The organism is Bradyrhizobium sp. AZCC 1588 (assembly GCF_036924735.1).
Lineage (GTDB): Bacteria > Pseudomonadota > Alphaproteobacteria > Rhizobiales > Xanthobacteraceae > Bradyrhizobium.
Genome location: NZ_JAZHSC010000001.1, coordinates 6,652,258 through 6,767,600, shown reverse-complemented (window position 1 = coordinate 6,767,600; position 115,343 = coordinate 6,652,258). Strand labels below are relative to the sequence as shown.

Sequence of the window (115,343 nt, the reverse complement as noted above, 5' to 3'; positions counted from 1 at the left end):
AGCCCATGCTCATTCAACAGCTTGGTCAATTCGGAATGCACCGCCCGCCAAACCCGATTTGGGTCAGCGTCGGCTGCGGGATGTAGGCGAACGCGCAATTGTGTTGGCGCAGTCTGCACTATCTGAAACAACTCCGCACCGGGTACATGATCGATCTCAAGCGCGAGCGGTGGCACTGCGACTTTCTCTCCGCGTTCGGTTGGGAAGGTGAGGATGTCGGCAGTGCGGCCCCGCACGCGGATCGCCGAAAGCGGATTGCCGCAAGGACAAGGATCAGGTCGTTGCAGGATGCGGTCGCCTAGATCGTAGCGGAGGATCGGCTGCACGCGATTGGCGAGGTTGCTCAGGAGGACCGTATGCGACTCCTCGCCGGGCGGAACCGGCCGATAGCTCGCATCGACGGGTTCGAGAATCACCCAATCGCTGTTGACATGATACCAACCGTGTTCACAGCCGATGGCCATGAACAGGCATTCCGTCGCGACGTAAACGGTCCGGACCTTGGCGTGGAATGCCCTTGCGATCCGGTCGTATCCGTCCTGCGAAAGCCCTTCCGAAGTCGGAAGAACCAGCACCGGCTGAATATGCAGGCGACCGGCATCCTGCTCGGCGGCCAATAGTGCCATGACGCTGGCGTATCCGATGAGCAGAGCCGGGCGGTACCGATTGAGTGCGGCGACCAGATTGCGCAACGGCGCCTGCGCCGGAAGCGCCCGTAATCGTCGGGCCGACCGTTTTGTGCGGATTGCAGCAAAGCTGGTTGCGCCGATGTAATGGCCGCGCCATCGCCAGCACCGACGCCGCGCGGCCGCCGCGGACGAGGAGACGAAACATGTCGCTGGCGTTAAGCCAGCCCATTATCATGCGCAGCGAAAAAGCGAGTGTGACCGTCCAATTGTGTGTGTCCAACAGAAATATTCCAGGTGTCCCGGTGCTGCCCGAAGTGGTTGCCACAGAATACTCGCCAAGGAGGCGTTGCCCGATCAGCTCAGGGTTATCGACGAACGCTCGCACTGCCGCGAAACTAACCTCGCGGTCGGTGACCCAGTCGTCAAAATGACGCATTAGCTCTTGCTTGTTAGCCACCGGCAGCATGGACGAACTCTCAATCCGCTCCGGTACGCCCTGATAGAGTTCGCGATAATAGGGCGAGTTGGCGCGAGCGAAGGCGACGACCCCGCCAAGCCGAGCGCGTTGTCGCTGGGCGATGGCATTGAGACCTTGCCTTCTTGCGCAATGCGCATCGAGCAATACCGATGAGATGCTTTCGCTCATGACAAGTGAACCCACAGCAGGCGAGCGCGTGGCGATGACATTCACGTCGCACCACCGCGCAAGAGGCTCGCGAAGGCTTATAGGATCATCAGACGAAAACGGCCTATAACTAACCAACCGCGCCCAACTCGCAGCGCAAGCGTTTGCGCCGCGTGGGCGCGGAGGTTGATGCTCGCTTTCTCGGGCCGCTAGGACGCTGGCACTGTCGGCGCTGGCCCCGTCGGGCACTGGCACTGTCGACTCAGGTCCTTCTGGCGCTCGTGGCGCGAGAGACCGTCTCGATCAACCCGCCCTTGATGTAGACCCGCGCAGGCAGCGGACCCAACTCACGACTAGGTGAAAGCCGAGATCCGGTTGGGCCTGATCCGCCCGACCGGACCACGGGCGTCGCGCCCTATCGCATCCGGATGGACGAGACGCCACGCGGCTGCTCGAATGACGCCAACGTGCATTCTTTGATGCGCGTGCGGAGCGGGTCCGGCCGAATGTCCGGTTTGCGCCAAGAGCGGCCGATCCTGCAAGTCCGGATTTGGCTGGACGAGCTGGCCCCGTTCACCCAAGGCGCACTGCCTGCACTTATCCAGTACCGGTAAGATGATGTAGTAATGCCTTGGGACCACTTGCAGTCAGATCCAACGTCGCCAGCGTGATAGGCAGGTTGAAACGGCGTGGTCCAGCACTTCCGGGATTAAGATAAAGCACCCCGCCCGTGGTCTCAATCAGCGGCCGATGCGAATGGCCGGAAATAACCACGTTGATCCCGCACGCCGCCGGTTCGAGTTGCAGATCCTGGATATCATGAAGGATATGGATCGACTGGTCGCCAAGCCTGACCGTCTCTGTATCAGGATAATTCTCCGCCCACGGCCCTTTATCGACGTTCCCCCTGATTGCAATAACAGGCGCAATCCGGCGGAGTCTGTGGATGACTTCGGGGCGGCCGATGTCACCGGCATGGATGATGTGGGCCACGCCGGCCAGCCGTTGCTCGGCTTCAGGACGCAGGATCCCGTGTGTATCCGAGATAACTCCGATTCTAAGCACGACGGGTGGTCCTGATCGTCCGAACGCCCCTTGAAGATTTAGGAACGACCTGTGCGTGGTGAATAGTGAGTAGCCAATCTATAGAAATGATGTAGCCATTCTCTGTTCTGCGCTGATAACCTCCGGCCGTGCTCTCAGGGTCGCGCCAAACCGGCCGCGCTGACGGGGACCCGGAATTCGACAGCATCCGACGCCAGGGACTCGCATTGACTCCCAATCCGTTTGATTGACCAGCTTGAAAGTTCTTGTCCCATCAGACTCGTAGTTCCTTTAGAGCACACCCAGCCCGCTAGTTGGAATCGTGCAGTTCGCGGGCAGAGATGGCGAGATGGTGCGACGAGTACGTCGACCGAACGTCATGCTATTCGTAGACGCCGTGCTCAAGCCGGACGAGAAAATCCTCGACCAGTCCGGTGCCGGCCGGCGTCGCCAACAGATCGACCGGCTTGCGCTGGTTCAGGCCGATAGCGGGCCGTTCCAGCCATTGCTCGGCTTCCGCCTTGGTCCCGAAAATGGCCGTCGCTTTCGCCAAGATTTCCGCGAGCTTCCACGTTCGTCCGCTCTGCTCCGGGCTGAGTTGCCTGGCGCTCGCCGCGACGTGGCGTTGGTAGGTGCGATGACTCATTCCGATCGCCGTTGCGAACGAGTCATCCCAGCGGAGAAGCACCAGCTTCCGGACCAGATGCAAGAGCGCACCGGACGGCAGTCCGTTGAGCAGCATCTCGTGCGCTTCCAACGGGCTCCGCGGCACCTTTCGCAGGGTGGATGGCGCCCCTAGCAAGCCGGCGACCTTCGCCCACCGGGCTTCTTCGGCCGGCTGAGCCTTGTCGCGATACGGATTCGTCATCGAAGCCTCCGTCAACTGTCGTTAACCTACCCGGATCAACCCGGCTCCACAGCAGCGTGCGCCGCTTCGTAGAAGTGTCGTACGCGCTCCAGATCTTTTGTGTGAGTGCCGTCTCTATCCGTCTTCGTCTTCGAGTCCACGCCGGCGGGACCGACAATGCTGATCGCCTGCGCGACGTTATCGGGACCAAGCCCGCCGGCGAGGATAACCGGGGTGCCGACCAGTTCGACGATCCGCCGGCTGATGCTCCAGTCGTGCGTCACGCCAAGCGCGCCGATTTGCTGGTCCGACGGCCGATGGCTATCCAGCAGAAGATAGTCGGCAACACCTTCGTAGCTCCGAGCGATGTGGACGCTTTCCTCTCCGTAGACCGGTATGCTGCGCATGATCGCGCTGCCCGGCAGTGCCACGCTGATGGCCGCGACGTCAGCCGGATCGAGCAGTTCAGGCGCCGCGCCAAGGTGGACGGTCGCGGGCTTCAACGCCTTTGCCCATTGGATGATGAAGTCCGCTCGTGCCGTGAGAAAGAGGGCCGAAAGCTTCGCCGGTGCCGCTATGGCACCGGCAATCTCGGCCGCCCGAGCGAGCGGCTGTTCGCGCGGAAATTCGCCGTCGCCGACCAAGACGCCGACGTGGTCAATTCCGATTTCCGAGACGGCCCGCGCTTCATAAGGACTGGAGATCTCATAGATTTGCGTCAGCATGGTCGTTCGCCGGTTCACGCGGCCGCGATCGAGCCGCGTTCTGCACGCAATCTGAAGCACTCGACGGCCTCACCGGCGGCGATGCTGTCGTCCGAAGGGATGAACGGCAGCGCGACATAGTAGGTCACGCTCATGTCAGTCCTCCCCTTTTCGACACCGCGGCCCGCAGCATGCTCACAGCTTCGGCTCGAGCTGGAAATCGACCTCGTCGGTTTCGGCAGCTGCGCGAAGCAGCCTGTCCTGACGCTCGATGTCGGCTTTGAGCTTCCCCACGTCTTCGCGTCTGGCGAGGCGTCGAGCACCTTCCTGCCGGAACGGGAGCCGCCGGTCGTCCATCCGGCGGATGCCCGATGCCGGGACGATCGATCCAACTCCCGCAAACCGGCTTCGCCATCGAAATAGATAGGCTTCTGAAGGCGGAATTCAGCACCGGCGAAGGCGCCATGCGCGGCGCTCTCGAGCTGAGGCGCCGCTTCAGTAGCTTTTGAAGCCGTTGTGAGCAGCAAGGGCATCCGGACGATAGGGAGCCACGCCAGCGGAGCACTGCACGACCTTCGGAAGATCGAAGCGTGCCGAGACGCGTGATGTCCCGCGACATTTGCAGGGCTAATGATGGGGCAGGGCTGAAAGTCAGCCTACAATTTTTAGCAAGAACAGATGCTTACGTGAGTTTTCTGGCGGAAGGGGTGTGATGTGGCCTCGGCGCACCGGGCAGCGGAAACCCATAGACGCTGCGCAGCACCCACTCGGTCTCCAGCAGCACTGTGGTGCAGACGAAGACATCATTGTGTCGATGCCCGGGCAGCCTAGCCGAGATCGTCGCCCACCAGATAGCGGACGATGAGATTAGTATCGATTGCGAGCATGCCGTCGTTTCGCCTCGGCGGCGATTCCCGCCTCCATATCTGCGACCGACTTTGCCGACCCCTTATAGGGTAGGGAGCCAAACACCTCTTTCGGCCGGGTGGGCGCGAAGGCGGGCTTCGCCTTCAACAACACACCCTCCGGGGGTATCCTCCACCACCAGTTCGGTCCCGGCGGGCCAGTGCCGCTGTTCCCGGATCACCTTGGGCAATATCACTTGGCCCTTGGTCGAGACGGTGGTTGTCAGTTTCGGCTTGGCGGACATGGCAGCTTCATCCCGTAAGACGAAAGTAAACTGGACTCGACCGGGATAGCAAGGCCGCGGGAATATACCGGGCGACCTTCATTCGGACTTGTCGGGCAGCGGGACGGCATTCACCTCACCGAGCAGTCAAGGCGGACGACAGCGGGGTCGCCGATACAAAGTAGACTCAAATAGAGCTCGAATGACTCAGATCGAACCGTAAACGACACCGCCGTGCGCGATCGCGACGCGCCTATTCGCACAACGAAACATATGCGAAGTCGAATCCACGCTTTATCCGCCGGCCTCGTCGCACCGCCAGTTCTAGGAGGGGTAAGGCTAAGGCGACGGCGAAACTTCCGGCTTCCGACTTGCTCCGCCTGCGAGACTCGAACCGAACGTTACATTTGGATATTTGCTTACGTCTAAGTCGACTTGGAAGTTGCCGACGGCTGGCTACGCGATTGTCGTCAACGGACGAGTCAAACCAAATTCAGGACGGAGGAGGGCGCAGAGACCGGCGCGAGGGATTTAAAGCGGCAATTTCCGATGCTGCAGATTAAGGTCTATGACGCCGAGGTGAGATCGGATGAGGAAGTTCCGCCCGCCTGAGGTTGAACCGGGGCTCTAATCGCGAGCCCGATTGGTGCGGCTTTGCCATCAATGACAAGGCCCTGCTACATTGCAGTCGATGCGGGCGCAGGCGAGTTGGTCAGGCGGTGCCCCTTACACAGCTGGCCCTTGCGAACGGTCGATCGATGACTATTCGGGAGCTAGGCGGCCCAACGCAATGAGAGCACGGGCGGTAACCTGGATGCCGCGTGGCGGAGGTCGAATTTGCAACATCCGCAGTCCACTATTGCTCTGATCCTCGACCAACTCAGGAGCACTCCGCATTGAGGGCAACGATGAACCAACGCTTCACCGGTCGCTACGTCGCAATCAAGTGCAGTCAGCTGCCAACTCAGGCGATGGTAAGGAGTGTCCCCATCCTCGCGCAGAACGCCGGGGGCGAGCCGGCGAACTGCGAAGCTCACCCAATCCTCTGGGACCTCTCATTCAAAAACCAAGTACCCGAGATGGCCCGGTAAGATAGCCCGGCTCATCATCTCGGTTGGGTCGAACCCGCCGAGTTCTCCAAGCCGGAGCACCGCATTTTTGTCCGTCGGCAACGAGGTGAGGCCAGCTGCATGGTTCAACCCGTATCGCAGAAGTTCGGCTGCTGTGACCAAAGCGCAGGGTGCCAAACGCATTGCGATGGACTGAATTGACTCATCCACACGTGGCACGATCGACCCAGCCAAACCTGAGCCCAATCTTCTTCCCTCATATTAAGTCGGCGCATGCCGCCCGTATCCGATCAAAGGAGCCGTGCGGGCGCGACTCTTAGGGGCAGTGCAGGAACCCCGTAAACGAAGTGCAGGATTGTGATGAACGCGACAGAAACGACAGCGGGCCGCGCACCTCATACCCGGAATTCGCATAAGGTATATTATGGAATATTTATATCTACAATTAGATCAGATATTTAGACGGATATGTTGGCAAATCTAGTCAGCTCCGGCGCCGAAACGGCTCGCCTTTGTCGGCCATGACCCTCCTGATCTGCTGCGTCCCGGCCATTCCTATTGCCGACATCTGCTGACGCTGCAATAAGCGCGCGAGCGCGGCGATCGCTGATGATCCCGTGGACCGCAGGTTCGTGTTTCGGACCTCAAGAACAATAACTCTCAAGGGAGAATGAGATGAGCTTTTCACGACGCACGCTTCTCAAAGCATCCGCTGCGTCAGCGGTTTTGGGCGGCATTGGCGCGCCGTTGGTGGCGCGAGCCCAGACCGCCGAATTTACCTACAAGTACGCCAATAATCTTCCGGATGGACATCCGATGAACGCCCGCGCCAAGGAAATGGCTGCGGCGATCAAAGCCGAGACCAAGGGCCGGTTCGACCTGCAGATTTTCCCGAACAACCAGCTCGGTTCCGATACGGACATGCTGAGCCAGATCAGGTCCGGCGGCGTGGAATTTTTCACGCTCTCGGGACTGATTCTGGCGACGCTGGTGCCGGCGGCGTCCATCAGCGGCATCGGCTTCGCATTCCCGGATTACGATACGGTCTGGAAGGCCATGGACGGTGGCCTGGGTGCTTATATCCGCGGCGAAATCACCAAGGCGAACCTCGTGGTGATGGACAAGATCTGGGATAACGGCTTCCGTCAGACGACGTCGTCGACCAAGCCCATTAGCGGCCCGGAGGACCTCAAGGGCTTCAAGATCCGGGTACCGGTGTCGCCGCTCTGGACCTCGATGTTCAAGGCGTTCGATGCAGCGCCCGCCTCAATCAATTTCAGCGAGGTTTATTCGGCGCTACAGACCAAGATCGTCGAGGGCCAGGAAAATCCGTTGGCGATCATCTCGACCGCAAAACTGTACGAAGTGCAAAAGTTCTGTTCGCTGACCAACCACATGTGGGACGGCTTCTGGTTCCTGGCGAACCGCCGCGCCTGGGAAAAGCTGCCTGAGGATGTCAGGACGATCGTTGCCAAGAATATCAATGCGGCGGCCATCAAGGAGCGCGAGGACGTCGCCAAGCTGAACGCCGGGCTGCAGCAGGAACTGGCGGGCAAGGGCCTGACCTTCAACCAGCCCAACGTGACGCCGTTCCGCGACAAGCTGCGCTCGGCCGGCTTCTACGCGGAATGGAAAGGTAAATACGGCGACCAGGCTTGGGAGCTGCTCGAGAAATCCGTGGGCAAGCTGTCCTAAGCGCATGTGAGGGGCCGTCGTGGCTCATGCCGAACTGAGTGAAGTGGTTGGCGGTGAGGTGGCTCAGCCCCCTCGCCGCCGTTCGTTGCTGGCTTCCATCGAACACGCCCTGGGAATGCTGGTCGAGCTTCCCGCTGCGCTGCTGGTTGTCGCCGAAATCGTCATCCTGTTTGCCGGCGTGGTGGCGCGCTACGCGCTGCATCGGCCGCTGATCTGGTCTGACGAACTGGCCTCAATCCTGTTCCTGTGGCTCGCCATGCTCGGCGCCGCCGTAGCATTCCGCCGCGCCGAGCACATGCGGATGACGGCGGTCGTTGCCAACGCGAAGCCTGCCATGCGCGCCTATCTCGATCTGGTAGCGACAGCAGCCGCCCTGGCGTTTCTCATCCTGATTGCCTGGCCAGCCTACGAATACGCCTATGAGGAAAGCTACATCACCACGCCGGCATTGCAGATCCTCAATAGCTGGCGCGCCGCGGCGCTACCGGTCGGCATTGCCCTGATGGCGCTGTTTGCTTTCCTGCGTCTGGCCCGCGTCGGCAACGTTCGTACGGTGCTGGGCGCGATCCTGTCGGTCGCACTTGTCATCGCGATATTCTGGCTGCTCAGGGGCTCGCTCAAACCGCTCGGCAACCTCAATCTGATCATCTTCTTTGTCGGCGTGGCCGGCTTCTGCGTGTTTGCCGGCGTACCGATTGCATTCGGCTTTGGCTTGGCGACCTATGGCTATCTGGCGCTGACCACGGGCACGCCGCTGATGGTGCTGGTCGGGCGCATGGACGAGGGCATGAGCCACCTCATCCTCTTGTCGGTGCCGCTGTTCGTGTTCCTGGGGCTGCTGATCGAAATGACCGGCATGGCGCGCGCCATGGTGGCGTTCCTGGCGAGCTTGCTCGGCCATGTCCGCGGCGGGCTGCATTACGTGCTGGTCGGCGCGATGTATCTGGTATCGGGTATCTCGGGCTCCAAGGCCGCCGATATGGCTGCCGTGGCGCCGGTGCTGTTTCCCGAGATGAAGGCCCGCGGCGCCAAGCCGGGCGATCTGGTCGCCCTCCTCTCCGCCACGGGCGCGCAAACCGAGACCATTCCGCCCAGCCTCGTGCTGATCACCATCGGCTCGGTCACGGGAGTATCGATCGCGGCGCTGTTCACCGGCGGCCTGCTGCCCGGGCTGGTGCTGGCGATCACGCTGTCGGCGCTGGTGTGGTGGCGTTACCGGAAAGAAGATCTGCGGCACGTCACGCGGGCGAGCGCCAATGAGGTCGTCCGCGCGTTTCTCATCGCCCTGCCCGCCATCGCGCTGCCATTCGTGATCCGCTACGCCGTGGTCGAAGGCATTGCGACCGCAACCGAAGTTTCCACCATCGGCATCGTCTATGCCTTTATCGTCGGTTACCTGATTTACGGTCTCTTGATCTACCGCAATTTCGACTGGCGCCGGATCGTGCCAATGTTGGTCGAGACCGCGTGCCTGTCGGGCGCGATCTTGCTGATCATCGGCTGCGCCACGGGCATGGCCTGGGGCCTCACGCAGTCCGGCTTTTCGCGGACGCTGGCGGCCGCCATGACCGGCCTGCCCGGTGGCTCGGCGACGTTCATCGCGGTCTCGATCGTGGCCTTCGTGATCCTGGGCAGCGTGCTTGAGGGGATTCCGGCGATCGTGCTGTTTGGGCCGTTATTGTTTCCGATCGCCCGTGCGGTTGGCGTCCACGAGGTCCACTACGCGATGATCGTTATTCTTGCGATGGGTATCGGGCTATTCGCGCCGCCCTTCGGAGTGGGCTATTATGCGGCCTGCGCCATCGGGCGCGTCGACCCGGCCGAGGGTATCCGGCCGATCTGGGGTTACCTGTTGGCGCTGATGGTCGGCCTGATTATCGTGGCGATCTTCCCGTGGATTTCCATCGGGTTCTTGTAAGGTTAAACCTTTGTAGATGGGACACAGCCGATGAGCGCAGCCCAGAACCAGTATTCGATCGGATTGGACAAGACGCCGGCGAATTACGTGCCGCTGACGCCGCTCAGTTTCCTTGCCCGCAGCGCCGCCGTTTATCCCGATCACATCAGCACGGTCTATGAAGGCCGCAGCTTTACCTGGGCCGAGACCTATGCGCGCTGCCGGCGCTTTGCGTCCTGGCTCGCCGCGCGGGGTATTGGCGTCGGCGACACGGTTGCCGCGATGTTGCCCAACGTACCCGCGATGAACGAGGTGCATTTCGCCGTACCGATGGCGGGCGCCGTGCTGAACGCGCTGAACATCCGGCTCGACGCGCCCTCGATTGCCTTCCAGCTCGACCATGGCGGCGCGAAAATCATCCTGGTCGATCCTGAATTTGCCGGTGTGATTGCGGAAGCGCTGACGCTGATGAAGGGATCAAAGCCGTACGTCGTCGACGTCGATGATGTGGCGTTTGCGGGCGGCAAGCGGATTGGCGAGATCGAGTACGAGGCGGCGGTCGCGGCGGGCGATCCGGCCTTCGTCGCAAGGCTTCCCGGCGATGAATGGGACGCAATTGCGCTGAGCTATACCTCGGGCACCACGGGCAACCCCAAGGGCGTCGTGACCCATCATCGCGGCGCCTACCTCAACGCTGTCAGCAATATTCTGGCCGGCAATCTCGGCCAGCATCCGGTGTATCTCTGGACCTTGCCGATGTTCCACTGCAACGGCTGGTGTTTCCCGTGGACCGTCGCTGCCGCCGCCGGCGTCAATGTCTGCCTGCGCAAGGTCGATCCCGCAAAAATCTTCGAGCTGATCCAGAAACACGGCGTCACCCACATGTGCGGTGCGCCGATCGTCTACAATACGCTGATCAACGCACCCGGCGCGCCCAAGGGCGACAAGGCGCGCCGCGTGGTCGGATTGATCGCGGGCGCAGCACCTCCGGTCGCCGTGCTCGAGGGCGCCGAAAGCATCGGCATCAACCTGACGCATGTCTATGGATTGACCGAGGTCTACGGCCCCGCCTCCGTCTGCGCTGAGCAGCCGGGCTGGGATGAACTGCCCGCCGACCAACGCGCCCAGATGAAGCGCCGGCAGGGCGTGCCCTACCCGCTGGAGGAAGCCGTCACCGTGATCGACCCGCAGACCATGCAGGAGGTGCCGCGCGATGGCGAAACCATCGGCGAGGTCATGTTCCGCGGCAATATCGTGATGAAGGGCTATCTGAAGAACGAGAAGGCGACGCAGGAAGCCTTCGCCGGCGGCTGGTTTCACACCGGCGACCTCGGCGTGCTCGACGAGCATGGCTACGTCATCATCAAGGACCGCTCCAAGGACATCATCATCTCCGGCGGCGAGAACATCTCCTCCGTCGAGGTCGAGGACATCCTGTACAAGCACCCGGCCGTGCTGTTTGCCGCCGTGGTTGCCAAGCCCGACCCGAAATGGGGCGAAGTGCCCTGCGCTTTCGTCGAGTTGAAGGAGGGCGCCAAGGCGACGGAAGCCGAGATCATCGCCTTCTGCCGCAGCCATCTGTCCGGCTTCAAGACTCCGAAGGCCGTGGTGTTTGGCGTCATCCCGAAGACGTCCACGGGCAAGATCCAGAAATTCATGCTGCGCAATCAGGTGGAGTCGGCAAAGGCGATATCGGCGTAATTTCGTAGGGTGGGCAAAGCGAAGCGTGCCCACCACGCTTGGGAAGTTCGACGAGCGATGGTGGGCACGGCGCTTACGCGCCTTTGCCCACCCTACGATCGTTCCGCCGGCCGGTAGTACTGCGGCGCCTCCGTGCGTTCGAACATGCCGTAGTCGCGCATGACCTCGAAAACGCGGAAGTACTGTGTTGTCGGATCGGCAAACAAGCTCACGCCGAATTCGATGCCAGCTTGATCGTTTGGCAGATCGATCAAATGCGCGAAGTGCCCCTCACGATAGACGCTTTCGAACGCGTCACGGCGCCATTCGGTCTCTGCCGGAAGCGTGGCGTTCTTCGATTCCGCCGCCAGCACATAAGTCGGCTTGCGCCTTGCGGGATCGTTGTAAGGCGTACGCCGCTCGGGTTGCCAGATCGGCTGGCCGGCCTTTGCTTCGTGGATCACCTGGGCGACCCGGATGCGATAGTCCGAAAAGACCTTCTCGCGGCCGATTGTCTGGACGTCGTGATGGTGAGCATGGGCTCGCCACGCCGTCAGGGCCCCCTCGTCCTGCCAGATCTGATAGGACAGCAGCAGGTTCTCCCGTGTCAAACTCCTGAAGCGATCGATGAAGAGACAGCCGCCCATCGCTTCAAGCTCGGGCTTCAGCGAGGCCGCAAGATCGAGATATTGATCTCGGTGTCCGGGCCTTGTCTGGACTTCAAAGAACAGACCAATCATCGACGTCCCTCCGCGTCCGGCGCGCAGACTTGCCGCGGCAGACTCAGCCTGCGCTGTTCAGCGTCAGCCGCAAGCCATCATAGGCCGGGATCACGCCCGGCGGCAGGCTCTGGCGCAATACCTCGTAGTCGAGGTCGGAATGCATGTTGGTGATGACAGCCTGCTTCGGCTTGAAGCGCTCGATCCAGGAAAGCGCGTCGTTGACGCTGAAATGGCTGGGATGCCCGGCGTAGCGCAGCCCGTCGACGATCCAGAGGTCGAGGTTTCGCAACGCAGGCCAGCTCTCCTCGGGAATGTCGTGGAGATCGGGCGTGTAGGCGGCAGTCCCGATGCGGAATCCTAGCGCGGGGATCTTGCCGTGCTGAACCAGGAACGCAGAGAGTTTCAGCGGGCCGCCCCTGCCCTCGGTGGTGTGGCTCTCGCCGGCTTCGATCGCGTGGCGCGTCAGGATCGGCGGATAGTCGCTCCCCTCCGGCGAGATGAAGCAATAGGAGAACCGCGCCATGATGTCTTTGGCGGTCGACTGGTTGAAGTAGACGGGAATGCGGCGGCGCTGGTGCAGCACGACCGATCGGAGATCGTCGATGCCATGGGTCTGGTCGGCGTGCTCATGCGTCAGAAACACCGCGTCGATGTGATCGACGTCCGCATCGATCAACTGCTCGCGCAGATCGGGCGAAGTGTCGATCACGATCCGCGTGGTGCCGTGGGCACCCGTGCGCTCGACCAGCAGCGAGCAGCGGCGGCGACGGTTCTTCGGATTGCTGGGATCGCAGGCACCCCAGCCGAGTGCTGGACGTGGTACGCCGGCCGAAGAGCCGCAGCCGAGGATCGTCAGCGTCAACTTCATGCCGCGACCTTTGGCGCCGGCACTTTCGAGAACAGCCGGAAGAAGTTTTCAGTCGTCTGCCGCGAAATCTCTTCCAGCGAGACGCCACGCGTTTCCGCCAGCACTTTGGCGACTTCGACCACGTAAGACGGCTCGTTGCGTTTGCCACGAAACTTGCCGGGCGCCAGATAAGGCGAGTCGGTCTCGACCATGATGCGGTCGGCCGGGAGTTCGGCGGCGAGCTCGCGCAAAGCTTCCGACTTCTTGAACGTCAAAATGCCCGTGAACGAGATCGACAGGCCCAACGCAATTGCCTTCATCGCCAGCTCGCGCCCACCGGTGTAGCAATGCAGCACCGCCCGGAACGGCCCCTTTGCCACTTCGTCTTCGAGGATACGGCCGCAATCCTCGTCGGCTTCGCGCGTATGGATCACCAGCGGCAATCCAGTGGCTCGCGCCGCCGCGATATGCGCGCGAAACCCGCGCTCCTGCGCCTCCCGGGAGCCGTGCTCATAGAAATAGTCGAGCCCCGCCTCCCCTAAGGCCACGACCTTCGGATGCTTCGTCAGCTCGATCAGCTCACTGGCGGGAATGCCGTCTTCCTCATCGGCCTGATGCGGATGAGTGCCGACCGAGCAATAGACGTTGGGGAACCGCTCGGCGATCGCGAGCAGCCCGCCGAGCCGCCTGACCCGGGTCGAAATCGTGACGATGCGGCCGATCCCGGCGGCCTCGGCGCGCGCGACGATAGCGTCGAGGTCCTCGGCAAAATCCGGGAAGTCGAGATGGCAGTGGCTGTCGACGAGCATGGCTTGCAAACGGCTCAATCCACCTTTGGTTCGACGTAGCGCGGAAATACGCCGACCGGCGGCGGCAGCGTCGTTCCCGGCTCAATCCGCGTGGCAAGTGCCGCGAAATCGCGCGCTTGTTTCTCGTTGGGAATGCCGAGGCTATCCAGCAGCTTGGCCGACGCATCCGGCATCACCGGCTGCGTCAGAATGGCGACCTGACGCACCACCTCCGCCGTCACGTACAGCACGGTTTTCTGTCTGTCAGGATCGGTCTTGGCCAGCGCCCAGGGCGCCTCGCCCGCGAAGTAGCGGTTGGCCTCTGCCACCACGGCCCACACCGCGTTCAGCCATTGATGGATCTGTTGCGTCGCCATCGCGGTGCGCGAGGTTTCGAGCATGGCGTCGGCCTGCGCCAGGATCGCCTTGTCGTTATCGGTGAACTCACCGGGCTCCGGCAGCACACCACCAAGCTGCTTTGCGATCATCGACAGCGAGCGTTGCGCCAGATTGCCGAGATCGTTGGCGAGGTCGGCGTTGATGCGCGCGACGATGGCTTCATGGCTGTAGTTGCCGTCCTGTCCGAACGGCACCTCGCGCAGGAAGAAATAGCGCATCTGATCGACGCCATACTGATCGGCCAGATTAAAGGGATCGACGACGTTGCCGACCGACTTTGACATCTTCTCGCCCCTGCTGAACAGGAAGCCGTGCGCGTAAACCCGCTTCTGCACGGGAATGCCGGCCGACATCAGGAACGCCGGCCAGTACACCGCGTGGAAGCGAATAATGTCCTTGCCGATGACGTGCACGTCCGCCGGCCAGTAGCGCCAGTTCGGATCGCTCTCGTCGGGAAAGCCAACGCCAGTGATGTAGTTGGTCAGTGCATCGACCCAGACATACATCACGTGCTCGGGATCGTTCGGCACCTTGACGCCCCAGTCGAACGTCGTGCGCGAGATGGAGAGATCCTTCAGACCGCTCTTTACGAAACTGATGACCTCGTTGCGGCGTGAATCCGGGCCGATGAAATCCGGCTGGCTTTCGTAGAGCTGCAGCAAGCGATCCTGATATGCGGATAGCTTGAAGAAGTAGCTCTTCTCCTCGACCCACTCGACCGGCGAGCCCTGCGGGCCACGGCGCACATTATCCTCGCCGAGGACGGTTTCCTCCTCGGCGTAATAGGCTTCGTCGCGCACCGAATACCAGCCGGAATAGGTATCGATATAGATATCGCCATTCTGCTGCATCCGATCCCAGACCACCTGAACCGAGCGATGATGGTCAGGCTCCGTGGTGCGGATGAAGCGGTCGAACGAGACGTTGAGGCGCTCGTCCATCTCCTTGAACCGGCCGGCATTGCGCGCGGCCAATTCAGCGACGTCCATTCCTTCGGCTTCAGCGGTTTGCACCATCTTGAGGCCGTGCTCGTCGGTGCCCGTGAGGAAAAAGACATCCTTGCCGTTGAGCCGCTGAAACCGCGCGAGCGCATCGGTCGCAATCGCCTCATAGGCGTGGCCGATATGCGGAATGCCGTTCGGATAGGCGATCGCGGTCGTAATGAAGTAGGTATCGCGTTCGGCGGGCGCTGCCGGCCTGGCGACGGGAGCCGGCTTTGTGCGTGGCGCGACGGGCTTCGGAATTTCTGCGACCGGCGCCGCTTGAACGGCAGGCCTCACTTCCTGCGGCGTTACCGTGCGCTTCTTCGACGGAGTTTTCGTAACGGATTTCTTCGCCGATCTTTTGACAGTTTTCTTGACAGCTTTCTTGGCAGCTTTTTTTGTCGACTTATTCGCCGCTTTCTTCGAAGCCTTCTTTGCGGCCTTTTTCGAAGCCTTGCCGCCCTTCTTCACGACGCGCTTGCTCTTCGTCGCGCCTTTCCTGGCCGCACGCTTCTTCGCCGCCGCCTTCTTGCCGGCGCTAGCGGGCGGCGATTTGCGAACCTTCTTCGCCTTGCGCTTTTTCGAAGCTTTCTTTGCAGCCGTCGCCACCACGAATTCCTTTACTGCTCATAGATTGTCGGAATTGATATCCGGCGGAGGGTTACCGCGTCGCGTCCGCGAGCATCCCGAACACCGAGAAAACCAGCGGTTTTCGCTCCAAATTGTACGCTTCGGTGTCGCGCGCGGCGCGGATGATCTTTTCCCATACCTCCGCCAGCCGTGCAAGGCGGGGCAGATTTGCATTGGCATCGTCGACGCGCAGCTTTTCGCCGATCCAGCGATCGATGCCGTCGATGAAAGCAGCCAGCGCCACCCGGTCGCTGGTGCCCAGCGCATCGCCAAGCGCATGCAGCTCGCGCGGATCGACCTGCGGCAGCGTCGCCAGCAGCGCCGCGACGCGCTGCTGCAGCTTCAGCGCGTCGCCGCCGAGCAGCGTCAGTGCGCGGGACACGCTCCCCTCCGACGCGTCGGCAGCTTCCGACAGCGCGGCATCATCGGGTGCGATGTCGGCGGCTCGCGCCGCCGCGCGCACGACGTCGCCGGTCGCAAGCGGCCGCAGCGGCAGCTTGCGGCAACGGGACAGGATCGTGGGCAGGGCCCGCGCCGGCGAATGGCTGACGAGCAGAAACAGCGATCGGTGCGGCGGCTCCTCGAGGATCTTGAGCAGCGCGTTCGCGGCATTTGGATTGAGCTCGTCGACGGTGTCGACAATACATACGCGCCAGCCGTCGACCGCCGCGGTCGAGCCGAAAAACGAAATCGTCTCCCGCGTCTCATCCACGGTGATGACGGTCCGCATCACGCCGCGATCGTTGAGGCCTCGTTCCAGCACCAGCAGGCCACCATGGGCGCCGGCCGTGATCTGGCGCGCGACCGGATCACCCGGATCGAGCGCCAGCGTCTCGGCGCGCTGCACCGAAGGCAGCAATGGATTGGGATTGGCAAGCACGAAGCGGGCCATACGATAGGCCAGCGTCGCCTTGCCGATGCCCTGTGGGCCGCCGATCAGCCAGGCATGCGGAATGCGGCCGCTGCGATAGGCATTCAGCAAGGCCGTCTCCGCCTCGCGGTGACCGAACAGATCGGCCGTTTCGCGAGGATGTTTGACCGCCGTCTCCTGCTCGACCTTGCGCGCGCTCATGCCGTCCCCGCCGGGCTCGGGACCGCGAACACATGCTCGCGCAGCGCCGTCCAGACGCGGGCAGCGACTGTGTCGGCATCGGCATTGGCGTCGATCAGCACGCAGCGCTGCGGGTCTTCGGCGGCGATTTGCTTGTAGGCGTTGCGCAGGTCCTGATGGAATTGCAGGTCTTCCGACTCGAACCGGTCAGGCACGCCGCTGCCGCGGCGAGCCGCCGCGCGCTGCAAACCAACTTCAACCGGGATGTCCAGAATGATGGTGAGGTCCGGCTTCAGATCACCGATGGTGACGCGCTGCATGGCGTTGAGCACGAGCGGAGAGACCTGGCCCAGGCTTCCCTGGTAGGCGCGGGTCGAATCCGAGAAGCGGTCGCACAGCACCCATGTTCCCTGGCTGAGTGCGGGCTGGATGACGGTGCGAACGTGATCGTCGCGCGCGGCGGCGAACAGCAACGTCTCGGCGTCCGGTCCCAGCAGCTTGCCCATTCCCGACAACACGAGATGCCGCATGATTTCCGCCCCCGGCGAGCCGCCCGGCTCGCGGGTGACGATGGTACGCAGCTTTGCCGCGGCAAGGCGCTCGGCGAGTTTCTTGATCTGCGTGGACTTGCCCGAGCCCTCGCCGCCTTCAAACGTAATGAACTTCCCGCGTCCGGAAGGCCGCTGCAGCGTTGCCTGGGTCATGCTCAGAGCTTCTCTGCGCTCGCGCGGAACACGCCGATGACGAGCTCGCTGACCCCGTCGATTGCACGACGCACGGTCGAACCGGTGCCGATCGCTTCAGCGGCATAGACCGGTGCCTCCACGGCGATATTGGCGCCGCGCCACACCTTGACGACGCCGACCTGCTGGCCGGATTGGATCGGCGCCTGGACCGGGCCCTTGTAAACGATCCGTGCGATCAGTTTCTCGCTTCCGTTCTTCGGCACCATCACCTTGATCGGCTCGGGGCTGGCAAGCTTCACCGAGCGGCTTTCGCCGCCAAACACCTTGGCATAGCCGACCTGCTGGTTGGCCGCGAACAGCGTGCGCGTCTCGAAATTGCGAAAACCCCATTCCAGCATCTTCTTGGCCTCTGAGGCACGATCGTCGGAATCCTCTAGTCCGTTGATCGCGACAATCAGCCTCGTGTCGTTCTGCACGGCGGAGCCGACCATGCCGTAGCCGCCCTCCTTGGTGTAGCCGGTCTTCAGCCCGTCGGCGCCATTTAGCGTGTTCAGCAGCGGATTGCGGTTCTGCTGCCGAATCTTGTTCCAGGTGAATTCTCTCTCGCCGAACAATTTGTACATGTCGGGATAGGCCAGGATCAGGTGGCGGGCGAGTTTGGCCAGCTCGCGAACCGTCATCTTGTTGGCAGGGTCCGGCAGCCCGCTGGAGTTTCCGAAGGTCGATTTCGTCAGGCCGAGTTCGCGCGCCCGTTTGGTCATGAAGTCGGCGGCAAAAATCCGCTCGTTGCCAGCCATGCCTTCGGCAAGCGCCATGCAGGAATCGTTGCCGCTCTGGATGATCGCGCCCTTCAGCAGGTCGTCCACCGACACCTTACTGTTGAGAATGGCAAACATGGTCGAGCCGCCGGCCGGCGCGCCGCCCTTGCGCCAGGCGTTCTCGCTGATCCGATATTCGTCTGTCGGTTTGACCTTGCCCTGCTTGATGGCGTCGAACACCACCTCCACCGTCATCAGCTTCATCATGCTGGACGGTGCGCGCAATTCGTCGGCGTTCTTCTCGAACAGCACGCTGCCGCTGGAAGCCTCGATCAGGATCGCGGTCGGCGCATCGCCATCGAAGCCGCCATCGTCCTTCTTCGGAGCGCCTTGCACGCTGTTGTTGGCGGCATACACGATGCCGCCCCAGCCGACCGAGAGCGCGAAGACAGCGGCCATCAGGCCGCGCCACGGGATGATGGCCGCCGTGTCGGATTTACGGGAAACGGAAGTCTCTGCTGCCATCGGCGATGTCCTGAATCCGTGCGTTCTAACAGTTGGAAGTATCGCAAACAACACAGGTTTTTGGACTTGTGGCCGTGTCGATCTGATTGCGGTGCCGAACGAAGAAACGTATCGTTGCGATGCTGCAATTTCCGGACAAGATACGAAAAACAGGGCGGAAACGCGATGCCAACCTCACGCACTATTTCCGTCAACGGGCTCGACTTCTTCGTTTTCGAACAGGGCCAGGGGCCGCTGGTGCTGCTCTGCCATGGCTGGCCCGAGTTATCCTACTCTTGGCGGCACCAGGTCGGAGCCATCGCGGAAGCCGGTTTCCATGTCGTAGCCCCCGATATGCGCGGGTTTGGCCGGACCAGCGCGCCGGCGGACGTCGGCGCCTACACCATCTTCCACAATGTCGGCGACATGGTTGCGCTGGTGGCGGCACTTGGCGAAAAGCAGGCCGTTATTGTCGGCCATGATTGGGGCGCGCCGGTCGCCTGGCACGCGGCGATGTTCCGGCCCGATATCTTTACCAAGGTGGCGGGCCTCAGTGTTCCGCCCCCCTCTCGCGGACGCGGCCTGCCGCTGGAGACCTTGCGAAACAACGGCATCACCAATTTCTACTGGCAGTATTTTCAGGCGCCGGGCGTGGCAGAGGCCGAGTTCGAGCGCGATGTCGCAGCGACCATGCGAATCGTGCTGGCCGGGCGCGGGTTCTCTGATCCGGCGGCCCACCAATTTGTTCAGGAGGGCAAGGGATTTCTCGCTGGCGCCGATCCTAATCGGCCGTTGCCGGGCTGGCTGACCGAGGCCGACCTCGCCTATTTCGCGGCCGTCTATCAGGAGTCCGGCTTTCGCGGCGGACTGAATTGGTACCGCAATATCGACCGCAATTGGGAACTGACCGCAGCCTGGCAGGGCGCGCAAATCCACCAGCCGTCGCTGTTCATCGCGGGATCGAAGGATGGCGTCATCACCGGGCTGATCGGCGCCAAGCTGGTCAACGAGATGGGGCGCGTGCTGCCGAACTTGCGGCAAAAGCTCATACTCGACGGGGCTGGTCACTGGATTCAGCAGGAGCGGCCCGATGAGGTCAACGCGGCCCTGATCGCCTTCCTGAAGGAGTAGCTATATCTGACGCGTTTTCTTGACGTGAACCGGGCGCCACCCCGGATCAAGTCCGGGGCAGGCTTTCGCTTGAAGACGCTAATCTAGTACAGCCCCCGCCCGCTGAGGACTTCGCTCGGACCGCGTGGATCGACCGGCAGGTAAGCCTGGCGTGGTGCCACATAGCTGGCCTCGTTCTCGTAGGACACGGCGCGCGGATTTTCTGCGGCACGGCCGCGCGAGCGGCCGGAGGCCGACATTTCCGAGGTCGCGTTGATCGAGGCATAGTCCGCCGAGGTATTGCCGAGGCTATAGGGCCGTCCCTCCGGCATCGGCACCTCGCCCCGGATTCGGCCCGCGGACGACGGCATCTCTGGAACAAACGGGCGGGCCGAGGCGACCCGGACCGTAGCCGGGGACGGCGCGGGCTCGCCGGTCCGCAGCGTCGCCAGGAGCTGGCGGTCGTCGGAACCCTCAAGCGGGGCCCGGCCGACATATTCAACCCGCACCCGAGCGACACCATTTGCTTTGAAATCTAGCAGTTCCGCCGCCTTGTTCGAGACGTCGATGAGGCGGTTGCCGTGGTACGGACCGCGGTCATTGACGCGGACGATCAGCGACTTGCCGTTCCGGACATTGGTAACGCGGGCATAGCTCGGGATCGGCAGGGTCGGATGGGCCGCCGTCAGCGAGGTCATATCGAAAACCTCGCCATTGGCGGTCAACCGGCCGTGGAAATCGTCGCCATACCAGGAAGCCATTCCCTCGGCGCGATAGTTCGGGTCCTCTTCCGGCACGTAGACCCGGCCCGCGACGGTGTAGGGCTTGCCGATACGGTAAGTTCCCCCGCCCTTCGGCACGGCCTCTCCGAACGCCACCACGCGGGGGCTGGAGGAGACGCCATATTTGGGATCGATCCGCCTGGCGAATTTGTCCGACGAGGCACAATTGGCAAGGACAAGGCATGTTGCCATGGCAACAGTAACCACGAACTGCCAGAACGATTGTTGTTGGCCGTCGAATCCCCATCACCCCAACTACCATTTCTAGCGGCCGACTGCCTATGTCGAAGCGTTGCGGCCTTACCCCACGATGCGGCCCACCTCCGCATCACATGATGAAGATATCGCAACCCGAACACGGCGGAAATGGGGTCTGGTCCCGCGTGGTGAATGAATGGTTGCTTCGCGCCCCGTCGAACTGGGCGCAACGCTTCGATTCACAGTGTATGCGCCCTTCGTCATAGCCTTCCTGTGCCGCTTTCAGACAATCTGTTGCACCAAATCATCACTCACGACCGATATGCGATTCTGGCCCGTGAATCTTTTTGACTGTGCAACGATGCAGTCGTCTTGTGCGTTGCAGGGGCGCAAAGGATTTGTGCGATGATCGAGACAGTAACAGCGTTGATGGGCCTGGTGAGCGCAGGCATTTTCCTTGCGCATGCGTTTGAAGGCTATCGTTCCAGAGCGTGAGTTTTGAAGGCCGGCGGCGGTAGCCGCCCGGCTTCAGAGAGAAATGGCTCGGTAGTTCCGATCGGGGAATCGGAAAGGTCTAGTAAATTCGGACGAGCATCTGGTGTGGTAGGTATCTGATGAGCAACCACGACATTGTCTCTAACGGATTTCTTGCGCTGGCGACTGCCAGCTTCGTGCTGCTGTGCTCCGGCCTGCTGGCCGTTGCGTTCGGTTAAGCAAACGACCGGCAACACTACCGAGACGATGTCATCCCGGCAGAACTAGCATCCGCCCGACGAACCGCCGGCGAACGCATTACGGCCCATGCTGCACCCATGATTTCCCGGCGCGTATGAAGTGCATCACGCAATGTGCACGCGGCTAGCCAAAGGCAACGCCCTCGCCGCTGGGTTTCTTCCAAAATAGAGGGATGGGATGCACATCGGGGCCATGTTCGCATTGCGTTCGAGCCAGCCCTACGCTAAGCGACTGAAATTCCAGAGCTGGAAGGGTGGCCGAGTGGTTTAAGGCACCGGTCTTGAAAACCGGCGTGCCTGCAAGGGTACCGTGGGTTCGAATCCCACCCCTTCCGCCAGAACTATTTGGATAATGTTGATATTTTTGGGGTCGTGTATGAGTACGTACAATCCAACGTACAATTCGTTGTTGTGTTGGCAATACTAGTCTGCGGATACGTTCTTGTGCGCTGCCTACTCGCTCGACTCTTTCCACGGGACACAGGCTAGGTCAGCCGACACCGTAGGGCTTGTTGAGAAAGTAATCGCGGTTGCCTAGCGCCTTCTCCGCGTACTGATCGATCGCGACGGTGATCGCCTGGACGTGCTGGTAGCAATAGCCTCACGCGCGGCCCGCTGGCGCAGTTCGGCGAGCGCTCTGATCCATTCCGAGCTATCGGCTTTCTCGTCGTACCAGTGGAGCGGCTCCGGCATTTCAATGCTCTCTGGATTGTTCGGACGAGCCCTTCGGCCAGGCGCCCGAGCTGGTCGTACAGGCGAAGGCGTCTGCGAGCCAAGATGTTGCCGAAGCCTGGTTTAAGGAGAACGACCCGGAAGGCGTGGCGTTCGAGTATGAGGTTCTGGAGTGAATCGAGCAATTTCGGTTTGCTGCGATCGTGATCTTAGGTCCAACCGTGAATTGACGATCTCCGTAGTTTTGCGGAAAGAACAGAACAGTACCTCACCCAAATGGGTGAGGTAAGGTCTGCTGCGCTCGCCCGAATAAGAGGCCAGAAGAATCTGGGCTGAAGGCGAAGGGCGCCTTTTCCATAGGAAACTCCCACCAGCATTGACATTGCTTCGACTATCAAAACAAATGCGCCTTTGTATAAAGGGGGATACTATGAAAATTGCGCTCACCGCCCTTCTAGGGTCTTTTCTGACACTTGCGCCTGCAAATGCGGCTATCGTCAGCTATGGTTTCACTGGCGTGGTCAGTTTTGAAGGGTATAGCAATTACAATAGTCCGATTGGATCGGCTTTTTCTGGAGAATTTTCCTACGACGCAGCGGTTGCGCCAACGGCGGTTTTTCCGAATGTCGATGGATCCGGCGCACTGTATCCGGCGCTGGTAAGTTTCTCCGTACAGTTTCAAGGGGTCTCTGCATCTTACACAGGCGCTAGCGGCGCTAGTGTTTACGTGCAGAACGAATCTCCCTTTTCTTCATTCGCGAATGACGTTTTTCAGATAAATGTGGGAAGCAGTTCCGAAATAACCGCAAGCCCAGTAACAGGCCTCACCTATATGACATCGATGAGAATCTACCTCTCAGATGTGACCAGCCAAGGGCTGAGCTCAAGTAGCTTGCCAACCTCGTTTAACCTTGCGGATTTCGGCGACACGCGAGTTATCCTCGATTCCTTCGGAATACAATTGCAGGGGCGCCTCACTACTTTGACGCAGGTGGCCGCCGTTCCCGAACCCTCCACCTGGGCTATGATGATCCTCGGCTTTGCCGGCGTTGGCTACATGACCTATCGGCGTCGCAAGGTCGCGGCACTCGCCGCCTGATTAAGCCTCGATCGCGAATACAGAGACCGCCTTCGGGCGGTCTTTTTGTTGCCGGTCCCTGATTGACTCAACCGGCGCGGGAAGGTGGAATGGGGCTTTGTTGAGTGGAGTTGATTTTATGAGATGGTTTTTGGTGGCGTTCTGCCTGTTAGCATCTGAATTGCCAAGCTATGCCGATACTTTCTTCTACCAGAACGGCAGCTACACGGTTGGTGGCCCGGCATATTATATCAGTCCGTTAAAAAGCACGAACTTCCCAGCACCTCCGGATTTTGCAGGACTTACAAATATTCGCAACGTCCACTTCACGGGCTCGAATACTTTAGGGCAATTCGTTGGGACTTTCGACCAAGGCACCTGCAATTGCGTCGGTACCTCTAAGGCTTTCTTTTACGATGGCACTAGTTACTCGCTTTTTGGCTTTGGCTCTCTGTGGACGATCCCCTACGCGATCAACGATCTAGGCCAAGTCGTCGGAATTGTCGACCAAGGAGCCGGTGCTGGGTTTAGTGGGTTCTTTTTTCAGAGCGGTCAGTTCATCTCTTTAGGTACTCAATACTATCCCGAACTGATCAACAATCAGGGGGCATTTGTTGGATTTGGCGGCCTATACGGAGGCTTCTTCAGTAGCAACGGAGTCTATGTCAATTTGGACCCTCCCGGTTTCGACCACCGAGGATATGTCAGAGTAACGGGCCTGGATGACAGTGGCGGCGTCTATGGCTATTTCGTCAACGCGGCGCCAGCTCCCGAACCTTCCACATGGGCGATGCTGATGATCGGGTTTGCGGGCCTCGGATTTGCCGCCTATCGCCGATCGCGTAATTGATCTTAAATTCATCCAGCGTGACCACTTCCGGCCGCTCCATCGTGCCGGCGACGCGTCAGCCTTTATCATGCTCACCCGCTGCTCTCGGCTCAACGCTGGGCATCTGTCAGCTCGCCATAGGTCCATCAGGTGATCTTCCACGCGATGAGCGCCAAGGATGGTGCTGGAGCCGGATACACCAGCCCCAGCTGCCACGCACATCCCCTCGCTCGCCATTAAGCTACCTGACGCGCCATGAGGTTCGTGGCGATGTAATGCGCCGCGTCGGGTTTGCTCTTGAAGCCGTCCCGCATCAGCTTGTTGTCGGCCGTGCGGATCACAGCCAGGCGCCGCAGCACGTCGCCCGTCGGAGCGGATGGCAAGCGGCAGGCCGCGATCGCGGAACAGCCGCTCGAAGGCCACAATGGCAGGCTCTTCACGCGTAGAATCGAGCGCTTCGCAGAGAAGCAGGAAGCGCGAGGCATGGTCGGTGACGGTCAGCGGATAACAGTATCGGCCATTGCCAAGCTTGAACTCGCCCTTGAAGTCGGCGCACCACAGGTCATTGGGAAGCGTGCCCTGCGACAGCGGCGTGCCGCGCGCACGGTGGCGCGGCCCGCCGCCGCGCTTGACCAGGCCGTGGCGGTCGAGCACCGCGTGAATGGTGCTTTTGGCGGGAACCTTGATGTCGCCGTCGAGGCGACGCACCAGCAGTTCGCGAATCTTGCGAGCGCCCCAGTGTGGCTTCTCGCTCTTCAGCCGGACAATCAGGATCTCGACCTGTTGCGGGAGCTGGTTGGCAAAACGGACCGGCCGCCTGGAGCGGTCGCTCAACGCCTCGAGCCCGTGCTCCTTGTAGCGATCGAAAATCTTGTAGCCGGTCTTGCGGGATATGCCGAACTCCCGGCAGACCTCGGTCATGGCTTCCCCGTCCAGAAGCCGGGCGACAAAGCGAAGGCGCTCTTCCATTACCGAACTCGCTTTCCACGGCATCCACACCTCCCGCAGAACAAAAGCGGAAAGTGTAACCCATGTGTCCGGTACGTTTCGTCACCTATGTCTCGGGCCGCTCACACGTCCCTCCAGATCTTAAGTTGATTTTCGAAGAAGCATCGCAGTGTATCCCAATAGGAGCTTGGAACGCATCCGGTGCGATGTTCCGCAAAATAATCGACCAGATCTCAAAGGACAAAATGAATTCAGCCCTGGGGGACCTCCAGCGGACAAGCGCAAGCCCTTCAACCTGAAGCCGCGCTTGGCTTGGCTCGTCGCAAATGACCTGCTGCCTAAGGAAGTTGAAGCACTAGCTGATGCTGTCCGGGAGGATGCCAACGATGGGGTTATATAACGCGCCATTAGGTCAAGCCGACGCTCTCGACATTCAGGACTTCACCGTGGAATTGCTGGAGGCTCTATTCACTTTGCCTGGCAGATTGAAGGAAGCGGAGGCGCGACGTCGTGCGCAGCGGCGCAGCGGGCAAGGAACGTCCGGGTCGGTCACGCAGGTCCCGGCCCGACCTGCATTTTAGGGCTGTGCCAACAGAATGGAGAGAGACCGCCTTCGGGCGGTCTTTTTGTTTTCCGTGCGGGATTGCGCCGGCAGATGCAGAGCCTGAGTCGCGGCTATCTGGTGTCCGTTTTGAGTGCAAGCTGATATGCCGGCACGCCAGCGCCCCAGCGACAAGGGACGTTCACAGCCGCACTGCATTGACCAATGATTAATAAACTGTAATAATCTATTTAATTTACGAATCCTCGGGCCGACCAGTAATTTTAGTCTAATGAATTAAATGGGGGTGCTTATGATCAAGTCGAGATTCAAGCGAGCTTTGTTGGCGTGCGCGATGTTTGCGGGGCTTGCCGGTGCTTCCACCTCTGCCCAAGCCGTTGTGGTGGAGGCGTTTGCAAACAGCAGCTCGGGCGGCGTCGGCAGCTCAACGGGCTTCTTCCTGACTATCGGTCAGGCATTTACCGTGAATGTTGATATCAATGACCTTTGGAACGCCGGTCCCCTGCCACGCTGGTCGAACGCGGACGGATTAACTGGGAATCGCTTCGCAACTGGAACCGATGAAAGTGGTGAAGTGGCGGGGACGCAAATCGGAGCTGACTTTGGGATTTGGACTCAGGGTGGTCTCAGCGCGGCCTATGGCACATTGGTAGGCAAAATAGGATCCGGTGACTTCTTCGAAATTGGAACATCGTTCGCAGGTATGGCTAATGCGAACGGCGAACTCAAACTCTATTATTGGGATTCAAACAATTTCGATAATACGCAGTTCGTGACGGCCAACATCTCTGCGGTACCAGAGCCGTCCACGTGGGCCATGATGATCCTTGGCTTCGCTGGTGTTGGCTACCTCGCCTACCGCAGGCGTATTCAGGTCGCTCCTACCGCAGCGTGATCAACCAGCCAGCACCGATCAGAATTCCGAGAGACCGCCTTCGGGCGGTCTTTTTGTTTTGGGTGCCTGATCGCGGCCGCCAGATGCAGAGCCTGAAAAAGCTTGCGTTTGTGCCGCGTCGCCGCGGCTTCGGAGGTACGATGATGTCCTCGGAAGGTCGTTCAGGTTGAAGTTCTCGCTATAAACCAACATCGCGAGGCTGGGTTGAAACCTGCTCCCCCGAAAGCGCCTAGCCCGGCAAATCAAGCTGAGCTAGCCTTTAGGTTTTTCAAGGGGGGATAATGAAAAGCCTTCTTAAGACCTTTATTGAAAAGGCCGGCTACGAGATCCGGCGAAAACAGCCGTCGCTGCCGCTGCAGGTGCTGGAAATGCTAGCCGAACAGCGCAACGATCCGACGCGGGACAAGTCGGAGACGCGTTTCTTTCGCTACGCGCTGGAAAATCTGTCGATCTCAAAGTCACAGATCTTCCAAGACCTGTTCGTCCTGCAGACCCTCGAAGAGAAACGAAACGGCTACTTCGTCGAATTCGGCGCGGCTGACGGCGACTTCTTGTCCAATACGGTCCTGCTCGAGCGAAATTACGGTTGGCGCGGCATTGTCGCTGAGCCGGGCCGAAACTCGCATGAGCGGCTCAAAAATAATCGGCGATGCATTATCGACCTGCGCTGCGTATGGACTGAAACCGGTAAAACTCTCACCTTTTCGGAAAATCCCGAGCCGGAGCTCTCAACGATCGCCTCGTTCCGGCCGCACGCCGACCAGGCGCAATCGAGGGAATACGCGGTCGAAACGGTATCGCTGGATAACCTCTTAGAGCAACACAAAGCGCCTGAGCTGATCGACTATCTCTCGATCGACACCGAAGGATCCGAGCTGCAGATATTGCGCGCCTTCAACTTCTCCCGACGCAAATTCAAGATCATCACCGTCGAGCACAACTACCGAGCCTTCCGCGATGATATCTTTCGGCTTCTGACCTCCAAAGGCTATCAGCGCGTCCTGGAGCGCCTGACAATGTTCGACGATTGGTACGTGCTCAACGATCATAGCTGAGCACTTCTTGACGCGCCAAGTCCACGTTGTTCGCGCGGCGGAGTTCAACTCCCGAGGGGCTCGTGATCGATGCGACCGCCCGGAAGATCACGGACGGCTCGAAACCGAAATACGGGAGGGAATTTATTGTCTATTTAATTTTCCAGCTTGCCTAGTTTCGACAAATGCGCAATAAATGATAGATTAATAAAGGGGTACTTTCATGAAGATTTGGACGCCTTTAATTGCAGCCGCCGCGCTTGTGGCAACAATTCAGACTTCCTCGGCAAACATCGTCCTTCAGGACAATTTTGACAGCTCCGTTGCCCAAGGGAATTGGGCCGGTGATGGCATCTTCCAGTCTATTCCCCAGCCCGGTAACGTGCCGGGGCTCCCCTCCGTCGACTTGGTCGGACCGGGATTCTTCGGCCATTTGGCGTATTCAGGCAACTCGGTGGACCTGGATGGATCCACCGGCAGCGGCAACAACCCCGCCGGACAACTGCAGTCTGTCGCCAGTTTTGGTTTGGGCAACTACGTATTGACCTTCTTCCTATCGGGCAATCAGCGCGGTCAACCGCAGCAGACGACGACTGTCAGCCTGGGCGGCCAGTCGTATTCGATTACGCCAACTGAGAACGTGTATAACCAATACACTCTCACCTTCACCGGTGTTTCGGGCCAGCTCCTGTTCTCGGAGTCGGGGCCTTCCAATCAGCAAGGCAATCTTCTTGATGAGGTCGTGCTAACCGCCGTCCCGGAGCCTTCCACCTGGGCACTGATGATCCTTGGTTTTGCGGGTGTTGGCTACATGACCTATCGGCGGAAGCGCCAGGCGACCGCTCTGGGCTAAGGCCGCGGATCAGTTTCTTGGTGAAGCGCCGCCGCCTCAGGGCGGCGTTTCCTTATAAGACATTCAGTTAGTCCAAATCAGCTTTCACGCTCCTTGCTGGGGGAGACATGAGAGACAGCAAACTAAAGCAGATGTCGCTCGACGACCTCTGGGAGCTGCACGAAAGGATCGGCGAAATCCTGAGTGACAAGATCGAGTATGAGAAGACGAAACTCGAACAGAGGCTCGATCAGCTCGCTCGCAGGGTTAGGGAATTTTCGCCGGCAAATCCGCAGCGCCGTACATACCCGAAGGTAGAGGCAAAGTTTCGAAACCCCGATAATCCGTCAGAGACGTGGTCCGGACGGGGCAAAGCGCCGCGCTGGCTCACCAAACTAATTGCCGCTGGAAGAACGCTCGATGAATTTAGGATTCAATAGCTTGCTGCCACAGATCCTCTTGGGACGCGGTCTTTTTCATTTCCGTGGCTCGTGATCGACCGGCAGGATGACCCGCTAGCGACCTAATCTCGAGTCGCGGCGATCTTTTCGCAAGCCTGGGATTTGCCGCCTATCGACGATCAGAACTGGTTTGACGGGCCTCGCCACGCGGGCACCGCGAACTCGTCATCGGACCGTCATAGCGCCCTAGCGAGGCCCGCTCCCCGTCGAAGCCACCCTCTCCTCCGCACCCGGCTCATCATCAGCAATTCGCGCGCCAGCCGGCCCCTTCGAGATCGTCGTATTGGCCGTTCTTGAGCGACCAGAGGAAACCCATCAGGCCGATGGCGCCGAGCGTCAGTGCCAGCGGCACGAGGAATACCAAAACTTCCATCAGCAAAACTCCCTGGCGGCGCGATGCGCGCGCAGCGCATTCAAGATCACCAGCAATGACGAACCCGACATGGCGGCGGCAGCGCCAGCGGCGTGGCGAGGCCTGCGATTGCGAGCGGCACGGCAAATAGGTTGTAGCCTGCTGCCAGCCAAAGATTCTGCCGCATCAACCGCAGCGCTTTCCGCGCGAAGCCGATGGCCGCGACGACGGGTGCAAGGCGATCGCCGAGGAATACCAGATCGGCGGTCGCCTGGCTCAAATGGGTCGCGCTGACCGGTGACATCGAGACGTGCGCGGCTGCGAGCGCCGGCGCGTCGTTCATGCCATCGCCGACCATCAGGACCTTGACGCCCTGCCGCTTCAATTCCTCGATGCGGGCAATCTTGTCCGCCGGCGTGACGGCCGCGCGCCATTCATGAATACCGAGCTGTTCGGCCGCATAGCGTACGGCTGGCTCGCGATCGCCGGACAGAATCTCGACTTCAATCCCGGTCTTGAGAAGCGTGGCAATGGCGGCCGCCGCATCGGGGCGCAGGCGCTGGCGCACGGCGAAGACGTGCCGCGTCTCGCCGTGGGCAAAAAACCTGGCGCGACACGGCATCGACGTCGTGCTCGACAAGGTCGACGCCGACGGCCGGCCGATCGGCGAGGTGCTCGAAGCCTATACGGCATCACATCGGGTCGACGTTCTCGTGATGGGCGCCTATGGACATTCGCGATGGCGCGAGTTCATCCTCGGCGGTGCCACCAAGACCCTGCTGTCGAAGCCGCCGCTCCCGATCCTGTTTTCGCACTGATGGCCAACCGCAGTGGTCGATCCCGCACACGGCGGCGTAAAGGCGCATGCCAGTGCGCTGACGACAACTAAAGCTTCAGCCTGACGTTGCAGATATCGTGCTCCTGCGGGTCCGACTTCACCTCGAAGCCGAGGCTGCGGCACATCGCCAGCATCACCGTGTTTTCGGTCAGCACGTCGCCGGAAATCGCCTTCAATCCTTCGGACTTTGCATACTCGATGATCATCTGCATCAGGGCCCAGCCGAGCCCCCTGCCCTTGAGATCGGATCGGAGCAGGATCGCGTATTCGCCGCTCTCATAGATCGAATCCGAATGGATTCTGACCACCCCGACCAGTTCGTTGGTCGCCTCGTCGAAGGCGACGAAGGCCATCGCCCGGGCGTAGTCGAGCTGGGTCAGGCGGGCGATGAATTCATGGGAAAATTCCTTCATCGGTGCAAAGAACCGGAGCCGCAGATCCTGCATCGTAACGTGTTTCAGCATCTCGTGGATCGCCGGCTCGTCCTCGGGCCGGATCGGACGGACGAACACGCGCCAGCTGTCCTTGACCTCGATGTGACGCTGCCATTGCGAGGGATAAGGCCGCACGGCAAAATTCGCAGGGCCCGAGCCACGAAACTTTCGTTCCACGCGCCCGATTACAACCCGCGCATCGACCGCCAGCACGCCCGCCTCATCCGCCAGCAGCGGATTGATGTCGAGCCCACGGATATCGGGTATGTCGGCGGCCATTTGCGCCAGCTTGACCAGAACCATTGCGACTGCGTCCTGCTTCACCGCCGGCACGTCGCGATAGGCGCGCAATAACCGCGAGACACGGGTACGTTCGATCAGGCTGCGCGCCAGTTGCAGGTCGAGCGGCGGCAGCGCCAGCGCCTTGTCATTGATGATCTCGACTGCCGTTCCGCCACGGCCGAACACGACGACAGTACCAAACGTCGGATCGTCGGCGAGGCCGAGAATGAGCTCGCGCGCCTTCGCCCGCACCACCATCGCCTGCACCATCACGCCCGATATGCGCGCCTCCGGCCGCAGCGATCTTGCCCGCGCAAGAATCTCGCTGGTCGCCTTGCGCACCGCATCGGCGCTGGTGAGATTGAGCACCACGCCGCCAACATCGGATTTGTGGACGATGTCCCGCGACATGATCTTGAGCACGACGGTCGCCCCCTGCGCAAAGATCGCATTCGCATGCGCGACCGCCTCTTCGGCATCGGTGGCGGCAAATGTAGGGACGGCCGCGATATCGTAAGCGTCAAGGAGCCGCTTGACCTCGATCGGATCGAGCCATGAACGGCCGTCGGCCAGCGCCGCGGCAACGATCTGCCGCGCTGCATTGATATCGGGAGCGAATTCGCTCGGCATAGCGGGCGGAACCTGCGCCAGCGCTTCCACCACCTCGCGATGGCGGACCAGATGCATGAAGCCGCGCACGGCGTCGTCTTCGGTCGGATGGTTCGGAATGCCGGCCCCGCTCAAGAGATCGCCGATCGACGGCTCCGCGCCGACCCAGACCGCGAGAACGGGCTTCGGCGCCGTGCGCTGCCCGGCGCGATCTTTCTGCACCACGCCGGTCACGGCCACGGCGATTTCGTCGGCGCGCGCAATCGCCGTCTGCACGTTCATCACCAGCACGGCGTCGTTTTCGGGATCGGCCAGCAACGCCTCGAGTGCTGCGGCATAGCGCGCGGGATCGGCATCGCCGACGATATCGACCGGGTTCGATTTCGACCATGTCGGCGGCAAAACCGCGTCCAGCTTCTCGCGGATCGCCGACGAGAGAGCCGCAGGAATACCGCCGAGCTCGACCAGCCGGTCAACCGCCAGCACGCCGATGCCGCCGCCATTGGTCAGAATCGCAAGCCGCTTTCCAGGCGGCGATTTGACCCGCCCGAGCGTCTCGGCGCAGTCGAACAATTCGCGCAGATCCGATACGCGCAGGATGCCGGCGCGCGCAAATGCAGCGTCGTAGACGGCATCAGCCCCGGCCAGCGCTCCGGTATGGGTTGCAGCGGCCCGCGCGCCTTGCGCCATGCGGCCTGACTTGACGACCACGACCGGCTTTATTCTGGCGGCGGCGCGTGCGGCCGACATGAACTTGCGGGCATCTTTGATCGCCTCGATGTAGAGCAGGATGGCGTGGGTCTTTTCATCCAGCGCGAAGTAATCGAGCAGATCGGCGATATCGACATCGAGCTGGTCACCGATCGAAACGATGCCGGAAAATCCGACGGCCCGCTGTGCCGCCCAATCCACCATGCCGGCGGCAATGGCGCCGGACTGCGAGATGAGCGCTAGATGGCCCGCGGCCGGCATATGTGCGGAAAAGCTCGCATTGAGACTGACGCCGGGCATCATGATGCCAAGGCAATTCGGGCCGATCAGCCGCATGCCATATTTTTGCGCGGCTCGCTCCGCTGCTTCCGCGAGCGAGCCCGGACCGTGGCCGAGCCCAGCACTGACAATGACGGCGCCGGCCGCGCCGCGCCGACCCGCCTCATCTATCAGGCCGGCGATGGTATGGGCAGGCGCAGTGAGGACAACGAGTTCCGGCGCAAAAGACAGTTTTGCGATGCTGTCTGCAGTCGCGACGCCATCGATCTCGTGATAGCGCAGATTGACGAGGCCGAATTCGCCCTTGAACTGGGCCTTGCGAATATTGTTGAGGATGGCGCGGCCTACCGAGCCGTGGCGCGGGCTGGCCCCTACCAATGCGACGGAATGCGGCGAAAGCAAATTTCTCAGACGATAGGTGGACATCGTTCTCCAGTACCGGCAGGTCGCGCCTACTGTGAGCCCAGACAGATGTTCAGCGCAATGTGACGTTTGCGCGACAAGCTGGCCAGGAACTAGCTAGCTGCGATGACAAATCGCATTCAGCTAGGTGGTTGATCCGGGATCAGTGGCGAACGTAATCTCCAGGCGCCTCTGGCAGATCCTTTGCTTGCGCAGTTCCAGTGCCCATGTGCGGCGGCTCCGACAGCTCGCCGGATCGCGCGCAGAGCCACCTCGTCCATTCAGGCCACCACGATCCTGCGGTTGACGGCACCGTGTTCAGCCATTCATCGGGGCCGACATAAGTTGCGTCCGCCGCCTGGGTCTTGACCCGATACGTATGCCCCGGCTCGCCGGGTGGCGCGACGATCCCCGCATTGTGGCCGCCGCTGGTGAGAAGAAAGGTTACGTCGGCATCGACTTGATAGTGGATCTTGTACACGGACTTCCACGGCGCGACGTGATCGCGAAGGGTGCCCACCACGAACATCGGCGTATGAATATCCGACAGCGAGATCGGCTTGCCCTCGACAAGATGTCGCCCACTGGCAAGGTCATTGTTGAGGAACAGCTTGCGCAGATACTCCGAATGCATCCGGTATGGCAGCCGGGTGGCATCGGCGTTCCAGGCCATCAGATCGCTCGGCGTCGCCCGCTCCCCCATCAAATAGTCGCGGGTAAGCCGCGACCAGATCAGATCGTTGGAGCGCAGTAGCTGAAATGCGCCTGCCATCTGCGTGGTGTCGAGGACCCCGCGCTCCCACATCATGTCTTCGAGGAATGCAACCTGGCTTTCGTTGATGAACAGCGTCAGCTCGCCGGCCTCGGTGAAATCGGTTTGCGCGGCCAGCAGGCTGACCGACTTCAGCCGGTCGTCGCCGTCGCGCGCCATGGTAGCGGCGGCGATCGACAGTAGTGTTCCGCCAAGGCAATAGCCCAACGCATGCACCTGACGGCCTGGCGCAATATCGCCGATCGTATCGAGCGCCGCTTGAACGCCGAGCTTTCGATAGTCGTCAAAAGCGATCTCGCGGTCGGCGGCGTCAGGGTTGCGCCACGAGATCATGAACACGGTGAAGCCTTCGCCCGTGAGATATTTCACCAGCGAGTTCTGCGGTGACAGATCGAGAATGTAGTATTTCATGATCCAGGCCGGCACGATCAGAATCGGCTCCGGATGCACTTTTTCGGTAATCGGATAGTACTGGATCAACTCGATCAGCTCGTTGCGGAACACCACCTTGCCGAGCGCCGTGGCCACGGTTTCGCCCACGGCGAAATCTTCGGTCGTGACAGGGCCAAGTCCCGCCGACACCAGGCGGATCCAGTCGCTGCAGAAATTTCGCCAGCCGCGCACGAAATTGTTGCCGCCACTCTCGAACGATCTGCGTAGCACATCCGGATTGGTCGCAGCAAAATTGGCGGGCGACATCACATCCAGCATCTGCCGGATCGAAAACTCGACGATCGCCTCGTTCTGCTTCGCCACACCGCGCACGCCCATAGTCGAATTGCGCCACCATTGTTCGGCTAGCAGAAAGGCCTGCGCCATCAGATTGAACGGCGGGTGGTCCCAGTCCGGCCGGCTGAAGCGCTTGTCCTGCGGCTGCGGCTTGATCAGCGACCACGGTGCTTGCCCGGGTGCGAAAAAGCGCTGCGCGGTTTCGAGAACGCGATTGGTATCGACCAGGGCTTCCTGCGCAATCTCGATCCGTCGTTGTGGCGACCAGGCGAGATGCAACAGCCAATCCATATAGGCCAGCAACAACGCGGCCGGTGAAAGGCCGCCGCTCAGGCGCGCCAGTATGGCATGCAGGGCGCGGTCGGCCTGGTATGTTTCGATACCACGCGCGCCTTCCGTCGGCGGCAAGACCTGCAGTTCGACCGGTAGGGCCGGTTGCCGGTCATCGCCCTGTTCCGCTTCATTGGGACGAAGCGGCAAGACGGCAACTTCCGCCGGCGGCAGGGGCGATTTCAGGTGCATGCTACTGGCCGATCAGTTCAACGATCGGCCGCTGATCAAATTCGACGTGGCCGCGATCATCCGCTCGCCATGCCTGAACAGCCGTTCGGAATCGCGGCGGAAGAAGTCGAGCTGATGCTGGCCGCATTCCTGGCACATCGTCCTGAGGTCCCGCACCGAATGCGCGCTCGCCATCTTCGCGACGAACTCCGTGTACAAGTGCATCTCGGTCCGTGTTCGCTCCAGCATCTCGTCGCCGAGAAACATCCATTCCTCGAACATCATCTTCTGGACACCGAGCATGAACTCCAGCGCGCCCTGGTTCAGTTTGGTGGCTTCTGCTTCTGCATTTGCTGCCGCTGGAAAGGAACCGGAAGCGGCCCGCTCAGACAACGCTGACATGACAAATCTCCGATTTCTGAATTTCCGCCGAAGACGATACTGCCCGGCTTCGGATCGAACATTGAGGTCCATCAAACTGGCGTTATTGCGACCGCAGCACCGCCGCAAGGACATGAGACAAGGAACTCACGGAGACGAAAGGTCACATCCCCTGCCCGGCTGAAATCAGTGCGACATCAGCACCGGAACGGTCATGCACTCGAACATGCTGCGCGTAACACCGCCCAGAATTCGCTCCTGCAGCCGCGAATGGCCGTAGCCGCCCATTACCAGGACGCCGATATTGCTTTCGGCGGCGACCGACAGAATGGCGCCCTGAACGTCGCTGTGATCCGTGATCAAACGCTGCACCCGGGCCGCAATGCCGCGCCGCCCCAGATGCGCAACGAGCTGGTTCGAGGAGGCTTCACCCGCCTCCTCATTGACCGCTATCACGGTCACGGCCGTCGCGCCCATCAGAAATGGCATAGAGTCGCGCAATGCGCGGGCTGCAGGACGGCTGCCGTCCCAAGCGATCCCGACATGGTGGGCATCGAGCGGCCCCTTGTGGATGTAGGGAACCATTAGCATCGGCCCGCCGGAATTGAACAGGATCTGCTGCGGAATCTCGTTGTCGTAGCTGGCCTTCACGGGGTCCGGCTGCAGCACGATCGTCATGTCGTAAAGGCGGGCAAGCGCCCCGATCGTCTGGCCGGCTTCGGCGGGAATCGCCGTGAAGGTCCTGGTGCCGTAGGCGATGTTGGCGAGCTTCGCCTCGATCTCGAATACGCCGATTGCGGCATTCGCCCGCTCCTGGGCACGCTCCTGTTCGGCCCCCATCACGGCGGCAACGGCGGCGCCGCCGCCTTCGGCGATCATCCCGGCGGCGCTCATCGATTCATAGCCGATGGCTACGGCATCGAGATGCGACCGCCGCGCAATGGTCAGGGAGACAGCGACGTCAATCACCGGCCTGACCGGGCGCTCGGAGGGAATATGAACCAGAATATTCCTGAACATCGCCGTTCTCCCATGCATTGGCGAGGGCTTACGGCCCATGTCCCGGGTTGCGGCCAGGAAAGTAGCTGGCTGACGGACGACGAAAGTTGACGCACGTCAAACTCGGGCAATGTCCGGCGGGATCGCTGCGAACGATGACGTCAACAGGCTCGGGCGTGCTTCAGCTCGCGATAAGATGCGATGGCGACGCCGAGCAGCTTTTCCCTTCGATGGCGATAGCCCGGCGGGGGCACCTTACTCCGTTTACCGTTTTCGGCCAGCGGCGATCGGCTGGCAAGGCCGGCGAAACGCTTGAGATCGCGAAGGTCGCCCAATGCGCGTTGCATTCGCTTTGCTGGCCGGTGCAGGTGATGCAATTCGCCGCGGCTCCGCAGCGCGACGGTTTCCGTGAGCGCTTCCAGCATGTAGCGGAAGCGTTTGACCCTGATCCGCAGCCGGTGACGGCGCGATCCACCCAGCGCCTTCAGGTTGCGTCCCTTGCGGATCAACCATTTGTGCCAACGGTTGAGTTCGCGGGCGCAATAGACTTGCAGAGCCTCCGTCTCCTTATTCTGCTTGCACCGCGCCAGCCACGCTCCCTGTCTGATCCAGTCAGCGATTGCCGAGATCAGGCGGCGCGTCCGAACGGTGCGCAGGCAACGGACCAGGCGGCGGCGATCCCGCGTCTGGCGCTGATCGACTTGCTTGATGATGTGCTCCGCCCAACCGCGGTAATGCTTGCGGCGTGCATACTCGACAACGACGTCGCTGTCGCGTGCGGCGCCGAGCGAACCATTCAGCCAGGCGATTTCCTTTTTCAGGCGCAACCATTCCGCGTCGACCACGATCGGCGCGAAGAACGCCACAGCGGCGCGCAACCGTGTAATCGCGACGCGGATCTGATGCACCGCCTCGGCATCGCCCGCGCATGCGCCGCTGTGCTGGGCCTTGATAGAAGCGATGCAGTCGAGCGCGATCGTCTGGAATGCGGTTGCACAGTCGAGGCTCACCGCAGAGGTGTTGTGCAGGCCGGATGTACTGGTTGGGCGGCCGCGCATCGTCAAGGCTCGTCCGGCACCAAAGGCAGGATCGCCCGGGTGTTGCGCAGCGACTGTTCCGGTGTCCCAGAGGCATCGATCATATGCCATTGTACCGCGCCGAGCGCGAAAGTCTCCTGCTTCAGGGCGACGCTTCGTGTCGCATCGGATGCATCGCCCTTGCGCTCCTCGATCCGCGCCAGCCGCGTCGCGAGATCGGTCGTCAGAAAAAGGCCGACGAACCGCGCATTGTGCGTGGCGGCGAGATTCTCGATTTCGTTCCGTTCCGCTTCCTGCAGATAGGCGGCATCGAGCACCACCGAACAGCCCTGGGTGAGCACACGCAGCGCAGTGCTCGAAAGCGCGTCATATACTCGCTCCGTCGTTGCGGACTGATAGGCAGATTCCGGCAGGCCGGTGGTTTCGCTGGTACCGAACAGGCGCTTGCGGACGACATCCGAGCGCACGATGACCGCGCCGGGCGGCGGCTCAATCAGACCCGCAAGTCCGCGTGCAAGCACCGACTTCCCCGTGCCCGACAGCCCGCCGATCGCCACCAGCATCGGCGGCTTGGGCGCAATGAGGCGTCTCGCCAGATCGAAGTAGCGTTTGGCCTCCTGCCACACTGCATCGCTCTCGCCGGCATGCTCGCTCTTCACGAACAGCACGTGCGCACGGATCGCTGCCCGCATCGACAAGAACAGCGGCAGCAGGCGTAGCCCATCGAAGTCTTCATCCGCGGCTGCGGTAACGTAGCGATTGAACACTGCGTTTGCCGCTGCCCACTGATTGAAGTGGATCATATCCATCAGCGTAAACGCGAGATCGTAGAGAATGTCCGTCGTGGCGATGACGGGATCGAACTCGATAGCATCGAACAGCAGCGGCCGGCTATCGACCAATGTAATATTCGCAAGATGCAGGTCGCCGTGGCAACGGCGCACGAACCCTTGCGCGGCGCGCTGTCTGAGCAGCGGCTGCAATGTCGTTGCAGAGGCGCGGCTGGCGGCGTCGAGTTGATCGATCGCAACGGAATCTAGTCCGTGCACGGTTTCAAACTTTGCGGTATTGCGGTCGATGATGGGTAGAACGGAGGCAAGCCAGCTTTCGCCGTCGTGGCGCGCGGCCCTGTCGTGGGATCGCAGAACCGCATCGGCCACGGCCGTAGCAAGCGGCGGATCGATGGTCTTCGCTGCAGCGATGCGGTCGAGCGACTGCTTCTCGTCGAACCGTGTCATTTCGACCGCCCATTCGACCGGAGTGCCCGAGCCGCCGATTTCGAGGGCGCCATCGGAATTGCGCGTAATGGGAACAACGCCTCGGTAGAGTTCGGGAGCGTTGCCGGCGTTGACCCTCAGTTCCTCCTCGCAGGCGTTCTTGCGCTTCTCCAATGTCGAATAATCGAGGAATGGTAACCGCACGGCACGCTTGATCTTCAATGCCCGATCAGCTCCGAGAAAAACCATGGAGGCATGGGTATCGATCCGCTTGCCGCCCTCGGCCGCACCGAAACTGGAGCCATCGAGGAAATCGAGCACGGGCTGCTGATTGTCAGCCTCGGCTGCGGCAGCATTTGGGGGCGGTCGCATAGTCATGGCTGCAGCACGGCGGCGCCCGTGATCTGCCCGGCGCGCAGCTTCGAGAGGACTTCATTCGCTTCCTGCAACGGAAACACGCTGGTGTGCGTCCTGATGCCAGCTTGCGTCGCGACCTTGAAAAACCCGATCCCGTCGCCCCGCGTCAGGTTGGCAACCGAAAGCAGCCGCCGCTCCTCCCAGAGCATGCGGTAAGGGAACGAGGGAATGTCCGACATGTGAATGCCGGCGCAGACCACGCGCCCGCCTTTGCGCACAGCTTGCAATGCCAACGGCACCAGGGAGCCGACCGGCGCGTAGATGATAGCTGCGTCAAGCGGCACCGGAGGCTCCTCCTCCGACCCGCCGGCCCATTCGGCGCCCAGCGTTTTTGCAAGACGCTGGGCCTTGACATCCCCTGCGCGCGTGAACGCGTAGACCGAACGCCCCTGCCAGCGGGCCACCTGCGCGATGATATGGCCGGCTGCACCAAAGCCGAAAATGCCGAGATGTTTTCCATCGCCCGCCATCACCAGCGAGCGCCAGCCGATCAGGCCCGCACACAGCAAAGGAGCGACAGCGGCGTCGTCGTCGACCTCGCCGAGTGGAAAGCAATAGCGTGCGTCCGCGACCAGATGAGTGGCAAAGCCGCCATCGCGCGTGTAGCCGGTGAAGCGCGGGCGGTCGCAAAGGTTTTCGCGGCCGCTTCGGCAGTAGGGACAGTCGCCGCAGGTATGACCGAGCCAGGGAACGCCGACCCGTTCGCCGATCCTTAGAGACGCCACACCGGGCCCAAGGGCTTCCACCCGACCGACCACCTCGTGGCCGGGAACGATCGGGTAGGCAATATCGGGCAGTTCTCCATCGACGACGTGCAGGTCGGTCCGGCATACGCCGCAGGCGCCAACTTTGACACGCACTTCGCCAGGCCCGGGGACCGGATCCTCGCGCGGCTCAAGCCGCAGTGGCGCGCCGGGCGCTTGCAGGACCATGGCGTGCATTTCGTCCACTATCCTCACTGCGGTCTATCCGCGACGAGCGGGGCATGCCCGATCCTCCGTCAATCGAACCCGCCCGAACCTTCCCTAACATGGCTACGTCGGCAGTGCAGCGCCAGCCACGGCGTTCTGCTATTTCTTGAGCGCATGGAACAGGAGAAGTTGGCTAGGCACGCCCCGGGCACCTCCCGCGAGAGGAATGACCTACCCGCGCGCGCTCTCGGTCAACGCGCGCATGATGTCCTCCCGGGCGATTATCCCGACCAACCGCTGTTCGGCGTCAAGCACGGGCAGACTTTTCATCCGATGGTCCACCATTAGCTGCAGAACGCGAGTCAGCTTCGTTGCCGGATCGACATAGATGAATTCCGGCGTCATCACGTCCGCCACCATCCGCGACAACAGGTCGTCATAGGCCGGAACCATGCGACCGGGGTTGAAAGCAAAGCATTTCAGGAAATCGAAGTTGCTCACGACGCCGACAATGTCATCGTTATCGCGCACCGGATAGCAGTTGAAATCGTCGGCCTCGAACATCCTGTGCAGCTCGCGCATGGTGGTGTCGCGCGTAACCGTCTTTACCTCGCGCGTCATGTATTGCCCGGCAGTCGCTTCGAGAAATCTATGCACGGGAGCCCTCGCCATTGTAGATTCTTAACGGGACAGGAACGCGCATCGGCGCGATTCAGTTGCAAGGTGGCGCGTGACGCCGCCGAGCACCCATTCGCGGAATCGCGAGTGACCGTAGGCGCCCGCGATCACGGCACCCGCCCCGACATTGGCCGCGATCCTGTCGAGCTGTTCGAGATCCTTGCCCGCTTCCTCGACCGCTGCTCGCAGGCTCTGCACGTCGTTGTACTCGAAGTGCACCAGATGCGCGCGGTCCTCGGCGGTCACGCCGGCAACGCTCGGCGAGCACCATGGCAGCGCGCCATGATAGCTGCCACGCGCGACGAGCACCTTGCGGCGTCCGGTACCGGCACGGGCGATCGTCACGCAGCATCTGGTCGCATCGCCGCCGTTCTTCTGAAACATCGCCCAATCGGCATGCGGCAGCATGGCGACGAGATCCTCGGCAAGCTCCACCATGACCTCGCCCGGACCGTTCAAGCAGTCGCCTTTGGCGGCCTGCGCTTCAGTCGCCGCCTGAACTTCGGGATGCCGGTGGCCGAGCAGGATAGGCCCCCAACTGCACATGAGGTCGATGTATTCGCGCCCGTCGACGTCGCGCACGCGGCAGCCCTCCGCGGAGGCGAAGAACTGCGGATAACCTTCCGGGAGCCGCGCGGCATTCAGGTGACCCCACATGCCGCCGGGAACGACCCGCTTGGCCCGCGCCCGCAACATGGCATCCGCTGTCTGCGTTTCGCTCAACAGCGCCGTGTGCTGGGTCATGACGTTCCCTAGTTGTAATTCGCTGAGCAGAACGAAGTTCGGCCGCGTGGGTGCACGACGCAGGCGTCACGCTTGCATCAAACCATCGGTCAAGACAGGCGACAATATCCCTTTGCACGATCCGTTTGCACGGCGCGGCCGCAAATGGCGACGGTTCCCGGTGCGCAATCAATCTGATCGGGTGGCTTTTGGCTCGCCAAACCAATAAAAGACGCACTTTCGTCGCACGGTCGCTTGCCAAGTTCGGTTCGGAGCCACGTTGAACGCCTATCGTCCCATCGCCGTCGCGGCGCTCGTTGCATTCGCGTCGCTCGCCTTCGCGGGCTACGCGTTGGCGCAAAGCGCGATTGCCGCCAATGTCGCCAAACCGGGATCCCTCCCCGAAATCGCCATTGGGTCTGCGAAGGCGCCGGTGACCATCACCGAATATTCGTCGATGAGTTGCCCGCATTGCGCGGCGTTCAGCCAGAATGTGCTTCCGATGCTGCGTTCGAAATACATCGACACCGGCAAGGTACGCTTCGTGTTCCGCGAATTTCCACTCGACATCAAGGCCGCCGCAGCCTCGATACTGGCGCGCTGCGCCGGCAAGGGCGATTCCGAAAAATACCTCAGCGCGGTCGAGACCCTGTTCAAGCTGCGGGAACGCCTGATGGCGCAGACCAAGGATACGCTAATCTATGTCGGCAAACTGCATGGAATGAGCGAACAGGAAGTCGAGACCTGCGAGCAGGATCAGGCACAGTTCGACAAGCTTACCGCCGACCAACAATACGCTTATAGCGAGTTGAAGGTGACCTCGACGCCGACTTTCTTCCTCAACGGCGTGCGGCTGCAGGGCTCGATGTCGTTCGAGGAGCTGGAAGAACGGCTCAAGCCGCTGCTGAAGAAGTAGCGCTCGCCGGCCGTCGCAATAGCCCCTTGTCCGGCGTCGCGGCCTCGCCGATGATGGCCCCAACAAACATATTGGGGAGAGCGCCATGGCCACGACTTTGCGGGTCTTGTTGGCAACCGCGTGGTTGCTATCCGGCGTCCTGGCGTCACCGGCGCAAAACTATCCAAGCAAGCCGGTGCGCGTCGTGGTCGGTTTCCCAGCGGGCGGACCGACCGATGCCATCGCCCGCATCGTGGCGCAGAAGCTCGCCGACCATCTCGGCCAGCAGTTCTTTGTCGAGAACATCGGCGGCGCCGGCGGCAACACCGCAGCCGGCCAGGTCGCGCGCGTGACGCCGGACGGCTACACCATCATGGTGGTCAGCACCGGCTTCGTCGTCAATCCCAGCCTCTATGCCAAGGTGCCATACGATCCGGTGAAGGATTTCGTGCCGGTGACGCTGGTTGCGGTCTCGCCGAATGTCGTCGTGGTCAACCCGCAAGTGCCGGCCAAGACGTTACCGGAACTGGTGCAACTCGTCAGGGACAATCCCGGCAAATACAGCTTTGCCGGCCCCGGCGTCGGATCGACGCCGCATCTGGGTGGCGAGCTGTTCCGGTTGGCTTTCAAGCTTGACCTGGTCCACGTCCCGTTCACCGGCGCTGCCCCGGCCATTCAGGCGACCATCGGGGGGCACACGCCGATCGCCTTTACCGCGCTGCCGCCCGCCCTTTCGGCGGTGCAGAGCGGACAATTGCGCGCGCTTGGCGTGGCTTCGACCGAACGGGCCGCAGGCCTGCCTGACGTACCGGCCTTCGCCGAACAGGGCATCAAGGATCAGGAGGCCGACACACTCACCGGGATCGTCGCCCCCGCAGGGACGCCGAAAGAAATCGTCGATCTGCTTCATCGCGAGATTGCCAGGATTGTCGCACAGCCGGACGTGAAGGCACGCCTCACGACGCTCGGCTTCAAGGCGGTCGCGAATACGCCAGATCAGTTCGGCGCGCGCATCAAGCTGGAGATGGATAAGTGGGGCAAGGTGGTACGCGATGCAAAGTTGCGGATTGAGTAGTGCTCAGCGCGTCCCGTTCGACGTTGGCCAATCCATAACCGCGTCCACCATGCTGATGAAGGTCAAGCCGATACGATTCTTCTGGATCCAGGCGACCCGGCACTCGTGCACGATCGATGAATCCTTTGCCATCACCAGGCGAAAATGCTGCGGGACGAAGGCAGGGTTTTCGACATCGATCGCCGCGCCCTCGCGCGAGATGTTCCGCACCACGCAGCGCATCACGGAGCCACCCGACGAAACATAGGCAGGCTCCTCTATCTCCGTTCGCGGATATTTTCGTCGCTCTTCCATTCCGTCTGTCCCATCCCGGATCGATTCCGGCCAAACCGCTAAGCTAGCGCAAAACCTTAAACAAGTCGGACGCGTTCGCCGTATGGCCGCAACAGGCGTGGCCGGCCGAGCGGCTATGTCGTCTACGCAAGTCCACACGATTGTTTGCAAGCAGTTGTCGGGCCCCATTGTGCAAAGCGGTACGAAATCGCCATCGCCTATGCGCAGGCGTGCTCCGCGTCGCTATGGACTTGCCGATCGTGGCGATGGCGCGATAGCCTTATCTACTGATCAATCTACTGATCACTGGCACGCGAACGCGACGAACCGGCAGGCTGGCCTTGAATACACCGATCGCAAACTCTGCCGATCTTGCGGGCGACCAGGGAGTGATCGCCCGGGCCGAAGCCATACGTTCTGATGTCGCAGCAGCTTCCGACGACATCGAGGCCGCGCGACGGCTACCGCCCACGCTGCTCGACAAGCTGCACGGCGCGCAATTGTTCCGTCTGTTGCTGCCCCGCTCGACCAACGGCACCGAAACCGATCCCGTGACTTTCTTCCACGTCATCGAAACCATTGCCAAGGCCGATGCTTCTACCGCCTGGTGTCTGAGCCAGGCCGGCGGTTGCGCGATGTCGGCGGCCTATCTCGATCTCCCGGTGGCGCAGGCGATCTTCGGCGATCCGCGCGCCGTATTGGCGTGGGGGCCCGGCCCCAGGGTTCGCGCGGTCGAATGCGATGGCGGCTACCGGGTGACCGGCGTCTGGTCCTTTGCATCCGGCGGCCGGCATGCGACCTGGCTCGGCGCGCACTGCCCGATCTATGCGGCCGACGGTTCGCTCAGATACGATGCCAATGGAGCCCCGCTCGAGCGCACCATGCTGGTACGCTCCGAAGACGTCGAGTGGACTGACATCTGGAACACCGTGGGCCTGCGCGGTACCGCCAGCGACCAGTTCGCGCTCAACGATTTTTTCGTGCGCGCCGACCATTCGATTACGCGTGAATTCGATCGGGAATGCCGCGAGCGCGGCCCGCTCTACCGCATGAGCAACCACACCTGCTACCAGGTCGGCTTTGCCGGTGTCGCCTGCGGCATCGCCCGCACTGCCCTCGACAACTTCGTCGATACGATGCGCAACAAGGTGCCGCGTGGCGCGAGGATCTCGTTGCGAGACAATGCAGTGGTCCAGTGCAACCTCGCTCAGGCGGAAGTCAATCTCCGCGCCGCGCGGGGCTACGTGTTGCAATCGATGGCCGATACCTGGAAGGACCTCACCGCGGGCGCCACCATCACGGTCGCCCAGCGCATGAACATCCGCATGGCCTCGACCCATGCCATCCACAAGGCGCGCGAGGCGGTCGACTTTGCCTACAACGCCGCTGGCGCCACCGCGATCTTCGAAAACCATCCGCTCGAGCGGCGGTTCCGCGACATCCATACCGTGACCCAGCAGTTGCAAGGCCAGCTCAGGCATTTCGAAACCGTCGGTGCCTGGATGATGGGCGTCGATACCGACCTCAGCTTTGTTTAGGGAGAACGGCCATGGGACTTGGCGGACTGCAGCACTACACCATTGAGCCCGCCGATCTCGAGCGCACCAAGGATTTCTATTGCGATGTGCTCGGGCTGGAAAACGGCGATCGCCCGCCGCTCGATTTCCCGGCTATTGGCTCTATTCCGGCGGCACGGCCACGGTGCATCTGATGGGCACGCGCAAGCCGCGTGAGGGCATCGTCGTCCGTGGTACCGAGAAGAAGTATGAGGATACCGGCCGGCTTGACCATATCGCCTTTGCCGCCACCGATGTCGAGGGCATGCGCAAGCGCCTGCAATCGAAAGGCGTCAAATTCCGCGAGAGCATCGTGCCGCGCACCGGCGATACCCAGTTCTTCCTCTACGATCCCGACGGTGTCGGCGTGGAGCTGAACTTTCCGAAAACCTGAGGGCTCTTTCCTGCCGCCCGAGGTCCACGTGATGTTGGCGTGCAACACCGCCCCTCAAATAATGAAGTTCCCGACAACGCCGCAAGTCAGCCACGACTAAGGCGCGAGTTGGTCCGGTTTTCTTCATCATTGCAATGAGATTGGAGGAGCCGCGCCGCTGCGGCAGAATAGCCGGGTGCCGCGCCTTTCAACCTACCCCAGGGCATGCGTGCCCGGCTATTCGTCCGGCCAACCCGCTCTTAGTCGAGCCCGCGCTCGTGGCTCAGGTTGACCATTTCCTGAATGAAGACCGCCTTTTGCTTGTCGTCCAACGTGGCAAATAGCGGCTCGGCGGCATCGGCCACGTTGCGCTGATCGACGGCGCGATCATTGAGAAATTGAGCTTCATTGCGCATCTGCTCGATGATGTCGTCGGGAGGATCGCGTTTGGCGCGCGCAACGCGCAGATTGAGCCGGTCGGCGCCGTTATGACCGAGATAGTGCATCGCACTGTTGAACGCGGCCCAATGCTTCTCCTGCTCGGGCGTGAGATTTAGCTCCTTCTTGATCCGCTCGATATTGGCGTCGCTGTTGGCGACGATCTGTTCGGCCGTCAGTTGCGGGGCGCCGGTCTGGGTGAGGACGGCCGGCTGCTGCGGTTGTTGCTGCTTTGCGGTCTTCGTCGCTTTGGACCCCTTCGAAGGCTTCGCGGTATCACCCTGCTTGGAAGGCTCGCCCTGCTTGGAATCCTTCGCCGCCGGTGCCTGTCCGCCCTTGTTGTTATTGTTGCCTCCAGTCAGAACGCCGGTGACGCCCGTGACCACGCCGACGACGCCGCCGATCGCGCCGCCCAGCACGCCACCGACCGGGCCGGCAGCCTTGTTGCCTTCGCGCGCCCCTTGCTGCACGCCCTGCACCAGCCCTTGCGCCTTCGCAGTCGCACATGCGCCAAGAGCCAGCACGGCGACGGCGCCAAGTACAAAACACCAGCGCGACGGCATCGGTGCAAGCTGCTGAGGACGTGTCATTGTCGGGTCTCCATGGTCCGATCGAGAAATTTGTCACGCGCAATCGCCGAGGCGCACGAGAATCCTTCCCTGCCTAAACTATCGTTTCCGGCCCAAACTCGTCCACCGCTGCACCGGAAGGTTCCCCGGCAGGAAACATCTTCGGGGCAGGGAGTTACACGCGCCGTCAATCGACTGCGGCGCAATTGCCCCGCTCGGCCGCAAAGTGTGCGGCGCAATATTGTCGCGTCGATTATTGACGATGTCGACGACACGACATCGTTGCTCCCGCGGCCCGGAATTTCCACGCAACGTTAGTTCAATGACGGCGGCCGTTGTGTTTTCTCGACAGATGCAAACAATTCTGGTCTGATCCGATTACAAAATCTCTGCTGGCGGCCGCCTCGATGCGGCTCCCCGCCAGACGGAGAAGAATAATAAGAAGCAAAATCTGGCTCAGCAAAGAGGAAACGCTATGTCACGCAGGAAGCTTTCTCGCCGACAATTCGTTGCTGCGACAGCGCTATCATCCGCAGCGCTCATCACCGCGCCCTATGTGCGCGGCGCCCACGCCGCCGGTAAGCTATCGATCGGTTTCTGGGACCACTGGGTTCCCGGCGCCAACAAGGCCTCGACAGAAATCGTCAATGCCTGGGCGGAGAAAGAGAAGGTCGAAGTTCAGATCGACTACATCCCGAGCCAGGGCAACAAGAACCTGCTCACCATCGCAGCCGAAGCACAGGCGAAATCCGGCCACGACATTCTCGCCATGCCGACCTGGTGGCCGCATGCGCAGGCCGAGCTGCTGGAACCCATGAACGACGTCATGGAAGGCCTCATCAAGCAGAACGGCGAACCCAACGGTACCGTGAAATATCTCGGCCAGTCCAAAGGCAAGTGGCTCGCGGTGCCCGCGAGCGTTGGCAGCCAGATCAAGGGCCCCTGCTCCCGTATCGACCTGATGAAGCAGCATGCCGGCATCGACGTGCAAGCACTGTATCCTGCCGGTGCCGCGCCGAAGGCCGACAGTTGGACCTTGGACACCTTCCTCAAGGCCGCAGAAGCCTGCCAGAAGGGCGGCGTTCCGTTCGGCATCGGACTTGGCGAGACAAGCGACAATGTCGATACGGCCGGCGCGATCTTCCAGTCGTTCGGCGCAGCCCTTGTCGATGAGAAGGGTAACGTCACCGTCAAGACCGACGCGGTGCGCCAGGCACTAGAATTCTACAAGAAGCTGATCTCCTTCCTTCCGCCGGACGCCGGCGCCTGGGACGACTCCTCCAACAACAAATGGCTGGTCTCCGGCAGGGGCGCCATGGTCATGAACCCGCCGAGCGCCTGGGCGGTCGCCAAGCGCGACGCACCGCAGGTGGCCGAGCAGTGCTGGACTCATGGCTTCCCGGCCGGACCAAAGGGCCGCTACGCGCCCTACCTCTCCTACTTCTGGGGCACCTGGTCGTTCTCCAAGAACAAGGAAGCGGCCAAGAGCGTGCTCAGGGCGCTTTCGCAAGCGGATGCGATCGAGAAGATGTGCGTGGCGAGCGGTGGCTACGACCTCCCCTGCTACGAAAAGCTCACCACCCTGAAGGTCTGGCAGGAGGAAGGGCCGCCGAAGGGCACGCTCTACCACTATCCGAACCCGCACAACCACCAGACTCTTTCGATCGCCGCGGCGCCCGCCCCGCCGAAGATCGCACAGCAGATCTATACGCAGGCGACCCTGACCAAGATGTGCCTGCGCTATCACAAGGGCGAGGCGATGGAAAAGGTGCTCGCCTGGGCTGAAGGCGAATGCGAAGGCTTCATGCGGAGCTGACGAGCGGGATGACATGGCGGCCTGCCTGATCGCAGGCCGCCATTCCCTATCCACCTTCAATCGTAGGCCCGGCAAAGCCGACAGAAACGTTATAGGGATGAAAGCACACATGGCTGACGTCGCATTGCAGCCGAACCGGGCCGCCGCGCAAGCCGCGCGCAAGCGCTCGAGCCTACACAAAATGCTCAAGCGCAAATCGACTGTGGCGTTCCTGATGACGCTGCCGCTGATCCTCCTGATCGCGACCCTCGTGATCTATCCGGCATTCTACGCGCTGCATCTGGCGACGTTGAACAAGTCGATGCAGCGCTTCGTCGGGCTCAGCAATTTCGAATTCCTGTTCAGGCGCGAGACGTTCTGGCTCGTCGTCAAGCAATCCTGCATCTTCGCGATCACAGCCGTCGTCTTCAAGGCGCTGCTGGGCTTTATCATTGCGCATTTCGTTCACAACATTCCGGCCAAGGGCCAGCGCAAATGGCGCGGCATGCTGCTGGTACCGTGGGTAATCCCCCCGGCGATGAGCACATTGGCGTGGCTGTGGCTATTTGACCCCTCCTACAGTGCGTTCAACTACACGCTCTCGTTCTTCGGCATTGGGCCGATCCCATGGACCGGCGATGCCGTGTGGGCGCGCTTCTCGGTCATTCTCGTTAACATCTGGGTGGGCGCACCGTTCTTCATGATCATGTATCTGGCGGCGCTGAAATCCGTGCCGGAACAGCTCTACGAGGCCGCCGCCATCGACGGCGCCAATTGGTGGCAGCGCATCTGGTACGTCACGCTGCCGATGATGCGAAACATCATCGCGATTACGACGCTGTTCTCGCTAATCGTGACGTTCGCCAATTTTGATATCGTGCGCATCCTGACCGCGGGCGGTCCGCTCGATCACACCCATATTTTCGCGACGTGGGCGTTCCGCATCGGGATCGAGGGCAGCGATATACCGCTGGGCGCCAGCGTATCCCTCTTCATGGTGCCGATCCTGGCGATCGCAGCGATTTTCATCCTGCGCGACATCAACAAACGCGGGAATGAAGCCTGATGACGACGGTAACAATCGACAAGGCAGCGCCGACCCGCAAGGTCAAATACGGCAGCATGAGCCGCGACCGCACCTGGGCGTTGCGCTGGTCGTATTTCTTCCTGGTGATCTTCGCGATCTTCTCGCTGACGCCACCGATTTACATGCTCATCACCTCGCTGAAGAGCAGCGCGGAGATTTCGGCGGCGACCAATCCTTGGTGGGTGTTCCATCCAACGCTCGAGAACTATGTCGGTCTGCTGACCTCGAACCAGTTTCTGCGCTTCTTCTGGAACTCGGCAATCGTCTCGATCTTCGTCGTCACCATCACGATGCTGATCTCCGTCCCGGCCGCATTCGCGCTGGCACGGATGCGGTTCTGGGGTTCTACGGTTCTCGCCACCGGCGTATTCCTGACCTATCTCATTCCCGAGACACTGCTCTTCATTCCGCTTTTCAAGATGTTCGCGGTGATCGGCGACTGGACCGGCATCCAGCTCATCAACAGATGGTACGTGCTGCTCATTCTCTATCCGACGCTCACGGTGCCGTTCTGCACGTGGATCATGATCGGCTACTTTGCTTCGATCCCGAAGGAGCTGGATGAGGCGGCCGTGATCGATGGCGCGTCCTGGATTCAGACGCTGACGCGGATATTCATTCCGGTTGCCTTTCCCGGCATCATCGCGGCGACCATCTTCGCCTTCACGGTCTCCTGGGCGCAATTCCTCTACCCGCTGGTGTTCACGACGTCGACCGACCAACTCGTCATGCCGGTCGGTATCATCACCACCTTGATCAAGGGCGACGTGTTCAACTGGGGGCAGATCATGACCGGCGCCCTTCTCGGCGCAGCGCCGCCACTCATCATCTACGCATTCCTGATGGACTATTACATTGCCGGCCTGACCGCCGGTGCGACAAAGGGTTGATCTCATGGCTGACGTGACGTTGCGTAAGGTTGTGAAGCGCTATGACGAAGTCGAGGCGGTGCGCGGCATCGACCTCGACATTGCGGACCATGAGTTCGTGGTGCTGGTCGGACCATCGGGCTGCGGAAAGTCGACAACGCTGCGGATGATCGCCGGCCTGGAAGATATCTCCGACGGCGACATCATGATCGGCGGCGACATCGTCAACGATGTGCCGCCGAAGGATCGCGATATCGCGATGGTGTTTCAGAACTACGCGCTCTACCCCCACATGACGGTTGCGGAGAACATGTCGTTCGGGCTGCGGCTAAAACGCTATCCGAAGGCCGAGATCAAGAGCCGTATCGACGAGGCTGCGCGCATGCTCGACATCGTCGAGCTTGTCGACCGTAAGCCGAAACAGTTGTCCGGCGGCCAGCGCCAGCGCGTTGCCATGGGCCGCGCCATCGTGCGTAACCCAAAGGTGTTTCTGTTCGACGAGCCGTTGTCCAACCTCGACGCCAAGCTGCGCGTGCAGATGCGGATCGAGATCAAGAAGGTGCACCAGAAGGTTCGCACCACGACGGTCTACGTGACCCACGACCAGGTGGAGGCGATGACGCTGGCCGACCGCGTGGTGGTGATGAACCATGGCCGGATCGAGCAGATCGGCACGCCGAACGAGCTCTATCACAAGCCGGCGACGAAATTCGTCGCCAGCTTCATCGGTTCGCCGGCGATGAATTTCATCCCGTGCCGGTTGGAAGATCTCGCCGGCAAGTTGCACATCCGGTTGACCGACCGCATCGCCTTCCCGCTGCCGCCGGCCCGCGCCGCCCGCTATCAGGGCATTCCGCGCACCGACAGATTGCTGCTGGGGCTGCGGCCCGAGCATATCACCGAGGCTCGGCCGCATCTTGCGTCCGGCGTGGAGGCCTTCGACACGGTGCTCGACGTCACCGAGCCGATGGGAATGGAGACGCTGATCTACTTTACGCTGGAAGGCTCGCAGGTCTGCGGCCGGGTCAATCCCAATGCCGGCGCGCAGGATGGCGCCCCCCTCCGATTGGCTGTGGACCTCAACAATATGCACCTGCTAAATGAGGTGACCGGCGTCGTTCTTTGACGGCGCAATTGCGTGACCTAAGGGCAGGAAATGGCTACCAACAAGAAGAAAATCTTCATCACGGAATCGATGTCGCAGCAGGGAAGAGCGGTACTTCACGCGCGAGACGACATCGAACTCGTCGAATTTCCCAACATGATTTCGCAGAAGGATTTCGAAGCCAAGCTGAAGGAGCACGCGCCGGTTCATGGCGTCGCCCTTGGCGCCACCCGCTTCGGTGAGCCCGAGCTCGAAGCCTCGAAAGACATGCTGGTGGTGACGCGGATCGGCGTCGGGTTCGACGCCGTCGACGTCCCCGCGCTGAGCCGCCGCAAGGTGCCGCTGATGGTGGCCGGCACCGCCAATTCGCCGTCGGTTGCCGAACACGCGCTGTTCATGATGCTCACGCTCGCCAAGCGCGCAACGGAAATGCATTCGCTGGTCAGGGACGACAAATGGGCTGATAGGCTCGGGATGCTGCCCTACGACCTCTTCGGCAAGACTGTTCTGATCGTCGGTTTCGGGCGCATCGGTACGCGCACCGCCAAGCGCTGCCTCGCGATGGAAATGAACGTCCTGGTTTTCGACCCCTATAAGCCCCCCGCCGACATCAAGGCCGCCGGTTGCGAAGCGGTCGCCGACCTCAACGCGGCGCTGCCGCGTGCCGACTTCGTCAGCATCCATTGCCCCAAGAACCCGGAGACTGTCGGCATGTTCAATGCCGACAGGCTGAAGCGGATGCAGCCGTCTGCCTATCTGATCAACACGGCGCGCGGTGGAATCGTCGACGAGGCCGCACTGCACGCCGCGCTGGTGTCCGGCAAGCTTGCCGGCGCGGGCCTCGACGTTTTCGAGCAGGAGCCACCGCCGGCCGGTCAGGCGTTGCTCGCCCTGCCGAACGTCATCATGGCACCGCATGTCGCCGGCGTCACGGTGGAAGCCGTGGACCGGATGAGCGAACAGACCGCCCGCAACATTCTGAGCGTATTGGACGGCGATCCCTTGCGCCAGAACGTGATCAATCAGGACGTGCTCGGCTAATCGTCCTCAGTAAATAGCCCCAGGCATGGCCGGTCTATCGGCCCGGCCGGCAAGCGAGGTGTGTGCATGGCCTTCAAGGAATACGGCGATTACGACGCGGTCGGCCTTGCCGAACTGGTTCGCAAGAACGAGGTCTCGGCCAAGGAATTGCTCGATGAGGCCATCGCCCGCACGGCAAAGGTCGATCCCCAGATCAACGCGGTGGTCGTCAAGCATTACGAGTATGCCGATCGTCAGATCGAACACGGTCTGCCCGACGGTCCCTTTACCGGCGTGCCATTTCTGCTGAAGGACCTCGACCTCCTGGAGGGGACGCGTACGACCTCAGGCGCCACCGTCCTGAAGGATTTCGTGGCTGACCACACCGGGACGCTGGCGCGGCGTTTCCTCGATACCGGCGTATCCATCTTCGGCAAGAGTTCCAGTCCCGAATTCGGCCTGATGCCGACGACGGAGTCGCGCCTGTTCGGGCCGACCCGCAATCCCTGGAATCTAGAGCATTCTTCCGGCGGGTCATCCGGCGGCGCGGCGGCGGCCGTTGCGGCCCGTATCCTCCCGGTCGCGCACGCCAGCGATGGCGGCGGCTCGATCCGCATCCCCGCCTCCGCCTCCGGCGTGTTCGGCCTGAAGCCGACCCGGGCGCGCAATCCGCTCGGCCCTGATCGCGGCGAAGGCTGGGGCGGATTCTCCTGTGGCCATGTCGTGAGCATCAGCGTGCGCGACAGCGCGGTGATGATGGACGCGATTCACGGGCCGGAGTCGTCGAGCCCCTATTTCGCGCCGCCACCAGAGCGGCCGTTTTCGCAGGAAGTCGGCCGCGACCCGGGCAAGCTTCGTATCTCGTTCACCGATAAATCGCCGTATGGCGATGCCATCGATCCGGAAATCGCGGCAGCCGTGCGTGAGGTCGCAAGCCTTCTGGCGGGGCTCGGCCACCACGTCGAGGAACAGGCGCCAGCACTTGCCGCCGATCCAGCCGCGGTCATGACCACTATCGTCGGCGGCAACACCGCACTGACGGTTCGTTTGATCGAGCAGCGGCTCGGGCGAGAGATGACGGACAATGATCTCGAGATACTGACGCTGGCGCATTCGCGCAACGCGAAGAGGACCTCGGCGACCGACTATGTCGCCGCTCAACTCGCCGCCTTCCAAATTTCCCGCTCGCTGGCCACCTTCTTCGAGAGCTGCGACGTCTTCCTGTGCCCGACGTTATGCGCGCCGCCGCTGCGCATCGGCGAACTCAACACGATGTCAAACGATCTGTCGCACGTTGCCCCGATCCTACGCCGCTACATGCCCGGCACCTCCATGTTCAACATGTCCGGGCAGCCGGCCATGTCGGTGCCGCTGGCCTGGAACAAGGCCGGATTGCCGCTTGGCATGATGTTTTCGGCCAGGTTCGGCGACGAGGCCACCCTGCTCCGGCTAGCCGGCCAGCTCGAACAGGTCCGGCCCTGGAAGAACAGATTACCGCCGGTGCGTGCTTAGCTGCGCCCCAAAAAAGCCACGGATTGACAAAGTCCAGCTTTATTCGGAAGCAAGGAAAGGGCCTTGGGCGGCGACGGATACTGATTCCGCAAACGGGCTCGATCCGGAGGCTGAATCGTGACCCAAAGCGACCCGACCGACAACGCCCTGGCGACCATCGCCAGCATCCTCGACCCGCCGGAAAGCCGTCGCGAACCCGAAAAGCCCACGGTCGCGGCGCAGATGCCGGTGGCCCCTCCGCCCATCCCCACATCTCCGCCGCCCATCGAGGCTCACGGCTACTGCAAGTTCGGGCCCGGCCCGATGACCGCGATCCGTTTCAAATGGACGGTCCGCCTCGACAATGGCGATTACTATGTCGACGAGACCATCGGAGAGAATTCCACGCCGATCGTGACCGGGCCGATGTCGAGGGAAACCGCGATCCAGATGGTGGACGATCGCGAAAGCGACGCGCGCCGCCGCTTCGAGCAATTGAAGAGCGAGATGACCGGGCGTAGCGCCGCCGCCAATCTGGCCCGCAAGGACAACGGAGAGGCGTAGCCTTGCGGCGTTGTTTAACGCCTATCTCGGCGGCCCCAAAAAATCCTTCTTGGCCAAATCGACACCGGCATGGCGCAGGATGTCGTAGGCCGTCGTCACATGAAAGAAGAACTGCGGAACGCTGAACGTCAGCAGCAGCGATTTTCCGGTGAATTTCCGCTGCGTCCCGTTCTTGAACGTGAAGGCGACTTCCCTGTCGGCCGCGGCTTCGATCTCGGCGCGCGGCAAATCCTGCAGGAAGTCGATCGCCTCCGATATCCGCGACTTGAGCTCCGCAATGTCGGGCTCGGCGTCCGAAAATCCGAGAGGCGCAAGGCCGGCCAGCAACGCGCAGGCAACGACCGCGTGCCGATTGGCCTCTGCTACCTGCTGCTTCAGGCTGTACATGGTGGGTGAGAGCCGCATGTTCAGAAGGACGGCGGGATCGATGTTTCGGGCTTCAGCATGGGCGCCGGCCTTGTCGAGAAGACCGGACAGATTTCCGAGATACGGCACGAACACGCCGACGGAAGCCTCGTAGAGCGAGATGGTCACGATTGCAATTTCTCCGGCTGGCACCACGCGGATATCTGGTTTAAATCGGCGCCATCGATTCAGAGTGTCATTTAATTTGCCGGCGGAGAAGACCTGATGCTTCGAGTGTTCGTTAGTCTTGCAATGGCTGTCGTGTGGACCGTTGTCGCCCACGCTCAGCCGGCGAATTCCCGCCTCGACGACATCATCAAGCGCGGCACGCTGCGGGTCGGCATGACCGGCGACTATTTGCCGTTCACCTATCTCGACAAGGCGACGTCAAAATTCCGCGGCTTCGACGTAGACATGGCGGAAGCGCTGGGCAAGGCGCTCGGCGTCAAGGTCGAATTCGTTCAGACGGCGTGGCCGCAGCTCATGAAGGATTTCGAAGCCGACAATTTCGATATCGCGATGGGCGGCGTCTCGATCACGCTCGACCGGCAGAAAAAGGGAATGTTCTCGACCCCGATCATGCGTGAGGGCAAGACGCCGATCGCGCGCTGCGCCGACCAAGGCAAGTATGAGACCATCGCCGATATCGACAAGGCCGGCACCCGCGTCATCGTCAACCCCGGCGGCACCAACGAGCGCTTCGCCAAGGCGAACATCAAGAACGCCGAGATCAAGGTCTGGAACGACAACGTCACGATTTTCGAGGAGATCGCCAAGGGCAATGCCGACCTGATGATGACGGACGCTTCGGAGACCCGCTACCAGCAGAAGCAGCATCCTGGCGTGCTCTGCGCGGTGCATCCGGAAAAACCGTTCGACTTCGCCGAGAAGGCCTATTGGCTGCAGCGCGACATGGTGCTGAAGGCCTTTGTCGATCAATGGCTGCACATCGCTATCCAGGACGGAAGCTTCAGGAAAATTTATGCCGCCTGGTTCGATTGATTCTCGGGTGGACAAGCGCGTTTTCTGAGGAAATTGACCGTCCTTTGGGCGCAATTTAGACTGCCGCGGTCGAATTGAACCAAAGCCGCTAGTACACGACTTATAGTTCGAAAGTGATCTGGATCACGTTGAGTGAAGCTGCCGCTGCGTAGTAGCTGCGGGAATCCGGATTCCCTGTTCAGGAGGTCGTTATAATGAAGAAGTGCCTCGCTATCGCCGCGCTCTTGCTGGCTGGCACCGTCACCGCTGCGCAGGCGCAGTACACTTTCGAGTATGGCGGCCGCACCATTACGATCGATCCCGATCGCGGCACCGTTTCCATTCCGGGCGTCTACGACAATACCGGCAAGAAGACCAAACGCGCGCGTGGCGAGGAAGGCGATCTTGATCGTCCGACCAGGAAGGCTCCGCAGCAGGCAAAGACCGCCCCGCAGGCCACCCCCGAGACTGCGCCAGCGCCGGCCGCGCCGGCACCAGCGGAGCAAGCGGCTGCCCCTGCGACTGCGCCGGCACCTGCTGCCCCTGCTCCGGCCGCTCCCGCCGCGGCAACGGCAGCGCCGTCGAGCAAGACGACAGCCGTTGCGCCGACTGACGCCCCCGCGCCTGCGGCGGCAGCGCCCGCTGCTCCCCCAGTGCCACAGAACGCCGCGCCGGCAGTCCCGCCAGCACCAGCTCCCGTTGCTGCGCCGGCGCCACCGCCGCCGCAACAGAAACAGGCCGCGGCTCCGGCAGATTCGGCGGCGCCGCCTGCGAACTCACCGCTCGGCATTTGGCTGACCGAGGAGAAGGAAGGCAAGGTGCGGATCGAACCGTGCGGCCCCAATCTCTGCGGCTATTCCGTCGACAAGAAGTCGAACCAGAACGGCGAGCAGGTCTTGATCAACATGAAGCCCGGCAAGGACAAGTGGAGCGGCCGAATTTTCGATCCGAACACCGGCAGCACCTACGATTCGACGATCGCCCTCAAGGGCACCGACAGCCTGCGCGTTCAGGGCTGCGCCTTCGGCGGCATGTTCTGCGGCGGCCAGACCTGGACCCGCGTCAACTGACCCGCAGGCGCTGCTGCGCATTCGACCGAAGCCCCGCCGCGACGCGGGGCTTTTTCATGGATATTGACGCGTGATGGCAATCACAGTCGTCATGGAACCGCTGTGAGATCGTGATCGGGTCCAAATCAAAGGGGCACGTCATGGTAAAGTGTCGGAAATCCGTGGTCGCCGTTTCGCTGCTTGCTGCACTGGGCTTTGCGACGCCATCCGCAGCCGCAACGTTCGACGGCGACTGGAATGTGCAGATCACATCGTCGAATGCCGCCTGCAGCAGCGGCGCGTCAGTCTCGATCGGCATCAACAATGGTCAGATCGCCTCCCACAACGCGGCTGTCACGGCCTCCGGCCGCGTCGCCGAGGCCGGCGCCATCCGCGTGATCCTTGCGAGCGGCATGAAGCGCGCCGTCGGCTCCGGCGTTCTCACGGGCACGTCAGGATCGGGCACATGGCGCGCGGCCCTGTGCTCCGGCACCTGGACTGCGCAGCGGATATGAAGCAACCAGCGGTCAGCCGACCTTCTCGGCGTACTCCGCGTCGGTCACGTGCTCCATCCAGGTGACGTAGCTGCCGTCGAGCGCTTCCTGCATGGCGATGTGGATCATGGCGTTGGTCGGCGAAGCGCCATGCCAGTGTTTCTCGCCGGGCGGAATCCAGACGACATCGCCGGGACGAATTTCCCTGATCGGACCGCCCTTGGCCTGCACCCGACCGACCCCCGAGATAACATAGAGCGTCTGACCCAGCGGATGCGTATGCCACGCCGTGCGCGCGCCAGGCTCAAAGGAGACACGCGTCGAGGCCAACCGTGCCGGCGCCTCGGTCTGGATGATCGGATCCTGCAGCACCGTGCCGGTGAAATATTCAGTCGGCGCCCGGCGCGTCGGCCGGGAGCCCGCGAGATGGATTTCCATGGAGTTGCCTCTGCCTGTTGAAGTTATTTCTTCGTCGCGGCGTAGCGCGCCTTGGTCTCTGCGTTCATCGGATAGAGGCCGGGCAATGCCGCGCCGTTATTCACCTCGTTGACGATCCAGGCTTCCATCCGTTCCTGTTCCGGCCCTTCGGCCAGCACGTGGTCGAGCAAGGCCTGCGGGATCAGCACGGCGCCGTCCTGGTCGGCGACGACGATGTCGTTCGGGAATACCGCGACTCCGCCGCAGCCGATCGGCTCGCCCCAGCCCACGAAGGTAAGCCCCGCCACGGAAGGCGGCGCGGCGAAACCGTCGCACCAGACCGGGAGATTGGTGCCGAGCACGCCTTCGACGTCGCGCACCACGCCATCGGTGATCAGCGCCGCAACGCCGCGCTTGATCATGCGGGCGCAGAGGATGTCGCCGAAGATGCCGGCATCGGAGACGCCCATGGCATCGACCACAGCGATGCAGCCTTTCGGCATGGCTTCAATCGCGGTACGGGTCGAAATCGGCGAGGACCAGGATTCTGGCGTGGCGAGGTCTTCGCGCGCGGGCACGAAGCGCAGCGTAAAGGCCGGTCCGACCAGCCGCGGCTGCCCCGGCCGCAGCGGCTTGGTGCCGCGCATCCAGACGTTTCGCAGGCCCTTCTTGAGCAGCACGGTGGTGATGGTGGCGGTCGAGACGCCGGACAGGGTCGCGATGGCTTCGGGGGACAGGGACATCTGGAATGCGGGCTCCGGAGGATAGGTGAAAGGTAGCGCATCTTGCGAAGCGCTTGTACCGCGTCAAGGTCTCGTGGAAAGAAGCGCGATCATAACATCTTATCGTCGGACTGCAGATTAATTTATTGAACTTGCTGGCGGATTTCGCGCGATGCGAATTCCACTCGCGACCAAAACACGCTACAGGTTGAGGCTAGCACGAGAGCTGCGAGACAGTTTAGAGGCCATGGCCGCACCGTTACCTCCGCCCCGCCTGTTGCCGAGTGGCGACAGTGCCATCACGGTGGAATTCAGCCGCAACATCGACGATGCCGCCAACCGGCGGGTGCTGGCGCTCGACCGCGCGCTGGCTGCTGAGCCCATCGCAGGCGTCACCGAGACTGTGCCGACCTATCGCTCGCTGCTGGTCCACTACGACCCGGTCCAGATCGATTTCGACAAGCTTGGCGAAAAGATTCTCACGCTCGCGCAGCTCCCGGTACCGGCAACGACCAAAACCCGGCGCTGGCGCATTCCCGTGGTTTATGGCGGCGAGCACGGCATCGACCTCGAGGACGTGGCAAAAACCCTGAACACGACGCCTGAGGAGATCGTGGCGCGGCACGTCGCCGGCGACTACCGGGTCGCCATGATCGGCTTTACGCCCGGCTGGTCCTATCTCAGCGGGCTTGCGGACTCTCTCCATATGCCGCGGCGGCAAAATCCGCGTTTGCTGACACCGGCCGGCACGATCTCGATCGGAGGGGTGCAAACCGGAGTGCAATGCCTCGCCGGCCCGAGCGGCTGGCATCTTCTCGGACGGACGGCGGTCCGCACCTACCAGCTTCACCGCGATCCGATCTTTCTGCTGGAGCCGGGCGACAACGTCACCTTCACGCCGGTCGATGCCAAGACTTTTGCGGAGCAGGATCGCGCCGCCGAAGCCGGCGAATTCATTGCCGAGCAGATCGCCTCATGAGCAAGCTCGTCATTGCATCGATCGGCCCGGCGAGTTCGGTACAGGACGGCGGACGTCCCGGCGCCCAGCGCTACGGCCTGGTGCCGAGCGGCGCAATGGATCGGCTGGCGCTGGCGGCAGCGAATACGCTGGTTGGCAATGAGCCGTTCACGGCGGCCGTCGAAGTCGGTCCGTTCGGCGCGAAATTTACCGCGCGCGGCGCGGTGCGCGTCGCGCTGACGGGCGCCCCGCGCAATGCCGATATCGCCGGCCGCGCCGTGGCATCGGATACATCCGCAACCATCGCCGATGGCGAGACGCTGACGCTCGGCTTTGCCCGCGGCGGCGCGTTCAGCTATCTCGCGATTGAAGGCGGCATTATCGGCGAGCCGATGTTCGGCAGCCTGGCCGTCAATGCCCGCGCAGGCCTCGGCAGCCCCTATCCTCGCCCACTGCAGGCCGGCGACGAGCTACCGGCGAAGGCCGCCGCAGGCGCGGCGGAACGGCGGATCGAATTGCCGGCGGCAACCGGCGCGCCGATCCGCATAGTCTGGGGTCCACAGGACGACGAATTCACTGATGAGACCAAAAAACTGTTCGTCGACAGCGAATGGAAGATATCGGCGACCAGCGACCGCATGGGTTACCGGCTTGAGGGCCCCACCCTCAAGCACCTCCACGGCCACAACATCGTCTCCGACGGCACCGTCAACGGTAGCCTGCAGGTGCCCGGCAACGGCCAGCCGATCGTGCTGATGCCGGATCGCGGCACCAGCGGCGGCTATCCCAAGATCGCAACCGTGATTTCGGCCGATCTCGGGCGGTTGGCGCAGATCCCCGCCGGGCACGCCTTTCGCTTTCGCGCCATCAGCATGGCGGAAGCGCAGGCGGAAGCGCGCAAGTTTGCGGAACTGTTGCGCACCCTGCCCGAGCGGCTGCGCGCAATCGAAAGCGTTGATCTCAACATCGACGCGCTGCACGATGCCAATGTCGCGGGGCACGCCGTCAGCGCGGTCGATGCCGGAACCTGGCATGCCGTATCTTGGGCCGACGTAGCGGGCCCGGACTGACCACCAATCCACTCACGAGAAGCGGACGGACAACATGACAACCATCGACCTCAATTGCGATCTCGGCGAAGGATTTGGCGCGTGGGAAATGGGCAATGACGCCGCGATGATCGAGCTTGCGACGTCGGTGAACGTCGCCTGCGGTTTTCATGCGGGCGATCCCGACATCATGCGCCGTACGGTCGAACTGGCGAAAGCGCGCGGCGTCAGTGTCGGCGCGCACCCTGGATATCGCGACCTGCACGGCTTCGGTCGGCGGCCGATCCCGGGCTTGAAGTCTTCGGAGATCGAGAACCTCATCGCCTACCAGATCGGCGCGCTGCAGGCGATTGCGACCGCGGCCGGTTACAAGGTCACCCATGTCAAGGCGCATGGCGCGCTCTCCAACGTCGCCTGCGAGGACGACATGACGGCGAAAGCAATCGCCAACGGCATCAAGGCGGTCGACCCCAATCTGATTTTCGTGGTGCTCGCCAATTCCAAGCTGGTGCAGGCGGGTGAGGCCGCCAATTTGCCGATGGTGCACGAGGTATTCGCCGACCGCGCCTATGAAGACAATGGCTCGCTGGTGTCGCGCAAGAAGCCCGGCGCCGTGCTGCATGATGCGAAACAAATCGCCGATCGCGTAGTGCGGATGGTGCAGGACGGCGCGGTGGTGTCAGTCACCGGCAAGGTGATCAAGATGCGCACCGACACCGTGTGCATTCATGGCGACACGCCGGGTGCAGTCGACATCGCACGCGGCGTGCGTCAGGCCTTGAAGGATGCCGGGATTACGGTCGCGCCGTTCAAGACGGCGCAGCCGTAGCGTTTTCAAGCGAAGTGGAATCCGGTTCGCGTGAAGAAAACGCGTCAAAAAAAAGCGCCTAGAACGGATGGACCGACAGCGTGCCGAACACGATGGCGGCAATGAGCGCGAACGCGCTGTAGAGCGCGGCGGTATGAAAGCCGGTGCCGGAACGGCGGGCCACTGAGCGTGCGTAAAGGTGCAGGCGGGCTTCCGCCGATAGTTCGCGCATGGTCGATCTCCAACGCAGCATGGAGTGCATATGGAATATCGATCGCGGCCGGATGCAAGATATCCGCCGAAATAGCGATAGGGGCGCTCCGGCGCGCTCCGTTTCGAGGGGAAATTTCCCTTCTTCCCGACCAGAGCGAGAATTTTATTCGGGCCGATTTGAGTGGATTTGGCACCCGAATTAGTAAACGTCCTGCTGGAACCGGCCCTTTCTCTTGAGTTCCCCGACGAAGCTGACGGCCTCGTCGGTGGTTCGGGCGCCGAATTGGGCGACAATGTCAACCAGCGCGCGCTCGACGTCCTTGGCCATCCGCTTGGCATCGCCGCAGATGTAGACATGGGCGCCTTCGGCAAGCCAGGTCCATACCTCGCGTCCAACCTCGCGCATGCGGTCCTGCACGTAAAATTTCTTCTCGCCGTCGCGCGACCACGCCAGCGACAACCGCGTCAAGAGGCCCGAGGTCTTCATCGCATTGAGTTCGTCGGCATAGAAGAAATCGCAATCGCTGCGCTGATGGCCAAAGAACAGCCAGTTCTTGCCGGGGGCGCCGGTGGCGCGGCGATCGAGCAGGAAGGCGCGGAACGGCGCGATACCCGTCCCAGGGCCGACCATGATGATTGGCGTCTTCGGGTCTTGCGGCAGCGCGAAGCCATGGGCCTTCTGTACGTAGACCTTGACCTCGTCGCCGGGACTGATGCGCTCGGCAAGGAATGTCGAGGCCAGCCCCAAACGGCGACGCTTGTTGACCACATAGCGCACGCAGTCCACCGTCAGCGACAGCTTTCCGGGCGTCGCATTGTGCGACGACGAGATCGAGTAAAGCCGCGGTTGCAACGGCTCCAGCGCCTCGACAAAGGCCTCGGGATGCGGACGGATGCGGGAGAATTTCTGCAATACCGCCATGACGTCGAGCGTTGCCGCGTCGCCATCGGGATCCTCGCCCTGCGCCAGCGCACGCGCCTTTTCGCGCAGCGCGCCGCCGGTCAGATACGAGATCAACTCGAACAGTGAATCCGGCGCCGGCGAGAGTGAGACGTCGTCGCGCAATACTTCACGCAGCGTCTTTCCCCTCACCTCCGTCGTATGCGATGCGCCCAGGAGCGCGATGATCTGGTCGACGAGGCCAATGTCGTTGCGCGCGAAGATGCCGAACGAATCGCCCACGACATAGTCGAGGCCACATCCGGAGAGATCGAACTCGATATGCCAGGTCTCCTTCTCCGAGCCCTTGCCGTTAAGCAGTCGCCGCGACAGGAACTTTGCGTTTGCGGGATAGTCGCGCGAGCGGCCAGGTTCGCCTGGAGCCGTCGGCACAACCGCAGCCGCCGCTGCCGCAGGCGCCGATGACGGCGTAGCCGGCGCCTTGTCGATCTCCTCATAGAGCGACTTCAGCATCCGCGCGGTTTCCTTGCCGCCGGGGACGCAGAGGTTGAGTCGCGCTTCGCTCTTGTTCGCAATCGCTTCCGAATAATTGTGGCAGTCGTAACCGCACTGACCGCAGTCCTGCTGTGCCATTGCCGCCATCATCCGCCGCCGCAATGGCCGGCCTTCGGCCAGCTTCATCCGTTCGGCAATCGGCATGGTCTGGTCGTGCCACGGCGCTTCGCCGTCATCGCCATCGCCGGCCGCACCCTGCATGACTTCAGCGCCTTGTTCGGCCGACAACGGCGTCGCATCGGACAGGAGCCCGGCAAAGAACCCGTTCAGCCAGGAGCGCTGCGCTTCCGAGAATGGCGCGTTCGAGGGAATGATCTCGACCTTGGGTGGAGGCGTGATCTGATTCATGAGGACACCTGAGCGTCAGTGACTTGAGCGTCAGTGACTTGAGTGTCAGTGACTTGGGCATCGGCCAGCTTGCGCAGCGTCTCGCCGTCATGGCGGCGCGCAAATGTCAGGAACGTTTCATCTGATGATGCGCGGTGCCTGAGATAGGCCTTCAGCAGTTTCTCGACCGTCTTCGGCGCATCCTCGGCCTTGACGTCGCGATAGACCTCCTGCCCGACATCGGCTTCGGGACCGAAGCCGCCGCCAGTGAAGAGATGATAGCCCTCGACGGGATCGGCATCCTCGCCAACGTCCACCTTCGCCGCGATCAGGCCGATGTCGCTGATGTAATGCTGCGCGCAGGAATGATGGCAGCCGGTGACGTGGATGTTGATCGGCGTCTCGATGTTGACGCGTGGCTCGCACCAGTCGCCGATTTCGGCGGCATGGCGCTTGGTATTCGCCGCCGCAAATCGGCAGCCGGCATTGCCGGTGCAGGCGATCAGGCCGGCCCGAATTTGCGAAGCCTCGACCGCAAGCCCGATCGCCTTGATCGCGGCGATTGCAAGCTGGACATTCTCGTCGCGCACGCCCGGAATCAGCAGGTTCTGCCACACCGTCAGGCGGATATCGCCGTCGCCAAGATCCTGCGCGATTTTGGCCAGCCCCCGCATCTGCTCGCAGGTGACCTTACCGAGCGGCAGCGACACGCCGATCCAGTTCAGCCCCACCTGTTTCTGCCTGTGCACGCCGATATGCGCCGTGCGGTCCGAGGCCGGCCGCGGCGCGAGCGTTTCCGGCCGCACGCGGGTGAAGGGTTTGCCGAGCCGCTCCTCGACCAGCGCGTGGAATTTTTCGTGCCCCATCCCATCGAGCACATATTTCAGCCGCGCCTTGTTGCGGTTGGTGCGGTCGCCGAGTTCGATGAAGATGCGCACGATGGCGTCCGCCACCCTGGTGGCATCGGCGGGCTTCACGATGATGTCGCTATACTTGGCAAAATCCTTGTGACCCGTGATGCCGCCGATCCCCAAGCGAAACCAGATGCCGGGCTCGGCACCAAAGCCGTCCTTCACCTCGACCGCGGTGAACGCAATGTCGTTGGTGTCTTCCAGCACGGCGATCTTGCCGGCGCCATCAAAGGCGACATTGAACTTGCGCGGCAAGCCATACAGTGAGCGATCGTTGAGGATGTGATAGTGCCACTCGCGGGCATATTCGCGGGTATCGATCAGTTCCTGCGGGTCGATCCCCGCCGTCGGCGTGCCCGTGACGTTGCGAATGTTGTCTGCGCCGGTACCGCGCGAACACAGGCCGAGATCCTGGATGCCCTCGATCAGGGCCACCGCATGCTTGGGCGGAATTTCGCGCACCTGCAGATTCGCCCGCGTGGTGACGTGGCAGAACGGCCCGCACAGCCGCTCGGCGAGATCAGCCAGTCCCGCAAACTGCCAGTGCTTCAGGATGCCGTTCGGAATCCTTAAGCGGCACATGTAGGAATCCTGCGCCGGCGCGACGTAGAACAGGCCGTAATAACGCCAGCGGAAATTATCTGCGGGGTTCGGCGGCGCGTTGTCGAGCGCCTGCTGCTTCAGCCGCGGATAGGCATCGAACGGATGCTCCTCGCGCTTGAACTTCTCCTGATCGGCGAGCTTCTTGCCGGCGGCCGTGACCTTGTCCTGCGCCTTGATATGGGCGGCATCCGGCCCCGTCGGTTCGGCATTCGCCTTTCCCGCGTTACCGAGGCCGCGCCCGACCCGGCTGATCTGCAAGCCTGCGGTAAAGCCTTCCAGGTAGCGCTTCTGTTCGTCGGTAAAGTCGACTGTGATCGGCTCGATTTTCATGCGCGACGAAGCTCCTGCGGCCACGATTGGTGGCGTCAACGAATGGGATGGACCGCCCAGGAGATCGGCCCGGCGTGGTGCCGAGCCGTGATTCTGGTATGCAGTCCGACCAGCTTCGTTGCTGCGGAAATCCATCTTGGACGTCGGTCAGCAGGCATCTGCGACGAGCTGACCGCACTGCAACATACAAGTTGCGTGCCAGATGGCGTCGCGACGAATGTCTTGAAATTTCAATCTGTTCCGATGAGGAGCTCGAAACTATGAAGCAAGCTTCATAGTTGCTTTCTGAGCATTCTGCCTAAGAACTGGGCGACCTGTGTGGTTGCCTAATATTGCTTCAATCGACCGGCTTACGGCTTCCAATGCCCAATCTTGAAAGCCGCCAGATGCCCGGCGATATCAGCGGGGTCGAATGCGGGGCCGGCAAAGGCGCCGATGGCACCAGGCGCGTTGGGAGCCGCCCCCGGACGTCCCATGGCGGCGTCGTAGAGTTCGGGCCTGAAGACCGCCATGGCGGTCTTCAGCGCATCGGGCCGCATCTCCGTCTGTCCCCAGCGTACCATTTGGGCGTAAAGCCAGGCGGCCTGCGCCGGATCGGGCCGGCCCGCCCCTTCGCGCCCGACCAGCAGATAGCGGCCGCTCTCGCGCCGCTGGCCGTCCGGTGAAATCTTCAGTCGGCCGTCGAGGGTGCGTTGGATCACCTCGGCGCCGACGCCAAGCCGGTCGGGCCGCGCCAGGACATCGGCGGTCTCGGCGCGGTTTCCGGGCTCCTCGATGTATTCGGCGGCGTGGGCAGCCGCCCGGATCAGCGCAGCCAGCGCGTTCGGATTCTTTTCCGACCAGCTTTGCCTGACCGCGAGAACCTTTTCGGCCGCGCGCACCAAAATATCGGAGACGAAATGCAGGATGTGGCCGACGCCGAGATCGACCGCGACCGAGTTCCAGGGCGCGCCGACGCAGAACGCATCGACATGGCCATTGGCGAGGCTGTCCACCATGTAGGGCGGCGGCAGCACCACGAGGCGAACATCCTCATCGGGATCGACCCCGCCCGCCGCCATCCAGAACCGGAGCTGGTAGTTATGGGTAGAGAACGGGAACGTCATGCCGAACGTCAGCGGTTCCGCGCCGCTCTTGCGCCTGGCGGCAACGACGCGGGCGAGCGCCAGTGCCGTGGCCATGGGATCGAGCGGGTCACCGTCGATCTCGCTCAGGATCGCGGCATGCAGCGCCGGCGATACCGTGATCGCGTTGCCATTGAGGCCCAGATTGAATGGCGCCACGATCGGCACCTTGACGTGGCCCAAGCCCAGGCTCGAGGCGATCGCTACCGGCGCCAGCAGATGCGCCGCGTCGAACATGCCGATATTGAGCTTGTCGCGGACGTTGGACCACGACACTTCACGCACCAGCGTGACATCGAGCCCTTCGGCCGCCGTAAAGCCCTTGTCGACGGCGATGATCAGCGCGGCCGCGTCGACCAGGGGAATGAAGCCGATATGCAGCGGTGTCGTCATTTCAGCAGCTCCGACGCGGTCAGGATCGACTGCGCGATCTCGCCGATTTTCTTCTTCTCGCGCATCGCGGTGGAGCGCATCAGCACATAGGCCTCCTCTTCGGTGAGGCCCTTCACCTTCATCAGGATTCCCTTGGCGCGGTCGATCACCTTGCGCTCCTCGAGCGCCGACTTGGTGCGGTCGAGTTCGTCCTGCAGCTTGGAGAAGGCGTTGAAGCGGGAAATGCAGAGGTCGAGGATCGGCTTGATCCGTTCTTTCTTCAGGCCGTCCACGATATAGGCGGAAACGCCGGCATCGACGGAGGCCTGGATCGAGGCCGCATCGCTCTGGTCGACGAACATGGCAATCGGCCGCCGTACCGCGCGGCTGACCTGGAACATCTGTTCCAGAACGTCGCGGCTGGGGTTTTCCAGGTCGATCAGGATGACGTCGGGGTCGAGCGCATAGATCCGCGCCAAAAGGCTCTGCATTTCGCTGATATGCACAACGCCGGTAAAGCCCGCCTCCCGCAACCCCTCTTCCAGGATTGCGGCCCGGATCGGACTTTCGTCGACAATGACGATTTTCGGCGACGACTCAGCGCTCATCGATCAACTCATACCCCGGCCGGGCATCCATAGCACGTCAGAAGCTGGCGCAAAGCCTTGTAATTGTGAGCAATTGGGACTAGTTCGTGCTCATCAATCAGGCAGATTTAGATATGCAACAGGCCGCTGCGCCCAAAGTCAGCTTTGTTTCGCTTGGGTGCCCCAAAGCGCTGGTGGATTCCGAGCGCATCATCACGCGGCTGCGCGCCGAAGGTTATGAATTGGCCCGCAAGCATGACGGCGCCGACATCGTGATCGTCAACACCTGCGGCTTCCTCGACAGCGCCAAGCAGGAATCGCTTGGCGCCATCGGCGAGGCAATGGCGGAGAACGGCAAGGTCATCGTCACCGGCTGCATGGGCGCGGAACCCGAGCAGATCGAGGCCGCCTATCCGGGCGTGCTCTCGATATCGGGCCCCCAGCAATATGAGAGCGTGCTGGAGGCCGTGCACCGGGCCCTGCCGCCCATCCATAACCCGCATCTCGATCTGGTACCGCCGCAGGGCGTCAAGCTAACGCCGCGCCACTACGCCTATTTGAAGATTTCCGAAGGCTGCAACAACCGCTGCAGTTTCTGCATCATCCCAAAACTGCGCGGCGACCTGGTGTCGCGTCCGGCCAACGACGTGCTGCGCGAGGCGGAAAGGCTCGTCGCAGCCGGCGTCAAGGAATTGCTGGTTATCTCGCAAGACACGTCGGCCTATGGCGTCGACGTGAAGTATTCCGAAAGCCCCTGGAAGGACCGCCAGGTCCGCGCCAAATTCTTCGATCTCGCCAAGGAACTCGGCGAACTCGGCGCCTGGGTGCGGCTGCAATATGTCTATCCCTACCCGCATGTCGACGAAGTCATCGGGCTGATGACCGAGGGCAAGATTCTGCCCTATCTCGATATTCCCTTCCAGCATGCGAGCCCGGAGGTCCTGAAAGCCATGAAGCGCCCCGCCGCACAGGAAAAGACGTTGGCGCGGATCAAGAAGTGGCGCGAGGAATGTCCTGAACTCACGCTGCGCTCGACCTTCATCGTCGGCTTCCCCGGCGAGACCGATTCCGACTTCGCCTATCTGCTCGACTGGCTCGAAGAAGCCGAGATCGATCGTCTCGGCTGCTTCAAATACGAGCCGGTCGCGGGCGCAGCCTCGAATGCGATCGGCAATGCCGTGCCTGATGAGGTGAAGCAGGAGCGCTGGAACGCGCTGATGGCGCGGCAGCAGAAAATCTCCGCGCGCCGTCTGAAACGCAAGGTCGGCACTAGGCAGCAGATCATCGTCGACGAAGTCGGGCCGACGGTCGCAAAGGGCCGCTCAAAGGCCGACGCGCCGCAGATCGACGGCGCGGTCTATCTTTCCAGCCGCCGCCCGCTGAAGGTCGGCGAGCTCGTCACCGCGAAGATCGAGCGGTCGGATCAGTATGACCTGCACGGCAGCGTCGCGGGGTTCTGAACACCGGACGCGGCTTGACATGGCGCACCGTTCGGCTGTATGGGCCATCGCCATGAAACTGAACCGGACCAACCGCCGCGCCTGCCTGCGTCGTCGCTCTGTCGACGATGATGGGTCGCGCCGTGTCCGACGACAACGCTGATTAGCTAGTTTCAGCCACGTTTTCGAGAAGGCCGCACCCTCAAAGTGCGGCCTTCTTGCGTTTCGGCCTGCCCCTTCCCCAAAACCCCTGAGGAGATCGACATGACCCATGCTGCCCATCCGTTCGACGCGCTGATGAACATCACCGCCCGCCCGCAGGCCGTGTTCGTTCGCGGCGAAGGCGCGTATCTCTGGGATGACGCCGGCAAGCGGTACCTCGATTTCATGCAGGGTTGGGCCGTCAACTGCCTCGGCCATTCGCCGCCGGTCGTCGCCGAAGCGCTTGCTGCGCAGGCAAAACTGCTGCTGACACCAAGCCCCGCCTTCTACAACGGCCCCAGCCTGAAGCTCGCGCAAGCACTTCGCGAGAAGAGCTGCTTCGATCAGGTCTTCTTCGCCAATTCGGGCGCGGAGGCCAATGAAGGCGCCATCAAGCTCGCGCGCAAATACGGCACGAAATACAAGAACGGCGCGTTCGAAATCATCACCTTCGAAGGCGGCTTTCACGGCCGCACGCTCGCAACCATGTCGGCATCGGGCAAGAAGGCGTTCGAGCCGCTGTTCGAGCCGAAAGTGTCAGGCTTCCGCAAAGCCAAGCTTAACGATCTCGATTCGGTGAAGGCGCTGATATCGGACAATACGGTCGCGGTGATGCTTGAGCCGATCCAGGGCGAAGCCGGCGTCTGGCCTGCAACCGATCAATTCCTGAACGAGTTGCGCGCGCTGACGAAAGAGCACGGCCTGCTGCTCATCGTCGACGAGATCCAGACCGGCATGGGCCGAACCGGAAAACTCTTCCACTATGAGCATGCCGGCATCGAACCCGACATCATGACGCTTGGCAAAGGCATCGGCGGCGGCGTGCCGCTGGCCGCCCTGCTCGCGACCGAGCATGCCTCCTGCTTCGAGCACGGCGACCAGGGCGGCACGTTCAACGGCAATCCGTTGATGTGCGCTGCGGGGCTTGCGGTGCTCGAGGAGGTTTCGAAGCCGGAATTTCTGAAAGCGGCTGCGGACGCCGGCCTGTTCTTGGAAAGCGAGCTGCAGAAACTGTCCGCGCGGCACGGTCTCGGCGAGGTGCGCGGCCGCGGGCTATTGCTGGCGCTCGATCTGAGGCTGCCGATCGGTGCCGCGATCGCGGCCGAGGCGCTTGCGGACGGTGTCCTCATCAATTCGCCGCAGCCCGATGCGCTGCGCTTCATGCCCGCGCTTAACGTCACGCGCGAGGAGATATCGCTGATGATCGATTGCCTTGATGCGATTTTGGTGAAGGCTGGGGCTGCGCGGCGGGTGGCGTAGCCTCAATCGTCATTGCGAGCGAAGCGAAGCAATCCATCGTGCCACAAGTGGAGAGATGGATTGCTTCGTCGCTTCGCTCCTCGCAATGACGGCGGAGAGACTTACGGCCGCAAAATCGCCGCCCCTGTCGTCGCCCGGCTCTCCAGCTCGGTATGCGCCTTCGCCGCGTCCTTCAGCGCGTAGGCATGATTGATTGGCACGTGGAGCTTGCCGTTGATGACGGCGGCGAACAGCGTGTCGGCGCCTTCGAGCAGCTCCTTGCGGGTGCTGACATAGTCATTGAGCTTGGGCCGGGTGGCAAACAGCGAGCCGTGATTGTTGAGCTCGGCGAGCGGGAACGGCGGCACCGGGCCGGAGGCGTTGCCGAAGCTCACGAACAGGCCGCGTGGCCGCAGGCACGACAGCGAGCCCGGGAAAGTGGTCTTGCCGACGCCGTCATAGACGACGTCGCAGAGCTCGTTGCGGCTGATCTGTTTCACGCGTGCGACGAAGTCCTCCTCGTTATAGAGGATGACGTGATCGCAGCCGTTGGCGAGCGCCAGGTCGGCCTTGGCCTTGGAGCCGACGGTGCCGATCACGTGCGCGCCGAGCGCCTTCGCCCATTGGCAGGCCAGAAGGCCGATGCCGCCCGCGGCGGCATGGATCAGCACACGATGGCCGGGTTCGACCTTGAAGGTCTTGTGCAGGAGGTACCAGACCGTCAGCCCCTTCAGCATCAGGACGGCGCCCTGCTCATAGGTGATGTGGTCGGGCAGCTTGACCAGCTTGTCGGCCGGGATCACCCGCTCCGAGGCGTAGCCGCCGAGCGTGAAATAATAGGCGACGCGGTCGCCGGGATGAAAATTGGTAACGCCTGGGCCGACGGCCACAACCTCGCCGGCGGCCTCATTGCCGGCAATGAACGGCAGCCCCGGTGCCTTGTAGAGGCCGGTGCGGAAATAGACGTCGATGAAGTTCAGCCCGACGGCATGCTGGCGGATGCGAACCTCACCCGCTCCCGGTGCCGGGACCTCGACGTCCTCATACACCAGGGCCTCCGGTCCGCCCACCTTGTGCACACGCACGGCCTTGGTCATGACAGTCTCTCCCTCGGTATTTGCTCAAGCGCCCGAGCGCGCAACGAAAGCCATCGCCGCCCGCTTGTCAACTGACCGGCCGTCTGGCGGCCTTCTTGCGGTTACGCCTGGCGAGCACATTGAACATTTCGACCGCGGCCGCGAACAACATGGCAAAATAGATGTAGCCGCGCGGGATATGGAATTGGAATCCGTCCGCCACCAGCGCCACGCCGATCAGCACCAGGAATGCCAATGCCAGCATCTTGGTGGTCGGGTGATTGGCCACGAACCGGGCCACCGGACCCGACGAGACGTACATGACGACGCATGCGATCACGACGGCGGCGATCATGATCTCCAGATCCTGCGCCATACCGATCGCGGTGATGATCGAGTCCAGGGAGAACACGATATCGATGATGATAATTTGCACGATCACCCAGAAGAATGCGCTGGCCCTGGGTTCGGCATCGACCTCGCCATCGCTCGCCTCGACCTCGCCATGAATTTCATGCGTCGCCTTCGCGATCAGGAAGGCTCCGCCGGCAATCAGGATGATGTCCCGCCAGGACAGTTCGACATTTCTTACCGTGATGACCGGCTCCGTCAGGCCGATCAGCCACACCAGCACGCTGAGCAGCACGATGCGGAACACCAGCGCCAACAACAGGCCGATTTGACGCGCGCGTTTGGCCTGCGCCGGCGGAATGCGCGAGACTAGCACGGAGATGAAAATGACGTTGTCGATGCCGAGCACGATTTCCAGCGCCGTCAATGTCAACAGCGCCGCCCAGGCTTCCGGGCTGGTCAATAATTCCATCATGCCTTGAACGACTTGATTTGCCGGATCACGGCGTCACTTCCTATGACGTAAGCCGCAATGGCGCACAGTGCGGCGACGATGGGAGTGCCCACGTTGAAATCGCGGATGAGCGTATAGATCGCCAGCACGGCTCCAATGGCCATCAGCCACAGGGTCAGCCAGCGTAGCCGCACCACCCGGATCGGATGCAGCACATGAAACGGGGCGAATGTGAGAGCGATCAGGATTGCAATTCCGAGAGTGGAGAGTGCCGGCGGCAGGTGCAGCAAGAACAAATAAAACGCCGCCGCGTTCCACAGCGCCGGAAAGCCTCGGAAGTGGTTGTCGGACGCCTTCATGCGCCGGTCCGCGAAGTAGAGCGCACCGGAAACCATAATGCCGATCCCGAGCAGCGGCGCTGCCACCGGCAGCAGCATCCCGCTAGCGGTGATGGCATAGGCCGGAACGAAGACGTAGGTCACGAAATCGACGACGAGATCGAGCACATCGCCCGACCAGTTCGGCTGCAGCCGCACAACGTCCAGCTTTCGCGCCAGCGGCCCGTCGACGGCATCGATGATCAGGGCGACGCCAAGCCAGCCGAACATATTGGCCCAATGTTCGCGGACGGCCTCGAGCATCGCCAGCAGCGCGACGCCCGCGCCCAGTGCCGTGAAAATGTGTACGGCGAATGCGGCGGTCCGCATTCGGCTGGTCGCGGGGGCGGAATCTGGCTCTGTGGTCTGGTCCATTGCTCCGGCAGTGCTATCAGGAATCGCTGCTATTTGCATATCGGCGCTTTGCGGCGTTCCGCCGCGCGATTGAGCGGAAACATTTCGGCCGGTTGATGGCTTGAAAATGCCAGCCCGAGCGTCAATTGTCTCGATATGAATGACGCATCTCAAATTTATGACGCTGCCGTGATCGGCGGTGGGCCAGCAGGCCTGACCGCAGCCGTCGCGCTGGCCGCGACCGGCGCGAAAACCGCCCTGCTCGCCCGCCGCGCCCCCTATGCCGATAACCGCACCACGGCGCTGTTGGGGGCTTCCACCGAGTTGCTCGAACGTCTCGGTGTCTGGCCGCGCTGCCGGGACAAGGCTGCCGCCTTGCGGATCATGCGCCTTGTCGACGACACCGACCGGTTGATCCGCGCACCCGAAGTGCGGTTTTCCTCGGACGAGATCGGTCTCGAACAGTTCGGCTACAACGTCGACAACCGATCGTTAATGGTTGCCCTCGAAGAGCGCGCCGCCGAACTTTCCAATTTGACTCGATTTGACGATGAGGCCGCCGCGATCGACCCGCAGGATGCGATCGTCGCCATCCGTACCGGCAAGGGCGAGCAGCTTTCTGCGCGGCTCGTGATCGGCGCAGACGGGCGGCAATCACCGTCCCGCGAGGCGGCCGGCATCAAGACCAGCCGCCGCGACCTTCATCAGTCGGCGCTGACCTTCAACATTTCGCATTCCCGACCGCACAACGGCATCTCCACCGAGTTTCACACCGCGCAAGGTCCATGCGTGTTCGTGCCCCTGCCCGGCAACCGCTGCAGCGTGGTGTGGGTTTCGGAAACCAGAGAAGCCGAGCGGCTGATCTCGCTCAGCGATGAGGAATTGTCGGAAGCCGCGGAAAGACAGTCGCACTCCATTCTCGGCCGTGTCCAGGTCGAAGCCGGGCGCAACCTGTTTCCGCTGACGATCGAGCGTCCCGAGCAATTCGCCAGCCATCGTGTCGCGCTGGTCGGTGAATCCGCCCACGTGGTGCCGCCGATCGGCGCCCAAGGCCTCAACATGGGATTGCGCGATGCGGCCGATATCGCCGATATCGCCGGCAATGCGATCTCGCTCGGCGAGGATCCGGGGTCGCCGGCCGTGCTGGCACGCTATCAAGCCGCGCGACGTGCCGACGTCGCAAGCCGGCTGATCGTGATCGATGTCGCCAACCGTTCGTTGCTTAGCGATTTCCTGCCCATGCAATCGCTGCGCGCGGTTGGCATGCACCTGCTCGGCTCGTTCGGCCCGCTGCGGCGGCTTGCCATGCGCGAGGGGCTGGCGCCGACCTGGAAGCGTGTCAGCTAGCGCCGGACGCCAGCGAGGGCTGCGAACTAGCCCCACTCTACTTTGCATGGGGTTGTTTTCGCGATTTTGTGTCTCCGCGCCACGCCTACGGAAACGCCAGCCGTCCGCTCTGGATGAACCACATCACGCTGGTCAGCGTGACCACGGACGCGAAGGTCCCGATCAGGACGGCCACCGACGCCGGCTCGATCCACGTGTTGTTCTGCCGGGCCATCACGAACACGTTCAGCGCCGGTGGCAGCGCGGCCATCAGGACGGCGGTCGCGGCCCAGGGCTGCGCGAACGGGCCGAACAGCAGCATCAGCCCGAACACGATGAGCGGATGGATCAGGAGCTTGATCGCGATCACGCCGGGCACTTCCCAGGGCACGCGATCGAACGGCCGCAGCGCCACGGTAACGCCCAGCACGAACAGCGCCGTCGGTGCCGCCGCGTTCTGGAGAAATAGCAAGGTCCTGTCGACGGCGACCGGCACTTGAATGTGCAACGCCGCAACAAGCGCCCCTGCGGCGGCCGACATGATCAGCGGATTGAGCACGATCTGCCGCGCAGCGACGCCAATGGCGTACAGGAACGACGGATGCTTGCGATCGCTCAGCGCCATCAACAGCGGCACGATCGTGAACAGGAAAATGCTGTCGCAGCAGAAGATCAACGCGGTCGGCGCCGCTGCCTTGGCTCCGAGCACCGCCAGCGCCAGCCCCGGGCCCATATAGCCGATGTTGCCGTAAGCGCCGGCAAGGCCCGCCATCGTCGCCTTGTGCAGCGACAGTTCGCCGATGATGCGGCCTGCCACCATGGCAAGCACGAAGGCGCTCACGGTCGCCAGCGTGGTCGCGATCAGAAATGGCGGGTTGTTCAGTTCGGAAAATGGCGTCTCCGACATGATGCGGAATAGCAAGGCCGGCAGCGAGACGTAGAGCAGAAAGAAGTTCATCCAGGCGAGGCCCGATTCCGGCAGCCCTTTGGCCTTGCCGCAGGCAAAGCCGATGAAGATCAGGCCAAAATAGGGAAGCGCGAGGTTGAGGATATCGGCCATCTCGTAAAGCGTCTTTTCGTCAGTGATTTTGGGGAGATGGCGCCGGACATGGCCACCACGCATAAAGGTTAATTCGTCCTATTGCCCCTAGCATCGGCCACAATCATGGTCTATTCGACGGGACATGATCAAAGCGCGCACCGCCAAATTTCAGATCGGGCAGATCGTCCGCCACCGGGTATTTTCATTCCGGGGCGTGATTTTCGATATCGATCCGGAATTCAACAATACCGAGGAATGGTGGTTGTCGATCCCCGAAGAGGTTCGGCCTGACAAGGATCAGCCGTTCTATCACCTGCTCGCGGAAAACTCGGAGTCCGAATACGTCGCCTACGTCTCCGAGCAAAATCTGCTGCCGGACGATTCCGGTGAGCCGATCCGGCACTCGCAGGTGGCCGAGATCTTCGTGAAGGACAAGTCCGGCGGCTACCGCCCGCGCAACCCGTCACTGAACTAGTATTCTTCTTCCGGCAACGAAAAAGGCGCCCTGGTCGGGCGCCTTTTGCTTTGTCGAATGGCGCGGCTGTTACTTCGCCGCCGGATTTGCGGTGGCGCCCGGCTGGGTGCCCTCCAGCTTCTTGCGCTGCTCCTCAGCACGCTTCTGCAGCTCTTCCTGCAGTTTCTTCTGGTTTTCCTCGAACTGCTTCGGATCGGTCGGCGGACCGTCAAAGGCCTTGGCGAATTCACCGGCGAGCGGCAGCGGCAGCGTCAGCGGCGCGCCGTTGGAATTGATCGCCTGAACAACCAGATTCTGGCCCTTCTTCAAGTTGGCGATCAGCTCGGGGGTTGCTTCGTAGTCCGACATGCAGCCGTTCTGGAAGCAGATCACATACGGGCCCTGCTGCGGCGGATTGTTATCAACGATGATCCGGGTTCCGTGCACGAGCTGCATGCCGAGCGGCAAGGTCACGCGCAGGAGCTTCTTGGGCTCGCCTTCCGGCTCGATGATGACGGCGGCGATGACGGGTTGGCCCGACTCGATGCGGCCGTCCTTGCCGGTGAAGCAAACCTGCTTGGCGCCGGCTTCCTGACCCTTGAGGCAGAACTTGGTCCAGGGCGCGTAGATTAGCTGGACCTGCTGCTCCTGGGGCGGGGCGGCGCCGGGAGCGCCAGCCGGAGGAGCTTGTGCCGCGGGAGCGCCGGCGGGACCCTTGGGAGCAGCCTTCGGAGGCGCTTTCGGAGCGGCAGGCGCAGGGGCAGCCTTCGGAGCCCCGGGCGCTGGCGCGGGCTGCTGAGCGTGCGCGCCCGAAGCCATCAACGTTGCCGACAATGCCGAGGCCGCCAACAGGGCCAAGACCTGCCCACGCGGCCGAATCGACGCGGCGAAGATACGGAAATTCATTGCGGAAAACCCTTTCTGAACCGGAGCGCCCGAAACCGCTACAGGCACCGACACCAAGCCGCGCTGGGGCGGCTGTCTCGTTGGCAATTGAGGCGGTTACGTGACAGGCGTTCCCGCGGTCATCAACTGCCCGCCTTCAATACAGCGGCAGACGAAAAGATCAATGCCGACAAGCATCTTTGGCGTTCCCCGCAGGCCGAGGCCGAAGCCTATGGTAAAGCTTTATCCGTGCGCATTTTCGAATCAAATCCCCGTCCGCCTATGACCGTCTCCGGTCGTATCCGCCTGCGTGTGCTGGCCGGCATTGCCCTCGCGCTAGGTGTGACGCCGCTCGCGCCGGTCCACCAAGCCAGGGCGACCGAAAGCCACGCGCTGGCGATGCACGGCGCGCCTGCTCTTCCCGCCGGTTTCACGCATATGCCCTACGCCAATCCGGAAGCGCCTAAGGGCGGACGGCTGGTCTGGGGCGCCCTCGGAACCTTCGACAGCCTCAACCCCCTGATCGTCCGCGGCCTTGCGGTTCAGCAGATCAGGGGCTTTGTGGTCGAGAGCCTGATGGCGCGCGGCAATGACGAGGCTTTCACGCTCTATGGCTTGCTGGCCAAAACCATCGAGACCGACGACGCACGCAGCTACGTCACGTTCCACCTCGACCCGAGGGCGCGCTTTGCCGACGGCCAACCGGTCACGGCAGAGGACGTCCTGTTTTCGTGGGCCTTGCTGCGCGACAAGGGTCGCCCCAATCACCGCCAGTATTATTCCAAAGTCGTAAAGGCCGAAGCGCCCGATCCGCTCACCGTGCGGTTCGACTTCGGCGGCGGCAACGACCGCGAGCTGCCGCTGATCCTCGGGCTGATGCCCGTCTTGCCGAAGCATGCGGTCGACCCGGCAACGTTCGAGGAAACCACGATGACCGGACCGGTCGGTTCCGGCCCCTATCGCGTCACCGCCGTCAAGCCGGGCGCCAGCGTCACGCTGACCCGCAACCCCGACTACTGGGGCCGCGACCTGCCGGTGAATCGGGGATTGTGGAACTTCGACGAGATCAGGCTCGACTTCTATCGCGAGTCCAACGGCCAGTTCGAGGCATTCAAGCGTAGCCTCTATGACTTTCGCGCCGAGCACGAGCCGCTGCGCTGGCATGAAGGTTACGATTTTCCGGCCGCCCGCAACGGCGAAGTGATCCGCGACACTATCAAGACCGGAATGCCGCAGCCCTCGGAATTCCTGGTGTTCAACACGCGGCGTCCGGTGTTTTCAGACATCCGCGTCCGGCAGGCCCTGACGCTGCTGTTCGATTTCGAGTGGGTCAACCGCAATTATTTTTTCGGACTCTATGCGCGCGCAGCAGGCTTCTTCGCAGGGTCCGAACTATCCGCCTATGCCCGCCCGGCCGACGAGCACGAGCGCGAACTCTTGAAGCCGTTCGCCGCACGGATCCGGCCGGATATTCTCGATGGCACATACCGCCTGCCCGTCACCGACGGATCGGGCCGCGATCGAACAGCGCTGCGCCAGGCGCTGCGGTTGCTGTCGGAAGCCGGCTACGATCTCGATGGGGCCGTGCTGCGGCAGCGTTCGTCGAGGACGCCGCTCACCTTCGAAATCCTGGTGACGACGCGCGACCAGGAGCGGGTTGCGCTTTCATATCAGCGCGACCTCAAGCGCGCCGGCATCGAGGCCAGCGTCCGCGCGGTCGATCCCGTGCAGTTCGACCAGCGCCGGCTGGGGTACGAGTTCGACATGCTGCAGAACCGCTGGGACCAGTCGCTATCCCCCGGCAACGAGCAGTCCTTCTACTGGGGCAGCCAAGCCGCCGACATTCCCGGCACCCGGAATTACATGGGGGCCAAGGAGCCCGCCATCGATGCCATGATCGCTGCCCTGCTCGAGGCGCGCGAACGTCCGCCTTTCGTCTCCGCGGTGCGGGCCCTCGATCGCGTCCTGATGTCGGGCTTCTACGCAATTCCAGTGTTTAACGTGCAGGAGCAATGGATTGCGCGGTGGAATCGGATAGAACAACCTACAGCGACCGCGTTGACGGGCTATCTGCCGGAAACCTGGTGGCAGAAGCCGGAAATGAAGTGAACTCGCCAAGCGATCCAACCTCCGTGACAGAGCCGAAGTAACGCCGTGACCCAGCCCACCGCTTCGCCAACGCTCGATACGTTGTTCAAACGGAACCTGGCACGGCAGCCGGACGCGCTGGCGCTGGTCGATCCCCCCAACAAGCAGCGCATCACCGGCCAGCCGCCGAAGCGTCTTACCTTCGCGCAGGCCGACCGCATGATCTCGTCGCTGGCCGCGCACTTCATCGAATCCGGCTTGCCGTCCAATTCCGTGATCGCGGTTCAATTGCCGAACACCATCGAATTCGCGGTCACCGTGCTTGCCGCCTTCCGCGCCGGCCTCGTCGTTGCGGTGCTGCCGCTGCTCTGGCGGCAGTCGGAATTGACCATGGCGCTCAACCGTACCGCCGCCCGGGCGATCGTGACCTCGGGCAAGGTCGACGGCGTGATCTACTCGGATATCGCCATGAACGCTGCTGCCGAAGCGTTCTCGATCCGCCATGTCTGCGGCTTCGGCGGCGACCTGCCCGAGGGCATGGCCTCGCTCGACAACGCCATCTTCCGGGAATCCCCGACCACGCGCGCCGTGATCCAGGACGGCCGCAAGGCGGCGCTGATTTCCTTCGATGTCACCTCGGACGGCTTCCGGCCGGTCCCGCGCGCCCATCTCGGCTTGATTGCGGGCGGCCTTGCCATATCGCTCGAAAGCGACGTGCCGCAGGGCGCAACCATCCTGTCGGCCTTCTCGCCGATGTCATTTGCCGGCCTCGCCTCGTCGCTGGCGATCTGGCTGCTGTCGGGCGGAACACTGGTGTTGCACCATCCCTTCGACGACGAGGTTCTGGAACAGCAGATCAACGAGCAGGCCTGCGACACGCTGATCGCGCCTGCCCAACTGGCGCTGCGGCTGGACGAACTGGACCTCGGCGCGCGGATGCCGAGCCTGCGCAATGTCATCGGCCTGTGGCGGACCCCGGAGCAGATCGGCTCCAGCGCGTGCTGGGCCGCGCAACAGGCGACGCTGACGGATGTCTATCTGTTCGGCGAGGCCGGATTGTTCGGTGCGCGGCGGATCGCGGAAGACGGCTCGCCGGCCCTGATCAAGCCGGGCCCCCACGGTGCGCCGCGCGACCTGCCGGGATCGTCGATCGCGGGCGAAATCCTGCTGACGCCGCGCGGCACGTTGGGATTGCGCGGACCGATGGTGCCGGTCGCGGCCTATGCGCCCCCTCCGCCGCCGAGCGATTCCCTGATCGCGTCACCGCCGCGCGACTACGTGGATACGGATTACGCGGCGCGGCTCGACCGCGTCACTGGCGCGGTCAATATCACCGCGCCGCCGTCCGGCGTTATGGCCGTCGGCGGCTACCGATTCCTGGCGCAGGACCTGCAGGAGTGGGCGCGCCGGCTCGGTCAGGGCGCGCTGCTGACCGCGCTGCCGGACCGCCTCAGCGGCCACCGGCTTGCAGGCCGTGCGCTCGACAACGCCCGCGCCCGAGACGCGCTGACAGAACTCGGCCTTAACCCTTTGATGGTGGAAGCATTTCGGGATCGGAGCAACGCCGCCTGAGAGGCCCGACGGCGAGCGCCTGTTGACGCCGCATTAAGCGCCGCAAACTAGGATCGTGGCACCTATTGTGCGCCTGGTCCGAGTTCTCAGATGTCCCAGCAAGGTCCGATCCTCGTCGTATCGATCGCGAAACGGCTGTCCTTTGCCGCCACGCTCGATGTCGCGAGACTGTTTCCGGTGGTCGAGAGCGGGTGGGCGGATGCGGCGCGCGCGGTCGAGCAGGTGCAACCGGCGGCCGTGCTGGCCGAAACCTCCGGCGCCGATGCAGCCGGACTGGCGGAGTTGGCCGTGCGGGTCGCAGCGCGACAGCCCTATCTGCCGCTGATCGCGGTCGATCCGCAGACCCCTGTTCCGGACAACGTCATTCCCTTTTTTCAGAGCCAAATCCCACACGCCCAACAGGGCGGCTCCGACCGGCTGGCGGCCCGCCTGCGTGCCGCGCTGCGCGTGCGGTCATTGCATGCGACTGTGATGCGCCGGCTGGCGCCGGCAGCGCCAATGGCGTTGTCGCATATCGATTCTGCGCGCGACGCTACCGTGCTGCTGATCGGCCGCGGCGGTGCCTATCCGGCGCTGTCGGTGGCGCTTGGCGAGCGCACCGGCGTGGTCGGCGCGCTTTCGATCGAGGCGGCTGCGAAGCATCTCAACGTGAGAGACATCGACGGCATCGTGCTCGGCGAGGGATTCAGCCTGCGTGTGGTCGATGCCTTTCTCACCGTGCTGACCGAGGACGCCCGCTTCCGCAATCTTCCCGTCGTCGTGACGGCAGGCGATCTGGCGCCGGCCTATGATTTGCCAAACCTCGAGATCGTCTCCGGCGACGCTGTCCAGGTGGCAGCAATTGGGCTGCCGCTGATCCGCCAGCACGCCTTTGAAGCGCATCTGAGCCGCACGCTGAAGGCCATCGACGCCGATGGCCTGATCGACGCGCGGACCGGTCTGCTCACCCCGGAAGCCTTCGAGCGCGACTTTGCCAGCGCCATCTACCAGACGCAGCAACGCGGCGGCGGATTGTCGGTGGCGCGCTTTGCGTTCGATCCCGGACACCCCCGCGCGCAATTCGACGGCGCGCGGATCATCAGCCGCCTGATGCGGCAAATGGATTTCGGCGCCGCCCAGGACGACGGCTCGGTTGTCGTGGTGTTTGCCGAGGCCGATCTGAAGTCGGCTCACGCCATCGCCCGGCGGCTGTCGAGCGTGATGCGCCATACCAGCCACGGCCAGCGCGACGCACGGTCGGAGCCAACCGTGACGGTCGCAACGCTGCTGCCGAACGATTCCGTGAAATCGCTGCGGTCACGGCTGCAGGACGACGCGCAACGGGCGGCGTCTTAGAGCGTCACCAATTTATCCCCGTCATTGGCAATGACGGGGAGAAAGCCGCGCCGAACCCTCTCTACGCCGCCTTCTTGCTCTCCGCGAGATTGGCGAGCTGCCGCAAGATCTCGGTCGTACCCATCAACCGCTCTTCCGGCGTCTTCCATTGCTGCAGGAACACCACCTTCATATCCGGCCGCACCTTCGCGGCCTGGCCGTGCTGACGGATAAAGGCGACGAGGCGATCCGGCTGGGCAAAGCTGTTGTCGCGGAACGAGATCACCGCGCCCTTCGGACCGGCATCGACTTTCTCGACATTGGCGCGGCGGCAATAGGCCTTGATGGCCGCAACCTTGAAGAGATAGCGGACCTCGTCCGGCAGTACGCCGAAACGGTCGCGCATCTCGGCGGCGAAATTGTCGATCTCTTCGTCGGTATCGAGATCGGCGAGTCGCCGGTATAGCGACAGCCGCACCGAGAGATCGTTGACGTAATCCTCGGGGATTAGCACCGGCATGCCGATGGTGATCTGCGGCGACCAGCGGTCTGCGGCGGGCTCGGCCACGCCGGCCTTGAGGTTGAGGATCGCCTCCTCCAGCATCGATTGATAGAGCTCGAAGCCGACTTCTTTGATGTGGCCGGATTGTTCTTCGCCGAGCAGGTTGCCGGCGCCGCGGATGTCGAGGTCGTGCGAGGCCAACTGGAAGCCCGCGCCCAGCGTTTCTAGCGACTGCAGCACCTTAAGCCGCCGCTCGGCTTGTGCGGTGATCTTCTGTTGCGCCGGCAGCGTGAACAGCGCGTAGGCGCGCAGTTTCGAGCGCCCCACCCGCCCGCGCAACTGATAGAGCTGCGCCAGCCCGAACATATCCGCGCGATGCACGATCAGCGTATTGGCGTTCGGAATATCGAGCCCGGATTCGATGATCGTGGTCGAAAGCAGGATGTCGTATTTGCCGTCATAGAAGGCCGATATGATGTCCTCGATCACGGTCGGCGGCATCTGACCATGCGCAACCGCGACCTTCATCTCCGGCACGTTCTTGTCGAGGAAGTCCTTGACGCCGGCAAGATCCTCGATCCGCGGCACCACATAGAACGCCTGCCCGCCGCGATAGCGTTCGCGCAGCAAGGCTTCGCGGATCATCAGGGGATCGTGCGGCGCCACGAAGGTGCGCACCGCGAGGCGATCGACCGGGGGTGAGGCGATAATCGAAAGATCGCGCACGCCGGTCAGCGCTAGCTGCAGCGTCCGCGGGATTGGCGTGGCGCTCAGCGTCAGGACATGCACCTGCGCCCGCAACTGCTTCAGCTTTTCCTTGTGGCTGACGCCAAAGTGCTGCTCCTCGTCGACGATCAGAAGCCCCAGATCGCGGAACTTGATCGACTTGCCGAGCAGCGCATGGGTGCCGACCACGATATCGACATTGCCTTCGGCCAGCCCCTTCTTGACCTGCGTCAGCTCCTTGGCCGGGATCAGCCGGGACGCCTGCGAGACGTTGACTGGAAAACCTCTGAAGCGTTCGGCAAAATTCTTGCTGTGCTGACGGGCGAGCAGCGTGGTCGGCACGACGACGGCGACCTGCTTGCCTTCGAGCGCGACCGCGAACGCCGCGCGCAACGCCACCTCAGTCTTGCCGAAGCCGACGTCGCCGCAGATCAGCCGGTCCATGGGACGGCCGGTTTCAAGGTCTTTCAGCGTGGATGTGATGGCGCCAAGTTGATCCTCGGTCTCCTCATAGGGGAAGCGCGCACAGAATTCGTCATAGACATGCGGCTGCACCGGCATTTTCGGCGCTTCGTGCAGTTGCCGCTCGGCTGCGATCTTGATCAGTTCGCCGGCGATCTCGCGGATCCGGTTCTTCAGCTTGGCCTTGCGCGCCTGCCAGCCGCCGCCACCCAGCCGGTCCAGTTCGACATTGGCGTGATCGGAGCCGTAGCGCGACAACAGCTCGATGTTCTCGACCGGCAGAAACAGCTTTGTTTCAGCGGCATAATGCAGTTCGAGACAATCATGCGGCGCGCCGCCCACCTCGATCGTCTGCAAGCCGACAAAGCGCCCGATGCCGTGCTCGACATGCACCACGAGATCGCCGGTCGAAAGGCTCGTGACTTCCGAGATGAAATTGTCGAGTTTGCGGCTCGATTTCCGCTGCCGCACCAGGCGGTCGCCGAGGATGTCCTGCTCGCTGATGACGGCGAATTCGTCGGTCTCGAAGCCGCTCTCCATGCCGACTACCGCCAGCATGGCCTCGTTGCGCGGCGTCGCCTGCACGGTGCGCCAGGTGTTGACGCTGGTGATATTGGCGAGCTTGTGATCCCGCAGCATGCTCGCCATGCGGTCGCGGGACCCTTCGCTCCACAGCGCGATCACCACCTTCTTGCGCTGCGCCTGCAATGCCAGCACATGCGCCACGACGGATTCGAACACGTTGACCGAAGTGTCGGCGCGCTCGGGCGTAAAATTGCGGCCTTGCCGCGCGCCGGCGTCGAACAAATCGCCAGTGCCCTCAGGCACGGCAAACGGGGTCAGCCGCGCCACCGCGGCGTCGCTCAGCCGCGTCGTCCACTCCGCTTCCGTCAAATAGAGCCGGTCCGGAGGTAACGGTTTGTAGATCGCTCCCGATCCGGGATGCTCCAGCGCCTCGCGCCGCGCCTCGTAATAGTCCGCGATCTGCTTGAAGCGTTCGCGCGCGGCATCCTCGCCTTGCGGTTCGATCGCGACCGGCGCATCGTCGAGATAATCGAACAGCGTATCCATCCGCTCCTGGAACAGCGGCAGCCAGTGCTCCATGCCAGGATGACGGCGGCCTTCGCTGACGGCCTCATAGAGCGGATCGTCGCGCTCGGGCGCGCCGAACGCCGCGACATAGCCCATGCGAAAGCGGCGGATGGTTTCGGTGACGAGCTGGAATTCCGAGATCGGCACCAGATCGAGCGCGCGCATGTCGAGCAGCGTGCGCTGGGTTTCCGCATCGAAGGTGCGGATCGATTCGAGGGAGTCGCCGAAGAAGTCGAACCGCACCGGCTGATCGAGCCCGGCCGGAAACAAATCGAGGATGCCGCCGCGCACGGCGTATTCGCCGGGCTCGCGCACGGTCGAGGAGCGATTGTAGCCGTTATGCTCCAGCCAGGCCACGATCGAGTCCATCGGCACGACATGGCCGGGCGCAACCGACAGCGCCTGCGCCGCCACCACCTCGCGCGCGGGCACACGCTGCACGATGGCGTTTACTGTCGTCAGCACGATCAGCGGTTTGTCGCTGCCCTGCAGGCGCGATAGCCGCGCCAGCGTCGTCAGCCGTTGCGCCAGGATGCCGCCATGCGGCGACACCCGGTCATAGGGCTGGCAGTCCCAGGCCGGAAACTGCATCACCGGCAGATCGGGCGCAAAGAATTCCAGCGCCCGCGCCAGTTGCTGCATCCGCGGACCATCGCGGCAGACCACGGCAAGGCTGACCGCCGGCGGTTTCGGCTTGGCTGCGACCGCACGCGCGAGGTCGGAGACGACAAGCCCCTCCGCGCCCTCGGCGACATTGGCAAAGGTCAGGGCGCGGCCGGGTGCCAGCAGCGCGGCGGGCGATTTGACGGGCGCCTTCATGCGTCGTGATCCACGGCGCGAAACGCCTTGATGCGCTCGAACAGCGCGGTCGCATATTCCGGATCGAGCGGCTTGTCGCCGGTCAGCGCGGCATAGAGGTCGGGATCGGGCACCTCGATCAGGCGTTCCAACTCGGTCAGTTCGTGATCGCGCATGCCCGATATCTCGGCATCCGCAAAGCGGCCGAGGATGAGGTCCATCTCACGGGTGCCGCGATGCCAGCAGCGAAATAAAAGCCGCTTGCGGCGGTCATCGAGGCCACCGCTCGATCGTGTCGATCCCGTCATTTTCTCTGGTCCCATCCGAACGCCAAAAGCCCGGACGTGCCGGGCTGGGTTGATATAGCGGTCGAGATGACGAATGTCAGCCCCAACAGTTCCGTGAATTACCACTACAGTGTCATTGCCGGGCTTGACCCGGCAATCCATCATCTTTTGAAGAGTGATGGATGCGCGGGTCCCGTCTCCGCCAAGGCTTCACCGGACCACGAGCGCGCTCGGCCGCCGAAGCTTTAGCGAAGGCGGCAAGCCCGCGCATGACGCGCTATGTGCGACGAGAGACCTGATGCGCCCCACCCTGCTCAATCCCTTGTTTGCGCCGGTCACGAGCCTGCCGGGCGTCGGGCCGAAACAGGACAAGCTGCTGCGCTATCTGCTCAGCCGCGACGAGACCCCGCGGTTGGTCGATCTCTTGCTGCATCTGCCGGCCAGCGTGATCGACCGCCGGGCACGGCCGAAGATCCGCGAGGCGGTACCGGGAACCGTGGTGACGCTGGAGATCACCGTAGACCGTCACCGGCCGCCTCCGCCGCGCAATGCCCGCGCGCCCTACCTCGTCTATGCCTCGGATGATACAGGCGACGTGGTGCTGACGTTTTTCCGCGCCAAGCCCGGCTATGTCGAAAAGCTGCTGCCGGTCGGCGAGAAGCGCTACGTGTCCGGCACGCTGCAGATGTATGACGGCATCCCGCAGATCGTGCATCCCGATCGCGTCGTCGACGAAGCCGGATTTGCAAAACTCAGCGGTATCGACCCGGTCTATCCGCTAACGGAAGGACTCGCGCTGGGGTCGCTGCGCCGGGCGATCGCGCAGGCGCTGCAGAAGCTGCCGGAACTGCCCGAATGGATCAGCCCGGAAGTGATCCGCCGCTGCAACTTTCCGCCGATCCGCCAAGCGCTCACCCGCGTGCATGTGCCGGTCGAACTCACGGACATTTTGCCTGACGGCCCGTTCTGGTCACGACTCGCCTTCGACGAGCTGCTTGCCGGCCAACTGGCGCTGGCGCTGGTGCGCGCGCAATTGCGGCGTCCGGCCGGCGACCGCAACGCCGGCGATGGTCACCTGCGCCACAAGATCATCGATGCGCTACCCTACGCGCTCACCGGCTCACAACGCGCAGCGGTCGCGGCCATCACCGAGGATTTGCTCCAGCCGGTGCGGATGTTGCGGTTGCTGCAGGGCGATGTCGGGTCCGGCAAGACAGTGGTGGCGCTGCTCGCCGCGGCCGCCGTCACCGAGGCCGGCAAGCAGGCCGCGCTGATGGCGCCGACCGAAATCCTCGCGCGCCAGCATATCAAGACCATCGCGCCGCTGGCCGAGCGCGCAGGGCTTCGCGTTGCGATCTTGACCGGCCGCGAAAAGGGCAAGGAGCGGCGTGAAATTCTTTCGCAGCTCGAAGCCGGCGAGATCGATTTTCTGGTCGGCACCCACGCGCTGATCCAGGACGACGTGATCTTCAAGGCGCTGGCACTGGCGGTGGTCGACGAGCAGCATCGCTTCGGCGTGCGCGAACGGCTCGCACTCACCAACAAGGGCGAGGCCGTCGACGTGCTGGTCTTGAGCGCAACCCCGATCCCGCGCACGCTGGTACTCACCTATTTCGGCGACATGGACATCTCCGAATTGCGGGAAAAACCGGCCGGCCGCCAGCCGATCGACACCCGCGCCGTTCCGGCCAGCCGCCTCGATGAAGTCGTCGATGCCGTCGGCCGCGCGCTGAAATCAGGCAAGCTGGTTTACTGGATCTGTCCGCTGGTCGAGGAATCTGAGGCCGAGGGCACCGAACATCTCACCAACGCCACCGAGCGTTTCGAGCGACTGCAGAAGCGCTTTGGCGACCGCGTCGGGCTGGTGCATGGGCAGATGAAGGGCCCGGATAAGGATCGCGTGATGGCGCAGTTTGCCGCCCACGAGATCGGGCTCCTGGTCGCCACCACCGTGGTCGAGGTCGGCGTCGACGTCCCGGCCGCAACCATTATGGTGATCGAAAACGCCGAACGCTTCGGGCTCGCGCAGTTACACCAGCTCCGTGGCCGGATCGGTCGCGGGTCGGAGTCCTCGACCTGCCTGTTGCTCTACAAGGAGCCGCTCGGCGAGATGTCGGCGGCGCGGCTGAAGGTGATCCGGGAGACCACCGACGGCTTCAGGATCGCGGAGGAGGATCTAAAACTGCGCGGCGAAGGCGACGTGCTCGGCATCCGCCAGAGCGGCCTGCCCGGCTATCGCATCGCCCGCTCCGACGTGCACGGCCAGCTCATCACGCAGGCGCGCGACGAAGCGCTGCGCATCATGAAGGACAACCCAAAACTCAAGGGCGAGCGCGGTGAAGCGCTGCGCTGTCTGCTCTATCTGTATGAGCGCGATGAAGCGGTGCCGCTGATCGGCGCGGGATAACTCGCAACCGTGGCAATGCGAAGCCGGTAGTGCTCGGCACCCTCGACGATCTTGTCGAGTAGCGCCTCCAGCGCCCAGAATTTCTCGCGGATATCGAAGGTGACGGCGCGGCTTTCGGTAGAGGAGAACGTGCCGAGGCGCTGGTGATAGAGCTTGGCAAGCTTCGGATAGCCCATCGGTTCGGCCATCGCCGACAGCGCGAGGTAGACGGAAAGTTCGTCCGCCAGCGCCGGATGATAGGCATGCTCGGTCATCAGCCACTTGTAGAGATCGGGATGAAAGTTTGTGAATACGCCCGTAAACCCGCGTGAACCGGCTTTCATTGCCTGAAAGGCAATCGCCGCATTGGCATTGACGATGGAAAGCGGCGTGCCTCTGGTCAGCGTCACGCGGCGCTTCACCGTTTCGAGGTCGCAGGACACGTCCTTGAGGATGACGAAGCGGCCGGTGTTGGCGCAGAACGTCAGCTCGTCGTCGGTGAGCAGACGCCGATAGGGCGCCGGGCATTCGTAGAGACCAAGGGGAATCTGCTTCGGCAGCCGATCGAGCAGCCAAGTCAGATCGTCGATGAACCTGCTGCCGCCCTTCCCGCTTGGCGTCGAGCCGGTTGGTGACGAGCACCATGCCGTCAACCCCGGTCGCGGCAATGGCGGTCAGTTCGGCCAATTGGTCGTCCAGGCTTTCGCTGATGTGACCGGACGCGATCACCGGGACACGGCCGGCTGCGGCTTGTCTGACGAAAGCGGCGAGCGCAACCCGTTCGTCGAGCGTAAGAAACTGCATCTCGCTGGACTGGCAGACCGCAAACAGCGCGTCCGAACCATTGTCGATGTACCATTCCACCAGCCGGCCGAGGCCAGGATAGTCGATCTGGCCGCTTTCGGTAAACGGCGTGATCATCACCGGAATGATGCCTTCGATCTTCTTGGTCATGATGTCGGCCTGTCTATCCGTCGCGCGCGCCCTACTCCACCTTCGCCTTCGCGGGAGCCGGCTTCAGCCCGGCAGCCGAATTGGCCACGCGCGCCGCGTTCGCCATGCCGGCCAGCGCGCCGTTGCGCTTCTGCTGATCGGAGCCGGGCTGCACCACGCCGGCCGACATGATCAGCGTCGCGGCGTCCTCGGTGCTCATGTCGACTTCGATGATCTTGCTCTTCGGGACATAGAAAAAGAAACCCGTGGTCGGGTTCGGCGCGCAGGGCAGGAACACCGAGATGTGCTCTTCTTGGCCTGGAAGCTGGCTTGCCACGTTCGCACTCGGCGACTGCGAGATCAAAACGATCGACCACATGCCCGGCGAGGGAAATTCAACCAGGCCGACCTTGCGAAAGCTCGACCCCTTGCCCGAGAACAGCGTCTCGAACACCTGCTTCAGGCCGCGATAGATCGCGCGCACCACGGGCATGCGGCCGAGCAGCCGCTCGCCGAGGTCGACCAGCGTCCGGCCGATCAAATTGGCGGTGAGGAAACCGAGCAGCGTCAGCGCGATCACCGCGACGATCAGCCCCGACCCTGGCAAGCCGAACGGCAGGTAGGTTTCGGGACGGTAGACCGTCGGCACGAACGGCCGAACCAAATTGTCGACCCAGTTCACGAACCACCAGGTCAGATAGAGCGTGATCGCGACCGGCCCTGCGACAATCAGTCCGGTCAGAAAATAGTTCCGGAAACGGGCCATTAGCCCGGCGTGGTGCGCCTCCGGCAGGGGTTCCTCCGGGGACACGGTCGGGGGCAGTTCTTCGGGCTTCATCGTGGTTCCAGGTCGGAGCAGCCGGCTTAGTTCAGCTAAGCCATCCTAGCAGGTTTTTGAAGACCCAGCGTGACAGTCGATTGACTTGACTATTCGACCGTTACCGATTTGGCGAGATTGCGCGGCTGATCCACGTCGGTGCCCATCACCACGGCCGTATGATAGGCCAAGAGCTGCACCGGGATGGCATAGACCATCGGGGTAAACGCCGACGCCATGTCGGGCAGCACGATCGTGACCAGCGAATCGACGGTGGCTTCCGCCGCTCCCTTGGCGTCGGTCATCAGAATGATGTTGCCGCCGCGGGCCGCGACTTCCTGCATGTTGGAGACCGTCTTCTCGAACACCCGGTCGAACGGCGCGATCACCACCACCGGCATGTTCTCGTCGATCAGCGCGATCGGCCCGTGCTTGAGTTCGCCGGCGGCATAGCCCTCGGCGTGAATGTAGGAAATTTCCTTCAGCTTGAGCGCACCTTCCAGCGCCAGCGGATAGCTGGTGCCGCGGCCGAGATAGAGCACGTCCTTCGATTTGGAGATGTCGCGCGCCAGTTTCTCGATCTGAGGTTCAATCGTCAGCGCCGCCGCCATCAGGCGCGGAATCTCGACGAGACCGTGAACGAGCTTGGTCTCGTCTTCGTCAGACAATTCGCCGCGTGCCTTGCCGGCGGCAACCGCCAGCGAGGCCAGCACCATCAATTGACAGGTGAAGGCCTTGGTCGAGGCGACGCCGATTTCGGGACCGGCGAGCGTCTGCAGCACCGTTTCGCTTTCGCGCGCGATCGTCGAAGTCGGCACGTTGACGACCGAGAGGGTGTGGGCGCCTTCCGCCTTGGCATAGCGCAAGGCGGCCAGGGTATCGGCGGTCTCGCCGGACTGCGAAATGAAGATCGCAAGATCGCCCTTGCGCAAGGGCGCTTCGCGGTAGCGGAATTCGGAGGCGATATCGATCTCGACCGGAATGCGCGCCAGCCGTTCGAACCAGTATTTGGCGACATAGCCGGCATAGTTCGCGGTGCCGCAGGCCGTGATCGAAATGCGCTGGATGTCCTTGAAGTCGAACGGCAGCTTGACCGGCAGCATGACGCGCTCGCTCGCCATGTCGACGTAGCGCGCCATCGTGTGGCCGACCACTTCCGGCTGCTCGTGGATTTCCTTGGCCATGAAGTGGCGGTAGTTCGCCTTGTCGACCAGCGAGGTCGAGGCGCTGTGCTTGACCGCCTCGCGCTGCACGATCGCATTGGTCTTGTCGTAGATGACAGCGCCCTTGCGCGTCAGCACCACCCAGTCGCCGTCTTCGAGATAGCTGATCATGTCGGTGAACGGCCCGAGCGCGATCGCGTCCGATCCCAGATACATTTCGCCGTCGCCGTGACCGATCGCCAGCGGCGGGCCGTTGCGGGCGCCGATCATCAGATCGTCGTCGCCGGCGAAGATGAACCCGAGCGCAAACGCGCCGCGCAGTTCCGACAACGCCGCCCTCACCGCCTCGACCGGCTTGATGCCCCTTTGGAGAAAGCTGTCGACGAGGTGAAGAACGATTTCGGTATCGGTTTCGGTCTTGAAGACCGCGCCCTTCTTCTCCAGCGCCTCGCGCAACTCGCGAAAGTTCTCGATGATGCCGTTGTGGACCACGGCGACGCGATCGGTCGCGTGCGGGTGCGCATTGTTCTCGGTCGGCTTGCCGTGCGTCGCCCAGCGGGTGTGCCCGATTCCGGTGTGCCCCTTCAGCGGTTCCGCATCCAGCCGCTTTTCGAGGTTCTTCAGCTTGCCCTCGGCGCGGCGTCGCGCGAGGTGATCGCCTTCCAGCGTGGCGACGCCTGCGGAATCATAGCCGCGATATTCAAGCCGTTTGAGTGAGTCTACCAGAAGCTCCGCGACCGGAGCGCGCCCGAGAATGCCGACAATGCCGCACATGCGGTTCAATTTCCCCAAATCGACGAATAGCGTCGCAACCCGCGAGTCTCTTAATGGCAATGGTAGGCCGACAGATACTCAATAATTATTGCGGATTGAGACAGTCTTAAGCGGAAAGCTTAACGGCCGCCACCCTCGATTACCCTGTCACATCCGCCATGCCAACGGAATACGGGTCCGCGATCTCGCGGCATGAACTGCCCGAGGCTTGGCCTTGGTTCCCCCCGAGAAGGAGGGAGCAGGGAATGCCGGGTGCTTGCTGCACCCGCGGTCTCGTGTGCAATAAGCGCTAAAAGATGCGCACACGAGCATACAGGTACAGCCGAGGCACTCCGGCATTCCCTGCGCAATGGCTTTACGGCTTATTTCGCGCTCTCCCTGGAGACGAATTCCTCTTGCCTCCATCGCTGCCGGATTAAAGGCTTGTCGAATCCGGTTGGGCTCGACGCGCCTCCGTCAGCTTGACATCAGCCACGGATGCCAGGACCACACGACTTCGCCGTACGCAGCGCCTCCACCTTCACTCCGATCGGCGAGGTGCCGATTGAGGCTCTGGCGAAGGCCTTGACACGCCGGTCGTCTGCGCAAACGTTGGAACACTCACGGGAGAGCCCGCCCTGCGACCACGATCGCGCCCGACGCCGCTGCGTCCACCGCATCCAACCCCGCGTCCGTGACGATCGCGATACGCCCCTCGTGCCGGGGTGGACGGCGGAATTGATAGCGGTGATTTGGCCGGCAATGGAAGCTGAATATTTTTGATTCCGGGACTTGACACGATTTCTGAAAATCCGAATTGATTTGCCCTCATCCCGTTTTGTGACGCGGCCACCGCTGCAATTTGTGCAATGTCACCGTAGTCCTCGGTAATTTCCCCGCTTGCTCTCGCCGTCAGGTTGCGGAACTATTTGATCGGAAAATTGGTATGGGTGGCGATGGCTCTGGGCGACCACGAATTTGGCGGCATATCCACAGACCTTAAATTGTCCCTGGTCGGTGAGTATCTGCACAAGTTTACCACGGCCTTGCGGTCTCAATTCGAGAACCTTTGGTATGTTGACGCCTTTGCAGGCACCGGAGAGAGAACAATTATCGTGCCCGGTCGGGCTGCCGATATGCTGGGCCCCGAGATTGATGCACGCGTGGAGCGCCGAGCCGGGTCAGCAAAAATTGCGATTGACGTCACGCCGGCTTTCGACCGACTGATATTTATGGATAAGAGGCCGAAGCACGTTGCGGCGCTAAACGAATTGCGAGCCGCAAATCAATCTCGAAATATTTCTGTAGTTGCCGGTGATGCCAACGAAGAAATCTTGAAACTTTTAACGCAGCAAAAAAGCTGGGCCGGAACACGGGCTGTGATGTTTCTCGACCCTTACGGCATGTCGGTTGATTGGCGAACTTTAGAGGCGATTAGGGCGACGGAAGCAATCGACATTTGGTATTTGGTTTCGCTTTCGGGGCTGTTCCGTCAAGCAACTCGCGATGCTGAAAATTTGGACCCTTCAAAGCGTGGTGCGCTTACTAGAATGATCGGAACGCCAGATTGGGAGAAAGACTGGTACGAGATGAGCCAGCGGATCAACCTTTTCGGCGAAACAGACGAGCGTTTCGCACGCACGGCGGAAGTCGATGACATGGAGAAGTATTTCGGCGTGCGGTTGAAGGCACTGTTTCCAGCCGTCCTACCCCCGTTGCGCCTGAATGACGACAGAGGCATTCCGCAGTTTGCGCTCTTCTTCGCGATTTCAAATCCCAAGACGGCCGCTATCGGTCTAGCGTCGCGGATCGCGCGTCACATTCTCAAGTCCGGCATCTCGTCGAAAGTGCGCCCATGAAGGGTGCGGCCTGTCGCTTTTTTGTTTTTCCCGCCCCACTGCTTGAAGAAGAACGCCGTCCCCGAGCGGCGGCACATCGCCTCGATTTCATCGACCCACTCCGGTTTCATCTCCCGAGCGCGCGGACCACTTTCTCCGCCCACGATAGCCCAGTGAATGCCGGTCAGGTCGCCGGCAGACACGGACCCGATCAAAGGCTCAAGCGAAACAAACCTGACCGCCGCTGGCACCCGGCGGATTGCGTCTAACCGGTGGAGCACGCGACTATCTTCGACGCTGGTACCGAGCCAGACGTTCGGGAGAATTTCAAAACGGGCCGCAGTCAGGACTTCGGCCATCCTCTCGGGTCGCTTTGTAAGGATTTGGTACGTATGGCGTGGGGTTTCCTTCATCACCGCCCAAACCTGCGCAATGAATTTCACGGGCACGTCGTCATGAAAGAGGTCTGACATGGAATTGACGAAGACCTTGCGCGGTTTAGACCACGTCTTCGGCGCGTCAAGCGACGCGTAGTCCAGCCTTATCTTGCCTGTCCAAACGGCTCTCTTTCCGCTTTTCCTGGTGAGGCCGCGATACTTCTTGGCGCCCATGGCGTCGAGCCGTGCCGCCATACGCATGGCATAGCAGTTTGTGCAGCCAGCCGTCAGGACAGTACATCCCGCTACTGGGTTCCACGTCGCGTCCGTCCATTCGATGGATGTTTCGGCCATGACTCCCTCTCAAGCCTTCATAAAACAATCTCAAGAAAGTGGTTAGATTTAGTTATGGCTCTCTGGTCGCCCTGACGCGCCTGCCGGTATGTGCAGCCATGCTCCGACGTCGTGATTGCACGGCCCCGGGGACCACCGGGGCCGTGCAAAGACGCATCAGCGGGGTCGGACTTTGGCGGCGGTGATGCTCATCGGGTTTTCATCGCCGCGCAGAACTGATCCGTGACCGCCGTCGTTTCCTCGGTGACGTTCCAGCCGTTCGTCTCGGCGTTTTCCTTGGCCAACTTTTGCTCGGCCTGAAGCATCTTTTTGATTTGCGCGTACGGTTTCCAGTCGGCCTTGGACAGCTTGACGGGGGGCGCACCGCAGACGTTGTGGGCGATCGCCTTCTGCACACTCGTGCTGACGTCGCTCATGTGGCCCTCGACCACGGCGGTGAAGCGCGCCTTGGCGTACTGGCTGTTGGCCGCGATGAAGTCCCTGCAGAAGGCGACCCGCTGACCTCCGTCGCGGGCTTTGATGTAGGCCGTCTGTGTTTCGTAATGGACGCGGTAGGCGAGTTTATTGGCGTTCGGGTCGGATTTTGCCGCTTCGAGCATGGCACGGTGATCACCTAAGGTGGCGTCATTGATCCTGATGTCACATACTTTGGCGAGGGAGACGACCGGAACGTAGGCCCGCACCTTGGCTTCCAAGGCATCGTTGGCGTGCACAACTGGTGCGAACAGGCTGGCGGCGATTGCGAATGCAGCGAGGCAGCGTTTCATTGTCGACGCCCTCCACAAGCGGTTCGTGAGCGCGGTGGCCCAGCCGAGGAGTGTCCAGCCTAAGGCGAATTCTTTGGGCGGCCGTCGAGCGCCCCATCTTGATCTGGATCATGCCGCTCCGCATCCGAACCGGAACCACAGTGCACTTAATGCACCACGCCAGCAACCTTCGGTTGGATTGAGTGCACTGTACCATAATTGTCGTTGAATTTACCATGATAGCTTGCCAGACCCGCAGCCGATGATCTTTGCCAGAGGAACCCCGCGATGACCATCACCATCACCGCCTTTGAATGTTCGCCCGACGGCGGCAAGGGGCTGGCGCGTGACACGCGCGTTCGCTGGGCGCTTGAAGAAGTGGGCCAACCTTACGAGGTTCGCCTTGTTTCGTTCCGTGCGATGAAGGAGCCCGCGCATCTGGCGCTTCATCCCTTCGGCCAGATTCCGACTTATGAAGAAGGCGATCTCGCCCTGTTCGAGACAGGGGCGATCGTCCTCCATATCGCCGAGCGCCATGCGGGCCTGCTGCCGGACGATGCCAATGCGCGGGCGCGCGCGATCACATGGATGTTCGCCGCGGTCAACACAGTGGAGCCGCCGATCCTTGAACTTGCAACCGCCAGGCTCCTTGAGGGCGACAAGCCTTGGAACAAGGAGCGCATGCCTCTTGTCGAGGATCGTGTGCGCAGCCGGCTGAACCAACTTTCCGCTCGCCTGGGCGACGCCGACTGGCTCGACGGTGCGTTCAGCGCGGGCGACCTGATGATGGTGTCGGTGCTGCTCAGGCTGAGATCATCGGGCATTCTGGACGAATACCCAAACCTGGCAGCCTATCTCGCCCGCGGTGAAACGTGGCCTGCCTACAAACAGGCTTTCGTCGCTCAATTGGCGGTCAACACCGGCAACCCGCCGACCGGCTGATGAGGTCCGTTCTGGGCTCGAAGTCGTCATCCGAGTTTTTCGTTCAGTGTATGGGTCCTGATCCTGGCTCCCACAGCGAGAACGACAAGTTAAATGCATTCAATTGACGCGCGCGGGTCGGGCTCTACACCTAAAGCCCCCGGCTCTGCCGGGGGATACGTACCCAGCTCAACGCTGGAAAGCATTGCCACACCACGACCCCTATGTACCAAGGATCGCAAACTGATATAGTGCAACCGGTTATCGCCTACATGATTCAACACCACGGATACGCGTTCATGCATTGCAATGGCCGGGTGGTCCGCGAGCAAAGTCGCAAATGAGGTAATTGCATGCGCACTTGTCGCGCCGTATTCATGTCGCTCTTTGCCGTGCTGGCACACGGGATAATTTCGGAAGCGTATGCCCAGTCATTACCAACGCCAGAGCAATTCAATGCGAGCCTAAAGGAGTGCGCCGCTCGCAAGGACATTAAATTGAGCGAAGATACGCTGAATTCGATCATGAAGGTCTATAGCAGCGAAACGGCGCGACCTGTTCTGACCCGCTCTTCGGAATTTTTGACGTTAGTGCCTGAGAGCGATCGTTTGGAGGCTTACCGCTTACATAGCGATTGTATCGCTACAATTTTGCCGGAACTCGCGCCACCGGTAACGGTCACTTACAGAATCTGCGCCGGTGAGTATCAACGTTCCTGTCAACCACACGACGTGTACCTCTACTGCTATCAAAGCGCCGCGGATTGGGCAAAGTCGCGGTGCTCCTCCTATAAGGTGCAAAGGCTGAGCACCTACGGCGGAAACAAATGCGGATACTCTCTTGATGCAGTGATATGCACGGGGCCGAAGTAGGGACCTGCTCATGAGTTAGGACTTGGCTCTTGATGAAAAGTCTCATCATGGGAAATTTTGATCCTGGTCCGGCGTTCGCGCTCCTTGCGTCGATTCTGTTTCTGAGCTCGCCAGTGGAGGCCCAAAGCCTCCCGCCTGCTGAGCAATTTGATCAACAGACTAGGAGCTGCGCGGCCGAAAAGCGGATTGCCGTACCGGATGAATTTATTGCTTCGGTTAGCGGAGTATACAAGGCCGTACTTCCTCACGGGGCGCCCTCCTTTGCTAGTTGGGACCAGTTTTCAGCGCTGTTCTCTGATCGAATTGGTCCCGAAGGACGCCTCCTATATTCCGAATGTATTGCTCGCTTGATCACTGCACGGGCATTTAATAGCGTCCTGCGGCCACGCGTGTGTATTCAACAGTACGATCTTAGTGGAACGCCTGGTGGCGCTGAGGTCATAATCGGACTTGATTGCGACGGAATAACTGAGCGCGTAGGTCCGGTGCAAGTAGCTCCGCTCTTCGTATGCGGCCGCCTCAAGTCGTATGAAATTCAGTACGACCAAAAAAATGGTCAGCCCGTTTCGTTACGGGTTATTGTGAGTGTGGGATGCGTCGCAGATCGCCCCCCTAGCGAGCAGGGATGCGTCAAAGATCGTGGTTCATGCTTCGCGATAAAGTACAAAACATCCAATTGACGAGCATATTTTCTACCTAGCCTTGATCGTCCCCGCTACTTTGCTCTTTGGTGTATGACCGAAGAAAGTTTGAGAAGCTTCGATAAAGCGGTTCAAAATGGTAATAACAACTGAAGTGCTGAACCCCAGAACGAAAGGCAGTATCAGAGCCAGCCCCTCACTGACGTTGAGACTGGTGTTTTCTTTGATAAGCAGCACGTTCTGGAGGAACTTCATAAAGCCGTCGTGGGCGAAGGGGGCTGCGAGCACTAAGGCAAATGTTGATCCGAGCGCTATGCGCAAACTGATCAGCCTCGTGTTGAGAAGATCGAAAGTGATATCTTCTTGAACCAGGAGTGCATTCATGCCGATGAATGCGATCGAACCGATCGCGCCCATTGACATGAGCCAAACTAAATAGAAAGGCATTGCCGCGATCTTGTATTTCGTGGCGTCAATCGAACCAGAATAGAACTGGGGAATAAGTACGCAGGCCATTAACGCGGCCAGTGCAAGCATAGCAAAGAGAAGGGGTAGATGCGCAACGCGTGAGGGAATATGCCCAAGCAGGAATCGTCTTCTCTGTACTTCGGTCAGCGGTTGAAATAGCAGACGATTGCATTTTATCAGGGCCGCCCATTCATCGGCGCTCGGCGATCGACCTTCGGAGTGATAAACTAACGTAAACAGCGTACCAATCGCTGTGGTTTCAGTGTCTGGCAGAGGAAGGGCGATGCCCTCTTGGCTCAGAAAGTATGAGAGCGACTTTAAGCGGGTAACTTGTTGAACAAATTGCGCGTCGCTAATGCCGACCGACGGGGCGCTCCCGTCGCCAGACTGTTCAAATGGCACTACACTTGATACTTGGCCAGCCATCTGGTCTTGGCCCCCTAGCCGATCTACCCATGTAAGCATGGCTTCTTGCAGAAGACAATATAGGCCCGAGGTCGGGTTTTCTCCTTACCGGCCAAAAGTTCTTGGCAGGCAGCGCGTGGGAGATCGCCGCCAGATTGGACAGAACGATATGGCGTTCAGAGGAGCGTCGGCACTACCCTCAAGAACGGAATTACGGTGACAGACAGTGCATTCAATTGATCGGAAATGCGCTATGCGCCGTAGTCTCAAGAGTTAAATGCACTGTCACCGCAATTCTCGTGTTCAGTTTGATTTTCAGAAAGGCCACCTTGTTCAGCCCTCCGTATTCACAAAGCACCGCTCGGCCAGAGCGGCAGAACTTCCGAAGCGCCACGCTTTTCTTTAGCGGTGTTTTGGCGAACGCCCCTATCTGAAGCAAGCGAACGACAATCATCGATCGTGATCTAGCGCCCTCACACATCACTGTGTGACCGTGGCTCCCTTCGCAGGCTTCTTGGACTTCGCCTTCTTGCGCGGCCTCACCTCCACCGAAGCAAGGCCAAACTTTCTTCGCGCCTTACTATCGGTTTCGAAAACGACCTCGTTAAGTAGCTTCAGTCCATTGAACAAATCATCGACCTCTAGCTTTCGACAGTCTCCAACATTGAATTTGGCATTCCTGACTGATCGCAGATAGCGCTCATCAACAAACCCTCGATTGTGAGCGATGATGTTTCGGGTCGAGATTAGCTCTACGATTGAGTCGCGCTTTGATGGCGCGACTTTGATTTCAATTCCTCGTTCTGCGCACCATTTTTGAAGTTCGGCGAAGCCATCATATGAGAGGGTGTTAACTCTCCGCTCGATCACATCATGCACTAAGCCTTCGATGCTGTCGTGCTTTAGAACATCCTCAAGCGTCATGGTTTGAAGCCTGGTGCTAAGCATGGTTGGCTTGGAGCGGAGAATTTCTCGGATCAGGTCAACAAGGTACTTTTGGAAATTATCAACCAGGCGAGCAATGAACATTTCAAGCAGAGCTTGACTGTTTTGTCTTAGAAATTGAGTCCGCCTGCCAGGGGCAGATTGCGCTAGCTCACCAGGCTCCTTCTCCTTTAGTTCCACCCCGTCAAGTGCCTGGCGCGCGACGTGTGCGATATAGTCACTGGAAACTACCGTATCGCAGATGAAGCTGAAAAATCGCAGGTCGGTTATGGATGCGCTTGAATATGCATGTAGGGCGCTCGTGCCTCGCGTGGGCGGCGGAGAGAATGCTTCGTCCTTGTCCTGCCCTGTCACTAGTCCGTTTGCCACATTGCCCGCCCAAGGTTGCGCAAACCATGTTAGCGGGCAACATTGAGTCTGGAAATTCCTATGATCGTTTAGGGTTCGGTTCAAACGGAACGAGTGCGCGCCCGTACTCTACCGGATAGACAGTCCCGAAATTCGCGTCAGAATAGCCGCATTGCAGCGGCGCGGCATTCAGTTCACCTAGTGTTTGCGTTTCGCCCGGCAGTCCGAAATGGCTGCCGGGCTTTTACATGACCTAATCGTTAGGCTTCTCCAGAGCCGCTTCCAATTCTGTGACGATGTCGTGCAGGAGCCCAATTGCAAGCGGGTCAGTGACCTCGCGCTCCATCACGCGGAAGCGCATCACCCGCTCTTCAAGCTCACGCTGTTCCCTGTCGTCGTCCATGACGCGCTCCGCACTTGAAGCATGACGCCGAACGAGATCGATGGTTGCAGGAACTTGAATAAATATTCATCAAGGTTAAGGCGGCCACGACGGCGCGATCGAGGTCGAGCTCAGGAACGGCGTGCGGCTGCGTGCACCGCGCCTCGACGCACTGCTGCCGTGGAACGGGAAAGGCGCTGCCGATGCTGGCGACATGACCGCCGGTTCCATCGCCCGCCTGAAGATCACCCCTCGACGACGTCGAACCGGCGGATCAACGACTGTTAGGTAAAGTGCCGCCGTAACTCCTGTCATCGTGACTCTGGAAGGAGGATAGCGAGATGACTGAGCGAATTTCGTTGGAGGGGAAGGTCGCGGTTGTGACTGGGGCAGGCCGCGGGCTGGGGCGGGCATACGTCGAACTTCTCGCCGAACGCGGTGCCCGGGTCGTGGTGAACGACCTGGGGACCGACGTATCGGGGTTCGGGAAGGACTCCACGATAGCGGAACAGGTGGCCGACCTCATTCGGTCACGTGGAGGCGACGCAATCGCTGATGACAGCGATGTTTCCACCCCTGAAGGTGGCAGTGACCTGATCGCGACGACCATCGAGCATTTTGGAAGAATAGACCTTCTCGTGAACAACGCTGGTATCTGCGGAAGCCAGCTATTCGAGGACGCCACGCTTGAGGATTTCGATCACTATTGGCGCGTGCACCTCGGCGGGCCGGTTAACACGGTGAAGGCTGCCTGGCCGCATATGGTCGCACAGCGCTACGGGAAGATTATCCTCACGACGTCCGTCAGCGGCCTGTTCGGACTACGTGGGCAAGCCACCTATGCGGCGGCCAAGTGCGCAGTAGTCGGATTGATGCGCATTCTTGCAATTGAAGGTGCTGAGCATGGCATTCTCGTGAACACTATTTCGCCAGTCGGGTACACGAGGATGCACCCGGCCGCGGGATCCCGCTTGGCTGAAGCGGATGGAAAAGCCACCATGCCGGTTGAGGCTGTTGCGCCAGCGATCGTCTGGCTGGCAAGCGATAGTTGTTCGGAGACGAGCAGCATCTACAACGTGGCAGCCGGAGCAATCCAACGAATCGCTATCGTCATGGGACCTGGCTTCTACGATCGACATCTGACACCCGAGAGCATCGCCGAGAACTACGCAAAGGTGGAATCGATCGAGGGCTTCTCCGAACCGGGTCCGTTCGAGCCCGGCGGTATGTAGATTCAGGCGTCAACCGAGGTGGCCTAAAGCGGAAAGCTTAACGGGCCCTGCGCTTAACCCTCTTTCTTAGCCTTCGCCCGCATCTTCATTTCGCGATAGCGCGCAGCGCCGCCCTCGCGGTTGCTTTGCGGGCTGCGCTCCACGGCCATCGCATCATCAGGCACGTCCTTGGTGATGACGGAGCCCGAGCCGATATAGGCGCCTTTGCCGATTTTGACCGGCGCGACCAGCGAGGAGTTGGTGCCGACGAAGGCGCCCTCGCCGATCAGCGTCTTGTGCTTGAAGAAGCCGTCATAGTTGCAGGTGATGGTGCCGGCCCCGAGGTTGGAATTGGCGCCGATATGGGCGTCGCCGATATAGGAGAGATGGTTGACCTTGACGCCGGCCTCCAGCGTCGCGGCCTTGGTCTCGACGAAGTTGCCGATCCGAACGCCGTCGCCGAGCGAGGTGCCCGGGCGCAAGCGCGCATAGGGACCGATGGACGCCTTCTTGCCGATCGAGGCCTGCACGATGTGCGAGAACGAATGGATCACCGCACCGTCGGCGATGGTGACGCCGGGGCCGATCACCACGAACGGCTCGATGGTGACGTCGCTGCCGAACTTGGTGTCGGCGGCGAGATAGACCGTCTCCGGCGCGATCAGCGTCACGCCGGCCTCGAGCGCCGCCTGGCGCAGCCGCGCCTGCAGCACAGCTTCGGCCTCCGCGAGCTGGGCCTTGTTGTTGATGCCGCGCACTTCGTCCTCGCTGGTTTCGATCACGACGGCCTCCAATCCCATTTCCCTGACGATGGCGACGGCATCGACCAGATAATATTCGCCCTTGCTGTTGGCATTGCCGATCCGGTCGAGGATTTCGAGCGCGCGGGCGCCCTCGAACGCCATCACGCCGGCATTGCACAGCGTGACCTTGCGCTCTTCATCTGTCGCGTCGGCGTGTTCGCGGATCGCCATCAGCCGATCGCCCTGAAGCAGCAACCGGCCGTAACCGGTCGGATCGGCGGCGCGGAAGCCGAGCACCGCGAGCGCTGCGCCGTTTTCCAGCGGCGCGCGCAGCCGGGCGAAGGTCTCGGGCGAAATCAGCGGCGTATCGCCGAACGCCACCAGCAGATCATCGGCGCCGCGCGCGATCGCCTCGCGGGCGGCCAAGACGGCATGCGCGGTGCCGAGCCGCTCGGCCTGAACGAAGGTCGCAGCATCCGCGCGGACGCGCTTGACCTCCTCAGTGACCGCCTTGTGGTCCGGCCCAATCACGACCGCAAGCGAGGCGCCCGCGCCGTGCGGGGCCGCATCCAGCACATGCGCCAGCAGCGACTGGCCGGCGACCTGGTGCAGCACCTTCGGCAGCGAGGATCGCATGCGCGTGCCCTCGCCGGCCGCAAGCACGACTGTCAGACTGGATCGAGCGGTCATTCTGGTCCTCGGGCGAACAGGGTTGCGCGGGCCGTCTTTAATTGTTTTCCCCCGGAGATCAAACCGATTCGCCGCCCCGAAAACGTCCGGATTCAGGTGGGCGTCGCTTTTCCTGTTAATGTTTGCCCTGTGATTCGGCAGGCCTCGAGGAGGGCCAAGGGCGTTTGGCCAGGAAAACCGACCATCTCGCAGACTTCGAGGCGGATGACTCCGGCGGCGTGCTGAGCAACCTGTTCGCCGACGAGGATCAGTTCGACCGCCGCGCGCTGTGCCGGATCGGATCCTGGGGCGTCGGCGCGACGGCTGCGGTGATTCTGGCCGTCATGGCCAACCAATCATCCCTTGGATTGAAGCGCGAACAGGTCGCCGCCGCAGATCACACCCGGCAGGCACAGCAAATTCAGCTCGTGGCGAGGGAAACCCAGAATGAGGCGCGGCGGCTCGCCGCCGCCATCGATACGCTCAACGGCGATCGCGACCGGCTGTATTCCCGTGTCACCAGCCTGGAACAGGGGCTCGAATCCGTCACCGGCGCCGTCGCCCGCCAGGGTTCCGCGCAGGCTTCGCCGCCGGCTGCAAATGCGGAACCGCAAGCCGCCCACAAGCCGCCATCGCCAAGCGTTGCGCCGGTAGCGACCGCGCCGGTCGCTGACAAGGCCACCGCCGAGCCTGCCCCGGCGACGGTTTCGCATGCGGCAAAGGATGCGGCGAAGGCCGACGCAGCTAAAACTGAGAGCGCCAAACTGGAAACGGCCAAGGCCGAGATGGCAAAGGCCGACGCCGTCACGCCGGAGCCCGCAAAACCTTCGCCCGCTACGCCACTGAAGGCCGCGCAGTCGATAATGGCTCCTCCTGACCCCGCCGCCGCCGAACTGATCGAGCTGGGCAAAGGGCCGAACCCGGTGATCGCAAGCCCGATCCCGGATGTCGTGGCGTCGGCGCCATCAGACGCGGAGGCGGATGACGCCACCGCGCCTAAAATCTCCCTGCAGCGGACCGAGTTCGGGGTCGATCTCGGCAGCGCCAATTCGGTGAATGGCCTGCGCGCGTTGTGGCGGGGGCTGCTCAAATCCAGATCGAACGCGCCGCTGACGGCACTGCGCCCGATCATCGTCGTGAAGGAAGGCACCAACGGCCTCGGCATGCAGCTTCGCCTGGTCGCCGGTCCGCTGAACGATGCCGGCGCCGCTGCCAGGATCTGCGCCATTCTTGCCGAAAACAACCGTCCTTGCGAGACCGCGATCTTCGATGGCCAGCGGCTGTCGTTGAACGATCCGCCGCCCACTGCCGCCAAGCCTGGCCCGCGCCGGCGCAGTATCGCCAAGCAGTCGGCGGCGACAGTCGTTGAGGAGGTGGCGAAGAAGCCGGAGCCGCCGCCGGAGCCAACGCAGACGACATTTTCGTCCATCTTCGGCAAGAAAAATTCGCAATAGGCTTTTGGCTACAGGGCGTTATGCCGAAATTCTGACTTGCATTCTCGCTTGCCTGCGAACGCTTGTCCCGACCGCCAATCCCGACCATATTGCGCCGATGAAAAAATCCCCGTTCCGGCTCACGCCCTATCAAGTTCAATTTCTGTTGGTGGTCGGCTTCGTCACCGTCGGCTACGCGCTCTATCTGCGCTACCTCGCGATCGAGTTCTCGACCGTCGCGCTGGCCTGCGACGCCGGCCTGCAGACCATGCTGTGCAAGTCGCGGACGCTCGCCACCTACCTGTTCAAGAACTCGGTATTCGGCATCACCGCGCTTGTGATCGCGACGCTTCACGTCATGCGGCCGTCGATCGTGCTGCTGACCGGCGGCTTGATCGCGGCGGGATTTGGGATCGTGCTCTACAATATCGCGCTGTCGGGAATTGCGATCGGCCTGCTCATTTTGGGATTTGCACGGCCCGCGCCCGCCACAGCGTGAGCGCCAGCAAGAGATAGATCGCGCAGGTCCACATCGACTGCCAGTTCTGATTGCCTTCGTTGATGCCGGTGAACAGCGCGGCTACGACCAGCAAGCCGGCAAAGGCGGATTCGGCAATCGGGCGAACGCCCTCTTTCGGCCGGTTCAGCAGCATCAGCGCCGCGAACGGCACCACCGCCATGGTCAGCGAAGCGAACGGGAAATCGCGGTAGCGCGGATCGAACGTAAAGCCGAGCGCGGTTTGCGCCGCAATCAGCGTGGTGACGATAAGCACGAATCCCAACAGCGCCGTCAGCACCGACTTGGTCCGGCCCTCGCGCGGTCCGAGCAGTTCGAGGAAGGTCGGCAGCGACCGCCCCGACATCGCAGCGTTCGCGCACAGCATCGGCGAGGCAATGGCGGCTGCCAGCAGCGCGCCCCATTGCAGCCAGCCGCCTGCCCCGTAGCTCTCGTAAAACATCTTGTCCGCGGCGACCCCGAGCAGCATGCCGGCGGTCGTTGCCGACGTCCCGACCGCAATCCAGGCGGCCAGGCCGGGCTTCCACGGCCGCCGCCGCAGCGTCAGCCAGCCCGCCAGGAAGACGAAGGCGCTGAGCGCCATGCCGCCTCCCATCTGCAATTTCCAGAACGGATAATTGCTGATCGGCTCGCCGGGCGGATATTTCACCGCCCGCTGCGCGTCGTTGATCATGCCCCAATAGCCGCCGACGGTGCCTTCGAGCTGCCGCTTCCACGGCTGGTCGTAGGCCTCGATCAGGTTGACCCGAAACTTTTCGCGCTTGGCGAGATCGAGGATTTCCGACACCACGCGCGCCTGGTTGGTGCGCGACGGCAGCGCGCCTTCGCGCATCCGCCCCGCGCTCGGCCAGCCGGTTTCGCCGATCAGGATTTCCTTAGCTGGAAATGCCACCGCCATCCGCTTGCGAATATCGTCGACATGGCCGGCAGCGTGTTTCGCGCGCACCGGCATGTCTTCCCAGTACGGCAGGATGTGGATCGTGACGAAGTCGACCGCGTCGTAGATTTCGCGGTTGCGCAGCCAGAACTCCCAGACGTCGGCATAGGTGACGGGCACGGTGACCCGCGACTTCACCGAGCGGATGTGGGCCGCGAGATCCGATGTCGTCATCTCGCCGCGTAGCAGCACCTCGTTGCCGACCACCAGTGCGGTGATCGTGTCCGGGTGTTCCTTGGTTAGTTCGATCGCGACCGAAATCTGGGCAAGATTCTTGATTCGGTTGCTCGAGAGCCAGATCCCCTGGATCACCTTCAGCCCGACCTTGGCGGCCAGTGCCGGAACCTGGTCGAGCCCGTTCTCGATCGAATAGGTCCGCACGCATTCAGTGATCTTGGCAAGCTGCGCCAGATCCTCCGCGATCTGTTCAGGAAGGATCTGCGTGCTCGGTATCAGGGGTGTCTGCGCGCCGCGGAACGGTGCGTACGACACGCATTGCAGCTTGGCATTGGGATCGATCGGCGCGCGCGCGAGCGTAATCGGCGTGGCGAGCCACCACCACAAAGCCGCGATCATACCAAGCGATGAAAGGAGAAGCGCCAGCGGCGTACGAAGAGAAATCGGTTCCATCCTCCGGGCGGGGACCGTCGATTACCCGTTCATCGGCGTTCTGCCAAGATGCACGATGGCCCTATTCGCCTGGGTCCCTGCGGCAGTTTTACCAGCGTCCGTGATAAAGTTGTGACTTTGCTGGACAAAATCTGAAATAACCGTCATGTGAATCGCCGGATGTTTCCGCCGCATTGGGGACCTATTTGGGCGGCAACAAGCCAGAACACCACACCAGCCGCTCGCGGCAGGAAATTGATCGGGGAATGTATGCGTCGACGGTTGCTTGATCCAAGAGTTGCGGTTTTGAGGCGCTTCGCCGCTGCCGGCCTGGCCCTCCTGATCGGATCGGGCGGGGCGTTTGCCCAGAGCGGCAGCCCGACCCCGCAGGATCAAGGCAAGGCGCCGGCCAGTGCCGCCGACGCCAGCAAGGAAAACCAGCGCAAGGCCGACGAATTCGTCGAGGCGGCCCAGGCAATCAACGGCCCGGCCGGAAATCCCGAATGCGTCTGGCTCGGCCGCCGGGTGGTCCGCCTAATGTGGCGCGACGACCTGGATACCGCGTTCCGGCACCTCGATCTCTATGACCGGTTCGGCTGCCCCGGCGGGCATGTCCAGGCCACCTTCCGCTGCCTGACCCGTTTTGGCGGACAGATCGATCCCAAGGTGGCGGAAACCCTCGACAGCCGCATCCACGTCTGCTGGATCAATCCGGGCGCTCAGCCGCAGGCTGCCGCAGCAGCCAACCCGCCGCCGGCGACCGCCGGCAATGCGACGCCTGCGCCGGCCGCTTCGCCCTCGCCGGCCCCCAGCCCCGCGCCTGCCCCGCCCGCGAAATAGACGTCCGGCATTCAGGATACGTTCAGAGGAACGATCCTATTTGTCCGGCGTTTGGATTGGTCACGCCCTTAAAGCGCCGTCCTTAAAAAAGTCATGGCGTCATACCAGTTGTGAAAACGCGGGGCAGGACTATCCTAATGACGCCGTCGTCTCGGTCGAACCTAGGGGACAGGTTCGCTTCCTATAAATTGCAGCCCCGTATGGTTTAGTCGCCGATGCGCGCCATCGTTGCCGTTCTGCTGTTCGTTACCGCAGCTCACGCCGGGCTGTGGAGCCTATTCCAGGAAAAGCAAGCGGCGCCCGATTTCAGGGGCATTTTACCCAGCGTCTCCTATGCGCCGTTCGAGGGTTCGGCGCATCCCGACGTCGACAATATTCCGCAGATCGAAAAGATTCGCGCCGACCTGAAGAAGCTCTCGACGATCACGCGCGCGATTCGTCTCTACTCCTCGACCGGTGGCGTCGAACTGGTGCCGCCGATCGCTGCCGAATTCGGCCTGAAAGTCACCGTCGGCGCCTGGATCGACAAGAATTCCGATCGCAACAAGCGCGAGATCGAGGCGGCGATCAACCTCGCCAAGCGCAACAGCAACGTCAACGGAATCGTCGTCGGCAACGAAACGATTTTCCGCGGCGAGCAAAAGATCGACGACCTGGTCGAGCTGATCAAGCAGGTCAAGAAATTCCGTCAACGTTCCCGTGACGACAGGCGAAATCTGGAACATCTGGCGCGACAATCCGGAACTGGCGTCCTCTGTCGATTTCATCGCCGCGCACGTGCTGCCCTATTGGGAAAACTTCACCTCCAAGCAGGCCGTCGATCAGGCGGTGGCGATGTTCCAACTGCTGCGTGACCAGTTTCCCGGCAAACGAATCGTCATCGCCGAGTTCGGCTGGCCGAGCGCCGGATACAATTTGAGGAACGCCGAGCCCGGCCCGTTCGAGCAGGCCTCGGTGCTGCGCAATTTCGTCACCCGCGCCGAAGCCATCGGCATGGACTACAACATCGTCGAGGCGATCGATCAGCCGTGGAAATTCTTCGAAGGCGGCGTCGGCCCCTATTGGGGCATTCTCGATGCCAATCGCGAACCGAAATTCGCGTGGACCGGCCCGATCGTGAACGAGAATTACTGGAAGCTCGCCGCGATCGCGCTGCTGATGGGCATCCTGATGTCGCTGCCGATCCTGCGGCTCGAGCAGCCGACAATCATGCAGGCACTGCTGCTTTCAGCGGCAGCGAACGGCGTCGGCGCCTGGGTTTCCACCGTGTTCGCCTACTGGGCCGGGCATTATTTCGTGTTCGGCTCGGCCTTTGCGCTGACGCTTGGCCTGATCCTGCTGGTTCCGCTGATCCTGATCGCGATGGCGCGCATCGACGAAATCGCGGCGATTGCCTTCGGCCGCGGTCCGCGCCGGCTGATTACCAAGAGCGCGCCGTTAGCGCCCGCCACCATCGGCGAGAACGTCGCTTTCCCGAAGGTTTCGATTCACATCCCCGCTTACTTCGAGCCGGTCGAGATGCTGAAGCAGACGCTGGATGCGGTGTCGCGGCTCGACTACCCGAATTTCGAATGCGTCTGCATCATCAACAACACGCCCGACCCGGAATTCTGGCGGCCGATCCAGGATCACTGCCGCGCGCTCGGCGAACGCTTCAAGTTCATCAACGCCGAGAAGGTGCAGGGCTTCAAGGCCGGCGCGCTTCGCATCGCCATGGAGCGCACCGCGGCGGATGCCGAGATCATCGGCATCATTGACGCCGACTATGTCGTGCATCCGGACTGGCTGAAAGATCTCGTGCCTGTTTTCGCCGACCCGCGCGTCGGCCTGGTGCAGGCGCCGCAGGAGCATCGCGACGGCGACCGCTCGCTGATGCACTACATCATGAACGGCGAATATGCCGGGTTCTTCGACATCGGCATGGTCCAGCGCAACGAGTTCAACTCGATCATCGTGCACGGCACGATGTGCCTGATCCGCCGCTCCGCGATGGACATGGCCGGCGGCTGGTCCAGCGACACCATCTGCGAGGACACCGATCTTGGCCTGACCATCCAGCAGCAGGGCTGGCTGACGCACTACACCAACGTCCGCTATGGCGAGGGCCTCCTGCCCGACACCTATGAGGCGTTCAAGAAGCAGCGGCACCGCTGGGCCTATGGCGGCTTCCAGATCGTCAAGAAGCACTGGCGTCGCTTCCTGCCCGGCGCGAGCCGGCTGACGCCGGACCAGCGCCGCGAATTCTCGCTGGGCTGGCTGAACTGGCTCGGCGCCGAAAGCCTGGGCGTCGTCGTGGCGATCCTCAACCTGATCTGGGTGCCGATCGTGGCGTTTGCCGACATCGCCGTCCCCGACAAGATCCTGACGCTGCCGATCATCGGCTCCTTCGTCGTCTCGCTGGTGCATTTCATTGCGCTCTATCGCCTGCGGGTGAAGATCAAGGCCGGCCAGATGCTGGGCGCCATGATCGCGGCGATGAGCGTGCAATGGACGGTGTCGCGCGCGGTGGCCCAGGGCCTGATCACCGAGCATCTCGCCTTCGCCCGCACCTCCAAGGGCGGGTTGTCGCGGATGTCGATCGAATTCCAGGCGTTCTGGGAGGCCGTGATCGGCGTGCTGCTGCTGATCGGCGCCGCCGTCCTGGTCGTCACCAACGGCTACAAGGAGGTGCGCGAGATCTACATCTTCGCGGGCGTGCTGGTGCTGCAAAGCCTGCCGTTCCTCGCGGCGGTTGCAATCGCAGTGCTGGAAAACTCCCGGATCAATTCCTTCGCCTTCTGGCGCAACAGCGCGGTGCGGACGGCGGAACTGATCGGGCTGCGGCCGGTCACCCTGCCGACGGTCAACACCCAGTCCCAGCCGGTCGCCTCCGAGATTCGCCGTGAGGTCAACTAACCGCCGTGGATCGATTGGCGACGGGTAGTTGAAGATTCCGAACTAACCTTTAGCTAGCTAAAGAGAATTGGGATCAAGCAGACCACGAATTTGCCGTGCTTGTGCTATTGACCCGCAGGGGCCCGCCCCCTACACAGCGCGGCGAGTGAGCGCGTAGCTCAGGCGGTAGAGCACGTGACTTTTAATCATGGGGTCGAGGGTTCGAGTCCCTCCGCGCTCACCAAGCAAAATCAAACACTTAGTGGCGAAAACCCGGTTTCTGAAAAGAGCCGGTTTTTTGTTATGTACACACTTTGTGCACAAGCGGCGGGGGTACCCGAGCCGCGAAAAGACGGCGATCCAGACTGGCTGGAAGTGCCGCAGTGGCTCGCGTGGTTGCTTCGGCTTCTGTGCCGGCGCGGCAAGCATGGCTAATGTTTCGTTAAGAGAAGTTGGACAATGATCCGGTCGGGATGAATCATGGAGGATGATCATGGTCGACGTCGCGCTTTGGATCGTGGCAGGTCTCGCTGTTGCGTATGTGGCCGTGCGCTTGGGGTTTGCCTGGCTGGTGCCGCAGATCCACGATTGACGTCGGTCAGCATTTTTTTCGTTCACGGCACGTCCCCCGCCTTCCTGCTCTCGCCGATGCTGTACGGCTTGTTGAGGAAGTAGTCTCGATTGCCTAGCGCCTTCTCGGCGTACTGGTCGATCGCGACGGTGATCGCCTGGACGTGCTGATAACAGTAGCCCTCGCGCGTGGCTCGCTGGCGCACTTCAGCGAGTGCCCGCAGCCACGGCGAGTTTTCCGCCTTCTCGTCGTACCACTGCAGCGGCTCCGGCATTTCAATGCTCTCTGGATCGTTCGGTAAAGGCCTTCGGCCTCGCGCCCGAGCTGGTCGTACAGGCGAAGGCGCCTGAAAAGGATCTCGATTTCACGTTCGTTTTTCACGATGCGCTCAATAGTACAAAACATGAACGAGATGACAAGCCGCTAGGAATAGGCTGTGCTGGGGTAGAACACCCAAGATCATTGCCCGAGTAGATTTTATTGCCCTGGTCGACCTCGTTTGAGGATCCAATACCGCTTCCGAATGGCCGCCGGCTCGTCACGTTGAAGGATGCCGCCAGCTACATCATGAAGCTGCCGAAGGAAGAGCACTCCGCGCCGGAATGGCAGGCCGCCATGGAGGCGCTCATCCTCGTTGCAGAGAACGGCGGCCCCACAATGTTGGCCCGGATCGGCGTCATGCGGGCGTTGAACCGTCACGTCGAACGGGTCTTTGATCCCGAGCGCAAGAGTCATCATTGGGGCAAGCGCAAGCTGAAGAGAGACCAATGACCGTTTTTGTCTACGTCAACACCAGCAAGCAGGTGGGAGATCCCGAGCACATCAAGGTGTTTGCCAATGTGGACGCTGCAGAAAAGTGGTTTGAGGAAAACGATCCTGAAGGCGTAGCCTTTGAGTATGAGGTTCTGGAATGAACCGGCTCAACCATCTTGGCCGCGTGACCGCCTACGCCATGGTCGCTATTCTGATTCTCGCGATAGTTTGGCAAGCGCTCGGATCGCAGTAGCGGCCCCGGCAGTACGCAACGCACCGGGGCCGCCGCCGCACCTTGGAGAACCCCCCGGCTAAGCTCTGGGGGGACATGTAGCCGGGGGCTTTTACAGAATAGCCAGCCATCGGGGCGCGGTCTGTACGGCCGCTGACAAAGACCAGGCGGCGCCGTACTTGAGAAGGGCTCGAAATGAAGGAGGCCGCCAACTGAGGCGGCCTTACTTCCGGGCTATGCGGCGGTTTTGTTCACGCACCAGCGCGTTGTACCGGTCAATCTGGCCGGCAAGTGCCGTCCAGCTGCGACAGATTTGTTTCAAGGCATGGGCTTCAGCCTCACTCCGCGCAGATTTCATCAAGTAACGACATTCTTCCAATTGATCGAGGCAATGTTGTGCGCTGTCCATGGCCCTTCCACGGGGACTTCCCCGCGCCGTTACACCGTTGAAGCACTCTTAAACTCCTGTCCTCCCCGTAGTTCCTAAGGGGAGCGCTCGCAGCAATTAGTGACATGCCGCGCCGTTCCTTCAGTAAAACTACCGAGAACGGGTTTGGGCAACTTTACGGCTTCTTAGGAACCGAAAAGGGCCTATTCCCCAAAAAGCAATGGCATCAAGGGTTTAAGCGGTTAATGGAAAGAGGTCGCGGTCCCTACTTTGTTCTGGACCTACCCACAATGGCGCATGAACAGGGCTTGACAACTTCGCGGCCCGTTAATGTTCAAATTAGGCCATTGCGAAATTCAAATTAGGCCACTAGGGGTTAACACAGGCCAGTACCCGCCGCCGAACAAGAACAAACCACGAAATGAGAACGAAAAGGCCCGCCAGCGTGAACCGGCGGGCCTCCGGGTTTCAATGCCTAGAGATCAGGCGCATTCCGGACCCCTCACTAACGCAATCACGGGTGCCGGCGGCTTGTCGGCCTGATCCGACTCAAGGAAGTCCGTAACAAGCTGCGTTGCCAGCCGCAGCACCGTCAGGGCGTCCTCTTTGTCGTCGGGCAATTGGCCCGCAAGCATTATTGCGTGACGTCGATGCCAGTTCTCTTCCTTTGCCATCACACCATCCCCACGCCCTGCCAATCGCGGAACGGGACCTGTTCGTCTAGTCCATCCTGATCGGCGATGCCGGACTCGGCGTGGTCTAGTTCGATGTCCCGCCGGTCGCCCGTTGCCCATACCTCTTGGTTGTCGTGCTGGTCGAGACTGCCAAGGGCCGGTTCGTCGTCGGCGTTATCCTGCTCGGCGTCGACGGCAGGGAAGGCCCACATGGATTGAGTGCGCCACGCCTTGTTCTGATCAGTCATCCGATCAAATGAACCTAGCGACGGTTCATCGTCGCCGACGTCCTCGCGAACGTCCTCCTCAAGCTCGGAATCAGGGTCGATCTCGTCCAGCACATCGATCAACGTCGTCACAAGCGATCGACAGCGGGAAACGAAGTCGCCCGCGTCTTTGCATTCCCGGACTAGATCAAGCTGGCCGGACACGCACATAAGGACGTTAGCGAGTCGCTGGGTGGCTTCATGCCATCGGGGGTCCAAGGCAGCCGCGAGCGCGGCAAACGATTCTGGGGACTCACTAGGCGCTTCTATGGCCTTTGCTTTCATGGTGGTTCTCTGGATGACTGGCTTTCTAGGGCCAGGTGCCAGCGGTCAGCGCTGGCGCCGGGAAGCTAGAAACGTAGCCAGAGACTACGCGCGACGGCCTTTCCCTTTCGGGTCTTGTATAGCCGTCGCCTTCCCGGCATAGTGCGCCGGTCACGCCGACGGCTATCGGCGCGTTACTTTTCGTTGGCGTGTTTGATCCCGGCAAGGATCGCCCTGCCAACGCTCTGGGTGCCAATGGCCCGGCAAGGCCATTCGCGGGAGTTTCTAGGCTCCGCGACCATCAGAACTGATTTGCGTTAATAAATCCATCCCCTTTCGGGGCGCTTCGGCGCGTCCCGATCATACCCGGCGGCCAGACGACGCCATCATGTTCGGATCCCAGTAGCCGGTGCTCGCTTCGCTTGAGAGGCGATCAAGAAGCGTGGCTCTTCCCTCGGCATAAAGCTGAGCATCCAAGGATATTGTGCCGAATTTACTGAATTGGCGAAATTGCGCGATGATGTATTCGCCGACGCGCCGCCGAATGTCGGTCCGGCGCAGCCTCCCCTCAACGATTTCCAAGGCCATGGCTCCGATCACGTCATCTCGGATCGGGGCCGGCAAGGTCGTCGGGACAGCGGAGATGATCATCAAGAAGATGTCCTCTGCGCGGTCGGTGATAGACGGCGCTCTTACGATTTGAGCTCGTCGAGCCCGCGCCTCTGCGTGGTGAACTTTTGCATTCGCGGTCGATAGCCGGACAACGAGCTGATCGAACTTCGGATGCTTCTGTCTAAAGAGCAGGAGTGCGCGACTATTGAGGATGTACGAGGGACCGGTTTTGGTGATTTCAGCGATCGTTCTCCCCTCATTGAGGGCCCCGACAACCCGCCTCGCTTGCTCTTCCGACACGCGACGGCCGGACAAGGCGAGCCTCTTGTTGCACGTCAAGCATTTTCGCTCCTTGCGGCCCTTGGCCACATATAAATATAAATTGTCGCCCGACAGCGGGTGACCGTGTTTGCAGTGGGTCATTGCACGAAAGCGCGCGCCCCTCGCCGCCTTCGTGTTTGCCTTAGATATTCGCCATGCCTCTGCTGCCCACTCGGGGTGAAGCTCACAGTGCTTCTTGAAGCGTTGATAGGTGACCAGCCCAGGACCGAGCTGCCTTAGGCCCGACGTGAGTTTACGCACGGTGTTTCCGGCCTTCAGCCTCGCTATACACTCTTCAGCCATTGCAGCCGGCATTCCAGGCGGCGCATTGCGCCACCAATCCAATTCGCGCGTTCGATGAAAATCAGAAGGCGATGAGGGAGTCGCCAGATTGTCCCTTGGCATCTTTCCGCTCCGCTGAGCGCGTGATTGCGCCGGCAGATGCAGAACCTGAGTCGCGGCGGGCATGTGTCGGGCTACGCCATCACATTTCCCTGGTCGACGAGAACGGATGTTGAGTCGGAGATTTCCGGCGCCGTACCGGGATGGGCAGATCAGCGGGGTTCTGCCTGATGCACCGCCACGCTTACGATTTTAGCTTCCGTCACTCGGCCTCGAAGCTTTTTACCCGCCATTTCGACGAAGAGCGGCTTTTTGTTCCATTCCGCGTCTTGGAGGATGCGGCGATGCTCTGCGGACACGACGGCATCGAACAGGGACGCTGTCACTGTCTCTCCCGTCTTTGTGTCTTCAAGCGTAACGCGGAATCCATCAGCCACAGTCGTATCGACCTTTGCGACCCTATATTGTCCGGCCAGCTTGGTTTCAGAACTTTGCGCTCGGTTCACTGAGCTAATCTCGGTCGCGACTTCGCGAGGTAACGGAATGTTCTGGATCGATCCTCCTCCCTCGTCCGCGATCGCCTTTACAATCTCTTCCCGAGCTTCCGTTGCAGATTGTTCGATTTGCTGCAGAACAGGCCTTTTTTGCAAGGCGTGCGTTAGCAACTCAAAACGCTTCGTGTCATTTTCTATTTGAGCTTGATAGTTCGAAAGCAACTGGCGCGTCTTATCGTCATCCGAAGCGATCTTACGCTGCTCCGTCTTGGTTTTGATGAACTCGCCGATCACTAACCTGCCTCCATAGATGAGTGCCAGGCCGAGTATCAGAATGAGAATTTCGGTGCCGGTCATTTTGGCAATCACATCGTTCCCGAATTTGCTGATAATCTCAGAGAGATTAATTGATAGGTCGCTACTGCCTTTTTCAACCTTCAAGCGAAGTTCGAATCGTTCGCGTTCAGATCTGCTCAAAGTCCTAAGGTTGTCGCTTCCCGTCGAAAGTAGAGCGTGCGTCCGATAAAGCGACTTCTGCAGCTCAAGAATGGCTGCCATTGTACTGGACGAGATCGTTCCATCTTCAGGGACATGCGAAAGATGGATATTGAGTGCTGGCCAGTCCTTCCAAATAACGTGGACCGCAGGCAACTCGCCCAATTTGTTTTGCAGAGCCTTATCAAGGACGTTCCACGCTTCCTCTTCGCTCCCAATCTCGAAAACGGCTTCTTCGGCCATCTGCCCCTCTTGATATAGCCCTGGAGGACGATACAACCAAGACGGTCGGGGGGTAAAGTTATCGTAAGGGACTTTTGCTCACAGTACCCTCTACTATCGTTGTACAGTCGGTCGAATGGGCCTCCGCAGGGCCCCTGCCAACCATCCGCCCCACATTCCAACATCATCCAGCTACCTTTCTTTCCGCTCGCATTGACTCAACTGCCGCGGGAAGGTGGAATGATGTTTTGGGGGTCTTCATGCGCACGCTTTATGGATTGCTGATTTTTTGCTTTGTCGCAGGTCTGACGACAACCGCGAATGCGTCCTCGCTTATCCTAAGTACAAACGATCCATCTGTGGTCAATGAGCTTGGGAAGGCTGGACAAGGTTGGTGGAGTTTAGACACACCAAACATATCGACGAATACGAACTACAGCACTGGGACAAGCTTCAATGTGAGCCCCGGTGTAAATT

Annotated in this window: 97 protein-coding genes, 2 tRNA genes and 9 pseudogenes (2 of these 108 only partly in view); 49 read left to right on the top strand and 59 right to left on the bottom strand. The window is 61.7% G+C overall.

Annotation, left to right across the window (positions count from 1 at the left end; genetic code table 11):
• The 6 genes and pseudogenes from V1277_RS31560 to V1277_RS31535 all read right to left on the bottom strand — a co-directional run.
• On the bottom strand, window positions 1–692 hold the 5' portion of the coding sequence (locus V1277_RS31560; RefSeq protein WP_334419621.1) for a hypothetical protein. The gene continues 94 nt to the left of window position 1, outside the view; only the first 692 of its 786 coding nucleotides appear in the window; the start codon lies at window positions 690–692; its stop codon lies beyond the left edge, outside the window.
• 1,159 nt (window positions 693–1,851) lie between these two features.
• Window positions 1,852–2,319: a metallophosphoesterase family protein gene (locus tag V1277_RS31555; protein WP_334419620.1), complete on the bottom strand. Its 468-nt coding sequence runs from the start codon at window positions 2,317–2,319 to the stop codon at window positions 1,852–1,854.
• Window positions 2,320–2,680: 361 nt separating this feature from the next.
• The gene (gene parS / locus V1277_RS31550; RefSeq protein WP_334419619.1) at window positions 2,681–3,166 is read right to left on the bottom strand and encodes a type II RES/Xre toxin-antitoxin system antitoxin; all 486 of its coding nucleotides are present in this window, start codon (window positions 3,164–3,166) and stop codon (window positions 2,681–2,683) included.
• 35 nt (window positions 3,167–3,201) lie between these two features.
• Complete coding sequence (locus tag V1277_RS31545) at window positions 3,202–3,870, bottom strand: phosphoribosylanthranilate isomerase (protein ID WP_334419618.1); 669 nt, start codon at window positions 3,868–3,870, stop codon at window positions 3,202–3,204.
• Between the two features lie 174 nt (window positions 3,871–4,044).
• Entirely contained in the window at window positions 4,045–4,206 is a 162-nt protein-coding gene (locus V1277_RS31540; protein WP_334419617.1) for a hypothetical protein, read from the bottom strand.
• A gap of 510 nt (window positions 4,207–4,716) precedes the next feature.
• Window positions 4,717–4,999, bottom strand: a pseudogene (locus V1277_RS31535) (AbrB/MazE/SpoVT family DNA-binding domain-containing protein).
• A 1,724-nt stretch (window positions 5,000–6,723) separates the two neighbouring features.
• Between V1277_RS31535 and V1277_RS31530 the strand changes: the two are divergent.
• From V1277_RS31530 to V1277_RS31520, 3 genes are read left to right on the top strand one after another with little or no spacing between them, the layout of a single operon-like run.
• Window positions 6,724–7,743, top strand: a complete 1,020-nt coding sequence (locus tag V1277_RS31530) for a TRAP transporter substrate-binding protein (RefSeq protein WP_334375436.1) — start codon at window positions 6,724–6,726, stop codon at window positions 7,741–7,743.
• 19 nt (window positions 7,744–7,762) lie between these two features.
• Window positions 7,763–9,661 carry a TRAP transporter large permease gene (locus V1277_RS31525; protein WP_334419616.1) on the top strand — a complete coding sequence of 633 codons (1,899 nt, stop codon included), beginning with the start codon at window positions 7,763–7,765 and terminating at the stop codon, window positions 9,659–9,661.
• Between the two features lie 30 nt (window positions 9,662–9,691).
• Complete coding sequence (locus V1277_RS31520; RefSeq protein WP_334419615.1) at window positions 9,692–11,341, top strand: acyl-CoA synthetase; 1,650 nt, start codon at window positions 9,692–9,694, stop codon at window positions 11,339–11,341.
• A gap of 92 nt (window positions 11,342–11,433) precedes the next feature.
• On the opposite strand, the gene V1277_RS31515 is transcribed toward V1277_RS31520, so the two are convergent.
• Genes V1277_RS31515 through V1277_RS31485 form a run of 7 tightly spaced genes read right to left on the bottom strand, consistent with a single transcriptional unit; the run spans window position 11,434 to window position 18,643 of the window.
• Window positions 11,434–12,060 (bottom strand): antibiotic biosynthesis monooxygenase family protein, encoded by a 627-nt coding sequence (locus tag V1277_RS31515; protein ID WP_334419613.1) that lies wholly within the window; start codon window positions 12,058–12,060, stop codon window positions 11,434–11,436.
• Window positions 12,061–12,103: 43 nt separating this feature from the next.
• On the bottom strand, window positions 12,104–12,910 hold the full coding sequence (locus V1277_RS31510) for an MBL fold metallo-hydrolase (RefSeq protein WP_334419612.1): 807 nt from the start codon (window positions 12,908–12,910) through the stop codon (window positions 12,104–12,106).
• Entirely contained in the window at window positions 12,907–13,698 is a 792-nt protein-coding gene (locus V1277_RS31505) for a TatD family hydrolase (protein ID WP_334420503.1), read from the bottom strand. Before V1277_RS31505 ends, V1277_RS31510 begins: the two co-directional genes overlap by 4 nt.
• 14 nt (window positions 13,699–13,712) lie before the next feature.
• Entirely contained in the window at window positions 13,713–15,668 is a 1,956-nt protein-coding gene (gene metG / locus V1277_RS31500) for a methionine--tRNA ligase (RefSeq protein WP_334419611.1), read from the bottom strand.
• Window positions 15,669–15,720: 52 nt separating this feature from the next.
• Entirely contained in the window at window positions 15,721–16,761 is a 1,041-nt protein-coding gene (locus tag V1277_RS31495; protein WP_334419610.1) for a DNA polymerase III subunit delta', read from the bottom strand.
• Window positions 16,758–17,444, bottom strand: coding sequence for a dTMP kinase (tmk, locus tag V1277_RS31490; RefSeq protein ID WP_334419609.1), 687 nt, complete (start codon window positions 17,442–17,444; stop codon window positions 16,758–16,760). The genes V1277_RS31495 and tmk overlap by 4 nt, the downstream gene beginning before the upstream one ends.
• A 2-nt stretch (window positions 17,445–17,446) precedes the next feature.
• Window positions 17,447–18,643, bottom strand: coding sequence for a D-alanyl-D-alanine carboxypeptidase family protein (locus tag V1277_RS31485; RefSeq protein WP_334420502.1), 1,197 nt, complete (start codon window positions 18,641–18,643; stop codon window positions 17,447–17,449).
• A 231-nt stretch (window positions 18,644–18,874) separates the two neighbouring features.
• On the opposite strand from V1277_RS31485, the gene V1277_RS31480 reads away from it, so the two are divergent.
• Window positions 18,875–19,819 (top strand): alpha/beta fold hydrolase, encoded by a 945-nt coding sequence (locus V1277_RS31480; RefSeq protein WP_334419608.1) that lies wholly within the window; start codon window positions 18,875–18,877, stop codon window positions 19,817–19,819.
• Window positions 19,820–19,902: 83 nt separating this feature from the next.
• Here V1277_RS31480 and V1277_RS31475 read toward each other — a convergent pair whose 3' ends face one another.
• Window positions 19,903–20,772 carry a septal ring lytic transglycosylase RlpA family protein gene (locus tag V1277_RS31475; RefSeq protein ID WP_334419607.1) on the bottom strand — a complete coding sequence of 290 codons (870 nt, stop codon included), beginning with the start codon at window positions 20,770–20,772 and terminating at the stop codon, window positions 19,903–19,905.
• A 988-nt stretch (window positions 20,773–21,760) separates the two neighbouring features.
• Between V1277_RS31475 and V1277_RS31470 the strand changes: the two genes are divergently transcribed.
• The 3 genes from V1277_RS31470 (at window position 21,761) to V1277_RS35135 (ending at window position 24,112) form a co-directional block, all read left to right on the top strand.
• Window positions 21,761–21,850: transfer RNA gene (locus V1277_RS31470), tRNA-Ser, on the top strand.
• 764 nt (window positions 21,851–22,614) lie between these two features.
• Window positions 22,615–23,283 carry a PEPxxWA-CTERM sorting domain-containing protein gene (locus V1277_RS31465; RefSeq protein WP_334419606.1) on the top strand — a complete coding sequence of 223 codons (669 nt, stop codon included), beginning with the start codon at window positions 22,615–22,617 and terminating at the stop codon, window positions 23,281–23,283.
• Window positions 23,284–23,401: 118 nt separating this feature from the next.
• On the top strand, window positions 23,402–24,112 hold the full coding sequence (locus V1277_RS35135) for a PEP-CTERM sorting domain-containing protein (protein WP_442894542.1): 711 nt from the start codon (window positions 23,402–23,404) through the stop codon (window positions 24,110–24,112).
• 306 nt (window positions 24,113–24,418) lie between these two features.
• On the opposite strand, the pseudogene V1277_RS35130 reads toward V1277_RS35135, so the two are convergent.
• Window positions 24,419–25,084 (bottom strand): annotated as a pseudogene (locus tag V1277_RS35130) (helix-turn-helix domain-containing protein); the annotation flags it as partial.
• A gap of 1,307 nt (window positions 25,085–26,391) precedes the next feature.
• Here V1277_RS35130 and V1277_RS35125 point away from each other — a divergent pair.
• The 4 genes and pseudogenes from V1277_RS35125 to V1277_RS31440 form a co-directional block, all read left to right on the top strand.
• Window positions 26,392–26,496, top strand: a pseudogene (locus tag V1277_RS35125) (PEPxxWA-CTERM sorting domain-containing protein); the annotation flags it as partial.
• 281 nt (window positions 26,497–26,777) lie between these two features.
• Window positions 26,778–27,551 (top strand): FkbM family methyltransferase, encoded by a 774-nt coding sequence (locus tag V1277_RS31450; RefSeq protein WP_334419603.1) that lies wholly within the window; start codon window positions 26,778–26,780, stop codon window positions 27,549–27,551.
• 733 nt (window positions 27,552–28,284) lie between these two features.
• Window positions 28,285–28,383 (top strand): annotated as a pseudogene (locus V1277_RS35120) (PEPxxWA-CTERM sorting domain-containing protein); the annotation flags it as partial.
• Window positions 28,384–28,490: 107 nt separating this feature from the next.
• Window positions 28,491–28,802: an H-NS histone family protein gene (locus V1277_RS31440; protein WP_334375385.1), complete on the top strand. Its 312-nt coding sequence runs from the start codon at window positions 28,491–28,493 to the stop codon at window positions 28,800–28,802.
• Between the two features lie 207 nt (window positions 28,803–29,009).
• Here V1277_RS31440 and ccoS read toward each other — a convergent pair.
• Window positions 29,010–29,196, bottom strand: a pseudogene (gene ccoS, locus V1277_RS31435) (cbb3-type cytochrome oxidase assembly protein CcoS).
• Window positions 29,196–29,749 (bottom strand): annotated as a pseudogene (locus V1277_RS31430) (HAD-IC family P-type ATPase); the annotation flags it as partial. The pseudogenes ccoS and V1277_RS31430, both read right to left, overlap by 1 nt.
• Window positions 29,750–29,762: 13 nt before the next feature.
• Here V1277_RS31430 and V1277_RS31425 point away from each other — a divergent pair.
• A pseudogene (locus V1277_RS31425) lies at window positions 29,763–29,993 on the top strand (universal stress protein); the annotation flags it as partial.
• Between the two features lie 67 nt (window positions 29,994–30,060).
• Here the strand turns inward: V1277_RS31425 and V1277_RS31420 are convergent.
• From V1277_RS31420 to V1277_RS31380, 9 genes are all read right to left on the bottom strand, one after another.
• Window positions 30,061–32,754: a bifunctional acetate--CoA ligase family protein/GNAT family N-acetyltransferase gene (locus V1277_RS31420; protein WP_334419599.1), complete on the bottom strand. Its 2,694-nt coding sequence runs from the start codon at window positions 32,752–32,754 to the stop codon at window positions 30,061–30,063.
• 139 nt (window positions 32,755–32,893) lie between these two features.
• Window positions 32,894–34,753: a PHA/PHB synthase family protein gene (locus tag V1277_RS31415; RefSeq protein WP_334419598.1), complete on the bottom strand. Its 1,860-nt coding sequence runs from the start codon at window positions 34,751–34,753 to the stop codon at window positions 32,894–32,896.
• Between the two features lie 12 nt (window positions 34,754–34,765).
• Complete coding sequence (locus V1277_RS31410) at window positions 34,766–35,134, bottom strand: hypothetical protein (RefSeq protein ID WP_334419597.1); 369 nt, start codon at window positions 35,132–35,134, stop codon at window positions 34,766–34,768.
• A gap of 165 nt (window positions 35,135–35,299) precedes the next feature.
• Window positions 35,300–36,133 carry a universal stress protein gene (locus tag V1277_RS31405; RefSeq protein WP_334419596.1) on the bottom strand — a complete coding sequence of 278 codons (834 nt, stop codon included), beginning with the start codon at window positions 36,131–36,133 and terminating at the stop codon, window positions 35,300–35,302.
• 140 nt (window positions 36,134–36,273) lie between these two features.
• The gene (locus tag V1277_RS31400; protein WP_334419595.1) at window positions 36,274–37,170 is read right to left on the bottom strand and encodes a CHAD domain-containing protein; all 897 of its coding nucleotides are present in this window, start codon (window positions 37,168–37,170) and stop codon (window positions 36,274–36,276) included.
• A gap of 2 nt (window positions 37,171–37,172) precedes the next feature.
• Window positions 37,173–38,738 (bottom strand): bifunctional aminoglycoside phosphotransferase/ATP-binding protein, encoded by a 1,566-nt coding sequence (locus V1277_RS31395; protein WP_334419594.1) that lies wholly within the window; start codon window positions 38,736–38,738, stop codon window positions 37,173–37,175.
• Window positions 38,739–38,740: 2 nt separating this feature from the next.
• Window positions 38,741–39,724: a zinc-dependent alcohol dehydrogenase family protein gene (locus V1277_RS31390; RefSeq protein WP_334419593.1), complete on the bottom strand. Its 984-nt coding sequence runs from the start codon at window positions 39,722–39,724 to the stop codon at window positions 38,741–38,743.
• 201 nt (window positions 39,725–39,925) lie between these two features.
• Window positions 39,926–40,351 carry a CBS domain-containing protein gene (locus V1277_RS31385; RefSeq protein WP_334375357.1) on the bottom strand — a complete coding sequence of 142 codons (426 nt, stop codon included), beginning with the start codon at window positions 40,349–40,351 and terminating at the stop codon, window positions 39,926–39,928.
• A 24-nt stretch (window positions 40,352–40,375) separates the two neighbouring features.
• On the bottom strand, window positions 40,376–41,116 hold the full coding sequence (locus V1277_RS31380) for an aminotransferase class III-fold pyridoxal phosphate-dependent enzyme (protein WP_442894541.1): 741 nt from the start codon (window positions 41,114–41,116) through the stop codon (window positions 40,376–40,378).
• Window positions 41,117–41,375: 259 nt separating this feature from the next.
• Here V1277_RS31380 and V1277_RS31375 point away from each other — a divergent pair, with 259 nt between their 5' ends.
• Together V1277_RS31375 and V1277_RS31370 are read left to right on the top strand one after the other, a co-directional pair.
• Window positions 41,376–42,011: a DsbA family protein gene (locus V1277_RS31375; protein ID WP_334419592.1), complete on the top strand. Its 636-nt coding sequence runs from the start codon at window positions 41,376–41,378 to the stop codon at window positions 42,009–42,011.
• Window positions 42,012–42,096: 85 nt separating this feature from the next.
• Window positions 42,097–43,065: a Bug family tripartite tricarboxylate transporter substrate binding protein gene (locus V1277_RS31370; protein ID WP_334419591.1), complete on the top strand. Its 969-nt coding sequence runs from the start codon at window positions 42,097–42,099 to the stop codon at window positions 43,063–43,065.
• A gap of 3 nt (window positions 43,066–43,068) precedes the next feature.
• Here the strand turns inward: V1277_RS31370 and V1277_RS31365 are convergent, their stop codons facing one another.
• Window positions 43,069–43,359 carry a PilZ domain-containing protein gene (locus tag V1277_RS31365; protein ID WP_334419590.1) on the bottom strand — a complete coding sequence of 97 codons (291 nt, stop codon included), beginning with the start codon at window positions 43,357–43,359 and terminating at the stop codon, window positions 43,069–43,071.
• Between the two features lie 320 nt (window positions 43,360–43,679).
• Here V1277_RS31365 and V1277_RS31360 point away from each other — a divergent pair, with 320 nt between their 5' ends.
• The 3 genes from V1277_RS31360 to V1277_RS31350 are packed head-to-tail and all read left to right on the top strand — an operon-like array spanning window position 43,680 to window position 45,288.
• Complete coding sequence (locus tag V1277_RS31360) at window positions 43,680–44,876, top strand: acyl-CoA dehydrogenase family protein (RefSeq protein WP_334419589.1); 1,197 nt, start codon at window positions 43,680–43,682, stop codon at window positions 44,874–44,876.
• Between the two features lie 11 nt (window positions 44,877–44,887).
• Entirely contained in the window at window positions 44,888–45,049 is a 162-nt protein-coding gene (locus V1277_RS31355) for a VOC family protein (protein WP_334419588.1), read from the top strand.
• Window positions 45,049–45,288 (top strand): VOC family protein, encoded by a 240-nt coding sequence (locus V1277_RS31350; RefSeq protein WP_334419587.1) that lies wholly within the window; start codon window positions 45,049–45,051, stop codon window positions 45,286–45,288. The genes V1277_RS31355 and V1277_RS31350 overlap by 1 nt, the downstream gene beginning before the upstream one ends.
• Window positions 45,289–45,527: 239 nt before the next feature.
• On the opposite strand, the gene V1277_RS31345 is transcribed toward V1277_RS31350, so the two are convergent.
• Window positions 45,528–46,295 (bottom strand): Spy/CpxP family protein refolding chaperone, encoded by a 768-nt coding sequence (locus tag V1277_RS31345; protein WP_334419586.1) that lies wholly within the window; start codon window positions 46,293–46,295, stop codon window positions 45,528–45,530.
• A 454-nt stretch (window positions 46,296–46,749) separates the two neighbouring features.
• Between V1277_RS31345 and V1277_RS31340 the strand changes: the two genes are divergently transcribed.
• The 7 genes from V1277_RS31340 to V1277_RS31310 all read left to right on the top strand — a co-directional run bounded on the left by V1277_RS31340 (window position 46,750) and on the right by V1277_RS31310 (window position 54,205).
• Window positions 46,750–48,090 (top strand): ABC transporter substrate-binding protein, encoded by a 1,341-nt coding sequence (locus V1277_RS31340; RefSeq protein WP_334419585.1) that lies wholly within the window; start codon window positions 46,750–46,752, stop codon window positions 48,088–48,090.
• A gap of 109 nt (window positions 48,091–48,199) precedes the next feature.
• Window positions 48,200–49,135, top strand: coding sequence for a carbohydrate ABC transporter permease (locus V1277_RS31335; protein ID WP_334419584.1), 936 nt, complete (start codon window positions 48,200–48,202; stop codon window positions 49,133–49,135).
• Entirely contained in the window at window positions 49,135–50,046 is a 912-nt protein-coding gene (locus V1277_RS31330; protein WP_334419582.1) for a carbohydrate ABC transporter permease, read from the top strand. The genes V1277_RS31335 and V1277_RS31330 overlap by 1 nt, the downstream gene beginning before the upstream one ends.
• 4 nt (window positions 50,047–50,050) lie before the next feature.
• Window positions 50,051–51,151: an ABC transporter ATP-binding protein gene (locus tag V1277_RS31325; RefSeq protein ID WP_334419580.1), complete on the top strand. Its 1,101-nt coding sequence runs from the start codon at window positions 50,051–50,053 to the stop codon at window positions 51,149–51,151.
• A gap of 30 nt (window positions 51,152–51,181) precedes the next feature.
• Window positions 51,182–52,171 carry a hydroxyacid dehydrogenase gene (locus V1277_RS31320; RefSeq protein ID WP_334419579.1) on the top strand — a complete coding sequence of 330 codons (990 nt, stop codon included), beginning with the start codon at window positions 51,182–51,184 and terminating at the stop codon, window positions 52,169–52,171.
• A gap of 66 nt (window positions 52,172–52,237) precedes the next feature.
• Window positions 52,238–53,662 (top strand): amidase, encoded by a 1,425-nt coding sequence (locus V1277_RS31315; RefSeq protein WP_334419577.1) that lies wholly within the window; start codon window positions 52,238–52,240, stop codon window positions 53,660–53,662.
• Window positions 53,663–53,779: 117 nt separating this feature from the next.
• The gene (locus tag V1277_RS31310) at window positions 53,780–54,205 is read left to right on the top strand and encodes a hypothetical protein (protein ID WP_334419576.1); all 426 of its coding nucleotides are present in this window, start codon (window positions 53,780–53,782) and stop codon (window positions 54,203–54,205) included.
• 21 nt (window positions 54,206–54,226) lie between these two features.
• Here V1277_RS31310 and V1277_RS31305 read toward each other — a convergent pair whose 3' ends face one another.
• Window positions 54,227–54,739 (bottom strand): DUF1993 domain-containing protein, encoded by a 513-nt coding sequence (locus V1277_RS31305; protein WP_334375337.1) that lies wholly within the window; start codon window positions 54,737–54,739, stop codon window positions 54,227–54,229.
• Window positions 54,740–54,835: 96 nt separating this feature from the next.
• Between V1277_RS31305 and V1277_RS31300 the strand changes: the two genes are divergently transcribed.
• From V1277_RS31300 to V1277_RS31290, 3 genes are all read left to right on the top strand, one after another.
• Window positions 54,836–55,612 (top strand): transporter substrate-binding domain-containing protein, encoded by a 777-nt coding sequence (locus V1277_RS31300; protein WP_334419575.1) that lies wholly within the window; start codon window positions 54,836–54,838, stop codon window positions 55,610–55,612.
• A 194-nt stretch (window positions 55,613–55,806) separates the two neighbouring features.
• Window positions 55,807–56,661, top strand: a complete 855-nt coding sequence (locus tag V1277_RS31295) for a DUF2147 domain-containing protein (RefSeq protein ID WP_334419574.1) — start codon at window positions 55,807–55,809, stop codon at window positions 56,659–56,661.
• A gap of 140 nt (window positions 56,662–56,801) precedes the next feature.
• Window positions 56,802–57,155, top strand: a complete 354-nt coding sequence (locus V1277_RS31290; protein ID WP_334419573.1) for a hypothetical protein — start codon at window positions 56,802–56,804, stop codon at window positions 57,153–57,155.
• Window positions 57,156–57,167: 12 nt separating this feature from the next.
• Here the strand turns inward: V1277_RS31290 and V1277_RS31285 are convergent, their stop codons facing one another.
• The gene (locus V1277_RS31285) at window positions 57,168–57,572 is read right to left on the bottom strand and encodes a (R)-mandelonitrile lyase (protein ID WP_334419572.1); all 405 of its coding nucleotides are present in this window, start codon (window positions 57,570–57,572) and stop codon (window positions 57,168–57,170) included.
• A gap of 23 nt (window positions 57,573–57,595) precedes the next feature.
• Window positions 57,596–58,294 carry a ribonuclease activity regulator RraA gene (locus V1277_RS31280; RefSeq protein WP_334375332.1) on the bottom strand — a complete coding sequence of 233 codons (699 nt, stop codon included), beginning with the start codon at window positions 58,292–58,294 and terminating at the stop codon, window positions 57,596–57,598.
• 226 nt (window positions 58,295–58,520) lie between these two features.
• On the opposite strand from V1277_RS31280, the gene pxpB reads away from it, so the two are divergent.
• The 3 genes from pxpB to V1277_RS31265 are packed head-to-tail and all read left to right on the top strand — an operon-like array spanning window position 58,521 to window position 61,109.
• Window positions 58,521–59,252, top strand: a complete 732-nt coding sequence (gene pxpB / locus V1277_RS31275) for a 5-oxoprolinase subunit PxpB (protein ID WP_334419571.1) — start codon at window positions 58,521–58,523, stop codon at window positions 59,250–59,252.
• Window positions 59,249–60,301, top strand: coding sequence for a biotin-dependent carboxyltransferase family protein (locus V1277_RS31270; protein ID WP_334419570.1), 1,053 nt, complete (start codon window positions 59,249–59,251; stop codon window positions 60,299–60,301). The genes pxpB and V1277_RS31270 overlap by 4 nt, the downstream gene beginning before the upstream one ends.
• A gap of 34 nt (window positions 60,302–60,335) precedes the next feature.
• Window positions 60,336–61,109 (top strand): LamB/YcsF family protein, encoded by a 774-nt coding sequence (locus V1277_RS31265; protein WP_334419569.1) that lies wholly within the window; start codon window positions 60,336–60,338, stop codon window positions 61,107–61,109.
• A gap of 58 nt (window positions 61,110–61,167) precedes the next feature.
• Here V1277_RS31265 and V1277_RS31260 read toward each other — a convergent pair whose 3' ends face one another.
• From V1277_RS31260 to V1277_RS31240, 5 genes are all read right to left on the bottom strand, one after another.
• Window positions 61,168–61,320 carry a hypothetical protein gene (locus V1277_RS31260; RefSeq protein WP_334375328.1) on the bottom strand — a complete coding sequence of 51 codons (153 nt, stop codon included), beginning with the start codon at window positions 61,318–61,320 and terminating at the stop codon, window positions 61,168–61,170.
• A gap of 180 nt (window positions 61,321–61,500) precedes the next feature.
• Window positions 61,501–63,105 (bottom strand): sulfite reductase subunit alpha, encoded by a 1,605-nt coding sequence (locus V1277_RS31255; protein ID WP_334419568.1) that lies wholly within the window; start codon window positions 63,103–63,105, stop codon window positions 61,501–61,503.
• Window positions 63,102–64,928 (bottom strand): NirA family protein, encoded by a 1,827-nt coding sequence (locus tag V1277_RS31250; RefSeq protein WP_334419567.1) that lies wholly within the window; start codon window positions 64,926–64,928, stop codon window positions 63,102–63,104. The genes V1277_RS31255 and V1277_RS31250 overlap by 4 nt, the downstream gene beginning before the upstream one ends.
• Window positions 64,929–65,278: 350 nt before the next feature.
• The gene (locus V1277_RS31245; RefSeq protein ID WP_334419566.1) at window positions 65,279–66,445 is read right to left on the bottom strand and encodes a CmpA/NrtA family ABC transporter substrate-binding protein; all 1,167 of its coding nucleotides are present in this window, start codon (window positions 66,443–66,445) and stop codon (window positions 65,279–65,281) included.
• Window positions 66,442–67,032 (bottom strand): ANTAR domain-containing response regulator, encoded by a 591-nt coding sequence (locus tag V1277_RS31240; RefSeq protein WP_028346026.1) that lies wholly within the window; start codon window positions 67,030–67,032, stop codon window positions 66,442–66,444. Before V1277_RS31240 ends, V1277_RS31245 begins: the two co-directional genes overlap by 4 nt.
• 113 nt (window positions 67,033–67,145) lie before the next feature.
• Here V1277_RS31240 and rimO point away from each other — a divergent pair, with 113 nt between their 5' ends.
• Together rimO and V1277_RS31230 are read left to right on the top strand one after the other, a co-directional pair.
• Window positions 67,146–68,471, top strand: coding sequence for a 30S ribosomal protein S12 methylthiotransferase RimO (rimO, locus tag V1277_RS31235; protein ID WP_334419565.1), 1,326 nt, complete (start codon window positions 67,146–67,148; stop codon window positions 68,469–68,471).
• A 243-nt stretch (window positions 68,472–68,714) separates the two neighbouring features.
• The gene (locus V1277_RS31230) at window positions 68,715–69,911 is read left to right on the top strand and encodes an acetylornithine transaminase (RefSeq protein WP_334419564.1); all 1,197 of its coding nucleotides are present in this window, start codon (window positions 68,715–68,717) and stop codon (window positions 69,909–69,911) included.
• 101 nt (window positions 69,912–70,012) lie between these two features.
• Here V1277_RS31230 and V1277_RS31225 read toward each other — a convergent pair whose 3' ends face one another.
• From V1277_RS31225 to pcsA, 3 genes are all read right to left on the bottom strand, one after another.
• Window positions 70,013–70,987, bottom strand: coding sequence for a quinone oxidoreductase family protein (locus V1277_RS31225; protein WP_334375319.1), 975 nt, complete (start codon window positions 70,985–70,987; stop codon window positions 70,013–70,015).
• Between the two features lie 67 nt (window positions 70,988–71,054).
• A complete protein-coding gene (locus V1277_RS31220) occupies window positions 71,055–71,792 on the bottom strand; it encodes a TerC family protein (RefSeq protein ID WP_334419563.1) in 738 nt (245 codons plus the stop codon).
• Window positions 71,789–72,523 (bottom strand): phosphatidylcholine synthase, encoded by a 735-nt coding sequence (gene pcsA, locus V1277_RS31215; protein WP_334375317.1) that lies wholly within the window; start codon window positions 72,521–72,523, stop codon window positions 71,789–71,791. Before pcsA ends, V1277_RS31220 begins: the two co-directional genes overlap by 4 nt.
• A 135-nt stretch (window positions 72,524–72,658) precedes the next feature.
• On the opposite strand from pcsA, the gene V1277_RS31210 reads away from it, so the two are divergent.
• The gene (locus tag V1277_RS31210) at window positions 72,659–73,849 is read left to right on the top strand and encodes a UbiH/UbiF family hydroxylase (RefSeq protein WP_334419562.1); all 1,191 of its coding nucleotides are present in this window, start codon (window positions 72,659–72,661) and stop codon (window positions 73,847–73,849) included.
• A gap of 85 nt (window positions 73,850–73,934) precedes the next feature.
• Here V1277_RS31210 and V1277_RS31205 read toward each other — a convergent pair whose 3' ends face one another.
• A complete protein-coding gene (locus V1277_RS31205; protein ID WP_334420501.1) occupies window positions 73,935–74,888 on the bottom strand; it encodes an AEC family transporter in 954 nt (317 codons plus the stop codon).
• 124 nt (window positions 74,889–75,012) lie between these two features.
• Between V1277_RS31205 and hspQ the strand changes: the two genes are divergently transcribed.
• Window positions 75,013–75,345: a heat shock protein HspQ gene (gene hspQ / locus V1277_RS31200; RefSeq protein WP_028346018.1), complete on the top strand. Its 333-nt coding sequence runs from the start codon at window positions 75,013–75,015 to the stop codon at window positions 75,343–75,345.
• A 69-nt stretch (window positions 75,346–75,414) separates the two neighbouring features.
• On the opposite strand, the gene V1277_RS31195 is transcribed toward hspQ, so the two are convergent.
• Window positions 75,415–76,230, bottom strand: coding sequence for an invasion associated locus B family protein (locus V1277_RS31195; protein WP_334419561.1), 816 nt, complete (start codon window positions 76,228–76,230; stop codon window positions 75,415–75,417).
• 261 nt (window positions 76,231–76,491) lie between these two features.
• Here V1277_RS31195 and V1277_RS31190 point away from each other — a divergent pair, with 261 nt between their 5' ends.
• The 3 genes from V1277_RS31190 (at window position 76,492) to V1277_RS31180 (ending at window position 81,204) form a co-directional block, all read left to right on the top strand.
• Complete coding sequence (locus tag V1277_RS31190; protein WP_334419560.1) at window positions 76,492–78,318, top strand: extracellular solute-binding protein; 1,827 nt, start codon at window positions 76,492–76,494, stop codon at window positions 78,316–78,318.
• Window positions 78,319–78,363: 45 nt separating this feature from the next.
• Window positions 78,364–79,869: a class I adenylate-forming enzyme family protein gene (locus tag V1277_RS31185; protein WP_334419559.1), complete on the top strand. Its 1,506-nt coding sequence runs from the start codon at window positions 78,364–78,366 to the stop codon at window positions 79,867–79,869.
• Between the two features lie 90 nt (window positions 79,870–79,959).
• Entirely contained in the window at window positions 79,960–81,204 is a 1,245-nt protein-coding gene (locus tag V1277_RS31180; protein WP_334419558.1) for a GGDEF domain-containing protein, read from the top strand.
• A gap of 61 nt (window positions 81,205–81,265) precedes the next feature.
• On the opposite strand, the gene mfd is transcribed toward V1277_RS31180, so the two are convergent.
• Both mfd and V1277_RS31170 read right to left on the bottom strand, forming a co-directional pair.
• A complete protein-coding gene (mfd, locus tag V1277_RS31175; RefSeq protein ID WP_334419557.1) occupies window positions 81,266–84,784 on the bottom strand; it encodes a transcription-repair coupling factor in 3,519 nt (1,172 codons plus the stop codon).
• The gene (locus V1277_RS31170) at window positions 84,781–85,071 is read right to left on the bottom strand and encodes an FAD assembly factor SdhE (protein WP_334419555.1); all 291 of its coding nucleotides are present in this window, start codon (window positions 85,069–85,071) and stop codon (window positions 84,781–84,783) included. The genes mfd and V1277_RS31170 overlap by 4 nt, the downstream gene beginning before the upstream one ends.
• Window positions 85,072–85,348: 277 nt before the next feature.
• On the opposite strand from V1277_RS31170, the gene recG reads away from it, so the two are divergent.
• Window positions 85,349–87,457 (top strand): ATP-dependent DNA helicase RecG, encoded by a 2,109-nt coding sequence (gene recG, locus V1277_RS31165; protein ID WP_334419554.1) that lies wholly within the window; start codon window positions 85,349–85,351, stop codon window positions 87,455–87,457.
• Here recG and V1277_RS31160 read toward each other — a convergent pair.
• From V1277_RS31160 to glmS, 3 genes and pseudogenes are all read right to left on the bottom strand, one after another.
• Window positions 87,409–88,390, bottom strand: a pseudogene (locus V1277_RS31160) (dihydrodipicolinate synthase family protein). The gene recG and the pseudogene V1277_RS31160 overlap by 49 nt on opposite strands.
• 31 nt (window positions 88,391–88,421) lie before the next feature.
• The gene (locus V1277_RS31155; RefSeq protein WP_334419553.1) at window positions 88,422–89,207 is read right to left on the bottom strand and encodes a DUF502 domain-containing protein; all 786 of its coding nucleotides are present in this window, start codon (window positions 89,205–89,207) and stop codon (window positions 88,422–88,424) included.
• Window positions 89,208–89,296: 89 nt separating this feature from the next.
• Window positions 89,297–91,123, bottom strand: a complete 1,827-nt coding sequence (gene glmS, locus V1277_RS31150; protein WP_334419552.1) for a glutamine--fructose-6-phosphate transaminase (isomerizing) — start codon at window positions 91,121–91,123, stop codon at window positions 89,297–89,299.
• 935 nt (window positions 91,124–92,058) lie between these two features.
• On the opposite strand from glmS, the gene tcmP reads away from it, so the two are divergent.
• Window positions 92,059–92,961 (top strand): three-Cys-motif partner protein TcmP, encoded by a 903-nt coding sequence (tcmP, locus tag V1277_RS31145; protein ID WP_334420500.1) that lies wholly within the window; start codon window positions 92,059–92,061, stop codon window positions 92,959–92,961.
• Here the strand turns inward: tcmP and V1277_RS31140 are convergent.
• Both V1277_RS31140 and V1277_RS31135 read right to left on the bottom strand, forming a co-directional pair.
• The gene (locus V1277_RS31140) at window positions 92,919–93,671 is read right to left on the bottom strand and encodes a DUF5131 family protein (RefSeq protein WP_334419550.1); all 753 of its coding nucleotides are present in this window, start codon (window positions 93,669–93,671) and stop codon (window positions 92,919–92,921) included. The two genes, tcmP and V1277_RS31140, sit on opposite strands and share 43 nt — an antisense overlap.
• 188 nt (window positions 93,672–93,859) lie before the next feature.
• Window positions 93,860–94,438, bottom strand: a complete 579-nt coding sequence (locus tag V1277_RS31135; RefSeq protein WP_334419549.1) for a hypothetical protein — start codon at window positions 94,436–94,438, stop codon at window positions 93,860–93,862.
• Window positions 94,439–94,705: 267 nt separating this feature from the next.
• On the opposite strand from V1277_RS31135, the gene V1277_RS31130 reads away from it, so the two are divergent.
• Window positions 94,706–95,359: a glutathione S-transferase family protein gene (locus V1277_RS31130; RefSeq protein ID WP_334419547.1), complete on the top strand. Its 654-nt coding sequence runs from the start codon at window positions 94,706–94,708 to the stop codon at window positions 95,357–95,359.
• A gap of 1,543 nt (window positions 95,360–96,902) precedes the next feature.
• On the opposite strand, the gene V1277_RS31125 is transcribed toward V1277_RS31130, so the two are convergent.
• The 3 genes from V1277_RS31125 to V1277_RS31115 form a co-directional block, all read right to left on the bottom strand.
• The gene (locus V1277_RS31125; protein ID WP_334419546.1) at window positions 96,903–97,745 is read right to left on the bottom strand and encodes a hypothetical protein; all 843 of its coding nucleotides are present in this window, start codon (window positions 97,743–97,745) and stop codon (window positions 96,903–96,905) included.
• A 459-nt stretch (window positions 97,746–98,204) separates the two neighbouring features.
• Window positions 98,205–99,023 carry a hypothetical protein gene (locus tag V1277_RS31120; protein ID WP_334419544.1) on the bottom strand — a complete coding sequence of 273 codons (819 nt, stop codon included), beginning with the start codon at window positions 99,021–99,023 and terminating at the stop codon, window positions 98,205–98,207.
• Window positions 99,024–99,270: 247 nt separating this feature from the next.
• Window positions 99,271–99,420, bottom strand: a complete 150-nt coding sequence (locus V1277_RS31115) for a hypothetical protein (RefSeq protein ID WP_334419542.1) — start codon at window positions 99,418–99,420, stop codon at window positions 99,271–99,273.
• A 320-nt stretch (window positions 99,421–99,740) separates the two neighbouring features.
• On the opposite strand from V1277_RS31115, the gene V1277_RS31110 reads away from it, so the two are divergent.
• Window positions 99,741–100,631 carry an SDR family NAD(P)-dependent oxidoreductase gene (locus V1277_RS31110; protein WP_334419541.1) on the top strand — a complete coding sequence of 297 codons (891 nt, stop codon included), beginning with the start codon at window positions 99,741–99,743 and terminating at the stop codon, window positions 100,629–100,631.
• A gap of 53 nt (window positions 100,632–100,684) precedes the next feature.
• Here the strand turns inward: V1277_RS31110 and glmU are convergent, their stop codons facing one another.
• On the bottom strand, window positions 100,685–102,043 hold the full coding sequence (gene glmU, locus V1277_RS31105; RefSeq protein ID WP_334419540.1) for a bifunctional UDP-N-acetylglucosamine diphosphorylase/glucosamine-1-phosphate N-acetyltransferase GlmU: 1,359 nt from the start codon (window positions 102,041–102,043) through the stop codon (window positions 100,685–100,687).
• Window positions 102,044–102,207: 164 nt separating this feature from the next.
• Here glmU and V1277_RS31100 point away from each other — a divergent pair, with 164 nt between their 5' ends.
• Together V1277_RS31100 and V1277_RS31095 are read left to right on the top strand one after the other, a co-directional pair.
• Window positions 102,208–103,476: a hypothetical protein gene (locus V1277_RS31100; RefSeq protein WP_334419539.1), complete on the top strand. Its 1,269-nt coding sequence runs from the start codon at window positions 102,208–102,210 to the stop codon at window positions 103,474–103,476.
• Between the two features lie 97 nt (window positions 103,477–103,573).
• Window positions 103,574–103,954, top strand: a complete 381-nt coding sequence (locus V1277_RS31095; RefSeq protein WP_334419537.1) for a hypothetical protein — start codon at window positions 103,574–103,576, stop codon at window positions 103,952–103,954.
• Here the strand turns inward: V1277_RS31095 and V1277_RS31090 are convergent.
• A complete protein-coding gene (locus V1277_RS31090; RefSeq protein WP_334419536.1) occupies window positions 103,914–105,539 on the bottom strand; it encodes a glycoside hydrolase family 17 protein in 1,626 nt (541 codons plus the stop codon). The two genes, V1277_RS31095 and V1277_RS31090, sit on opposite strands and share 41 nt — an antisense overlap.
• A gap of 249 nt (window positions 105,540–105,788) precedes the next feature.
• Here V1277_RS31090 and V1277_RS31085 point away from each other — a divergent pair, with 249 nt between their 5' ends.
• From V1277_RS31085 to V1277_RS31075, 3 genes and pseudogenes are all read left to right on the top strand, one after another.
• A complete protein-coding gene (locus V1277_RS31085; RefSeq protein WP_334419535.1) occupies window positions 105,789–106,358 on the top strand; it encodes a beta-1-3, beta-1-6-glucan biosynthesis protein in 570 nt (189 codons plus the stop codon).
• 215 nt (window positions 106,359–106,573) lie between these two features.
• Window positions 106,574–109,253 (top strand): annotated as a pseudogene (locus V1277_RS31080) (glycosyltransferase).
• Between the two features lie 147 nt (window positions 109,254–109,400).
• Window positions 109,401–109,476: transfer RNA gene (locus V1277_RS31075), tRNA-Lys, on the top strand.
• Window positions 109,477–109,846: 370 nt separating this feature from the next.
• Here V1277_RS31075 and V1277_RS31070 read toward each other — a convergent pair.
• Window positions 109,847–110,077 (bottom strand): hypothetical protein, encoded by a 231-nt coding sequence (locus V1277_RS31070; RefSeq protein WP_334419533.1) that lies wholly within the window; start codon window positions 110,075–110,077, stop codon window positions 109,847–109,849.
• Window positions 110,078–110,346: 269 nt separating this feature from the next.
• On the opposite strand from V1277_RS31070, the gene V1277_RS31065 reads away from it, so the two are divergent.
• On the top strand, window positions 110,347–110,574 hold the full coding sequence (locus tag V1277_RS31065; RefSeq protein WP_334419531.1) for a hypothetical protein: 228 nt from the start codon (window positions 110,347–110,349) through the stop codon (window positions 110,572–110,574).
• Window positions 110,571–110,717: a hypothetical protein gene (locus V1277_RS31060; RefSeq protein ID WP_247513356.1), complete on the top strand. Its 147-nt coding sequence runs from the start codon at window positions 110,571–110,573 to the stop codon at window positions 110,715–110,717. The genes V1277_RS31065 and V1277_RS31060 overlap by 4 nt, the downstream gene beginning before the upstream one ends.
• A 294-nt stretch (window positions 110,718–111,011) precedes the next feature.
• Here V1277_RS31060 and V1277_RS31055 read toward each other — a convergent pair whose 3' ends face one another.
• The 5 genes from V1277_RS31055 to V1277_RS31035 form a co-directional block, all read right to left on the bottom strand.
• Entirely contained in the window at window positions 111,012–111,197 is a 186-nt protein-coding gene (locus V1277_RS31055; protein WP_334419530.1) for a hypothetical protein, read from the bottom strand.
• 461 nt (window positions 111,198–111,658) lie between these two features.
• On the bottom strand, window positions 111,659–111,850 hold the full coding sequence (locus V1277_RS31050) for a hypothetical protein (protein ID WP_334419529.1): 192 nt from the start codon (window positions 111,848–111,850) through the stop codon (window positions 111,659–111,661).
• Entirely contained in the window at window positions 111,850–112,401 is a 552-nt protein-coding gene (locus tag V1277_RS31045; RefSeq protein WP_334419528.1) for a hypothetical protein, read from the bottom strand. Before V1277_RS31045 ends, V1277_RS31050 begins: the two co-directional genes overlap by 1 nt.
• 339 nt (window positions 112,402–112,740) lie before the next feature.
• The gene (locus V1277_RS31040) at window positions 112,741–113,718 is read right to left on the bottom strand and encodes a hypothetical protein (protein WP_334419527.1); all 978 of its coding nucleotides are present in this window, start codon (window positions 113,716–113,718) and stop codon (window positions 112,741–112,743) included.
• A gap of 149 nt (window positions 113,719–113,867) precedes the next feature.
• Window positions 113,868–114,887, bottom strand: coding sequence for a hypothetical protein (locus tag V1277_RS31035; RefSeq protein ID WP_334419526.1), 1,020 nt, complete (start codon window positions 114,885–114,887; stop codon window positions 113,868–113,870).
• Window positions 114,888–115,126: 239 nt separating this feature from the next.
• Between V1277_RS31035 and V1277_RS31030 the strand changes: the two genes are divergently transcribed.
• Window positions 115,127–115,343 carry the beginning of a PEP-CTERM sorting domain-containing protein gene (locus tag V1277_RS31030; protein WP_334419525.1) on the top strand. 521 nt of this gene lie beyond the right edge of the window, so 217 of the gene's 738 nt are visible here — the first part of the coding sequence; its start codon is at window positions 115,127–115,129; the stop codon falls past the right edge of the window.

Coding starts and splice junctions, on each gene's coding strand:
- glmS (WP_334419552.1), bottom strand. CDS start 91,123: ATGTGCGGCATTGTCGGCATTCTCGGGCGCGCTCCGGTCGCGGAGCTT.
- V1277_RS31540 (WP_334419617.1), bottom strand. CDS start 4,206: ATGGACGACCGGCGGCTCCCGTTCCGGCAGGAAGGTGCTCGACGCCTC.
- V1277_RS31345 (WP_334419586.1), bottom strand. CDS start 46,295: ATGACACGTCCTCAGCAGCTTGCACCGATGCCGTCGCGCTGGTGTTTT.
- V1277_RS31055 (WP_334419530.1), bottom strand. CDS start 111,197: ATGGACAGCGCACAACATTGCCTCGATCAATTGGAAGAATGTCGTTAC.
- V1277_RS31070 (WP_334419533.1), bottom strand. CDS start 110,077: ATGCCGGAGCCGCTGCAGTGGTACGACGAGAAGGCGGAAAACTCGCCG.
- V1277_RS31285 (WP_334419572.1), bottom strand. CDS start 57,572: ATGGAAATCCATCTCGCGGGCTCCCGGCCGACGCGCCGGGCGCCGACT.
- V1277_RS31230 (WP_334419564.1), top strand. CDS start 68,715: ATGACCCATGCTGCCCATCCGTTCGACGCGCTGATGAACATCACCGCC.
- V1277_RS31420 (WP_334419599.1), bottom strand. CDS start 32,754: ATGTCCACCTATCGTCTGAGAAATTTGCTTTCGCCGCATTCCGTCGCA.
- V1277_RS31400 (WP_334419595.1), bottom strand. CDS start 37,170: ATGCGCGGCCGCCCAACCAGTACATCCGGCCTGCACAACACCTCTGCG.
- V1277_RS31155 (WP_334419553.1), bottom strand. CDS start 89,207: ATGAAGCCCGAAGAACTGCCCCCGACCGTGTCCCCGGAGGAACCCCTG.
- V1277_RS31480 (WP_334419608.1), top strand. CDS start 18,875: ATGCCAACCTCACGCACTATTTCCGTCAACGGGCTCGACTTCTTCGTT.
- V1277_RS31045 (WP_334419528.1), bottom strand. CDS start 112,401: ATGAAAGCAAAGGCCATAGAAGCGCCTAGTGAGTCCCCAGAATCGTTT.
- V1277_RS31240 (WP_028346026.1), bottom strand. CDS start 67,032: ATGAGCGCTGAGTCGTCGCCGAAAATCGTCATTGTCGACGAAAGTCCG.
- V1277_RS31095 (WP_334419537.1), top strand. CDS start 103,574: ATGAAAAAATCCCCGTTCCGGCTCACGCCCTATCAAGTTCAATTTCTG.
- V1277_RS31515 (WP_334419613.1), bottom strand. CDS start 12,060: ATGATTGGTCTGTTCTTTGAAGTCCAGACAAGGCCCGGACACCGAGAT.
- V1277_RS31350 (WP_334419587.1), top strand. CDS start 45,049: ATGGGCACGCGCAAGCCGCGTGAGGGCATCGTCGTCCGTGGTACCGAG.
- V1277_RS35135 (WP_442894542.1), top strand. CDS start 23,402: ATGAGATGGTTTTTGGTGGCGTTCTGCCTGTTAGCATCTGAATTGCCA.
- pxpB (WP_334419571.1), top strand. CDS start 58,521: ATGGCCGCACCGTTACCTCCGCCCCGCCTGTTGCCGAGTGGCGACAGT.
- V1277_RS31140 (WP_334419550.1), bottom strand. CDS start 93,671: ATGGCCGAAACATCCATCGAATGGACGGACGCGACGTGGAACCCAGTA.
- V1277_RS31365 (WP_334419590.1), bottom strand. CDS start 43,359: ATGGAAGAGCGACGAAAATATCCGCGAACGGAGATAGAGGAGCCTGCC.
- V1277_RS31085 (WP_334419535.1), top strand. CDS start 105,789: ATGCGTCGACGGTTGCTTGATCCAAGAGTTGCGGTTTTGAGGCGCTTC.
- parS (WP_334419619.1), bottom strand. CDS start 3,166: ATGACGAATCCGTATCGCGACAAGGCTCAGCCGGCCGAAGAAGCCCGG.
- V1277_RS31530 (WP_334375436.1), top strand. CDS start 6,724: ATGAGCTTTTCACGACGCACGCTTCTCAAAGCATCCGCTGCGTCAGCG.
- V1277_RS31325 (WP_334419580.1), top strand. CDS start 50,051: ATGGCTGACGTGACGTTGCGTAAGGTTGTGAAGCGCTATGACGAAGTC.
- V1277_RS31220 (WP_334419563.1), bottom strand. CDS start 71,792: ATGATGGAATTATTGACCAGCCCGGAAGCCTGGGCGGCGCTGTTGACA.
- V1277_RS31510 (WP_334419612.1), bottom strand. CDS start 12,910: ATGAAGTTGACGCTGACGATCCTCGGCTGCGGCTCTTCGGCCGGCGTA.
- V1277_RS31195 (WP_334419561.1), bottom strand. CDS start 76,230: ATGAATTTCCGTATCTTCGCCGCGTCGATTCGGCCGCGTGGGCAGGTC.
- V1277_RS31035 (WP_334419526.1), bottom strand. CDS start 114,887: ATGGCCGAAGAAGCCGTTTTCGAGATTGGGAGCGAAGAGGAAGCGTGG.
- V1277_RS31180 (WP_334419558.1), top strand. CDS start 79,960: ATGTCCCAGCAAGGTCCGATCCTCGTCGTATCGATCGCGAAACGGCTG.
- V1277_RS31300 (WP_334419575.1), top strand. CDS start 54,836: ATGCTTCGAGTGTTCGTTAGTCTTGCAATGGCTGTCGTGTGGACCGTT.
- V1277_RS31280 (WP_334375332.1), bottom strand. CDS start 58,294: ATGTCCCTGTCCCCCGAAGCCATCGCGACCCTGTCCGGCGTCTCGACC.
- glmU (WP_334419540.1), bottom strand. CDS start 102,043: ATGACCGCTCGATCCAGTCTGACAGTCGTGCTTGCGGCCGGCGAGGGC.
- V1277_RS31505 (WP_334420503.1), bottom strand. CDS start 13,698: ATGCTCGTCGACAGCCACTGCCATCTCGACTTCCCGGATTTTGCCGAG.
- rimO (WP_334419565.1), top strand. CDS start 67,146: ATGCAACAGGCCGCTGCGCCCAAAGTCAGCTTTGTTTCGCTTGGGTGC.
- V1277_RS31135 (WP_334419549.1), bottom strand. CDS start 94,438: ATGAAACGCTGCCTCGCTGCATTCGCAATCGCCGCCAGCCTGTTCGCA.
- V1277_RS31320 (WP_334419579.1), top strand. CDS start 51,182: ATGGCTACCAACAAGAAGAAAATCTTCATCACGGAATCGATGTCGCAG.
- V1277_RS31245 (WP_334419566.1), bottom strand. CDS start 66,445: ATGACGACACCGCTGCATATCGGCTTCATTCCCCTGGTCGACGCGGCC.
- V1277_RS31520 (WP_334419615.1), top strand. CDS start 9,692: ATGAGCGCAGCCCAGAACCAGTATTCGATCGGATTGGACAAGACGCCG.
- V1277_RS31380 (WP_442894541.1), bottom strand. CDS start 41,116: ATGACCCAGCACACGGCGCTGTTGAGCGAAACGCAGACAGCGGATGCC.
- V1277_RS31335 (WP_334419584.1), top strand. CDS start 48,200: ATGGCTGACGTCGCATTGCAGCCGAACCGGGCCGCCGCGCAAGCCGCG.
- V1277_RS31370 (WP_334419591.1), top strand. CDS start 42,097: ATGGCCACGACTTTGCGGGTCTTGTTGGCAACCGCGTGGTTGCTATCC.
- V1277_RS31130 (WP_334419547.1), top strand. CDS start 94,706: ATGACCATCACCATCACCGCCTTTGAATGTTCGCCCGACGGCGGCAAG.
- V1277_RS31060 (WP_247513356.1), top strand. CDS start 110,571: ATGACCGTTTTTGTCTACGTCAACACCAGCAAGCAGGTGGGAGATCCC.
- V1277_RS31475 (WP_334419607.1), bottom strand. CDS start 20,772: ATGGCAACATGCCTTGTCCTTGCCAATTGTGCCTCGTCGGACAAATTC.
- V1277_RS31260 (WP_334375328.1), bottom strand. CDS start 61,320: ATGCGCGAACTATCGGCGGAAGCCCGCCTGCACCTTTACGCACGCTCA.
- V1277_RS31115 (WP_334419542.1), bottom strand. CDS start 99,420: ATGGACGACGACAGGGAACAGCGTGAGCTTGAAGAGCGGGTGATGCGC.
- hspQ (WP_028346018.1), top strand. CDS start 75,013: ATGATCAAAGCGCGCACCGCCAAATTTCAGATCGGGCAGATCGTCCGC.
- V1277_RS31390 (WP_334419593.1), bottom strand. CDS start 39,724: ATGCACGCCATGGTCCTGCAAGCGCCCGGCGCGCCACTGCGGCTTGAG.
- V1277_RS31410 (WP_334419597.1), bottom strand. CDS start 35,134: ATGTCAGCGTTGTCTGAGCGGGCCGCTTCCGGTTCCTTTCCAGCGGCA.
- V1277_RS31355 (WP_334419588.1), top strand. CDS start 44,888: ATGGGACTTGGCGGACTGCAGCACTACACCATTGAGCCCGCCGATCTC.
- V1277_RS31315 (WP_334419577.1), top strand. CDS start 52,238: ATGGCCTTCAAGGAATACGGCGATTACGACGCGGTCGGCCTTGCCGAA.
- V1277_RS31270 (WP_334419570.1), top strand. CDS start 59,249: ATGAGCAAGCTCGTCATTGCATCGATCGGCCCGGCGAGTTCGGTACAG.
- V1277_RS31170 (WP_334419555.1), bottom strand. CDS start 85,071: ATGACGGGATCGACACGATCGAGCGGTGGCCTCGATGACCGCCGCAAG.
- V1277_RS31465 (WP_334419606.1), top strand. CDS start 22,615: ATGAAAATTGCGCTCACCGCCCTTCTAGGGTCTTTTCTGACACTTGCG.
- V1277_RS31250 (WP_334419567.1), bottom strand. CDS start 64,928: ATGAAAATCGAGCCGATCACAGTCGACTTTACCGACGAACAGAAGCGC.
- V1277_RS31125 (WP_334419546.1), bottom strand. CDS start 97,745: ATGGCTGGCCAAGTATCAAGTGTAGTGCCATTTGAACAGTCTGGCGAC.
- V1277_RS31040 (WP_334419527.1), bottom strand. CDS start 113,718: ATGCCAAGGGACAATCTGGCGACTCCCTCATCGCCTTCTGATTTTCAT.
- V1277_RS31405 (WP_334419596.1), bottom strand. CDS start 36,133: ATGTTCAGGAATATTCTGGTTCATATTCCCTCCGAGCGCCCGGTCAGG.
- recG (WP_334419554.1), top strand. CDS start 85,349: ATGCGCCCCACCCTGCTCAATCCCTTGTTTGCGCCGGTCACGAGCCTG.
- mfd (WP_334419557.1), bottom strand. CDS start 84,784: ATGAAGGCGCCCGTCAAATCGCCCGCCGCGCTGCTGGCACCCGGCCGC.
- tcmP (WP_334420500.1), top strand. CDS start 92,059: ATGGCTCTGGGCGACCACGAATTTGGCGGCATATCCACAGACCTTAAA.
- V1277_RS31090 (WP_334419536.1), bottom strand. CDS start 105,539: ATGGAACCGATTTCTCTTCGTACGCCGCTGGCGCTTCTCCTTTCATCG.
- V1277_RS31110 (WP_334419541.1), top strand. CDS start 99,741: ATGACTGAGCGAATTTCGTTGGAGGGGAAGGTCGCGGTTGTGACTGGG.
- V1277_RS31255 (WP_334419568.1), bottom strand. CDS start 63,105: ATGAATCAGATCACGCCTCCACCCAAGGTCGAGATCATTCCCTCGAAC.
- V1277_RS31495 (WP_334419610.1), bottom strand. CDS start 16,761: ATGAGCGCGCGCAAGGTCGAGCAGGAGACGGCGGTCAAACATCCTCGC.
- V1277_RS31290 (WP_334419573.1), top strand. CDS start 56,802: ATGGTAAAGTGTCGGAAATCCGTGGTCGCCGTTTCGCTGCTTGCTGCA.
- V1277_RS31340 (WP_334419585.1), top strand. CDS start 46,750: ATGTCACGCAGGAAGCTTTCTCGCCGACAATTCGTTGCTGCGACAGCG.
- V1277_RS31545 (WP_334419618.1), bottom strand. CDS start 3,870: ATGCTGACGCAAATCTATGAGATCTCCAGTCCTTATGAAGCGCGGGCC.
- V1277_RS31265 (WP_334419569.1), top strand. CDS start 60,336: ATGACAACCATCGACCTCAATTGCGATCTCGGCGAAGGATTTGGCGCG.
- V1277_RS31440 (WP_334375385.1), top strand. CDS start 28,491: ATGAGAGACAGCAAACTAAAGCAGATGTCGCTCGACGACCTCTGGGAG.
- V1277_RS31050 (WP_334419529.1), bottom strand. CDS start 111,850: ATGGCAAAGGAAGAGAACTGGCATCGACGTCACGCAATAATGCTTGCG.
- V1277_RS31450 (WP_334419603.1), top strand. CDS start 26,778: ATGAAAAGCCTTCTTAAGACCTTTATTGAAAAGGCCGGCTACGAGATC.
- V1277_RS31295 (WP_334419574.1), top strand. CDS start 55,807: ATGAAGAAGTGCCTCGCTATCGCCGCGCTCTTGCTGGCTGGCACCGTC.
- V1277_RS31225 (WP_334375319.1), bottom strand. CDS start 70,987: ATGACCAAGGCCGTGCGTGTGCACAAGGTGGGCGGACCGGAGGCCCTG.
- V1277_RS31485 (WP_334420502.1), bottom strand. CDS start 18,643: ATGGCCGCTGTCTTCGCGCTCTCGGTCGGCTGGGGCGGCATCGTGTAT.
- V1277_RS31330 (WP_334419582.1), top strand. CDS start 49,135: ATGACGACGGTAACAATCGACAAGGCAGCGCCGACCCGCAAGGTCAAA.
- V1277_RS31205 (WP_334420501.1), bottom strand. CDS start 74,888: ATGGCCGATATCCTCAACCTCGCGCTTCCCTATTTTGGCCTGATCTTC.
- tmk (WP_334419609.1), bottom strand. CDS start 17,444: ATGACCCAGGCAACGCTGCAGCGGCCTTCCGGACGCGGGAAGTTCATT.
- V1277_RS31415 (WP_334419598.1), bottom strand. CDS start 34,753: ATGCACCTGAAATCGCCCCTGCCGCCGGCGGAAGTTGCCGTCTTGCCG.
- pcsA (WP_334375317.1), bottom strand. CDS start 72,523: ATGGACCAGACCACAGAGCCAGATTCCGCCCCCGCGACCAGCCGAATG.
- V1277_RS31190 (WP_334419560.1), top strand. CDS start 76,492: ATGACCGTCTCCGGTCGTATCCGCCTGCGTGTGCTGGCCGGCATTGCC.
- V1277_RS31210 (WP_334419562.1), top strand. CDS start 72,659: ATGAATGACGCATCTCAAATTTATGACGCTGCCGTGATCGGCGGTGGG.
- V1277_RS31395 (WP_334419594.1), bottom strand. CDS start 38,738: ATGCGACCGCCCCCAAATGCTGCCGCAGCCGAGGCTGACAATCAGCAG.